Genomic DNA, 114385 nt, shown 5'->3' on the forward strand with positions numbered 1-114385 from the left:
ACCCGCGAACCGAGGGATCTTCGCGCCGCGCGAACATCCGCTTCATCCGCAGCCAACGTCGCCGCCGCGAGGATGAAACCTCGTCCATCCCAGGAGCCTTGCACGATGCGAGCCCTCTTCGTCGGCGGCACCGTCGACAACAGCGAACTCGACCTGGAAGGCGGCACGGCGCCGCGTCACTATCCGCCGGACACCGGCAGCGGCACCGCGCGTTACCGTCTGCACCATGTGGGACTGCGCGACGGCGCCATGGTCTACGCGGTGTACGCCGCGCCGGAATTGGCCGACGGCGAGATCGAGCGCGTGGCCGAGGAACGCGGGTATGCGCGCAGGTTCGAGGCCGAGCCGCAGTTGAGCGTTTGAAGTTTCCCGACCACTCCGGCCCGAACGCAAAGCGTTCGGGCCGGAGTGGCGCGCGATATCAGTTCTGCAACTCGCGCAGCGTCACCGAAGGCGGCGCATCCAGCACCCGCCGCGTCGCGAACATCCCCGCCGCCAGCGCCGCCAGCATGCCCGCCGCGCCGCCGGCCGCGGCCATGCGCCAGTCGAATTCCCAGGGCAGATCGAACACCTGCACCGCGACCACGCCGGCCAGCACCGACGCCGCGATCGCCGCGACCAAGCCCGACAACAAGCCGATCGCCGCGAACTCCGAAGCCTGCGCCAAGCGCAGCTGCCAACGGCTGCCGCCGAGCACGCGCATCACCCCGCCTTCGAGCAGGCGCTCGTCCTGGCTCGCGCTCACCGCCGCCATCAACACCAGCACGCCGGCGAACAGCGAGAAATAGAACACCACCTCGACCACCGTCGACACCTGATCGGCGGTGCTGCGCACCTGCTTGAGCACCTGCTCGACGTCGATCACCGACAGGTTCGGGAAGCGCTCGACCAATTGCGAGGTGAAGCGGGTGTTCTGCGCCGGCACGCTGATCGCGGTGATGTAGCTGGCCGCGTAGCCGTCCATCGACTGCGGCGATGCGACCACGAAGAAGTTCGGCCGGAAGCTTTCCCAATCGACCTTGCGCAGGCTAGTGATCTTGGCCTGGAACGGCTGGCCGGCGATGTCGAAGCCGATGCGGTCGCCGACCTTCCAGCCCAAGGTTTCGGCGAAGCCTTCCTCGACCGACACCTCCGGCTGCGCCAGTTTGCGCGGCGCCCAGAACTTGCCGTCGGTGAGCTTGTTGTCGTCGCGCAGCTTGTCGGCCACCGACAGGTTGAACTCGCGCTCGGCCAATTGCTTGGCGCGGTCGCCGCGCTCGGCGTAGCTGTCGCCGGTCACCGGCTGGCCGTTGTGGCTGACCAGACGCGCGCGGATCATCGGGAACAAGACCGGCTCGGCGAGGCCTTGTTCGCCGATGAAACGGCGCACGTCGGCCATCTGGTCCTGCTGCACGTTGATGATGAAGCGGTTGGGCGCATCCGCCGCCAGCGCCAACTGCCAGCGGTCGAGCAGGTCGGTGCGCACGAAGGTCAGCAGCAGCAGCGCCATCAGGCCCAGGCCCAGCGCCGACACCTGGGCGATGCTGGCGCCCGCGCGCCGGCTCACGTTCGCCAAGCCGTAGCGCAGCGCGCCGCGCAGGCGCGAACGCAGGCGCCGCACCAGCACGATCATGCCCAGCGCCAGCAACGCCAACACCGCGAAGGTCGCGATGATGCCGACCAGCATGTACGCGCCGAGCATCAGCGAGCCGGCCTTCCACCACAGCAACGCGGCGAGGCCGCCCAGGCCGGCCAGCGCGACCAGCCACGAACTCGGCTCGGTGGCGTCGAGATCGCGGCGCAGCACGCGCAATGCCGGCACCCGGCGCAGCGCCAGCACCGGCGGCGCGCCGAACGCCAGCAACACCACCAGGCCGACGCCGAAGCCTTGCAGCGCCGGCAACCAGCCCGCGGGCGGAATCGACATCTTCAGCGATTGCTCCAGCCAGCCGCCGATCGCCCATTGCAGCGCGAACGCCAAGGCCACGCCGATCGCGCTGGCGAGCAAACCGAGCAACACCATCTCGCCGACGTGGATGCCGACCAAGGTGCGCTGGCTGGCGCCGAGGCAACGCATCACCGCGGTGCCGGACAAATGGCGCTCGCTGTGGCGGCGCGCGGCCATCGCCACCGCCACCGCCGCCAGCACCACCGACACCAGCGCCGCCAAACCGAGGAAGCGACCGGCGCGGTCGAGCGCGGAACGCACTTCCGGGCGCGCGTCGGCGATGGTTTCCAAACGCTGGCCGCGGCCGAGCGCGGGCTTGGCGGCGGCGACGAAACGCTCCACCGCCGCGGCCGGGCCGGCGACGACCAAGCGATAGCGGATGCGGCTGCCCGGCTGGATCAAGCCCGTGCCCGGCAGATCGGCGAGGTTGAGAAACACCTTCGGCGCGATGTTGAAGTAATCCAGCGACGCGTCGGGTTCTTGCGTGACCAACGCCGCCAGGCGCAGGCGCGAATCGCCGATGGCGATCTCTTGCCCAACCTTCGCGCCCAAGGTGTCGGCGCCGGCCTGGCTCATCCACACCGTGCCGCGCGCGGGCACGCCCGCCGCGTCGCGTTCGGCGCCGCCGGCCTTATCGGCGATGCGGAACGCGCCGCGCAGCGGGAAGCCTTCGCCGAGCGCGCGCAGATCGCCGAGCTGCAAACGCTCGCCGACCCGGATCATGGTCTGCAATTCGTGGGCTTCGGCGCGGCGCAGTTCGGGCGCGGACGCGGCTTCGCGCAATTTGCCGGCGATGGGTTGATCGGCGCGGATCACCGCGTCGCCGCCGAGCAAACGGTTGGCCTCGATCGCCAGCGCGCGCTCGGCGCGGTCGGTGACGAAGCCGACCGCGGTCACCGCCAACACCGCCAGCACCAGCGCGGCGAGCAGGATGCGCACGTCGCCGGCCTTGAGGTCGCGGCGCAGTTGGCGCCACGCCATCGCGATCGTGCGGCCCATCTCAGGCCTGCACCAGTCGGCCGCTGTCCAGGCGGATGCGGCGGTGGCAGCGTTCGGCGAGGTGATCGTCGTGGGTCACCAACACCAAGGTCGTGCCCGCGTCGGCGTTGAGCTGGAACAGCAGTTCGATGATCGCCTGCCCGGTGTGGGTGTCGAGATTGCCGGTGGGCTCGTCGGCGAACAGCAGCGACGGCCGGGTCACGAACGCGCGCGCCAGCGCCACGCGCTGCTGCTCGCCGCCGGACAATTGACGCGGATAGTGATCCAGACGCTGACCGAGCCCGACCTTGGCCAGGATCGCCTGCGCCGGCGCCTGCGCGTCGCGGTCGCCGCGCAGTTCCAGCGGCAGCATCACGTTCTCCAGCGCGGTCAGCGACGGCAGCAACTGGAAGCTCTGGAACACGAAGCCGACCTTCTCGCCGCGCACGCGCGCGCGGCCGTCCTCGTCGAGCGCGGAAATGGTTTCGCCGTCGAGCTTGACCGTGCCGGTGCTGGGCGAATCCAGGCCCGCGAGCAAGGACAGCAGCGTGCTCTTGCCCGAACCCGACGCGCCCACGATCGCGACCGTGTCGCCCTTGGCGATGGAGAAACCGACCCCATCGAGAATGGTGAGCTCGCCCGACGGCAAGGACACATGCTTGCCCAGGCCCTGCACTTCCAGGGTCAACGGGCGCGCCGCGCCGGCGTCGCCGCCGGTTCGTGCGCGTTCATCGTTTTCGGCGATGTCATCGGCCATGATCGTTGCGGCCAAGTCGGAAGCTGCCATGATCGTCCTTCTGCCTGCCTCGCCGCATCTTCGGGAGACGTTATTAAATGATCTTTAAGAGTTCGCAGGTCGCGAAACAAGGATATGCGGGGTCGCGGCGCCGGCTTCAATGGGCCATAAGTCCGGCCCTGCTCGCCGCCGCGCTGCTCCTGGCCGCGTTGCCGGCCGCGGCGGCCGCGCCCGCGCAGGCCGCTAAACCGGCGCCCGCCGCGCCCGCGCCCAAGGCCCAGCGCACGGTGCTGTTCATGGGCGACTCGCTGTCGGCCGGCTACGGCCTCGCCGCGCCGCAGGGCTGGGTGGCGCTGACCGCGCAGCGCATCGCCCAGACCAAGCCGGGCTGGCGCGCGGTCAACGCCAGCATCAGCGGCGAAACCACCGCCGGCGGCGCGGCGCGCATCGCCGGCGAGCTGCAGCGCAATCAACCGGCGGTGGTCGCGATCGAACTCGGTGCCAACGACGGCCTGCGCGGCCTGCCGCTGGCGCAGAGCCGGGCCAACCTGGAGCGCATGATCCAGGCCGCGCAGGCGGCCAAGGCGCAGGTGCTGCTGATCGGCATGCGCATGCCGCCGAACCTCGGCCGCGAGTACACCGAGGGCTTCGAGCGCAATTACCGCGAACTGGCGCAGAAGTATTCGACCCAGCTGCTGCCGTTCCTGCTCGAACCGGTCGCCGCCGACCGCAGCCTGTTCCAGAACGACAACCTGCATCCCACCGCGCAGGCGCAGCCGAAGCTGCGCGATCACGTGTGGAGCAAGCTCGGGCCGATGTTGAAGTAAGCGCGGCGCGCGGCGAACTCGTCGCGCGCGCGAACGCGTGCGCTGCGCGCCTCAGCGCGCGTAGCGCTCGATGCCCAAGCCTTCCAGATCGATCTGCGGCGCGCGGCCGCCGATCAGATCGGCCAGCACGCGGCCGGTGCCGGCCGCCATCGTCCAGCCCAAGGTGCCGTGACCGGTGGCCAGATACAGCCCGCGCACCGCGGTGGCGCCGAGCAGCGGCGTGCCGTCCGGCGTCATCGGCCGCAGGCCGCACCAGAACTCGGCGCGCGCCGCATCGCCGCCGCCCGGGAACAGATCGCCGACCACGTGCGACAGCGTGCGCCGCCGCGCTTCGTGCAAGCGCAGGTCGTACCCCGCCAGTTCGGCGGTGCCGCCGACGCGGATGCGGTCGCCCAGGCGGGTCACCGCGACCTTGTGGGTTTCGTCCATCACCGTCGACTCCGGCGCGCTGGCCGCATCGACGATGGGCAAGGTCAGCGAATAGCCCTTCACCGGATACACCGGAATGCGCAGCCCCAGCGGCGCCAGCCAGCGCGGCGAGTAACTGCCCAACGCGAGCAGACAAACATCGGCTTCGAGCGTGCCGGCATCGGTGTGCGCGCGCCGCCACTGCCCGCCTTCGGCCTCCAGGCCGGTGAGGTGCGTGCCGAAGCGGAAGCGCGCGCCTTCGGCTTGCGCCAGCGCCGCGAGATTCTGGCTGAACTTGAAGCAGTCGCCGGTCTCGTCTCCGGGCAGGCGCAGGCCGCCGGCGAATTTCTCGCGCACGCGCGCCAGCGCCGGCTCGTACGCGGCGCAGCCGTCGCGGTCGAGCAACTCGTAGGCGACGCCGGATTCGCGCAGGATTTCGATGTCCTTGCCGGTGTCGTCGAGCTGCTTCTGGGTGCGGAACAACTGCAGCGTGCCCTGCTGGCGCGCGTCGTACTCGATGCCGGTCGCCGCGCGCAGTTCGCGCAGGCAATCGCGGCTGTATTCCGCCAGCCGCACCATCCGGCCCTTGTTGATGCGATAGCGCTCGTGGGTGCAGTTGCGCAGCATCGCCAGACACCAGCGCCACAGCGCCGGATCCAGCCCGGGCCGGATCACCAGCGGCCGGTGGCTCATCGCCAGCCATTTGATCGCCTTCAACGGCACGCCCGGCCCCGCCCACGGCGCCGAATAGCCGGGCGAGACCTCGCCGGCGTTGGCGTAGCTGGTCTCCATCGCCGGCGCGCGCTGGCGGTCGATCACGTCGACCTCGTGGCCGGCCTGGGCGAGGTAGTACGCGGCGGCGGTTCCGATCACGCCGCTGCCGAGGATGAGGACTTTGATGCGCGACTCCTGAGCCTGTGCCGGCGCGGCCCGGACAGCGCGGGTCCGCGAACGCGAACCGGCGCCCGCGGCGCCGACGCGGCAGGCTACCACCGCGCCGTCGTCCCAGGAATACGGTTCGGGCCGCGCTCAGCGCAGCGCACCGACGAACGCGGCCAGGGCGCGACCGATGGCGTGCGGCGCGTCTTCTTGCAGGTAATGGATGCCCGGCACCGTGACTTCGGTCTGGTTCTTCCAACTGCGGCAGAACTCGCGCGCGCGGCCGGTCAACAATGCGCCGGGCTCGGCGTTGACGAACAGCTTGGGCAGTTCGCTCTGCGCCAGCCATTCGGCGTAGGCGGCCACTGCGACGTCGACATCGGCCGGGCTGCCGTCGATCGGCAGCTCGCGCGCGAACGCCAGCGCCGGCAGGCGCGAGGCGGGCGTGCGGAACGGCGCGCGGTAGGCGTCCATTTCCTCGTCGCTCAGCGTGCGCAGGATGCTCTTGGGCAGCACGGTCTCGACGAAGAAATTCTCGTCGAGGACCAAACGCTCGCCCTGCTCGGAGCGCATCGAGCGGAACAATTGCTCGCGCGCCGGCGGGAAATCGCTCCACGCGCGCGGCTGCACCAGCGCTTCCATGTAGGCGATGGCGGCGATGCGCTCGGGATGGCGGCGCGCGTAATCGAAACCCAGCGCCGAACCCCAGTCGTGCAGCACCAAGGTCACGCCTTCGCGCAGGTCCATGGCCTCGAACCATGCGTCGAGATAACGCTCGTGGTCGGCGAAGCGATAGCCGCCGCCCGGCATCGGCTGCGACTGGCCCATGCCCGGCAGATCCGGCGCCAGACAACGGCCCAGGCCGGCGACGTGCGGGATCACGTTGCGCCACAGAAACGAGGAGGTCGGATTGCCGTGCAGGAACACGATCGGCGCGCCTTGGCCGAGCTCGACCTGGCTCATCTCCAGATCGAGCGCGCGCACGCGGCTTCGCGGCAAGGTGTCGGTCGGCAGGATCGCCGCTTCGGCGGCGGCGGAACTCGGGGCGGCGGTAGCGGGAGCGCTCATGGCGGTCGGCCGGTGTGGGCGGACCTTCAGTGTGTCGGCGCCGGCCCGCGCGCGGCGGGCCAGATCCGGGCAAAGCCATGGAACCAGCCGCGTCCGCGCTCAGCTGCCGCGCGGACGCGCCACCGCCTCGGGTTTGCACGCCGCGTATTCCTCGCGGCTGAGTTTGCTGTCGCGATCGGCATCGCAGTGGGCGATGCGCTTGGCCAACTCGGGCGCGCGCACCGTCACTTCGGGCAGGGTGACCACGCCGTCGCCGTCGCTGTCCAGCGACTCGTAGCGCGGCAAGGGTTCGGCGGCGGGCTTGGGCGCGTCCTTGGCCTGGGCGGCGAAGGCGGACACGGCGAAGGCGGCGGCCGCCGCGACGGATGCGTAGCGAAGATTCATCGGAAGGACTCCGGTCGGGGGAAAACGCGGGGGAGCGGCGCCGCGGCTGCGGCGCGCGCGCTCACAGGAAATTGTCGTAAACGGTTTGCACCACTTCGCCGCTGCGCAGGTCGATCAGCAGCGCGTCGGGGCCGTAGCGCACCCATTCGTAGCCCATCGGCGGGATGTCGAGGCCGAACAGCCAGAAATCGGCGAGCACGAATTCCGGCCCCCAGTACGCGCGCGGCAGGAATTCGCCGTAACGCCAGCGCCGGTAGGCGTAGCCCGGCGGCGCGCGCCACGGGCCGACGCGGTAGCCGCGATGGGCCTGAAAGTTGTGGGCGAAATAGCCGCGGTCGAATTCGCGCGGGCGCAGTTCGATGCCGCGCGGCGGCTCCATCCGCCGATAGCCGTGCGGCTCGCGCTGGACTTCGACGCCGCCGCCGCGGCGCTCGAACGCGGCGGCGGGCAGGACGGCGGCGCACAGCGCCAGGGCCAACGCTGCTGCTGCGGCGTGGCGGGAGCGATGACAGGACAAGGCGAACATGATCTGGACTCCTCAACGGAGGCTGACGGGATGTCAGCGACGATCGCGGCTGCCGGACGCGTGCCTGTGATCCTCAGTCCGCCGGGCTGTCGTGGTGCTGGCGAGAGGATTAAAAGTTTTCAATCGTAAGCCGCGCGCGAAGCGCGGGTTGCGTTCGCGTAAGCGCGCCGGCCCGCTGGGGGACGGTTCAGCGCGAACGCAGGCGACGAAGGTTTACTCGCGGATGCGGAAACCCGGATTCTCGTTCAACGAACCGTCGGTTTCGATCACCACGAACCGCTCGCCGTCGCGGCGGAACACCACCGGGATCGGATCTTGGAACAGCGGCCGGCGCACGAAGCGCAGGGTCCAGCCCAACTGCTCCAGCGTCGCCAACGCATCGAGTTGGGCGCGGTTGAGCCCGGCGCGCAAACCCACCGGGCTCACCAGTTCGGCATCGGCTTTGCGGCGTTCGCGGTCGGTCATGGGTGCGGCGCGGGCGTGGAGACCGGCCGAAGATACTCCAAGCCCGGGCGACGCGACCGCGCCGTCGGTCGCGCAATGACAGCCGTCAGTGGGCGGACAGGAAGCCCAGCACCGCCCGCTCGAACGCTTCGGCACATTCGATGTTGGCCATGTGCACCGCGGGCATCAGCTCGAAGCGCGCGCCCGGCACCGATTCGGCGATGGCGCGGCCGTGTTCGGCCAGCGTCACCGGGTCCGATTCGCCGGCGATCACCAAGGTCGGCGCGGCGATCAGGCCGCCGACGCGGCGCAAGTCGGCATCGCGCACCGCGGCGAAGCTGCCGGCGAGGCCGACCGCGCTCTGCGCCAGCAAGACGGCGCGGAACGGCTCCACGCGCGGGTCGGCGGCATCGAGCATGGACGCGGGAAACCAATTGCGCAGAAAACCGTCGCCGATGGCCTGCATGTCGGTGGCGGCCAAGGTCTCGCGGATGCGTTCGTCGAACACCGACGCCGGGCCCAGGTGCGCGGAGGTGTTGCTCAGCACCAGCCGGTCGATGCGCTCGGGCGCGTGCACGGCCAACCACTGGCCGACGAAGCCGCCCAGCGACAGGCCGAGGAAATGCACGCGCTGCAGATTCAACGCATCGAGCAGTTCCAGCACGTCGCGGCCGAGCCGGTCGAGCGAGTACGCGCCCGCCGGCGCGCCGGAGCCGCCGTGACCGCGCGCGTCGTAGCGCAGCACGCGGAAACGTTGGCTCAGCGCCGGAATCTGCGCGTCCCACATGTGCAGGTCGGTGGCGATGGAATTGGACAGCACCAGCACGGGCAGGCCGGGCTCGCCGTCGAAACGGTAGGCGATGCGGACGCCGTCGCCGGTGAGGATGTGGTCGGATGCGGACATGATCGGGCTCCAGTGGATGTCGGTGTCGCGGCTCGGGCATCGGATCGATGCCGCCGCATGCCGCACATCCTGGTTGCCGGGCGTCCGTATTGATATTACAAAGATCGCAAGTTCCTTGTAGATAAAATTTAAATAGAGCCCGACATGTCCGGATTCACCCTGCACGACCTGCAATGCTTCGACGCGGTGATCCAGGCCGGCGGCTTCCAGGCCGCGGCGGCGAAGCTGCATCGTTCGCATCCGGCGGTGTTCGCGGCGGTCGCGCGGCTGGAGCGCCAGCTCGGCTTGGCGCTGCTGGACCGCAGCGGCTACCGGGTCGCGCCGACCGCCGCGGGCCGCTCCTTCCACCGCCGCGCCCAGAATCTGCTGCGCGAATCGCAGCAACTGCGCACCCATGCCGAGCAGTTGGCGATGGGCGAGGAAAGCGAGCTGCACATCGTGCTCGGCGATCTGTGCCCGCGCCCGCAGGCGCTCGCCGTGCTCGGCCGCTTCTTCGCCCAATGCCCGAACACCCGCCTGCATCTGCACTTCGAGTCGGTGAGCGGACCGAAGGAGCGCCTGTTCGACGACACCGCCGACCTGATCGTGCACCGCATCGACGACGGCGACGCGCGCCTGGAAGCGATCGCGCTCGGCGAGGTGACGATGGTGCCGGTGGTCGCGCCGGGCTTTCTGCCCTTCCCCATCGACCGCGCGATCCGGCCGGAGCAGCTGCGCGGCCTGACCCAATGCGTGATGCGCGACAGCGCGCGGCATTCGCCGCCGGTGGACTACTTCACCATCGACGGCGCGCCGCAGTGCACGGTGGCCGATCAGTTGATGAAGAAGGATTTGATCGCGCACGGCCTGGCCTGGGGCCATATGCCGGGCTTCCTGGTCGAAGAAGAACTGCGCGACGGGCGCCTGCTGTCGATCGCCGGACGCTGGCTGCCGGGCCGCGGCGAGCGCTTGGTCGCCGCGCGCCGCGCCGACCGCGCGCACGGTCCGGTGGCCGAGCGCTTGTGGGCGTATTTGCAAACGCAGGCGCCGGTCTTTCGCGAGGCGCTGGGCAACGCTAAGCGCAAGACGCGCGGCTGAAGCGCCGCACGGCGCGATTCGCAGCCCCCAATACGAAGCCGGGCCGGCGAACCGGCCCGGCTGTGCGGCGCGCGAAGGGTCCGCGCCGCGGCGGACGGATCGCCCGCGTCACGCCGCCGGACGGCGGCCGCGCAGCAGCGAAATGACCGCCAGCACCACGAACACCACGAACAAGATCCAGGCGATGTTGCTGGCGGCGCCGGCGATGCCGGTGAAGCCCAGCACCGCGGCGATCAGGGCGATGACGAAAAACACGACGGCGTAGTGAAGCATGCGAACCTCCTGCGGCGTGCTGCGCTTCGGGTGGAGCCCGAGCTCGTGAGTCGATCCTGGCGCACGGGAAGTTCGCGGGCGGTGAGGATGCGCGAGGGCGTGCATGCGCGCTTCAGCGAGGTCGCGATGGCGTTAACGCTTCGTACTCGCCGCGTCGTCGCGGTCGCTGCCTGTAGGAGCGGCGTAAGCCGCGACCGCGACCTCCCGCGTACGACGCAAGCGAGGTTTCGCGGTCGCGGCTTACGCCGCTCCTACAGCGGGAAGCCGATTAACGACGCAAGGCCGGCGGACACAGCCGATCCGCCAACCGCTCGAACTCGGCCGCGGCGAAATCGACCAACGCGCGCAACCGCGGCGTTTGCCGCATATCCGAATGGAACCCCGCCCGCACCGGCCGGATCACCGGCGGCGCGCCGACGTCCACGCGCTGCAATCCCGCTTCGCGTTCGCCCAGCAAACACGGCAGCACCGCCATCGCTGCGCCTTCGCGCACCGCGGCCAGATGCGAACGCAGGCCGTTGGCGCGCAGCGCCACCCGCGCGCGCGTCGCCAGCGGCGGCAGCCACGCCTCGTGCGCGACCGCGCCGGCGGCGCGGTCCATCAACACCAACGCGTGGCCGTCAAGACCGTTGGCGGGATCGGGCCGGCCGTGGCGGGCCAGATAATCGTCGCTGGCGTAGAGCGCGTACGCGACATCGCCGACCCGCCGGTCGACCAGATTCTCTTGCGCGAACGAACCGAACCGGAATGCCAGATCGGCCTCGCGGCGGGCGAGATTGAACACCCGCACGTCGTTGATGAGTTCCAGTTCCAGCCCCGGATGCAGCGCGCCGAAGCGCGCCAACATCGGCGCGATCACGTCGTCGCCGAGCCAGTCCAGGCTGGTCACCAGCAACGAACCGTCCAAGCCGGTATCGCGCGCGGCGATGCGCCGCTGCACCGCCAGCGCTCCGGCGTCCATCTGCTCCAGGCCTTCCAGCAGGCTCTGGCCGAGCGCGTTGACGCGCATGCCGCCGGCCTCGCGCTCGAACAGCTTCGCGCCCAGTTCCTGCTCCAGCGCGTCCAGGCGCCGCCCGACCGTGGGCTGGGTGCTGCCGAGCGCGCGCGCCGCCGCGCTGAGGCTGCCGTGGCGCGCGATCGCCAAGGCGATCTTGAAATCGTCCCAATCCATCGTCGTCCTTCGCCGCTTGCGCGATGCGTTTGCGAATGGCGGCCATGCCTGCGCGAAGACTGCGCCGGCGCCGCGGGGGCGCCTAGACTGCCACCGGCGCCGGTCGCGCAACAAGCGCAACGGCGCCGCATCCCCCGCCCGGTCCGCCGTCATGCATCTCGATCATTTGATTTTGCGCGTGGCCGACGCCGCCGCGTCGGCGCGCTTCTACCGCGACGCCCTCGGCCTGCGCGAAGAACCCGGCCCCGCGCCGTTCCGGGTGCTGCGCGTGGACGCCGGCACTACCCTCGACTTGCTGCAGGAAGCGCCGCGCGATGCCGCTCATCTCGCCTTCCGCCTCGACCGCGCCGGCTTCGAGCGCGTGCGCGCGAACCTCGACGCGCTGGGCGTCGCCTATGGCGCTTCGCCGTTCCAGCGCGACGGGCGCAGCGGCCGCCAGTACGGCGCGATGGGCGCGGCCGAGGCGCTGTACTTCTTCGATCCGGACCGCCACAACCTGGAAATCCGCACCCATGAGCCTGCGTCCTGAGCATCCCGCGCCCCCCGCTTGCGTTCCCACCTACGACGATCTGCGAGGCAAAACCGCGGTGATCACCGGCGGCTCGCGCGGCCTGGGCGCCGCCACCGCGCTCGCGCTCGCGCGCAACGGCGTGCGCGTGGCGGTCAACGGCCGCGACCGCGATGCGCTGGCGGCGACCGTGGCCGCGCTGCGCGAAGCCGGCGGCGAGGCCGAAGCCTTCGTCGCCGATTGTTCCGATCTGGCGCAAGTCGAAATCTTGCGCGACGACGTGCTAGCGCGCTTCGGCGCGCCCGACTTCGTCCTCGCCTTCGCCGGCGGCGGCAGCGGCCGGCCGATGCCGGTGCACGAGATCGACGAGCGCGATTGGCGCTCCAGCCTCGATCACAACCTCACCGCGACCTTCTTCGTCGTCAAGAGCTTCCTCCCCGGCATGATCGCGCGCGGCAGCGGCGCGCTGCTGACCATGGCCTCGGCCGGCGCACGCGTTGTGGCCGGCGCGCCGGCGGGGTATGCCGCGGCCAAGGCCGGAGTGATCGCCTTGACCCGGCAGCTCGCGCACGAACTCGGCCCGCGCGGCTTGCGCGCGAACTGTCTGTCGCCCTCCGCGGTGCTGACCGAACGCACCCGCGCGCATCTGCCGCCGGAGCGGCAGGCACAGATGCTGCCGACGTTTCCGCTCGGCCGGCTCGGCGAACCGGCGGATGTCGCGGCGGCCTCGCTGTTCCTGCTCAGCGACGCGTCGGCCTGGATCACCGGCACCGTGCTCGACGTGGCCGGCGGGCGGGTCATGGTCTGAATTCTCCGGACACCGGCGCTTGCATGCGGCGGCGCGCTCGCCTCCAATGAGGCATCCGCACCGGAGCCGCCGATGGACCCGAACACCCTCGCCGCCTTCTTCGCCACCGCTTTGTTCCTCGGCGTCGTGCCCGGCCCGGACAACGTATTCGTGCTCACCCAATCCGCGCTGCGCGGCAAGCGCGCCGGCCTGTGGGTGGTGCTGGGGCTGTGCACCGGGCTGTTGGTGCACACCGGCGCGGTGGCGCTGGGCGTGGCGGCGCTGTTCGAGCGCTCGCGGCTCGCCTTCGATCTGCTCAAGTACGCGGGCGCGGCGTATCTGTTGTATCTGGCGTGGCAGTCGCTGCGCGCGCCGGCGATGGCGGTCGACGGCGAGGCCGGCGCGGCGCGCGCCGGCGCCGGCAAGCTCTACCTGCGCGGCATCGTCATGAACCTCACCAATCCCAAGGTCTCGATCTTCTTCCTCGCCTTCCTGCCGCAGTTCGTCGACAAGCAGGCCGGCTCGGTGACCTTGCAGATGCTGGCGCTGGGCGCGACCTTCATCGTCGCGACGCTGCTGGTGTTCGGCGCGCTGGCCCTGAGCGCGGGCGCGGTCGGTCAGCGCTTCGCCCGCTCGGCGCGCGCGCAGCGCTGGATGAACCGCGCCGCCGCGGCGGTGTTCGCCGGGCTCGCCGCCAAGCTCGCCACCGCGCAGCGCTGAGCCGTTACAGACTGCGCGCCCACAGCGCGGCCAGCCCCAGCATCAGCGGCCACAGCAGCGCCGGATGCGTCAGCGCGCGCGCCCAAGCGCGGCGCGGGCGAAAGCCGACGCCGTGGACGAAGCCGGCGCAGATCGCCATCACCAGCGGCGTCAGCAAGCCGTGCGCGCCCGGGCTGAGCCCGGCGCCACGCATCGCCGGCAGGAACAGCAGCGCCAACGACAACGCCGCCGCGAGCAGCAACGAGAACGCGCGCGCCCAGCCCGCGCCGGGCGCGGCGTCTTGCGCGGCGGCCGGCGCGAACTCGCGCGCGGCGCGCATCAGCGGCCCCGCCGCGCTTCGCCGCGCGCTTGCTCTTCGTCCTCGCGCAGCTCGAACCACATCGCATTGAGCACGCCGAAGCTGCACGCCAGGGCCAAGCCGAGAATCCAGGCGAAGTACCACATCAGTAACCTCCTTCGTGTTCGCCCTGCGCCTGTACGTGGGCGCGGGTGATGGTGCCGCGCATGACCCGGAACGCCCACGCGGTGTAGGCCAGGATCAGCGGCAGGAAGATCGCCGCGGCCACCAGCATGATCCCCAGCGTGCGCTGGCTGGACGAGGCGTCCCACACGGTCAAGCCGTGCGCGGGATCGGTGGCCGAGGGCAGCAGGAACGGAAACAGCGAGACGCCGGCGGTGAGGATGATGCAAGCCACCGCGACGCCGCTGGCGATGAACGCCCACTTGCGCGAACGCAGCAGCGCCACCGCGAGCAAGGCCGCGAACGCCAGCGCCGGCAACGCGATCAGCCACGGCTGCAAGGCGTAGTTCGCCAGCCAGCCGCCGTCCACCGCGATCGCGTGCTTGGCCAAGGGGTCCGACGGCGCGCCGGTGTTCCAGGCGCCGACGATGGCCGCGCCCGGCAGCGAGCGCAGCCACACGCCGGCCGCGGCGAAGGACGCGACCGCCGCCGTCGCGGCGATGCGGGCGATGCGCCGCGCGCGCGCGCCGACCGGATCTTCCACCCGCATCGCCGCGTAGCTCGCGCCGTGCATCGTCAGCATCGACAAGCTCACCACGCCGGCCAGCAGCGCGAACGGATGGAACAGGCCGAGGAAGCCGCCGTCGTACACCGGCAGCAATCGCTCGGTGAAGTGGAGCGGCACGCCGAGGAACAGATTGCCGAAGGCCACGCCGAACACCAGCGACGGCACCGCACCGGCGATGGTCAGCGCCCAGTCCCAGGCGCCGCGCCAGCGCGGATGCGGCAGGCGGTTGCGGAAGGCGAAGCCGACCGGTCGCAGGATCAACGCCACCAGCAGCAGGAACATGGCGAAGTAGAACGCCGAGAACGAGGCCGCGTACAGCAGCGGCCACGCCGCGAACACCGCGCCGCCGCCGAGGATGAACCAGACTTGGTTGCCTTCCCAGTTCGGCTCGATCGCTTCCAGCGCCATGCGCCGTTCCACGTCGTCGCGGCCGATCAGGCGCAAGATCGCGCCCAAGCCCAGGTCGTAGCCGTCGGTGAGGGCGAAGCCGATCAGCAGCACGCCGAGCAGCAGCCACCACAGTTCGCGCAAGAGTTCGTAATCGATCATGACGGTTCCTCAGATGGTCTGGGCGTCGTGCGCGGCGCCGCGGCTGGCGGGCCAGAACTTGAGCCGGTCCGGCCCGGAGCGGATCGCGCGCAGCATCAGCACCGCGTCGACCACGGCCAAGCCGGTGTAAAGCACGACGAAGCCGATCAAGCTGGCGATCACCTGGGTGGAATGGGTCGCCGACACGCCGAGGAAGGTCGGCAGCACGCCGTCGATGGCCCAGGGTTGGCGGCCGTATTCGGCGACGATCCAGCCCAGCTCCGCGGCGACCCACGGCAGCGGCAGGCTATACAGCGCCAAGCGCAGGAACCAGCGTGTCTCCAAGCGGTTGCGCGCGGCCAGATAGAACGCCGCGCCGAACAGGAAAATGAAGAAGAAGCCCAGGCCGACCATGATCCGGAACGACCAGAACAGCACCGGCACGTTCGGCACCGTGTTCCAGGCGGCGCGGTCGATGATCTCGTCGCTGGCGCTGGCCGGATCGAGGGTGTAGCGCAGCGTCAGCAGGCCGAAGCCCAGGTCGTCGCGCAGGGCCGCGAACGCCGCTTGTTTCTCGGGGTCGTCGCGATCGGCGCGCAGTTCGCGCAAGGCTTGGTAAGCGCCGATGCCGCGACGGATGCGTCCGCGGTTTTCCTCGACCAGGTCGTGGATGCCGGCGACTTCCTTGTCCAGCGAGCGCGTCGCGATCAAGCCCATCGCCCACGGGATGCGCACCGCGTACTCGGTCTCGCGCTTTTCCATGTTCGGCAGGCCGAACAGCGTGAACGAGGCTGGCGCCGGATGCGTGCGCCATTCGGCTTCGATCGCCGCGACCTTCATCTTCTGGTTCTCCGACGCCGTGTAGCCGCTCTCGTCGCCGAGCACCGCCACCGACAGCGCCGAGGCCAGACCGAAGCTCGCCGCCACCACCATCGAGCGCTTGGCGATCTCGATGTTGCGGCCGCGCAGCAAGTACCACGCGCTGATCGACAGCACGAACATCGCGCCGGTGACGTAGCCCGCGCTGACGGTGTGCACGAACTTGGCCTGCGCCACCGGGTTGAACACCACCGCGGCGAAGTCGGTGATCTCCATGCGCATGGTGTGGAAGTTGAATTCGGCGCCGACCGGGTTCTGCATCCAGCCGTTGGCGATCAGAATCCACAGCGCCGACAGGTTCGCGCCCAGCGCGGTCAGCCAGGTCACGGTGAGGTGCTGCAGCTTGCTCAACCGGTCCCAGCCGAAGAAGAACAGGCCGACGAAGGTGCTCTCCAGGAAGAACGCCATCAACCCCTCGATCGCCAGCGGCGCGCCGAAGATGTCGCCGACGTAATGCGAGTAATAGGCCCAGTTGGTGCCGAACTGGAATTCCATGGTGATGCCGGTGGCCACGCCCATGGCGAAGTTGATGCCGAACAGCACGCCCCAGAAGCGGGTCATCTGCTTCCAGATGACCCGGCCGGTCATCACGTAGACGCTCTCCATGATCGCGATCATCAGCGCCAACCCGATGGTCAGCGGCACGAACAGGAAGTGGTAAAGCGCGGTCAGCGCGAATTGCAGGCGCGACAGATCGACGACGTACAGGTCCGGCATGGGGTCACCTTGCGTGCAGGAGGAGCCGGTCGACCGCGCCGGCGTCGACCGGCGGACGGTGCGAGGGCGAGAAGAACAGCAGATACAGCGCGGTCAGCAACGCCAGCTTGGCGGCGATGGTCAGCGCGATGCGGCGCAGCAAGGCCGCGCTCCATCGCGGCTTCACAGCGCCGCGGGCGCCGCGTTCATCGAGCTGGGCGGGCGGAGTTTTCACGGCCGGCTCCCGGGGAATCTGCGAGCATTGCAAGGCAACAGGGCCGGCGGCGTGTTGATCCAGGTCAAGCCGCCCGCCGATCCGGCCGCCGGCCGCGCCGCGCGGCGGCCGCTTCCGCCGGCGGCGACGCTCCGCCCGGCCCCGCCGCCGCCCGCGCGCGGCGAACGCCGCCGCCGGTCACCGGCGCGGCTTGATCCGGGTCAACACCGCGCGCGCGCGGACGGCTGTAGTAGGCGCAAGAACGCAATGCGGGCGACGCCCGCCGCGGCCGCGGAGAACCCTCATGTACAAAGATCTGATGATTGCGATGACCGGCAACGCCGGCGACGCCGATGCGTTGCGTCTGGCGGTCAAGCTTGCCGCGCGCCACAGCGCGCGTCTGGCGGTGCTGGAGAGCGTCGATCTGCCGGTGCCGATCAGCCACGCCTGGGATGTGATTCCCGATCCGACCGTCGGCGGCGTGTACGAGGAACTGCGCCAGCGCGGCCAGCAGCGCTTGAGCGAACTCAAGCTGCGCCTGGACGACGAGGCCGTGAGCTGGGACGCGCGCGTGGTCGAGGCCTTGTACGCCGACGCGCCGCGCACGGTCGCGCACGAAGCCTTCGACGCCGACCTGTGCCTCGTCGCCGGCAGCGGCGGCGAAGCGCAGGACAGCGGCGCGCTGCACGCATGGTTCACCGCGCTGTTGCTCGAATCCGGCCGCCCGGTGCTGACCGTGCCGCCGCGCAGCGGCCCGACCTTGCCGTTGCGGCGGGCGATGATCGCGTGGCAACCCACCCGCCAGACCACGCGCGCCGTGCACGACGCGCTGCCGCTGCTGTCCGACGCGGGCTTGGTGGAACTGGTGGTGATCGGCCGGGGCGACGACGACCCGGCGCTGGAATCGGCGCGGCGCATGGTCGCGCATCTGGTCCGCCACAGCATTCCCACCGATCTGGTCAACCTGCGCGCGGGCGATCGCGGCGTGGCCGAGGCCTTGCTCGACTACGCCGAGCGCAGCGGCGTGCAGGTGTTGGTGGCCGGGGGTTACGGCCACTCGCGGCTGCGCGAGTGGGTGCTGGGCGGGGTGACGCGCGAGTTGTTCCTGTCGGCGCGGATCCCCGTGTTCTTCGGCCACTGATGCTCCGCAGCCCCCTGTAGGAGCGACGCGAGTCGCGACCGCGACAACGAAACCACGCCGAAACCGCCGTCATCGCTGCGTTCGATGCAACGACGATAGGAAGGTTTCGTCGCAGGCGCGAGGTCGCGGTCGCGACTCGCGTCGCTCCTACAGGGGACCGTCGAAACTACGGCCGGGTTCGGATGGGCGCGTCGATCCAGGCCTGCATCGCCGCGGCGATCCGCGCGCGCGCCGCGCGCAGGGCCTGCGGCGTGACGCCTTCCATCGATCCCGGTCGCAGCCACGCCGGTTCGATGCCGTCGCTCGCGCCGTTGGCCAAACGCGCCAGCGACGGCTGCGGGCGCACGCGGGTCAGTCGCGCATGCCGATGGTTGTTCGACGCGGCATCGGCCAGCGCCGCCGGTAGTTCGCGCGACACCCATAACGACGCGAGCGCCCCGCCCTCGCCGCGCGCGCCGCGCTCGCGCGCGAGCCGCGACGCGCCCTGCAGAGCGCCCAACGCCAGCGACCGCGCGATGGCCTGCGCCAACGGCGGCGCATCGCCGCCGAGATAATCCACGCCCAGCGACGCGAACGCATCGGCCACGCCGATCAACCCGACCTCCAGGCGCAGCGTTCCGTGATCGACGCCGAACGCTTCGGCCGCATCGTCGAGCAACCGCACCGCCAACGCGGCCGTCGCGGCGAAGCGCTCGAAATCGAAGCGCGCCCGCGCGCCGCCGGCGTCGATCACGAACGCGCCAACGTTGAGCGCCGCGCGCGGCGTGCGCAGCGGCGGCACGGCGCGCTCGGTGCCGGCGCGACGCAGCAAGCGCGGGTCGGGAAGAATCTGCCACGCGCCGAACGCGGCCGCGTAGCGGCTGCGCCAATGACCGCCGTCGCCGCCGCTGCCGCCCAGCGCCGCGGCCACGCGCTGCCAGGTCGCGTCCACGGTGCGGTCGCGCAGGCGCTCGCCGCTGCGCCAACGGAAGCGGGTGTCCCACAGGTCGACGGCGTGCGCATCGGTGAATCGGGTCAGGCGGGTCACGGGCGGTCCGGCGGCGCGGGCCGCGCCCGCAGACGTCAACTGTGCCCGCGCCGGGCACGGCTTTCTTGATCGGGATCAAGCCGGCGCGCGCGGATCGGTGCGTTACAAACCGTTACCGCTGGTTACCGCCCTCGAATCGGCGCGGGCGTTCGCGCGCCTAGCCTGTGCGCAGTCGCCACGCCGAACCGGAACCGCCGCCATGCTGCTCGAACACGCCGCCTACGCCGAAACCTCTTGCGCCGCCGCGTGCGCCGTCGCGCCGCAAGCGGAGGACGAGAGCCTGGAATCGTGGCTGCAACGCGAACTGCTGCGCCGCGGCTGGCCGCTGCAACGCCGCAAGCTGCGCGCCAAGCAGCACGTGTTCCGCGCCGGGCAGCCGCGCACCGCGCTGTATCTCGTGCACGCCGGCTGCTTCAAGACCGCGCTGGTCAGCGAGGACGGCCGCGAGAAGATCACCGGCTTCCGCATGCGCGGCGATCTGCTCGGCCTGGACGCGCTGGACATGAGCGCGTACGCCTGCGACGCGGTCGCGCTGGACACCGGCGAGTTGTGGGAGGTGCCGTTCGCGCGGCTGCGCAGCGAACTGCCCGAATTCCAGGAACGCATCACCGCGCTGCTGGCGCGCGAGATCCGCCGCGACTGGAACTGGATGCTGGCGTTGGGCACGCTCGGCGCCGATCAGCGCGTGGTGACGTTCCTGTTCGATCTGGCCGCGCGCCTGCACGCGCTCGGATTCAGCGGCGAACGCCTGCAACTGCGCATGACCCGCGCCGAACTCGGCAATTTCCTGTCGCTGACGTTGGAAACGGTGGCCCGCTCGCTGTCGCGCCTGCAAGCGCGCGGTTTGATCGGCGTGGCGGGCCGCGAGATCGTGCTGCGCGACCGCGCCGCGCTCAGCGAGCTGCTCGCCGCGGGCGGGCGCGTGCACTGAGCCGCGCCGGCATCGGATCGGACGTGGATCGCGACGCGTCGACGCTCAGGCGTCGCCCGAACCGATCGCGCGCGCGATCGCCGCGGCCACCTGCTCGCGCCGATACGGCTTGCGCAACAGATCGAAGGCCTCGCCCGCATTCGCGGTTTCGGTCTCGTAGCCGGAGGTCAGCACCACCGGCAAGCGCGGCCGCAAGCGCCGCGCCGCCGCGGCCAGCTCCTTGCCGTTCATGCCTTCGCCGAGCATGACGTCGCTGAACATCACCGCCGCTTCGCCCTCGCCCGCCAGATAGCGCAAGGCCTCGCCGGCGCTGCCGACCGCGACCGCGCGATAGCCCGACGCGCGCAGGAACGCCAGCGCGATCGCCCGCACCGCCGCGTCGTCTTCGACCACCAGCACGGTTTCGCCGCGCCCCGGCGCGTGCGCGCCGCCCGCCGGCGCCGGCGCGGCCGCGGGCGCGCGCGCGGCGGGCAGGAACAATTCGACTCGCGTGCCGTAGCCCAAGGCGCTGTCGATGCGCAGGTCGCCGCCGCTCTGCTTGGCGAAGCCGTACACCATGCTCAGGCCCAGGCCGCTGCCGCGCCCGGCTTCCTTGGTGGTGAAAAACGGTTCCATCGCCCGCGCCAAGGTTTCCGGGGCCATGCCGCGGCCGGTGTCGGCGACGACGACGCGCAGATAATCGCCTTCGGCCAGCTCGCTCCCGTCGTCGCGCGCCGCGACCTCGAAGACGCTGGCGTCGATGGCGATCTCGCCGCCGCGCGGCATCGCGTCGCGCGCGTTGAGCGCGAGATTCAGCAGCGCGGCTTCCAGTTGGCCCGGGTCGGCGTAGGCCGCGGCCAGCGGCGCGGCGCAGTGCACATGCAGGTGCACGCTGTCGCCGAGCGTGCGTTTGAGCATGCTCTCGACATCGCGCAGCAAGGCCGGCACGTCGACCGCGCGCGGGCTCAGGCGCTGCCGCCGCGCAAACGCGAGCAGCTTGCCGGTGAGTTCGGCGCCGCGGCCGACCGAGCGCAGCGCGCTGGCGATCAGTTCGCCGGCCTCGGGCTTGTCGCCGCATTCCAGTTCCAGCAACTGCAAGCTGCCGGACATCACCGTAAGCAGGTTGTTGAAATCGTGGGCGATGCCGCCGGTGAGCTGGCCGATGGCGTCCAGCCGCTGCGAATGCGCGAGTTGTTCCTCGGTGCGGCGGCGCTGCACGAACGCGGCGGTGAGGTTGGCGACCGAACGCAGCAAGTGCAGCGCATCGTGATCGAAGTGGCGCGGCCGCGGCGCGCGCGCCAGCAGCGCGCCCATCGGCCGGCCGCGGTCGAGCAACGGCACCAGCACGCCGCTGCCGGCGGCCGCGGGCAAGGCGAAGCGCGGCGCGTCGGCACTGGCGAAATCTTCGGTCACCGCGGTTTCGCCCGCGCCGATGCCGGCCAGCAACGCCGCTTCGTCCAAGGCTGCGCCGCCGTCGTCGAGGCCGACACCGGCGCGGATTTCCACGCTCTGGCGGTCGCTGGAGACGAACAGCACCGCCACGGTCGGAATATCCAGCGCGTCGGCGAGCAAGCGCGGCAAGGCGTCGACCACGCCCGATTCGTCCTGCGCTTCCAGCGCCAACTGGCCGATGCGCGCGGCCAGCGCGTCGTAGCGCGCGCGCACCAGCGCCTGCCGGGCGCGCTGGGTTTCGGAGATATCGCGCACCGAGGCCAGATAACGCGGCCCATGCGCGCCGCCGATCGGGCTCAGCGCGATCTCCACCGGAAACTGGCTGCCGTCGGGGCGCAAGCCGATCAGGCTCTGCCCGCTCACGCCCATCGGCCGCACGTGCGGCCGCGCCATGTAGCTTTCGCGGTAACGGCGGTGGCGGTCGCGCGCGGCCGCCGGGATCAGCGTTTCCACGTCCATGCGCAGCAATTCGCCCGGCGCGTAGCCGAACAGGCGCTCGGCCTGGGCGTTGGTCTGGACGATGCGGCCGTCGCCGTCGACCAGCAACAACGCGTCGGGCACCGCCTCGAACAAACCGGCGAAGGACGCGTCCGCGCTCATGCCGGGCTCACCGCGGCGGCGAACAGATAGCCGGCGCCGCGCACTGCCTTGATCAGGCTCGGCGCGGACGGATCGGATTCGAGCTTGCGCCGCAGCCGGCCGATGGCGACGTCGATGGTGCGGTCGTACGGCCCGGCTTCGCGGCCGTGCAGCGCGGTCATCAGCTCGTCGCGGCTGAGCACTTGCTGCGGACGCTGCAGCAAGGCGCGCAGCAATTGGAATTCGCCGGTGGTCAGCGCGATCTCGGCGCCGGCCGCGTCGCTGAGGCGGCGCGAGGACAAGTCCAGACGGAAACCTTCGAACGCGAGCGACTCCGATGCGGGCGCCGCGGCCGGCGCGGCCGCGCGCCGCAGCACCGAGCGCACGCGCGCCAGCAGTTCGCGGAAATCGAAGGGCTTGGCGATGTAATCGTCGGCGCCGAGCTCCAGGCCGACCACGCGGTCCACCGCTTCGCCGCGGCCGCTGACCACGATCACCGGGCCGCGCCATTGCGTTTGCAGATGGCGCAGCAGCGACAGGCCGTCCTCGTCGGGCAGGCCCAGGTCCAGCAACACCAGATCGATGCCGCCCGCCGCCACCGCCGCGCGCGCTTGCGCCGCGCTCGACGCGGCCGAGGTCTTGCAGCCGTTGGCGCCGAGGTAACGCGCCAGCAGCGCGAGGATGTCGGCGTCGTCGTCGACCAGCAGCAGCCGCGGCTGCGCGGCCGGGACGGCGTCGCTGGGTTTGGAGGACATCGCGCTCGCTCGCAGACCGGTGGCCGTGATGCGCGCAGCATGGGGCGATTCGCGCGCAGCGGCAATAGCGCGGCGTGGCGCTTGCGGCGATGCGGCGCGAAGCGCGGGGAAGTTGATCCGCGTCAATATCGGCGCGGCATGGATCGGTTAGGCCGTCGCGGTGCCGGCGCCAGCGCGGCGCCGATGTTTCGCGCGACGGCGACTCAGGAATCTATCGGATGCCGATCACGGAAATCGGCGCGGGCCCGAGTGTTCTTGTGTTTGCGGATCCGGGCCGATCGCAGACGCCGTCGCGGGCGTCGCGAGCGTCTTCATGCGACGCCGAGGCGGCAGTCGGATCAGACGAACACCAGCCGTTCCAGTTGCCGCGAGCCCGGCTGCTCCTGCGCATGCAACTCCTTGCCCTCGGCGCGCATTTGTTCCAGCAACATATAGATGCGGATCGCGCGCCGGATCACTTCGGTCTTGTTGGAGTTTCCACGCAGGGCCATGTCTTCGAGTTCGGCCATTTCGCCCGCGTCCAGGCTCAGAGTCATGCGTTGGTGCTTCATCGGTCGCTCCGCGGAAACGGGATGGGTGATGTCGATCAAACGCACACGATAGCTGCTTTTCGTGCGCGTGAAGCGTAGGAATACGCGCGGAATTTTGTGTTTTTTGGGTCAGCGCACGTGAGGCACTGATTTGATACGCATTTAATGTGTATTTATTCCACGAACCAACATTCAACGCCGAGCCGCTTCCTGGCCTTCCTTCGCCCACGGCGGTCGCGGCCGAGACGCCGGTCGTCCTTCCCGCGCAAACGCGCAGGCCGATCAAGCCGGCAACTGCGCCAGCGACGCGCGCAGGTCGTCGATCAAATCTTCGCTGCGCTCCAGGCCTATGTTGAACCGCACCAGATTGCGCCCGGCCCGCGGCAAGTCGCGGTGCAGCGAGAACTGCGGCACGACCAGACTGGTGGTGCCGCCCCAGCTGTAGCCGATCTTGAACAGCCGCAGCCGGTCGATGAAGGCGACCACGGCGTCCTGGCTCAGCGCGGCATCGAATTCGACCGAGAACACGCTGGCCGAACCGGTGAAATCGCGCTGCCAGATCTCATGCCCGGGACTGCCCGGCAGTGCCGGATGGCGCACGCGCGCCACCCGGGGCTGCGCTTGCAGCCAGCGCGCCACGTCCAGCGTGCTGCGCTGCAGATGATCCAAGCGCACGCCCAGAGTCTGCAGGCCGCGCAGCGCCAGACTGCAATCGTCCGGCGAGGCGCCCATGCCTAGCAGTTGCTGGGCGTCGCCGAGAGATTGGTACAACGCTTCGTCGCGCACGGTCACCGAGCCGAGCAGCAAGTCGCTGTGGCCGCCGATGTACTTGGTCAGCGCTTGCACGGCGATGTCGGCGCCGTGGGCGAAGGCGTCGAAGAACACGCCGGCCGCGTAGGTGTTGTCGAGCGCGACCGGCACGCCGGCGGCGTGCGCGGCGGCGGCGATGGCCGGCACGTCCTGCACTTCCATCGTCACCGAGCCGGGGCTTTCGCACCACACCAGCTGGGTTTCCGGCCGCAGCAGCGCGGCGATGCCGGCGCCGATCATCGGGTCGTAGTACTCGGCGCGGATGTTCCAGCGGCTGAGCCAGCGGTCGGAGAACTCGCGGTGCGGGCCGTAGATGCAATCGGGGATCAGCACGTGGCCGCCGGCTTTGAGCACGGCGATGTCGACCAAGCTGATCGCCGCCTGTCCGCCCGGGACGATGAAGCAGTGGCCGCCGCCTTCCAATTCGGCGATGCGCGCGGCCAGTTCCAGCGTGGTCGGGGTGCCGTACAGGCCGTAGGTGTAGGGGGTTTCGCGCCGGTCCCAGTGGTCGTGCACGTGCGCGGCGCTGGCGAACAGCGTGGTCGAGCCGCGGTAGACCGGGGTGGCGAGGGAACGGAATCCGGCCGGCGCGGCGGCGTCGGGATGGGCGAGCTTGGAACGCCAGTCCAAAGGCATGGGAAGGTTCGCTGTCGGGGGGGCGGCGCCGCGAGCGGGCGCGCGGGACGCGCAATCGCGGGCGATGCGCGCGGTCGCCCCGAGCTTACACAAGCGCCGGGGCGATCCGCATGGCCGTATCGGCGCGCTCGCCGGCTCGCATCGCCGGCTTGCGAACTGCGGCACGGACCGGCGCGCCCTCCCCGGCCCTTAACGAACCGTGCCCGCCGGCGCTGCATGCCGGCGGGCACGGGTTCGCTCGCGTTCGCCGCCGGACGCGCCGCCGCCGAAGCGGTGCGCGAGCCGGCGTCCCTCAGTAACTGCCGACCAGATTGAGGAACCAGCCGCGATGGTCGTAATCGAAGTTGGTCAGATCGTCGCTGTAGTCGGTGAAGTTGTAGCCCACGCCGGCGCGGAAGTTCTTGCCCAGATCGCGGTCCACGCCGAGCAGCACGCCGGTGCGGGTGCCGCCGTCGCGCACGTCCAGCCAGCGGTATTCGGCCAGACCGTGCCAGACCTCGTGCACGCGGTAGCGCGCCTGCACCGCCGCGAAGGTCGTGGTCGAATCCTCCCACTTGCCTTCCTGACGCCCGAACCGCACCTCGCCCACGCGCCGCGCGAGCTTGCCGGCGAACTCCCAACGATGGTTCGGGTTGTAGACGCCCTCGAACGCCAGCACTTGGGTGCGCTGATCGTAGGTGGCGATGTCCGGGCCGACCTGCCCCAGCGACGACACGTCGTAGAGATAGGTGTACTTGCCCAAGATCGCCCAACGCGTGGTGTCGAACGGACGCCATGCGAAGCCGGCGTTGCCCTCGACGAACTTCGCGCCGGCCTGCGCATTGAGCTGGTCCCGGGTCTGCGAGTAGTTGAGCCGCCCGGCGATGCGGAAACTGTCGTCGAACTTGTGCAGGAAGCGGTTGGTGCTGGTCCATTGTTCGCGCCGCTCGGCGCCGGTGTCGCGGCGCCATTCCAGCTTGCTCTGCCATTGGGTATCGACCGAACTGCGCCCGCCGGTCAGGCTGGCGCCGCGGCGTTCGACCGTACCCAACGCGGCCTCGCGTTCGAGCGTGGACTTGGTCAGGGCGAAACCGAGGTTCCAGCCCTCGCCCGGATAGAAGTCCATGCCGAAGGTGTGGCCCAGGCCGGATTCGTTCGGCGCCTTGAGGAACACGCTCTCGTTGTACAGGTTGACTTGATTCGACAGGCGCCAGCGCTGGCCGAGGGTCCAGCCGGTGTTGCGGCGGTCGTCGAACAGCGGGTCGTAGTCGGTGGTGTCGGTGGAATAGGTGTAGGCGCCGTAGATCGAGTGGTCCGGGGCCAGCCGGTATTCGGCGTCGAGCTTGACCGCGTCGCCGCGATCGCCGTGGACGACTTCGGCGCCGACGTTGGACAACTCGCCGAACGCGTACTTGCCGCCGAGGGCGACCGAGTCGTTGGGCGCGTAGCGGCCGTGGTCGTCGTCGACCGTCTTCTGCACGGTCCCGTACAGCTCCAGCTTGCTGCCGAAGCGCTGCTTGTACTGCACCGCGGCCAGCACGCCGTTGGCGTCCAGGCCGTTGGCGCGGTCTTCCTGCACCCGGCGCACTTCGGCGCTGAGCGTGGCTTCGTCGGTGAAGCGCCATTCGGCCGAGGCCTGAGCCTGGGTCAACGACGCCTTGCCGCGCTCGGCCTCGCTGTAGCGGGCGAACACGCGCACGGCCGGGGTCAGTTCGCCGTACACCTCGACGCCGCGCTCCTCGACCGCCTCATTGGTGTCGTAGCGCGAGATCGAATAGCCCTTGTCGACCCTGCGCGACCACGCGCTCGCGGTCCACTCGCCCTCGGTCCAACCCAGTTCCTTGAAGTTCGCGCGCGCTTCGACCGAACGGGCGCGGCCGCGGCGGTCCTGCAGGCCGGCATTGAGTTCGCTGAAGCTCAGGCCGCCGTTGTCGGAATAGAAGATCGGCGCGCTGGTGGCCTGGGTGCGGCTGTTCTCGACCTTGAGGAAGGTGCCGCGCCCGGCCTGCAAGGTCAGGTCCGCGCCTTGCAAGGTGTAGTCCTCGCCCGAGCGGTTCTCGTCGATCCAGGTGCCGCCGACGGCGAGGTGTTCGCCGAACCAATGCTTGCCGCGGACGCCCAGCGTGGTGTCGTCCGGGTCGAACCCGGTCGGCACGTATTCGTAATCGGCCAGCAGCACTTGGTCGAAGCCGTCGAGCGGCCGGTCGCGGGTCAGGCTGGGCGCGTTCTGGCGGGTGATCTGGTCCAGGCGCCGGGTCAGCAGCACGCGGCCTTGCAGTTCGTCGATCTCGTAATCGGCGCCGCGCACCAGTTCGACCCGGCTCTGCACCCGCCCGGTGGTGCGGTCGCGCACTTCCACCGCGAGCTTGTCCGAACCCGGCAGCAGATCGCCGTGCTTGAGATAATACAGGCTGCCGTTGGTGCCGAGCAGTTCGGTATGCCCCGGCGCGGTCTGCGCTTGCGAGCCGAACACGCGCAGCTGGGTGCCCGGCTCGCCCAGCGCGGTGCTGCGCCGGCTGCGCCAGCTCAGCGCCGCGCCGTACAGCGAGCGGTTGTATTGGGCGTACTCGGTGCCGGTCAGGCCGGTGTTGAAATTGCCCCACAGCGCCTGGTTCTTGTCCCAGTCCGCGCGCAGGTACAGCCGGCCCATCGTGTCGACATCGCGGTAGGTCGTGGAATCGTCGCCGTAGACCGGGTAGTACTGATCCGGATCGAGGCGGCGGAACACGTCCTGCGGATCGGCGTCCCAGAAGCCGTTGAACAGTCGGCCGACTTCGCGCTCCTGGGTGTCGGCCTGCGCGGTGACGAGATACTTGCCGCGGTACTTGCCCTTCAGATAGAACGCGAGCCGCCCGTCGACGACCAGGTTGTCGTCGGCCAAACGCTTGTCGTTGGCCACGGTTTCGACCGAGCCGCGGGTGCTGCCCTTGTACGCGGTGACATCCGCCAGCGCGACCGCGAACAAATACTTGCCGGTGACGTCGACATCGAGCGCACGATGGCTCGCCCCCGCCTTGCCGCCGCCGACTTCGACATCGAAGCGGTGCTGCCCGACCGGCACCAGATATTCGGCGACGAACTTGCGCTCCAGGTCGATCGGATGCGAGCGGCCGTTGATCTTGATCGACTCGCGGTCCGGGATGTTGCGTCCCTGGATGCGGATGCGCGAGCCGTAGACGGCGATGTTCTGGCGCCGCAGAGCGTCCTGGCCGAACACCCGGTCGATCTGGCTGCGCTGCTCGGCTTCTTCGACGCTGAATTTCGTGTTCTGCGATTTCTCCACCGAATCGCGCAACAGCCGCGATCCGCGCTCGGCTTCGCTCGGGGTGACCAGTTGCAGGCGGTTGGGATAGGTCTCGTCGAAGCTGCCGTCCTCGCCGTAAGCGCGGACGATGTACACCAGTTCGTCGCCGTTGCGCAGACGCAGGCCGGGATCGAGCTCGCCGTTCCATTCGGCCTCGCCGACCGCGGCGTTGGGCAGATCGACCCGGGCGATCGGCGCCGCCAGGTCGGTGTCGGTGGCGCGGAACAACAACACTTCGCTGCGTTTGATGAACGCGGAATAGTTGTTGTAGGTGTAGAACTTCACCGGCTTGACGACGCGGCCGTTCTCGAAGCCCAGCAGCGTCGGCGCCGAGACGGCCATGTGCGGCTGGCCGAGATTGGGATCCTCGGTCGCCCACACCACGCCGCCGCCGGGCAGTTGCAGCGACCACTTGCCGACCGCGACGGCCCGGCCGGGCTTGGGCGCGCCCCTCCATTCGGAACGCGGCTGCTCGGCCTCGATGGTGACGCGGCGATCGGGCTGCAGGGCCTGCGAGCTCGATCGGTCGGTGGTGCCGACCGTCAACGGCTGGCGCCTGCCGCGCGTGCGCAACTCGAACAGCACGCCGTCGCCGTTGTCGCAGCCGTCGTCGCCGCACTTCAGCGGCGGCTCGGCGGCGGCCGGATCCGCCGCCCGCGGCGACGGCGACGCCGCGGCCGGGCCGGCGGCGACCGGCGCGGGCAGTTGCTGCGCGCCGGCGGCCGAGGAAAGACCGGCCAGGATGCCGATCAGGGTGTAGTCCAACAGTTTCATTTTCATCATGGCGCCCCTTATTTCTCGCTCTTGCCGGCGGGGGCGTCCGGGTCGTTGCTTAGATCCACGCGCAGCGTCTTGCGCACCTCCGGGGAGGCATGGGCGACGATGGCGTCGTAGACCGCCTTCGTACGGCGCATGCCGAGCGCGATGTTGTAGGCGTCCGACGCGCGCTTGTCCGTGTGGCCGGTGATGACCACGCGGTGTCCCTTCAACTCCTCCAGCGCGGCGGCGATCTTCGCCATCAGCGGCAGGTACTTGGGCTTGATCGTCGCCTTGTCGGTGTCGAACAGCACTTCGCCGAGCTTGGGCCATTCGGCGAAACCGACCACCATCGTGCTGGGATCCTCGGCATCGGTGCGCACGCTGATCTGCAGGGCGGCGAGCAGTTCCGGCGTCAGCCCCGACTCCAGCGCCTTGCGCACCGCCAGAGCGCGATCCATCGCCAACGCTTCGCTTTCGCCGTTGGCGGTGATGACCACTTCGCCGCCGCCGTACTCGCGCACCTTGGCGGCCATGTTCTCCACCGCCGGCAGGTAGGCGGGTTTGACCACGGCGCTGCCGGCGTCGAAGAACACTTCGCCGATGCGCATTTCCACGTCTTCCTTGCCGCCCGGGATGTCGCCCGGCGGCAGCTTGACGCCGTAGTCGAAGCGCACCGGCACGCCCGGCGTCAGGCGCCGCACCAGCGGGTTGTCCGTGGTGAGCTTGCTGCCCGGCGGCACCGTGGTCGGATCGAGCTTGAGGATGAAGTTGCGGCCGCGCTCCCACGGACCGCCGGCCACGCCTTCCAGGTGGTAGCGGCCGAACTGGTCGGTTTCGATCAGCAAGCCTTCCACCGAGGCCAGACGCACGCCCGGGATGCCGCGTTCGTCCACGCCGCGATTGCTCACGATGTAATCGACCTGATAGCCCGCTTCGGTCTTCGCCACCCGCCGCTCGACCTTCGGGTCGGCGCCGGTGAGGCCCTTGGCGGCGTCGCCGCCGCGTTCCACGCGGGTGTTGCCGGCCGCATCCATGCGCACGGTGACGCCCTGCGCGTTGGTCAACGCGAAGTCGTCGGTGAAGCTCGGCTCGCGCAGCGTCTGGCGGATCGTCACGGTGTGCGCGGCGACCGGATCGGCGTCCGACTGACGGCCGGCGATGCGGCCCAACACGATGCCGTGCAGCATCGGCGAGCTCGCATCGGGCTCCGGCTTGGCGCCGTCGCCGCGATCGACCGTGGTCGAGTGGGCCACGTAGGCGTCCGGGGCGAAGCCGCCCTGCACGCGCAGGTCGGTCAGTTCGGCCGGATCCTGCCAGCGGTCTTCGTCGCGGTCGTCGAATACGGTGCCGATCAGCAGCGATTCGTCGAGCAACGGATCGGAGACCAGTTCGACGCTGGCGGTGGCGATGTTCGACCGCTTGCCGCCGTCCTCGGCGTAGGCGCTGTTGATGTGCGTGCCCGGCCGCACCGCGGCGCCGACGCGCAGCAGGTAGACCACGCTGGCCGATTGGCCGACCGCGATGTCGATGCCGTCCACGCGCACCGGGTAGGTGCCGACCAAACGGCCCTGGTTGTCGCGGTCCGCCACTTGCACGCTGCCGTCCACCAGGGTGAAGCCCGCCGGCGGCGTGTCGGTCAGCGTCGCATCCACGGCGGGGTTGTCGCCGACGTTCTTGATGGTGACGGTGTAGCGCACCAGATCGCCGATCTTGACCCGCTGCGGACGCGCTTCCTTGCTGACCACCAAGTCGGTGGTCGGTTCGGGTTCGACCTGCATGATCGCGACGCCGGTGGCGGTCGCCGTGCCCGAGGCCTGGCCGCCGCTGCCGCCACCGCCGAGGCTGCCGTAGCTCGCCGTGACCGTGACCACATTGTTCAACGGCGCGCCGGCGTTGGCTTCCGCGCGGGTGATGGTGTGGGTGTAGGCCTCGCAATCGACGCTGGCGCCCGGCGCGAGTGTGGTCGCGCCGCACTTGAGCTGGGTCGGCGCGTAGTTCTGCAGCACGTCGTTGGTGCTCATGTCGTTGAGGGTGATGTTGCCGGTGTTGGTGATGCGCACCGCGTAGCGAATGACGTCGTCGACGTTGCCGACGTTCTTAGTGGCGTTGTCGACGCTCAGCGTCGCGACCTTGACGATGGCGATGGCCGGATGCGCCTGGATCGGCACGGTGATGGTCGGCTTGCAGGCCGCATCGGTCGCGCCGGCGGGGCACACGTTCGGCGTGGAGCTGGTCACGGTCGCGGTGTTGACGACGCCCGCGGCGTCCACATCGGCCTGGGTGACCTTGTAGGTGCCGGTCAGCACGCAGGTGCGGCCCGGATCCACGGTCGCGCAGGTGATGGTGTTCGGCGCGATCTTGGCGTCGGTCACGACTACGTCGGTGAGGGTGACGTTGCCGGTGTTGGTCGCCGTGATCGAATAGGTCAGCGTGTCGCCCACGCTGACTTGGCCGTTGCCGTCCTCGTCGGCGTTGCGGTCCATCGTCTTGACCGACTTCAGGCCCGGCGCCTGGACCACCGGCACTTCGTGCTTGGGGTTGCACTTGGGATCGCTGGCGCCGGCGGTGCACGGCGACGGCACGCCCGAGGGCGTCTCCGCCGTCACGATCGCGGCGTTGCGCACGATGCCGGCGTTGGCGTCGGCCAGGGTGACCTTGTAAGTGCCCGTGAGCACGCAGGTCTGGCCCGGCGCGACGGTGGCGCAGGTGGTCGTGTTGGGCGCGATCTTGTTGTCGGTCACCTTGAGATTGGTCAGCGCGACGTTTCCGGTGTTGGTCACCGTGATCGTGTAGGTCAGCGTGTCGCCGACGGTCACCGAGCCGCTGCCGTCTTCGTCGGCATTGGCGGACAAGGCTTTGTCCGAACGCAGATCGGCGGTTCCCTGGACCGGGTGCGCGGTCGTGCAACTGGTGCAGGTCGGGGTCGGATCGCCGCCGCCGGTGCCCGCCACGCTGTTGCCGACCGTGCCCGACGCGTTCGCGTCGACCTTGGTGGTGTAGGTCAGCGTGTAGGTGCCCGGTGCGGTGCCGGCCGGGAGCGTGCACACGATCGGACCGCTGCCCGAACAGGTGTAGCTACCGGCGCTGGTCACCGAGCCGAACGTCTGCTGGCCCGACAGCGTGTCGGTCAGCGTATAGACCTCGGTCAAGGCGGCCGTGGTGATGGTGGTCGACAACGTGTAGGTGATCGTGTCGCCCGGGTTCACCGTCGTGCCCGTCGCCGGATTGGACGACTTGCTGCTGGTGATGTCGGGCAACGCCACGGTGTGGGTCGTGGTGCAATCCGTGCAGGTCGGGGTCGGATCACCACCACCGGTGCCGGCCACGCTGTTACCGACCGTGCCCGATGCGTTCGCATCGACCGTCGTCGTGTAGGTCAGCGTGTACGTGCCGGGCAGCGTGCCGCTGGGCAGCGTGCACGCGACGGGGCCAGTGCCCGAACAGGTGTAGCTACCGGCATTGGTCACCGAACCAAAGGTCTGACGACCCGCCAGCGTGTCGGTCAGGGTGTAATCGGCCGTCAGCGCGGCCGTCGTGATCGTCGTCGACAGCGTGTAGGTGATCGTGTCGCCCGGATTCACCGTCGTGCCCGTCGCCGGGTTCGACGACTTGCTGCTGGTGATGTCCGGCAACGCCACGGTGTGGGTCGTGGTGCAGTCGGTGCAGGTCGGGGTCGGATCACCGCCGCCGGCGCCCGCCACGCTGTTGCCCACCGTGCCCGATGCGTTCGCATCGACCGTGGTCGTGTAAGTCAGCGTGTACGTGCCGGGCAGCGTGCCGCTCGGCAGCGTGCACACGACGGGGCCAGTGCCCGAACAGGTGTAGCTACCGGCATTGGTCACCGAACCAAAGGTCTGACGACCCGACAGGGTGTCGGTCAGCGTGTAATCGGCCGTCAGCGCGGCCGTGGCGATCGTCGTCGACAGCGTGTAAGTGATCGTGTCGCCCGGATTCACCGTCGTGCCCGTCGCCGGGTTCGACGACTTGCTGCTGGTGATGTCGGGCAACGCCACGGTGTGCGTGGTCGAACAATCCGTGCAGGTCGGGGTCGGATCGCCGCCGCCGGTGCCGGCCACGCTATTACCGACCGTGCCCGATGCGTTCGCATCGACCGTGGTCGTGTAGGTCAACGTGTAGGTGCCGGGCAGCGTGCCGCTCGGCAGCGTGCACACGACGGGGCCAGTGCCCGAACAGGTGTAGCTGCCCGCATTGGTCACCGAGCCGAACGTCTGACGGCCCGCCAGCGTGTCGGTCAGGGTGTAATCGGCCGTCAGAGCTGCGGTCGCAACCGTCGTCGACAGGGTGTAAGTGATCGTGTCGCCCGGGTTCACCGTCGCGCCGGTCGCCGGGTTCGACGACTTACTACTGGTGATGTCGGGCAACGCCACAGTGTGGGTCGTGGTGCAGTCGGTGCAGGTCGGGGTCGGATCGCCGCCGCCGGTGCCGGCCACGCTGTTGCCCACCGTGCCCGACGCGCTCGCATCGACCGTCGTCGTGTAGGTCAGCGTGTAGGTGCCGGGCAAGGTCCCCAACGGCAACGTGCACACGACCGGGCCGGTGCCCGAACAGGTGTAGCTGCCGGCATTGGTCACCGAACCAAAGGTCTGACGACCCGACAGGGTGTCGGTCAGCGTGTAATCGGCCGTCAGCGCGGCCGTCGCGATCGTGGTCGACAGCGTGTAGGTGATCGTGTCGCCCGGGTTCACCGTCGTGCCCGTCGCCGGATTGGACGACTTGCTGCTGGTGATGTCGGGCAACGCCACGGTGTGGGTCGTGGTGCAGTCGGTGCAGGTCGGGGTCGGATCGCCACCACCGGCGCCCGCCACGCTGTTGCCGACCGTACCCGACGCGTTCGCATCGACCGTGGTCGTGTAGGTCAGCGTGTACGTGCCCGGCAGCGTGCCGCTCGGCAAGGTGCACACCACCGGGCCGGTGCCCGAACAGGTGTAGCTGCCGGCGTTGGTCACCGAACCAAAGGTCTGACGACCCGACAGGGTGTCGGTCAGCGTGTAGACCTCGGTCAAGGCCGCGGTCGCAACCGTCGTCGACAGCGTGTAGGTGATCGTGTCGCCCGGGTTCACCGTCGTGCCGGTCGCCGGGTTCGACGACTTGCTGCTGGTGATGTCCGGCAGCGCCACGGTGTGGGTGGTCGAACAATCGGTGCAGGTCGGGGTCGGATCGCCGCCGCCGGTGCCGGCCACGCTGTTGCCCACCGTGCCCGATGCGTTCGCATCGACCGTGGTCGTGTAGGTCAGCGTGTACGTGCCGGGCAGCGTGCCGCTGGGCAGCGTGCACACGACGGGGCCAGTGCCCGAACAGGTGTAGCTACCGGCATTGGTCACCGAGCCAAAGGTCTGACGACCCGCCAAGGTATCGGTCAGGGTGTAATCGGCCGTCAGCGCCGCCGTAGTGATGGTCGTCGACAGTGTGTAGGTGATCGTATCGCCCGGATTCACCGTCGCGCCGGTCGCCGGGTTGGACGACTTGCTGCTGGTGATGTCCGGCAACGCCACAGTGTGGGTCGTGGTGCAGTCGGTGCAGGTCGGCGTCGGATCGCCGCCGCCAGTGCCCGCCACGCTGTTGCCGACCGTGCCCGATGCGTTCGCGTCGACCGTGGTCGTGTAGGTCAGCGTGTACGTGCCGGGCAGCGTGCCGCTGGGCAGCGTGCACACCACCGGGCCAGTGCCCGAACAGGTGTAGCTACCGGCATTGGTCACCGAACCAAAGGTCTGACGACCCGACAGGGTGTCGGTCAGCGTGTAATCGGCCGTCAGAGCTGCGGTCGCAACCGTCGTCGACAGCGTGTAAGTGATCGTGTCGCCCGGATTCACCGTCGTGCCCGTCGCCGGATTGGACGACTTGCTGCTGGTGATGTCGGGCAACGCCACGGTGTGGGTCGTGGTGCAATCCGTGCAGGTCGGGGTCGGATCACCACCACCGGTGCCGGCCACGCTGTTGCCCACCGTGCCCGATGCGTTCGCATCGACCGTGGTCGTGTAGGTCAGCGTGTACGTGCCGGGCAGCGTGCCGCTGGGCAGCGTGCACACGACGGGGCCAGTGCCCGAACAGGTGTAGCTACCGGCATTGGTCACCGAGCCAAAGGTCTGACGACCCGCCAAGGTATCGGTCAGGGTGTAATCGGCCGTCAGCGCCGCCGTAGTGATGGTCGTCGACAGTGTGTAGGTGATCGTATCGCCCGGATTCACCGTCGCGCCGGTCGCCGGGTTGGACGACTTGCTGCTGGTGATGTCCGGCAACGCCACAGTGTGGGTCGTGGTGCAGTCGGTGCAGGTCGGCGTCGGATCGCCGCCGCCAGTGCCCGCCACGCTGTTGCCGACCGTGCCCGATGCGTTCGCGTCGACCGTGGTCGTGTAGGTCAGCGTGTACGTGCCGGGCAGCGTGCCGCTGGGCAGCGTGCACACCACCGGGCCAGTGCCCGAACAGGTGTAGCTACCGGCATTGGTCACCGAACCAAAGGTCTGACGACCCGACAGGGTGTCGGTCAGCGTGTAATCGGCCGTCAGAGCTGCGGTCGCAACCGTCGTCGACAGCGTGTAAGTGATCGTGTCGCCCGGATTCACCGTCGTGCCGGTCGCCGGGTTGGACGACTTGCTGCTGGTGATGTCCGGCAACGCCACAGTGTGGGTCGTGGTGCAGTCGGTGCAGGTCGGCGTCGGATCGCCGCCGCCAGTGCCCGCCACGCTGTTGCCCACCGTGCCCGATGCGTTCGCGTCGACCGTCGTCGTGTAGGTCAGCGTGTACGTGCCGGGCAGCGTGCCGCTGGGCAGCGTGCACACCACCGGGCCAGTGCCCGAACAGGTGTAGCTGCCGGCATTGGTCACCGAGCCGAACGTCTGACGACCCGACAAGGTGTCGGTCAGCGTGTAATCCGCTGTCAGCGCCGCCGTGGTGATCGTCGTCGACAGCGTGTAAGTGATCGTGTCGCCCGGGTTCACCGTCGCGCCCGTCGCCGGGTTGGACGACTTGCTGCTGGTGATGTCCGGCAGCGCCACGGTGTGGGTGGTCGAACAATCGGTGCAGGTCGGCGTCGGATCGCCGCCGCCGGTGCCGGCCACGCTGTTGCCGACCGTGCCCGACGCGTTCACGTCGACCGTGGTCGTGTAGGTCAGCGTGTACGTGCCCGGCAAGGTGCCGCTCGGCAGCGTGCACACGACGGGGCCAGTGCCCGAACAGGTGTAGCTGCCCGCATTCGTCACCGAACCAAAGGTCTGACGACCCGACAAGGTATCGGTAAGGGTGTAGTCGGCCGTCAGAGCTGCGGTCGCAACCGTCGTCGACAGCGTGTAGGTGATCGTGTCGCCCGGGTTCACCGTCGTGCCCGTCGCCGGATTGGACGACTTGCTGCTGGTGATGTCGGGCAACGCCACGGTGTGGGTCGTGGTGCAATCCGTGCAGGTCGGGGTCGGATCACCACCACCGGTGCCGGCCACGCTGTTACCGACCGTGCCCGATGCGTTCGCATCGACCGTCGTCGTGTAGGTCAGCGTGTACGTGCCGGGCAGCGTGCCGCTGGGCAGCGTGCACGCGACGGGGCCAGTGCCCGAACAGGTGTAGCTACCGGCATTGGTCACCGAACCAAAGGTCTGACGACCCGCCAGCGTGTCGGTCAGGGTGTAATCGGCCGTCAGCGCGGCCGTCGTGATCGTCGTCGACAGCGTGTAGGTGATCGTGTCGCCCGGGTTCACCGTCGTGCCCGTCGCCGGGTTGGACGACTTGCTGCTGGTGATGTCCGGCAACGCCACGGTGTGGGTCGTGGTGCAGTCGGTGCAGGTCGGGGTCGGATCGCCGCCGCCGGTGCCGGCCACACTGTTGCCGACCGTGCCCGATGCGTTCGCGTCGACCGTGGTCGTGTAGGTCAGCGTGTAGGTGCCGGGCAGCGTGCCGCTCGGCAAGGTGCACACCACCGGGCCAGTGCCCGAGCAGGTGTAGCTGCCGGCGTTGGTCACCGAACCAAAGGTCTGACGACCCGACAGGGTGTCGGTCAGCGTGTAATCGGTGGTCAGCGCGGCCGTGGCGATCGTCGTCGACAGCGTGTAAGTGATCGTGTCGCCCGGGTTCACCGTCGTGCCCGTCGCCGGGTTCGACGACTTGCTGCTGGTGATGTCCGGCAACGCCACGGTGTGGGTCGTGGTGCAATCCGTGCAGGTCGGGGTCGGATCGCCGCCGCCGGTGCCGGCCACGCTGTTGCCGACCGTGCCCGATGCGTTCGCATCGACCGTGGTCGTGTAAGTCAGCGTGTACGTGCCCGGCAAGGTGCCGCTCGGCAACGTGCACACCACCGGGCCAGTGCCCGAACAGGTGTAGCTGCCGGCATTGGTCACCGAGCCGAACGTCTGGCGGCCCGACAGCGTGTCGGTCAGCGTGTAGACCTCGGTCAAGGCCGCGGTCGCCACGGTGGTCGACAGCGTGTAGGTGATCGTGTCGCCCGGATTCACCGTCGCGCCGGTCGCCGGGTTCGACGACTTGCTGCTGGTGATGTCCGGCAGCGACACCGTATGCGTGGTCGAACAATCGGTGCAGGTCGGGGTCGGATCGCCGCCGCCGGTGCCGGCCACGCTGTTGCCGACCGTGCCCGATGCGTTCGCATCGACCGTCGTCGTGTAGGTCAGCGTGTACGTGCCGGGCAGCGTGCCGCTGGGCAGCGTGCACGCGACGGGGCCAGTGCCCGAACAGGTGTAGCTACCGGCATTGGTCACCGAACCAAAGGTCTGACGACCCGCCAGCGTGTCGGTCAGGGTGTAATCGGCCGTCAGCGCGGCCGTCGTGATCGTCGTCGACAGCGTGTAGGTGATCGTGTCGCCCGGATTCACCGTCGCGCCGGTCGCCGGGTTCGACGACTTGCTGCTGGTGATGTCCGGCAACGCCACGGTGTGGGTCGTGGTGCAGTCGGTGCAGGTCGGGGTCGGATCACCGCCGCCGGCGCCCGCCACGCTGTTGCCCACCGTGCCCGATGCGTTCGCATCGACCGTGGTCGTGTAAGTCAGCGTGTACGTGCCGGGCAGCGTGCCGCTCGGCAGCGTGCACACGACGGGGCCAGTGCCCGAACAGGTGTAGCTACCGGCATTGGTCACCGAACCAAAGGTCTGACGACCCGACAGGGTGTCGGTCAGCGTGTAATCGGCCGTCAGCGCGGCCGTGGCGATCGTCGTCGACAGCGTGTAAGTGATCGTGTCGCCCGGATTCACCGTCGTGCCCGTCGCCGGGTTCGACGACTTGCTGCTGGTGATGTCGGGCAGCGCCACAGTGTGGGTCGTGGTGCAGCCGGTGCAGGTCGGGGTCGGATCGCCGCCACCGGTGCCGGCCACGCTGTTGCCCACCGTGCCCGACGCGTTCGCATCGACCGTGGTCGTGTAGGTCAGCGTGTAGGTGCCCGGCAGCGTGCCGCTGGGCAGCGTGCACACCACCGGACCGGTGCCCGAACAGGTGTAGCTGCCGGCATTGGTCACCGAGCCGAACGTCTGGCGGCCCGACAGCGTGTCGGTCAGCGTGTAGACCTCGGTCAAGGCCGCGGTCGCCACGGTGGTCGACAGCGTGTAGGTGATCGTGTCGCCCGGATTCACCGTCGTGCCGGTCGCCGGGTTCGACGACTTGCTGCTGGTGATGTCGGGCAACGCCACGGTGTGGGTCGTGGTGCAGTCGGTGCAGGTCGGCGTCGGATCGCCGCCGCCGGTACCCGTCACGCTGTTGCCCACGCTGCCGGACGCATCGGCGTTGACGGTCGTGGTGTAGGTCAGCGTGTACGTACCCGGCAAAGTGCCCGCCGGCAGCGTGCACACCACCGGGCCGGTGCCCGAACAGGTGTAGCTGCCGGCATTGGTCACCGAACCAAAGGTCTGACGGCCCGACAAGGTGTCCGTCAGCGTGTAGAGCTCGGTCAGCGCGGCCGTGGCGACCGTCGTCGACAGGGTGTAAGTGATCGTGTCGCCCGGGTTCACCGTCGCGCCGGTCGCCGGGTTCGACGACTTGCTGCTGGTGATGTCGGGCAGCGCCACAGTGTGGGTCGTGGTGCAGTCGGTGCAGGTCGGCGTCGGATCGCCACCGCCGGTGCCGGCCACGCTGTTACCGACCGTGCCCGACGCGTTCGCGTCGACCGTGGTCGTGTAAGTCAGCGTGTACGTACCCGGCAAGGTGCCGCTCGGCAGCGTGCACACCACCGGACCGGTGCCCGAACAGGTGTAGCTGCCGGCATTGGTCACCGAGCCGAACGTCTGACGCCCCGCCAAGGTATCGGTCAGGGTGTAATCAGCCGTCAGAGCTGCGGTCGCAACCGTCGTCGACAGCGTGTAAGTGATCGTGTCGCCCGGATTCACCGTCGTGCCGGTCGCCGGGTTGGACGACTTGCTGCTGGTGATGTCCGGCAACGCCACGGTGTGGGTCGTGGTGCAATCCGTGCAGGTCGGCGTCGGATCGCCGCCGCCGATGCCGGCCACGCTGTTGCCCACCGTGCCCGATGCGTTCGCATCGACCGTCGTGGTGTAGGTCAGCGTGTAGGTGCCGGGCAAGGTCCCCAACGGCAACGTGCACACCACCGGGCCGGTGCCCGAACAGGTGTAGCTGCCCGCATTCGTTACCGAACCAAAGGTCTGACGGCCCGACAGCGTGTCGGTCAGGGTGTAATCAGCCGTCAGAGCTGCGGTCGCCACGGTGGTCGACAGCGTGTAGGTGATCGTGTCGCCCGGGTTCACCGTCGTGCCCGTCGCCGGGTTCGACGACTTGCTGCTGGTGATGTCCGGCAACGCCACGGTGTGCGTGGTCGAACAATCGGTGCAGGTCGGCGTCGGATCGCCACCGCCGGTGCCGGCCACGCTGTTGCCCACCGTGCCCGACGCGTTCGCATCGACCGTGGTCGTGTAGGTCAGCGTGTAGGTGCCCGGCAGCGTGCCGCTCGGCAAGGTGCACACCACCGGGCCAGTGCCCGAACAGGTGTAGCTGCCGGCATTAGTCACCGAGCCGAACGTCTGACGACCCGCCAAGGTATCGGTCAGCGTGTAATCGGTGGTCAGCGCGGCCGTGGCGATCGTCGTCGACAGGGTGTAAGTGATCGTGTCGCCCGGGTTCACCGTCGTGCCCGTCGCCGGGTTCGACGACTTGCTGCTGGTGATGTCGGGCAACGCCACGGTGTGCGTGGTCGAACAATCGGTGCAGGTCGGCGTCGGATCGCCGCCGCCGGCGCCCGCCACGCTGTTGCCCACCGTGCCCGACGCGTTCGCATCGACCGTGGTCGTGTAGGTCAACGTGTAGGTGCCGGGCAAGGTCCCCAACGGCAACGTGCACACCACCGGGCCGGTGCCCGAACAGGTGTAGCTGCCCGCGTTGGTCACCGAACCAAAGGTCTGACGGCCCGACAGCGTGTCGGTCAGCGTGTAGATCTCGGTCAAGGCCGCAGTCGCAACGGTCGTCGACAGCGTGTAAGTGATCGTGTCGCCCGGGTTCACCGTCGCGCCCGTCGCCGGATTGGACGACTTGCTGCTGGTGATGTCGGGGAAAACGATCGGATCGGTATCGGTCGCCGTGCAAGTACCGGCTGCACTGTCGAAGGCGCTACCCGCCGCCGTACAGCCGGCGCCGGTGTTGGTGATTCCCGTCGGTGGGGCGACGCTGGCGCGGTTGATCGCGCTCTGCGCCAGGGCATTTCCGCCGCCCAGCAACAACGATACGAGCAGGAACACCCTACTCACGTTGCGGCCAGCCGCACTCGCCTGCTTGAAAATGGATCCCAACACGGAGGACGTCCCCTGATTCACCATTTCCCTCCATCGCTACCGGGCACCGGACGCGGACACAGAAAGCGAAGCCGGTCACGCGGCGAGGTACGGAGCTGGGTTCAAGCGCCTGATCGGTAAGGCGTACCGACACGGAAACGACCTATCGGCGCGGTAATCGGATCGGCCTGGGCCCGTCGTCCCACGCCGCTTCGATGGCGAAAGGACTGCGGAAACACGCTGCGGAGATGCCCGGGCGCGCGGCTTCGGCACCTGACCACGGATGCGCCGGGACGAAGCGGCGGAGCCGGCTCCAGCCACGATCGATGTCGGTACGTTGCTTGCCCGGCACCGCGCGACCGGCTTCTGCGTCACTGTCGGCAGCCGGTGTATTCGCCATCAGCACCCAACTCGGATCGGGATGCGCCTCGCTCGCCGGTCACGGCCGTTTGACACGGCGCTTTTCACGTAACAATATTAGTTTCATGAAATCGAACGGCACCCTCTCCGGCGTCCTCCATGTCCTGCTGCACATGGCCGAATCGCCGCATCCGATCACCTCCGAAGTGCTCGCGCGGGCGATGAACACCAATCCGGTGGTGGTGCGGCGGACCATGGCCGGCCTGCGCGAGGCCGGGCTGGTGCGCTCGGAGAAAGGCCACGGCGGCGGCTGGAGCATCGCCCGGCCGCTCGAGGCGATCACCCTGCTCGACATCTATCGCGCGATCGGCGCGCCGGGCCTGTTCGCGCTCGGCCACCGCAGCGCGAACCCGCATTGTCTGGTCGAGAAAGCGGTGAACCACGCGCTCGACGGCGCCTTCGACGCGGCGCAGACGCTGCTGCTGCAGCGCTTCGCCTCGGTCACCCTGGCCTCGCTCAGCGCCGATTTCCACGCCGGCATGGTCGCGGCCGGGCACAGCATCGATCTGGAGCACGCGCATGAACGATGAGCATTGGCTCGACGCCGTGGTGATCGGCGGCAGCTTCGCCGGCGTATCCGCCGCGTTGCAGTTGGCCCGCGCGCGCCGCTCGGTGCGCGTGCTCGACGCCGGCCGCCCGCGCAACCGCTTCGCCGACGCCGCGCACGGCTTCTTCAGCCGCGACGGCAGCGATCCGCGCGCCTTGAACGCCGCCGCGCAGGCACAGTTGCGGCGCTATCCCTCGGCGCGGTTGATCGCCGCCGAAGCGAGCCAAGCGCGTGCGATCGACGGCGGGTTCGAGATCCTCACCCGCGACGGCGACGCGTTCGCCGCGCGCAAACTGGTGCTGGCGTTCGGCGTCAACGACGCGCTGCCGACGCTGCCCGGTCTGGCCGAACGTTGGGGCCAGAGCGTGCTGCATTGTCCGTACTGCCATGGCTACGAATTCGCCGGCCGGCGCCTGGGCGTGCTGCATTCGGCCAGCGTGTCCGCGCATCAGGCGATGCTGATCGCCGATTGGGGGCCGACCACGCTGTTCCTCAACGGCGCGCCGATGCCGGATGCGGACACCGCGGCGCGCCTGGCGCAACGCGGCGTGGCCGTCGAAGCGGCGCCGGTCGCCGAATTGCTCGGCGACGAACAAACCTTGTCCGCGCTGCGCTTGAACGACGGCCGCGACGCCGCCGTCGACGCGCTGTTCGTCGCCAGCCGCGTGCGCTTCAACAGCCCGCTGGCCGAACGACTCGGCTGCGCCATCGACGAAGGCCCGCTCGGCCCGGTGATCCGCGTCGACGACACCCGCCAAACCACGGTGCCCGGCGTGTACGCCGCCGGCGACATCGCGCGGCCGATGCACAACGCCACCTGGGCCGCCGCCGACGGCGTCGCCGCGGGCGCGTCCGCGCACCAATCGCTGGTGTTCGCGCCGCTGGCGGCGTGAACGGCGTCCGCCGCGTCGTCTTAGTTCGCGAGACGCGGCCGTTCTAGCGTCCGCGCCATGGACACTCAATCGCCGCTGCACGAACTGCCGCCCGGGTTCCACTGGGAGGCGCCTTTCGCCGGTTCGATCTTCCCCGCGCATCTGGTCGCGGTGCCCGACGAGGACTGCGAGGCGTGGCTCGCCACGGTCACGCCGGCGCGCGAGGGGCACGGCGCGATCGCCACGATCCGCCGCCACCTCGGGGTCAAGGACCACATCAGCCGGCCGTTCCGCACCGACGCGGCGGCGGCGGGCTGGGTCGCGCGCTGGCTCAGCGGCCAGGGCGAGTCGGTGCGGGCCGAACTCGCCGTGGACTGGACGGCGGCGCCGCGACACGCGGCTTGACCGGACGCGCTCGACGGCGCACCGCGTCGTCGTCGCGCTTCAAGCGCCGCCGCAGGCCGAATCGTCCAGGCGCGGGTCGAGGATCGCGAACTGCGCAGCGTCCGGCGCGCTCGCGCGCACCCGACCCAGGCCCCAGCCGCGGCCGGGCTCGACCCCGAACACCGCCGCCTGCGCGCTCGCGCCTTCGCCGTCGCGCGCTTCGAACAGGCGCAACTGCGCGAACGGCAGCGAATTCGTGCGGCCGCGGCCGAGCGCGCCGAACGGCCGGCCGTCGCGGCCGCGGCCGGCGGCGGCGGCGAACCAGCCCTCGTCGCTGAAACCCAGGTAGCGGCCGGGATCGAAAGCATCGGCGATGCAGTGGGTGCGCGCGCGCAACCGCGCCACCGCCGGCTGGCCGCGGCGCTCGTCCGCATAGGCCGTGGCCAGCACCAGGATCTTGCCGCCGGGCTGCAAGGCCAGGCCGTCGAAGAAATCGGTCCAGGCGCCGATGCGGAACGGCTCCATCGCAAAGCTCTCGTCGCGGCGGCCGTCGTGGCCGATGCGGATCACCTCGCCCTGCGGCCGGTTGGGATCGCCGCTGAGTCCCGCCGCCAGGATGCGGCCGTCGGCTTGCACGCGCAGCGCGGTGATCAGGCCGGGGAAGCGGGTGCGCTGGAACGAAGGATCGAGGCGGCCGTCGGACAGGTGCCGCACCACGGTGGTGTAGCCCTCATTGCCGAGCAGGCCCCGCATCATCAGCAGGCGACCGTCGGCCTGCACGGTCAACTCGCGGCCGCCGCGGTCGAGGCCCTCGCCGTAGGAGGCCAGCCGGCCGGCTTCGCCGAAGCTCGGATCCAACCGCCCGTCCGGCAGATAACGCGCCATCGCGGTGGCATACGCGCCGCCCAGGCCGCCGGCGACGACGATGCGGCCGTCGGCCTGGATCGCCAGGGTCTGGGCTTCGGCGTCGAAGCGCGAATAGTCGGCGAACGAAGTCAGCACACGACCGCCGTCGCCGAAACCCGGATCCAGGCGGCCGTCCTCGCCGTAGCGGGCCACGGCGAAGCGCGTGCGCATCGGCCATTCGCGCGGGTCCACGGCACGTCCGGCCAGCACGATGCGGCCATCGTCCTGCACCGCCAGATCGAAAGGCTCGGCCTCGGGAAAGCCGAGGTCCTCGAACTCGGTGCGGGTCGCGCCGCCGTCGCCGAACGCGGGATCCGCCGAGCCGTCGGCGCGCAGGCGCAACACCACGAACCCCTTGCCGCTGCGGCCTGCGACCACGATGCGGCCGTCGGCGCGAAGCGCGAGCGAGCGGCATGCGGTGTAGCCGGCCGGATCGCCGGTGCGGACCGAGCCGTTGTCGCCGAACGCCGGATCGAGCGCGCCATCGGGCAGCAGCCGGATCAGCCGGCAACTCGGTTCGGGCGAACCGTAGCGGCCGGAGGTGCCCAGCGCGAGGATCTTGCCGTCGCGCTGCACGACGATGCCGGCGGGATCGAAATAGGGGTCGGGCGTCTGCGCCAGGAACCAGCCGCCGCTGCCGAAATCCCGGTCGAGCGCGCCTTCCGGCGCGACGGCGCGCGCTTGCGCGGCGCGCGCGGGCGAGACTTGCGCGAGCGCATCGCGCGCGAGCGACGGCTGCGGAACAGCGGCGGACGAAAACGCCGTTGCGCACGCCAGCGCAACGCAAACGGAACGGGGGAAGCTCATGCGGCCATGCACCGTGCGGCGACGCTCGCTGCCCCCTGCCCCGGATCCGAGCGACGTGGTCGATCCGGCACGCGCGCACCCTAACATCGCCGCGCTCGCGCAAAGCGCGCACGCGGAAGCACTTTGCGCGGCGCGGCGAGCGGGGCCAAATTCTTCCGCGGTTGGTTACGTTGGGCTGATTCCGCTGGCCGATGCCATCGGCCGACTGCGCTCGCCTACATCCGCGGCCGGCTTCACCCGCACGTGTCCACCGCCCCTGACTTCACCTGCCGATGTCGCTGGCCGATTCGGCGCCGGGTTTCGCCGCGCGGATCGCCGCTCGCGTCGCCGCCTGCGATCGCGTCGCACGCGGAGGCAAGCGCGATGCCGCCACGACCGCGCTGCGCGCAGGGCGCCCGGGCACAGCGAGCCGCGCGGCCGTCCGCGCAGGCGCGCGCCTCAGCGCGCGTCGCCCGCGCCGCAGGCCGAGTCGTCCAGGCGCGGATCCAGGATCGCGAAGCGCGCATCGCCCGGCGCGCTCGCGCGCACGCGGCCCAGGCCCCAGCCGAGTCCGGCCTCGGCGTCGAACACCGCTGCATCGACATCGACGCCGCCGGCGCCGCGGACGCGCAGCAGGTGCAGACGCGCCGCCGCGACATCGCTCACGCGTCCGCGCCCGATCGCGCCGACCGCGGCGCCGTCGCGGTCGCGTCCCGCCGCGGCGAACCAGCCGTCGCGGCTGAAACCCAGGTAGCGCCGCGGATCGAACGCATCGGCGATGCAGTACGTCTTCGCGCGCAACCGCGCCGCCCCGAGCGTGCCGCGGCCGCCGCCGTTGCGGCGCAGCGATTCAGCCATCAGCACGATGCTGCCGTCGGCCTGCAGCGCCACGCCCTGGTAGAAATCCGCGCCGTCGACGAAGCCGAAGTCTTCGCGAACGAAGCCGGCGTCGCGCGTGCCGTCGTGATTGAGGCGGATCAGCTCGGGCCGGCGCGGCCCGGTGTGGTCGCTGCTGCCGACCACCAGGATGCGGCCGTCGGCCTGCTGCTTCAGCGCGTCGATGATGTACATATCGCGCTGGAGCCGGAACGAGGGATCGATGCGGCCGTCGGCGAAATGGCGCACCACGGTCTGGTATTGGTGATCGCTGGTGCCGCTCCTCACCAGCAGGCCGCCGTCGGCCTGCACCGCGATCATGTTGCCGCCGGGCCTGAGCGCCTCGCTGTAGGACGCGTAGCGGCCGCCCTCTCCGAAGCTCGGGTCCGGGCGGCCGTCGGGCAGGTAGCGCGCCAGCGCGGTGGCGGCGCCGACGCCGCGCAGGACCCCGACGACGACGATGCGTCCGTCGCCCTGGATCGCCACGCTCAAGGCGGAGGCGTTGTACGAAGACGACACGCCCTGGAAATCGGTCAGCACCCGGCCGCGGTCGCCGAAGCCGGGATCGAGCCGGCCGTCCTCGCCCAGGCGCAGGATCGCGAAGCGCGTGCGCGCGGGCGTGGTGCGGTAATCCACCGCGTCGCCGACCATGACGAGCTTGCCGTCGTCCTGCAGGGCCGCGTCCCAAGCGTGCGACTGGGCATGGCCCAGTTCGGCGAAGTCGGCGCGGACGGTGCCGCCGTCGCCGAAGCCCGGATCGGGCGTGCCGTCGGGCCGCAGCCGCACCGCGGTGAACGAGCCGGTGCCGTAGCCGGTGACGACGATCTTGCCGTCGGCGCGCACCGCCAATGTCTGGCAGGCGACGAAGCCGCGCGGATCGCCGATCCAGACCGGCGCGCCGGCGCCGAAGTCCGGATCGGGCGCGCCGTCGCGCAGCAGCCGCCACACCCGGCAGTTGCTGTTCGGCGGGCCGCCGCCGGCCATCGCGCTCATGAGGATCTTGCCGTCGCGTTGCACCGTCAGCGCGGTGGGCTTGGCGTAGTCGAAGCTGTCGTCGAGGAACACGCCGTCGACGCCGAAGCCGCGGTCGAGCGCGCCTTCCGGCGCCGTGGTCTGCGCTTGCGCGGCGAAGCCGGCGAGCGCCAACGCCGCCGCGCAGGCGAGCGCGGCGCGATGGCGGAAATGGAGGCTCATTCGCTTGCATCCTGTAGCGACGCTCGCCTTGCCCCCTGTTCCGGACCGCGAGCGACGACGCCGGTCCGGCACGCGGCACCCTAGCATCGGCGCGCGAGCGAAAGCGGGGCGGCGGAAGCAGTTCGCGCGCGCTCCGAAGCGGCGATCCGGACGCAGCGCACGTCGCGGCGGCCGCGGGCGCGCGACGCGCCGCCCGCGACGCGCGTCGCGCCGACCCGCTAGGCCGCGTTGATGCGCGATTCGGCGTAGCGGTACGACAGCAGCATCCGAATCAGCGTTTCCACCTGCGCCGCATCGCGCGCATCCAGCCGCGCCATCGGCAGGCGGTGACCGCGGCGGCTCATCGCGTCGCGGAATTCGAGCAGGGCGAAGTCGTCGCTGAGGTCGGCGCGGGTCACGCCGACCGCGAACGCGGCGTCGGGCGCGATGCGGCCGAACTCGCGCAGCATCGCGTCGGCCTGACCGACCATGTCGGCGCTGTCGGCGGCGATCAGCACCACGATGCCGACCGCGCCTTCGCACACCAGCGGCCACATGAAATCGAGATAGCGCTGGCCGGGCACGCCGTAGACGTGCAGCAACTCGCCGTCGTCGAGTTCGATGCTGCTGTAGTCCATCGCCACCGTGGTGTGGGTCTTGTCGCCGAGCGCGCCGTGGCTGATCGGCATTTCGGTGCTGATCGGCTCGCGGTCGGAGATCGCGCGGATGGCGGTGGTCTTGCCCGCGCCCATGTCGCCGACGAAGGCCAGTTTGATCAGCTCGCTCATGGCCCGCGCCCCAGGTTGAGGCCGAAACGCCGCGCCAGCCGGCGCAGCAGGCCGGGCGCTTGCGCGTCGGGCGCGCGCCGCGGCGACGGCGCGGCGGCGATGTCGGCGCCGTCGGCCAGACCGCTGGCGAGCACCGCGGCGTACAAGCGTTCGAGTTCCAGCGCCGGGGTCGCGGTCGCTTGCGCCAACTGCGGCAGCGCCCAGGCGCGTTCGAGCAGGCAGCTCAGCGGCAGCAGCCAATGCGCCGGCAGCGCGTTGGCCGACAGCAGCGGCCATGCGCGCAGGCGCACGGCGCGGTCGGGCGCGACGTCGGCGATCGGCGCGTCGTGCGCGAGCGCGATGTCCCACAGCACCGATTCCAAGGGATAGCTTGCGGTCACGTCCTGCTCGAATTCTTCGGCATAGCGGCGCGGGGTGAGGGGCGTGACGAACCAGTTCGGCGCCAGCGCCTCGGCGATCAGGTCCGGGTACGGCATGCGCCGCAGCATGTGCAGGCGCGCGCCGGCCGGATCGATCGCCAGCCGGAACAGGCCGCGTTCGAGCAGGCAGGCGCCGCTTTCCGACGCCGCCAGCAGTTGCCGCAGGAACGGCGCGCTGGCGAGGTCGATGTCGGGCGCGGCGGACGCGGTGGGTTCCGCCGGCGGCTCGGCGGCGCGGATGCGTTCGCGCAGGCACGCCGACAGTTCGTCGGCTTCGGCGTACAGATCGAGCGAGCGCACGCTGTCGGGATCCCACGGCAGCCGGCCGATGCGCACCACCGGCACGCCGCTGCGCAGGGCCGTGTCCACGGCCATGCGGCTGGCGCTGGTTTCGGTGCCGACCACCAGCACCTGCGCCGGACGCCCGTCCCAGCGCCGCAGTTCCACCTCGATGCGTTCGCCGGAAAGCAGATCGCGCGCGGCGTGCAAGCGCGCGTCGCGGGACTTGTCGAGGTCGACGCTGGCGACCACATAACGCTGCTTCGATGCCACCCCTGCCTCCTGGCCGCGGCGCGGCCGCGCGCGGGGCGCGGCGGCGCATTGCCGGGTCGCCGGCGGGCGCGCGTTGGCAGCGCGCCCGCTCGATGCGGTCGGATCGGCCGGAACCGTCCAGTCGATCGAAACCGATCGGCGCGAGCCGATCACTTGAAGTCGAGCGTCTTCTCGAACGACTTGAGCTCGTGGCGGGCCATCGCCAGATTGGCGCGGGCGCGGTCGAGCACCACGTACAGGAACAGCGCCGGGTTGCTCTCCAGCGGGCGGATCAGGTGGTACTGCTTGCCCAGGCTGATCAGGATGTCTTCGATGGTGTCGTTGAGGCCGAGTTGCTGGGCGACGCGGCGCTTGGAGCGGACCACTTCGGAGTTGCCGGCCGCGGCCACTTCCAGATCCAGGCCGCCGCCGCCGACCATGGCCAGCGCCATGCCGCTGTCGCTGTCGACCAGGGCGGCGCCGACGAAGCCGGCGAGATTATTGAGTTCGTCCAATTGCAACTTCGACATGTCTAGCTCCGTTTGCGGATGGGTACGGCGAGGAAGACGGCCGCGCGCCGACGCCGCCGCCATCGCGGCGAAGCGGACGCGCGCGGCGCGGCTAGGATTCGGCGGGTGCGAGTGCGGCGGCGGGCGCGGCGAGCGCGGCGCCCAGGCGCGCGGCGCAATCGCGCGCGGCCACCAACAGCGCGGCCAGGACCGTGTCGGGGCCGGCCATCGCCAGCAGGGTCAGCGGCTTGGCGGCGTGGACGCGGAACAGCACCAGATTGCCGCGCGCGGTGCAGACGGTGGCGTAGTCGGCCTGGCTGAGTTCGATCTCGCCGGCCAGGGTCTCGCCGAGGGTGAGGAAGGAATTGGCCATCGCCGCGATCCGGCGGGCGTCGGCGCCGCCGTCGATGCGCTCGGCCAGGGCGCGGCCGTCGGCGGTGGACACGCACAGCGCGCGCATCCCCGGCACCCGCTGCCAACAACGCTCCAGTTCCGCGGCCAACAGGGCCGGCGTGGCGCCTTCGCCGTGCTGCGCCGGCTCCAGCCGTCCCAGCAACATGTCGATGGTGGTCCGCTGCATGCGATTCCGCTCCCAGGCTCGCCGGCGCTTCCTAACGCGCTTCGGCGTCGGGACCGGCCAATAAATCTGACTTGCGTCACACTATATCTGTTTTTTTGTGTGATGTTTGTTGCAGTTTTTACAGGTATTGCCGCGTGGGCGGACACGGCGGCGGCTCCGCGGCCGGAGCGGATCGCGAGGCGGGACGGTTGGAGTTCAAAGGCCGCGAGCGGGCGGCGAACGGTCCGCGGCGCAAGCGCCGCGCGGAAAAACACGGATCGACGCGGGCCGCGGCCGGGCCCGGATCAGAAGTCGCAGGCCTCCCACCCCGGCGGCGTGCCGTCGGTGGAGCGGCCCTTGAAGCCGGTATCGAGCGTGTTCTGCGCCCAGGCGTCGGCTTGGGCGAGTTGGGCCGGGCTGAGCCCGGCGGCGACCGCGGCCAGTTGCCGGTCGAGTTGGTCGGCGCGATGGGCTTCGGCGCCGAGCCGGTAGAGCTTGAGGTAACGGTAATGCTGCACCGGATCGGCGCCGAGCAAGCCGCCGAGCAGACTCTGCGAACCGGGCTCGTACGCCTGCTGCAGCAGATCGACCACGCGCCAATCGCCGGCCGCGAGCCCGGCTTCGACCAGTTTCGTCGCCGTCGCGCGATAGCCGCGCAGCGCGTCGGGCTGGCGGATCAGGCCGCGCGCGTCGTACAGCGGGCCGCGTTCGAGATAGCAGGCGCGCGCCTGCTCGTCGCCGAGCTTGGCCGCCTGGGCGATGTTCGGCACCAGACTGCCGAGCATGCGCTCGTCCACGCCGTCGCACATCGCCTGTTCTTGCTGGGCGCGCTGCTGGCGCAGTTCCATCGCTTCCAGCAGCGCTTGGTAGGTGCGCAGCTGCGCGGCGTTCATGCCGTCGGTGGAGCGGCGGGTCAGCGCGTCGGTGGCGCCGGCGTTACGCCATTGGGTGCTGCGCAAGCGGTTGCAGCGGTCCAGGTCGCGCACCAGCCGGGTCGCGGCGGCGGCGTCGCCGGCGTTGGCGTTGGCTTGCAGGCGGGCGAAGTTGTCCTTCAGCGGCGTGCCCGGCGCCGGCAGCGCGGCGCCCTTGGTCGGCGCGGGCAAGGCGATGGCGGAGGCGGTGTCGGCTTGCGCGGCGCCGGCGTTTTCGGCCACGGCCTGGATGCGCAATTCGCGCCGCGCCGAATCGGCGCCGGCGCGGCCGGCGAAGTAGGCGCCGACGATGGCCGCCGCTACCACGATCAGGCCCGCGGCGATCGAGACCCCGCGCTTCATGCGTCCGTCCGGGTCATGGCGAGGGAAACACGCACGGATCCCACAGCGGCCCGTCGGCGTCGAGCGCGCGGCCGTGGAAGTTTTGGTTGAAGGTCCGCGTCGCCCACGCGTCGGCGTCGGCGAGTTGGGACGGACTGAGCGGGGCCGCGGCCATCGCGAGATCCTCGTCGCCGACGCCCGGCCGCGGCGGCGCGCCGAGCCGGAACAGCTTGAGGTAACGGTAGCGTTGCGAAGGATCCTTGCCAACGGCGGCGGCGAGCAGGCTGTCGGCGCCGGGCTCGTAGGCGCCGCGCAGTTGGTCGAGCACGCGCCAGTCGCCGTCGGCGATGCCGCGTTCGATCATCGCGCGGGCGTTGCCGCGGTATGCGCTCAGGCGTTCGGGGTGATCGAGCAACCCGGCCGCATCGACGCCCGGGCCGCGCGCGAGGTAGCAGGCGCGCGCGTACGGCTCGCCGAGCAGCGCGGCTTTTTGCAGATTCGGCGCCAGCGCGCCGAGTTGGGAGTCGTCCAGGCCCGCGCATTGCGCGCGCAGCGCGTCGAGCGAGCGTTCGTTGCCCTCGGCCGCTTCCAGGCCGGCGCGCAGGCTGTCGCGTTGGCGCGCGTCGGTCGTGTCGGCGCGCGCGGCGATCAGTTCGTCGGAATAGCGGCGCACCTCGCGCTCGCGCCGGGCGAAGCCGCGGCATCGGTCGAGGTCGCGGTACAGCCGGGTGGCGGCGGCGAGATCGCCGGCGTCGGCGCGCGCCTGCAGCGCGGCGAAGTTCGCTTTCAACGGCGCGTTCGCCGGCGGCAGCGCGCCGCCGGCGCGCGCGGCCGGCGCAAGGGTGGCGGTCGCCGCCCGTCCTTCGGCGGCGACCGGACCCTGCGCTTCCTCAGCGGCCGTCATTCGTCCTTGATGGCGTCCGATGAGGTACACGGCGACGATGGCGGCCAAGGCGAGGGCAATGGCCGCCGCGGCCCGGACGGGTTTGAGCGGGACGGATGCGGAGCGGATCATGCGTCCCGCCCCTCATCCGCAACCGGTCCGGTTCGCTGTGTCGTCGCCAATGGTGCTTATCGCTCGCTGTCCAGGACGTATTGCGCGGCCGCGATCGAGGACTTGCCGGTCATGATCGCGGTGTTGGTGCCGGCGGCCGCCGGCAAGCCGACCTTGAGGTTGACCGCGCCGGAGACCAGCGCGTCGAGCACCTGGGTGATGATCGGCAACCCCAGCGCGATATTGCCGCAGCCGCGCGCCTTGGGCACGGCGAAGGAATTGTCGACCAGGGTGTTGCCGTCCACTTGCAGGTAGCCGATGAAGTTCGGCTCGTCGGTCCACACCGTGTAGGCGGTGCCGGGGTTGCCGGAAATCGGCTGGTTCGGCGGCGGCGGCGCGGTGGTGCCGGTCTGCAGCTTGAGCACGATGGGGTCCTGCGCCGAGCCGATGTAGCAGCCGCCGCCCAGGAACGGGTTCTGCAGGTGCACGCGCACGGCCAGGCGGGCGACGGTCGGGTCGCTGCCGTCGGTGGGCGGGAACAGCGCGTTGCCGAAGTTGGTCTGCACCGGCTGCACCGGTTCGATCGTGGCGCTGACGTCGTTGACGGCGGCGATGATCGCCCAGAACGCGGTCCACAGCGGGCCCGGCCAATCCGGCGCGGGGTTGACGATGCCGAGCAGTCCGCCCGGCACCTTGGCCGGCGGCGCCTGCAGCGTCGGCGCGCCGACCGCGGCGTAGAACGGCGACGGGCCGATGTTCTCGATGCCGCCCTGCATCACGATCGGCTTGTCGATCGGCATGGTGGTGCTGCCGATCTTCAGCGTGCCGGAAGTGGTGGTGTTGACCACGCAGCTGCCGACCATCGGATCGGTGTACGGGCAGTACTTGAACAACGCATACGGGCCCGACGGCGTGCCGGCGTGGGCGGCCGACGCGCTGGCGAGCGTCAGCGCCGCGGTCAGCGCGGCCGTGCAAAGCGAAGTCTTGCGCATTGCTAGAGTCCTCCTGGAGTGTGGTCGCGCCGGCGCGCCGCGCGCGGATGCGGGACAAAAAGGGGAGGAAAGACTCCTCCCCCGCGCCGAAGTCCGTCTCGGCACACGCCGCATCCGGCGTATCGACTGGCCGGCGGCCCGTTCGCGCCACGCATGAAGCGCGGCGGGCCGCCGGCCGGCGCCGGTACGGTCGGTTGGATCAGATGACCCGGACCGGGATGCTCGCTTCCAGCGAAGCGTTGTTCTGGGTCTGCACCGAGCACGCGCCGAGCGCGCCGCGGAACACGAACTTGTTGTTCACGCCCGGCAGCGAGGTGAAGTCGAGCACGCCGTTGACGGTGCCGGTGCCGGTCGAGCTCGGGCAGTACACGTTGAGCGGGCTCGGGATGAAGATGCGCACGCCGCTGATGGCCACGCTCCACAGGGTCGGGGTCAGGGTCGGCGAACCGGTGAACGGCGGGTTCGGGCCGGTGTAGGTGCCCGGGGTCATCGACCACGGCAGGTTGTAGGCGACGATGCCGGAGCACGCCGACGAGCCGCTGAAGGTGGCGCCGGTGACGGTGGCGGTGCCGCCGGTCACGCTGACGGCGAAGTTCGCCGTGCACGGCACGCCGATGCCGAGGTAGCTGGCGGTGGTCGGGCCGGTGAAGTTCAGCGTGCCGGTGTTGGTCCAGCCGCTGCCGTTCCACAGCTCGAAGGAAGCCGCCGAAGCCGACGTGGCGCCGCAGATCGCGGCCGCGGACACCAAAGCGAGCAGGGAATACTTGAACTTGGACATTGCGTTGTCTCCTGTGAGGCGTCGAGTTGTGCGGGCGTGCGGGCCCGCGCGGGACTGTCACGGATGAAGCGGCGCCGTGGCTGCGCTGCCTGGGAGCTGCGATGTGCCTGTTGCAGCGTTCAGGCGATGCCCGCCGCCGCCCGCGCGCGCGGGCGGCGGGGTTGGATCAGAAGAAGCCCTTGCTCACGGTCAAGCCGATGATGCGCGGGTCCTGGATGAACACGTTGCTGGTCAAACCGGTGTCGTCGCTGTTCATGAAGGTGCCGGTGATCGCCTTGCCGCCGAGCGCGTTCTTGACGTAGAGCTGGATCGCCAGATCGTTCTCGATGTCGCGCCAGGTCACCGAGACGTTGACGTTGCCCCAGTCGTGCAGGCGGTCGATCTTGTCTTGGTAGATGCGCGCCCAGCTCGGGCCTTGGTAGTACAGGTCCGCGCGCACGGTCAGGTCGCCCTTGCCGGTCATGAAGGTGTACTGCGGGCTCAGGCTGGCGGTGATGTGCGGCGCGTTGGGCAGTTCGTTGCCGCCGACGTTCTTGGCGAAGCCGGCGCCGCCGTTGGGCGCGTCCTTGGCCGGGTCGTAGGTGAAGCCGTACAGCCCGTCGTACGGGCCGCCCGGCGAGAAGCCGGCGCCGTTGAGCGGCAGGTTGGTCGAGCAGAAGCTGTTGAGGATGTTGGCGGCGTTGTTGAACGGCGGATCCAGCGGATAGGTCGCGTCCAGCACCGCCTTGACGAACTCCTTCGGCGCGACGCAGTTCGAGGCCAGCTGCAGCCACGGCTTGATCACGACCCAATCGGCGTTGCCGGCGGTGCGGTCCATCACGTCGATGGAGTACTGGTTGGAGCCGATGCGGGTGCGCAGCAGGCCGACGTTGCCGCTGAGCTGGAACGCGTCGGTCGGCTTCCACACCGCTTCGAGTTCCGCGCCCCAGGTCTTGGCGTCGAAGTTCTCGTTGAGCGTGGCGCGGTCCTGGATCTGCGAGACCTGATAGTCCTTGTAGTCGTTGTAGAACAGCGTGCCGTTGAGGACGAACTTGCCGCCGGCCATGACGTTCTTCATGCCGACTTCGAACGCGTTGACGAACTCCGGCTTGAACTCGGGACTGCGCTGCTCGAAGCTCAACGCCTTCGGGTTGGCGCCGATGCCCGGCGAGTTGGTGCCGCCGGCCTTGTAGCCGCGCGAGAGCGAGGCGTAGAACATGGTGCTGTCGGTCCACGACAGGTCCGGCGACCAGTCCAGCACCAGGCGGCCGGTCGGCTCGTTCCAGGTCTGGCGGATCTTCGGCAGCGCCGGATAGCCGTAGCCCACATAGCCGCCGAACAGCTGCGGCACGCCGGTGGTGCCGGTGGAATCGGCCAGCAAGGTCTGGGTCGGATACGGCGTGGTGATCTTGCGGTCGTTGGTGAAGCGCACGCCGGCGGTCAGGCGCAGGTTGTCGCGCAACTGCCAATAGCCTTCGCCGAAGATCGCCGCCGACTTGGTCTCGGCCAGATTGCGGCTGCGGAAGTAGTTGTGGCCCTGGCCGTTGATCGCCCCCAGCGGATTGGGGTCGATGTAGACGCAGGGAATCACGTCGCCGGTGTTCGGGTCCACGCGCGTGGCCGCGCCCGCCGGGCAGCTGCCCGGACGCGTGCCGGCGCCGTTGCCGTTGAAGAACAGATCGGCCAGCGCGGTGATCACGTTGCCGAACACGTAGTAGCTTTCGTCGACCTTGTATTCCAGGTAGTTGGCGCCGACGCTGAAATTGAACGGGCCGTCGAACGAGGACTGCAGGCGGAATTCCTGCGACCACTGCTTGCTCTTGGAATCGACCAGATCGGCGATCAGCAGGCGGTCCGAGCAGCCCAGCTGCGGATCGCAGTACTTGCCGTCGGGGAACGCGTTGTACGCTGGCTCCGGACCGTTCGGACCGAACACCGACACGCCGTTGGAGGTGTTGGTGAAGATCGGATTGGACTGGAAGCGGCCGTAGTCCTGGGTCGAGTAGTACTTGTCGCGGGTGTAGAGCGTTTGCGAGACGAAGCGCAGATGCTCGCCGACGTCGGCGCCGAGGTTGAACTGGAGGACGTCGTTCTTGGCCTCGAACTTGGGATCGTAGGAGGTCGCGATCTTGCGCATGTCGTGCGACTGGGTCACGCCCTTGTACGGATCGAGCCCGCGCGGAATCATCGAGGCGATGTCGAGGAAATTGCCGTCGGGATCCAGGATGTAGCCGACGCCGGTGCTCTGCGCGCCGAGCACGAACGGAATGCTGGCGCCGTTGGGCACGCCGAACGCGCCGTTGTCGTACAGCGAGCCGTCCTTGCAGCCCTGGCTCATGTAGTTGCGGTCGATCGACGACACCGTGGTGCTGCCGAAGGCGAGCGGGCCCGGATCGTTGTGGCACAGCTGCTTGCCGGTGCGCGCGCGGCGGTCGTCTTCCTGGAAGTGTTCCCACACCAGGCTGGCGTCGAACTTCTCGCTGGGCTTGAACGCGAACGACAGGCGGGTGGACAGCAGGTCGCGGTCGTTGACGTCGCGCCCGGTCACCTCGTTGTGGTCGAAGCCGTCGCGCTTGGTGTACTGCCCGGCCAGACGGAAGGCGAAGCTGTCGCTGAGCGGCACGTTGACCATGCCGGTGACGCGCGCGGTGCTGAAGTTGCCGACCTCGCCCTTGACGTTGGCCTCGTAACCGTCGGGGTTGGCGAGGTTGGGAATCATGTTGACCACGCCGGCGGTCGCGTTGCGGCCGTACAGCGTGCCCTGCGGGCCGCGCAGCACTTCCACCCGCTCCACGTCGAGGTATTCCTGCTCGAACAAGCGGTTGCGGATCATCGGCGTGCTGTTGAAGCTCACCGCCACCGCCGGGTCGGTGGTCACCGACAGCGCCTGAGTGCCGATGCCGCGGATCTGGAAGTTGTAGCTGGCGAAGTTGGTCTTGGAGAAGGTGACGTTGGGCGTGGCGGTGACCAGATCGCCGCCGGTTTCGATCTTGCGGTCGCCCAGGTCCTTGCCGCCGAACGCGCTGATCGCGATCGGCACCTTTTGGATGTTCTCGACCTTCTTCTGCGCGGTCACCACGATGGTGTCGAGGGTGGTCGCGTTGGGGTTCCTAGCGGGGTTTGCGGTCGCTACCGGCGCCTGTTGGTCGTCTTGCGCTTGCGGGGAGGCCGCCGCCGGCTGCGTCTCGGCGACCTCTTGTACGTTTCCCTGATTCTCCTGCGCGGCGGGCGCGCCGCCGCTGGCGCCGGCGGCGGCGGCGCCGCTGGCGGAATTGCTGATCAAGATCGCGCCGGAGGCGTTGGTGGCGTAGCTCAGGCCGGTGCCGTCGAGCAGTTCCTCCAGCGCTTGCCGGTTGCTCTTCTCGCCGCGCACCGCGCGCGCGGTCTTGCCCGCGGCCAGCTCCGGCGCGTACAGCAGTTGCGTACCGCTCTGGCGCGCGTACTCGGACAAGGCGGTGTCCAGGCGCTGCGGCGGGATATCGAAGCGGGCGGTCGCCGACGAGCGCTCGCCGGCGTAGGCCGCCATGCACGGCAACAGCGCGAGGAACAACACGGCCCGTCGCGATGCGCGCAGCAACGACTGTTTCTGAACTCGCAATTGCATTCGTTCTCCCCTCTGCGGATGACCGGCCATCTGTGTTCGCGGCCTGGTTACCTAGGTACAGACGCGCGCCCGCACGAAACCCGAACCTCGCGCGCGAATTAAATTCGTCGCGCAACTTGTTGTACCGACGAGTTTTGTTTTGCGCTGCAGCAGGCGTTTCGCGCGCTAGCGTCGCGCGCGAGGATGTCGGTACGAAGAAAACCGAAGCGGCGCAAAAAGAAACGGCCGCGCGAAACGCGCGGCCGTCGCTGCGGTCGTGGCCGGACGCGTCAACCGCGCAGCGGAGCGTCGGGCGCGCGCGGCTTGAGCACGATGTCGTCGTTGTCCAGCGAGTCCTGCTCGATCGGGAAGTAATCGGTCAGCGCTTCGACGAAGGTGCCGGTGTCGCCGGTGTTGAACGCGCCGCTGATCTTGAGCGAGGCCAGGTGCGCGTCGGCCAGCACGATCTTGCGCTGCGAGTAGCGGTTGATCTCGGCCACCGCGTCTTCCAGGCGCTCGTTCTCGAACACGATCTGGCCGTTGCGCCAACTCACCACCCGGCGCACGTCGGCGGCGCGCACTTGCGGCGCGGTCGCGGCCAGGGCGACGAACTGCTCGCCCGGCTTGAGTTCGGCCAGCGACGCCGCCGGCGCGGCCGGCTTGGCGCTGGCCGTCGCCGCGGCCTTGGCCGCGCGCGTCACCGTCACCCGGCCTTCGAGCAAGGTCACCTCGAACGCGCGCGGCGACAGGTAGACGTCGAACTCGGTGCCCAACGCGGTGACCTGACGGCCGCCGGCGGTGACCACGAACGGACGGCTGCGGTCCTTGGCGACCTTGAACAGCGCCTGCCCGCGCTCCAGCGTCACCGCGCGCAAGCCGTCGCGGTAATGGGTGCTGACCCGGCTGTCGGTGTTGAGGGTGATGGTGGACCCGTCGTCGAGCACGAAGCTTTCGCGCTGGCCGACGCCGGTGCGGTACACGTTGCCGGCCAGGGCGTCGCGGGCGTCGCCGACCATCCGCCAGGAGTTGCCCAGGTTCAGGCCGATCGCGCCGAGCAGGCCGAACACCATCACCGAGGCGGCGATGGCCCAGCCGCGCTGGCGGCGCTGGCGCTGCGCGGCCCCGCGCGCGACCCGGCCGAGGGTTTCGCGGCGCAGGCTCTGCATCTGCGGTTCGTCGGCCAACAGCTCGGCCAGCCGGCGCGCGGCGTCGGCGCGCGCGTAGGCCTGCGCGTGCTGCGGGGATTGCGCCTGCCAGGCGTGGAACGCCTCGCGCATCGTCGGGTCGTCGCTCTCGCGCAGGATCTCGCTCCAGCGCGCCGCGTCCTCGTCGATGCTCCGCGATCCGGGTTCCGCCGACCCGTCCCGCACCAGCGCGATTTTGCATTTCATCGGGTGTGACCTCTCAAACCGCTGCGGCCGACGCGCGGCGAAGCCGCCGCGCGACCGATGTTCCGATCCGTGACGGCCCGCTCAGGCCGACCGCGTCCGGACGCACAGGCCGCCCCCGCCCCGAAGGGCCCGGCGCGCCGCTCAGTCCTGCGCTCGCAATCCATCGACGATGCCTCCCAACTGCGCCAAAGCCTTGGCCATGTGCTTCTCGGCCGCGCGGACGGAAATGGCCATCATCGCCGCGATTTCCGCATATTTCTTCTTCTCCATCACCCGCAGCACGAACACGTCGCGGGTGCGTTCCGGCAGTTCGCGCAGGGCCGCGGTGACCAGCTGGACCTGCTCCTTACCCAGTAAGACGCGCTCGGGCGAAATATCCGTAGCCGGATCGTGCATTTCGGCGTCGAAAGATTCGTGCGCGTCCTGGTTGCGGGCCCGCCGGCGCCGGCCCCAGTCGCGCAGGGTGTTGGCCGCGACCTGGAACACGTACTGCTCGACGTGCTCGATCGGCCCGCCGCGGGCGCGCCGGATCAGGTGCAGGAACACCTCCTGGGTCAGGTCCTCGACCTCGGCCGCGTCCTTGACCCGCTTGGAAAAGAAGCCGCGCAGGGGCAGGCGGTAGCGCAAGGACACGTTGTTCCACTGCGCGGCGCCGTCCTCCCCGTATTCGGCGAGCGATGCGGACTCGTGCGGCCATGACGCCGGATCGGTCATTGCGCTTTCCTTTCCTCGACCAATGGAACGGCCCCGCCCCACGCGGAAACCGGTTCGCCGGCGCCGACGCCGGCGGCCGCGGCGGGACGCCCGACAGGGCCTCCGGCCGGCAGCCGCGCGCGGCGGTTCCGGTAGCGCACTTGCTTCGCCTCGCGGCCGCCGCCCTAAGGCCGCGGCGTCGGGGCGCCCCCTGCCCTTGCCTCGTCGGATGCGCGCATCCCGGCGAGCGGACGCGTAATAACCCGATTCTTCATACGCCCACCACCTTTTCCGCCCACAACGGCAGGATGCCGCGCGGCTTGCGCCCGGCCTCCGACTCCGCGCGCAGCGTCGCGTCGGCGCCCAACGCGGCCGCCGGCGCCAAGCCCATCACCTGCTCGACGTGGCGGACCTGGGCCAAATTGTCGAACGGCGTGGTCAACAGGGGTGAGACGAAGGCGACCAGCCGGCCCAGCATCAGCGAATCGCTGACCGCCTCGCCGACGCAGATCGCCGCGATCAATTCGTCCATGTTCTCGCCGGCCAGCACGCCCGACAGCGCCTTGAGCGCGAAATGCAGGCGGGTGCCCAGCTCGTTGCGCGACTGGTGGGGCAGCGCGCGGGCGAAGGCTTCGAAGAAGCGCTCGTAGATGGGTTGGTAATGCTCGTACAGGAAGCCGCGCACGAACGGCGAGGGATCGCTGTAGACGCGCCCGAGCAGGCGCATGAAGGAAATGCCGCCGGCGCTGTCGCGGCTGAGCCGCACCGCCGGCACGAACAGGATGCTCAGCACGGTCGGCGCGTCGAGCCGCTGCGCGCCGAAGCGTTCCTCGCACAGCGACAGCAACTGCAGGCGTTCCTCGTTGAGCCGGTCCAGGCGCGAGGACAGCAGTTCCTGCACCAGCGCTTCCTTGCTGCCGAAGTGGTAGTTCACCGCGGCCAGATTGACCTTGGCCTCGCTGGTGATCTGGCGCAGCAACATGCCCTCGTAGCCGTGGCGGATGAACAGCGCCTCGGCCGCCTCGAGCAGGCGGCGGCGGGTATCGCTCGAATTGGCGCGGGGGCTATTCACGGCCGGTTTCCTTGCGCGGCTCCGCTCTGACGTCCCGAGAGTTTGCTCCAACTCGCGGATTGAATACCGGAATTGAAACGGCCGTTAGACTAAGCAGGCGAATTCGGCGACTGCACGCTGCAGCGCAATATGCGTGCCGGATGAATGCGCGATAGGCGCCGTTCGGGGCCAGGCGCCGGGCGATAAGGGCTTGATTCGGCGGCGGATTCGCACCGCGCGCGGGCGCTTTGCCTAAGCCGGCGGCCGGATGGCGGGCGCCCTGCGCCGCGAAACGGCGCGCCGATGCGACCGGGTTCTCGATTTCCTACAGGTCGCGCGCGGCGGCGTCGGCTACGCTGCGCGCACCCGCTGCGTCCGTGCACCGAATGAAGCGCCGCCCGCTCAGCTCCGCCGCCCTGGCCTTGGCCGTCCTCGCCGCCGCCGCCCAGGCCCAACCGCCCTACACCCTGGCCGACGTGCAAGGCGTGTGGTGGAGCGACTGCGCCCAGCCGGCGGCCGAATTCGGCCTCGACGGCGATTCGTTCTACGGCGATTTCGAAGGCCGCTTCCGCGCCCGGGTCGAGCGCGGCGTACTGCGCGTGGACGCGCTCGACGCGAAGGCGCCGCCGCGCGCGTGGCGCATCCTCGCCGCCGGCCGCACGCGGCTGGTGCTGCGGTCGCTGGAACCCGGCGCGCAGGACTGGACCTTGCGCGCCTGTCCCGAACCGGCCGCGGCGCCCGCGCCGACGCGCTGACGCCTCAGCGCTGCGAATCCAGCGCCTCGCCGCTGCGCTGCACGTCCTGCGCCTTCGCGTAGCTCTCGATCAGCAACTGATACGCGGGGAAGATCTGGGTGTAGACCTGCGCCCACTCGCCGGCGTCGTCGCGGTGCCAGGTCTTCTGCAACTCGGACGCGACCGCGGCGGTGTCCATCGGCACCACGCCGGCCTGGACCACGCGCGCCAAGGTGATTTCCTGCGCCATCTTCGAATAAGTGCCCGAAGCGTCGATCACCGCGAACACCTGATAGCCGTCCGCCGCCGCGGCGATGCTCGGAAACGCCATGCACACGCTGGTGATGGTGCCGGCGACGATCAGCTGGCGGCGGCCGGTGGCTTTCACCGCGGCGACGAAGTCGGGGTTGTCCCAAGCGTTGATCTCGCCGCGGCGGGCGATGTACTGCGCGTGCGGCGCGTTGGCGTGGATCTCGGGAATCAGCGGGCCGTTCGGCCCCTGCGGCACCGAGGCGGTGGTGATCACCGGCAGCTTGGCCAGACTCGCCATCTTCGCCAACGCCGCGGCATGGCGGCGCAGCGTGGTCATCGGCATATCGCCGACGGTCTGGAACAGGCCGCTTTGGTGGTCGATCAGCAGCATCGCAGCCTGATCGGGGTCGATGCGGGGGATGGCGCCGTCGAAATTGACGGCGCCGTGGGCGTAAGCGTTCATGGCGAATCCTCGAAGAAGCCGGGCGCGGGCGCCCGGCGGGGCGATGCCGGCGGCGGCGCCGCGCGGCGGATGTCGCGCCGGCGCGCGGCCGGCGCCGACGGTGCGCGGCGCCGGAGCGATCCGGCGCGGCGCGGTTGCATGCGCGCCGAATCGGGTCGGCGCCTTCTGCAACGATGCGGGTTTGCGGCGACGGCGCTTTCGATCAGCGCCGCGTTCGATCTATTCGGCGTTCGACCGGCGCGGCGTTCGACCGATACGGATCGAATCGGCGCCGATCCGATCCAGCGCAGGCCTGAGCCCGCGCCGTCACGACGCGATGCGTCCGAACCGTCCGCTGTCGTAGTCCTCGAACGCTTGCGCGATCTGCGCCTGCGTGTTCATCACGAACGGGCCGTAACCGACGATGGGCTCGTCGATGGGTTCGCCGCTGAGCACGAGCACCAACGCATCGCTGTCGGCGTCGATCTGCGCATCGGCGCCGTCGCGGTCGAGCACGACCAACTGCGCCTCGCGCGCCGCGACGTCGCCGTTGACGCGGATCGCGCCCTTGAGCACGACCAGGGCCAGACTGCGTCCCGCGGCGATGTCCAGGCGCAGCGCGCCGCCCTGGTTCAAGCGCAGATCCCACACGTCCATCGGCGTGAACGTGCGCGCCGGGCCGCGCTGTCCGCCGAACTCGCCGGCGATCGCGCGCACGCGGCCGGCCGCGTCGGGCAGATCGATCGACGGAATCTCGGCGTTCAGCAGCGTCTGATACGCGGGCGCCGCCATCTTGTCGCGCGCCGGCAGGTTGACCCACAACTGCACCATTTCCAGGGTGCCGCCGGCGCGCGAAAACTCGGGCGCGTGGAATTCCTCGTGCACGATGCCCGCGCCGGCGGTCATCCATTGCACGTCGCCCGGGCCGATGCGGCCGCCGGCGCCGCTGGAATCGCGGTGTTCCAGCTCGCCGTCGTAGACGATGGTGACGGTCTCGAAACCGCGGTGCGGGTGCGAACCGACTCCGCGCCGGCCCGCGGTGGGCTCGAAGCGGTGCGGCCCGGCGTAGTCCAGCAGCAGGAACGGGCTGAGCTGACGCCCGTGCGAGACATAGGAAAACAGCGAGCGCGCCGGAAACCCGTCGCCGACCCAGTGCGGCCGGGGAGCGCTGTGGACGCCCAGAACCTTCTTCATGGCCATCTCCTGCCCCGAGGGGCGCTATTCGATGGCGCCTAGCCTGATCCCGGAACGATGGACGCGGTAGACAGCGGAATTTATCCTCAGAGTCCTACTGGACGAACGATGTCGCCATGCCCGGGTTCGACCTCAACGACCTCTATTACTACGTCCAGGTCGTCGACCACGGCGGCTTCGCCCCCGCCGGGCGCGCCCTGGGCGAACCCAAATCCAAGCTCAGCCGGCGCATCGCCCTGCTCGAACAGCGTCTGGGCGTGCGCCTGATCCAGCGCTCGACCCGGCGCTTTTCGGTCACCGAGATCGGCCAGGACTATTACCGCCACTGCAAGGCGATGCTGGTCGAAGCCGAGGCGGCGCAGGAGGCGATCGACCTCAGCCGCGCCCAGCCGCGCGGCACCGTGCGCATCAGCGTGCCGGTGGCGATCCTGCACGCGCGCATCGGCGCGATGCTGGCCGACTTCATGGCCGAGCATCCCCAGGTGACGCTGCTGCTGGAGGCCACCAACCGCCGCGTCGACGTGATCGGCGAAGGCCTCGACGTGGCGATCCGGGTGCGCCCGCCGCCGCTGGAGGACAGCGATCTGGCGGTGCGCGTGCTCGGCGCCCGGCGCTGGGTCCTGGCGGCGAGCCCGGCGCTGTTCGAGCGCCACCCGCGACCGCGCGCGCCGGCCGATCTGTCCGACTGCCCCACCCTCGACCTCGGCCCGGCTCAGCCGGACCACAGCTGGCAGTTGTCCGGCCCGGACGGGGCGGCCGCGCAGATCCACCACCGCCCGCGCCTGGTCAGCGACGACATGACCGCGCTGCGCATGGCCGCGGTGGCCGGCGTCGGCATCGCCATGCTGCCGGCGATGGTAATCGCCGAAGAACTCGCCGACGGCCGCCTGCAACGCTTGTTGCCGGATTGGCAACCGCGGCCGGGGTTGATCCACGCGGTGTTCCCCTCGCGCCGCGGGCTGCTGCCGTCGGTGCGCCTGCTGATCGACTACCTCGCGCGGCGGTTCGAGGAACTGCGCGAAGATTGACCGCGCGGCGGCGCCGGCCCGCGTCCGCCGAAACCGGGCCGCGACGCTGTCGATCCGCGCCCTCCCCGTTCGTCGTTCGGATATCTCCCCCAGGATCGCCCGCGCATGAACACCCCCGCCGTTGCACAAACGCTGGATCGCAATTGGTCCCTGGTCGCCGCCGGCGCCGTGCTCGGCTGCGTCGCCGTCGGCGCGGTGTTCTCGCTGGCGGTGCTGCTGGGGCCGATGGGCGCGGCGACCGGTTGGTCGCGCGCCGGCCTGTCGGGGGCGATGACCCTGGCCTTCCTCAGCATGGGCGTGGCCGGCTTCGGTTGGGGCCTGCTCAGCGACCGCATCGGCCCGCGCGCGGTCGCCCTGGCCGGCGCGCTGCTGCTCGGGCTGGCCTGCGTGCTGGCCAGCCGCGCGACCAGCCTGCTGCAGTTCCAGCTCAGCTACGGCGTGCTGCTCGGCGTGGCCGCGGCGGCGTTCTTCGCGCCGGTGATCGCCGCCACCGCGGCCTCGTTCGAGCGCCGCCGCAACCTCGCCATCTCGCTGGTGTCCGCCGGCGTCGGCGTCGCGCCGATGACGCTGTCGCCGTTGGTGGCGTGGCTGATCAGCCACTACGACTGGCGCACCACCTTGTTGATCGTCGGCGTGTTGGCCTGGGCGCTGACCTTGCCCGCGGTGTGGTTCGTGCGCGCGGCCCCCGCCGCGGCGCACGCCGCCGCGCCGGCGCCAACCGACAGCGGCGCGCCGCCGGCGACGATGGCGCGGGCGCTGCGCTCGCGCGCTTTCATCGTGCTGGGGCTGGCCTACTTCGCCTGCTGCGCCGCGCATTCCGGGCCGATCTTCCACACCGTCAGCTACGCCATCGGCTGCGGCCTGCCGGTGACCGCGGCGGTGACCATCTACAGCATGGAAGGCGCCGCCGGCCTCGGCGGACGCCTGCTGTTCGGCACGCTCGCCGACCGCTTCGGCGCCAAGCCCGTCCTCGTCGCCGGCTTGTTCGTGCAAGGGCTCGCCGCGGTGAGCTATCTGGCGGTGAACCAGCTCGACGGTTTCTATGCCGTGGCGATCGTGTTCGGCATGGCCTACGGCGGCACCATGCCGCTCTACGCCTCGCTCGCCCGCGACGCGTTCGACCCGCGCATCCTCGGCGGCGTGCTCGGCGCGGCCAGCCTGCTGTCGAGCCTGGGCATGGCGCTGGGGCCGGTGGTCGGCGGCTGGCTCTACGACCGCTACGGCAGCTACACCTGGCTCTACATCGGTTCGATGATGGCGGGCTTGGCGGCGGCGGCGATCGCGCTGGCGTTTCCGCGCGCGCGGCGCGAGGGTGGCGAGGGCGGGTTGCGGCCGGCGTTGCAGTCGTGAGCGGCCGATCCGCCCCGACGCCGCGATGCGGGGTCGGGGCGGCCGGTTCGACGATGCGCGTCGGGCTCAGTTGATGCAGTTGTTGATCGCCGTGGACAACAGCGCCCGAAACACCGCGTTGCCGTCCAGATAGGCGTAACCCGGCGGCAGCGCCACCCGCGTATCCGTGAAGTTCGGACGCAGGAACTGGCGCACCAGATTGCGCAACGGCAGTGCCTTGCTCCCATTGCCGGAGTAGTACGCGTTGATGTAATTCACTCCGACGATGGGATAGGCCATCGTCACTGGCGCCGACGGCGCAATCGTGCGCAAGCAGTTGCGCATGGCGGTGGTGAGCGCGCCCGGCGCATCGCCGATCGTGCCGTTGTCCAGCACCTTGCCGGCCAACAAACTGGCCGGCGGGATGTTCGGCGGCGTCAGCATCGCCGGGTCGTAGCCGTTCACCCGCGCATACATCGCGCCCTGCGCCAGGGTTTCGCCGATACCGGCGTAGCTCAGCGCACCGACGGTCTGACGCACCTTGCTCACCGCCATGTCCTCGCTGAGCTGCGCGGAAACCGCCGCGTAGCGCTGCAGCGCGCTGCCGACAGCGACGACGAAGTCGGCGTTCTGGCGGAACTGATCGGCCGGAAAGCCGAAGCGGCCGTTGCAATTGGCCTGCAGATAGCCCGACAACGCAAAACCCGCCCCGCTGCCGGCGCTGGAGTAGACGATAGTGATCGGCCGCGGATAAGGCAGTTCCAGGCCCAGACGCGAATCGCTCCAATCGACAATGTCGCCGCCGAACACCCGGCACACGCTCTCCGTGTTCAAGCCCAACCCAGGCGGCAGTCCGTTGCCGTCTTTGTAGATCACCGCGATGGCCTGAGCCAGCACCGGGATCTGCACCACGGCGCCGCGTTCGGCCTGCAAGTTCGTCAGGAAGGTCTCGTAGTCCGAGTACGAGAACGGCGCATCGCTGCCGATGAAGTCCGGCCGCGCCGACAGCGCGGTGAAGCCGGCCACACCGTTCGGCGCGCAGTCGCCGCCGGCCTGCGCCGTTCCCTGCGCGACGAATATTTTCTTGCCGAACACGGTGCCGCTGCGGCAGTACGACACCGCATCGGCGGGATAGCGGATGTGGAAATCGGCGAAGACCGGCACGCGCGTACCTTGCATGTTGCCGAGTTCGGCAATGGCGTAGGTCCTGAACGGAACGGCGATGGCGCGGTCGCGCGAAAGCCGCGCGACCGGCGTGGTCTCCAGATAACGATCGCCGACATACGCCGCAGCCGGCGAATCGGCGCCGCCGCCGTACAGATCGACCGCGGCGGCAGGGCCGCTGGCGGCGGCGAGCAAGGCGAGCAAGCACGAAGCGAGAGAGAAGCGAGGCACGGGACGTCTCCTTGTGAATGGCAGGTCGATCCGATCGAGTGAGTGCGTCGATGCGATGCGCCGCGCTCGGCGCGGGCGCTTCCACCCTGAGCCCCGCAGATGCCAACCCGGCGACCGCCGTGCGCCGCCGCGGTGACAGCCGCGCGGGCCTTGCGCGACGAGTCTCGCGCGCGCGGGCCCGCCCCGTTCGCGAAGGTTTTGTGTCGAAAGCGCCGCGACGGCGGCGAAGATGACAGCGGCGGCATGCGCGCCGTCACACCGCGACGCGGCGATTCCCGGCGCGCGCTGCGACCGCGCAGAACTGTCATCCGAGCGCTGCGCGAGTTCCCGCGCGACCGATCGCGCGCGCGAGACGGACCGCGATGTGCGGCTCGGGCCGGTCGTGCGCCCGGCCCGATGCGAGACTCAGTTCGCGGCGCGATCCGCCGCCGCGTCCAACTCGCAGGTGCGCGGCCGCACCCACACGTCCTGGCCCGCGCGCAGCGTCGCGCCCGCCGGCACCGCGAACGCCTGCCGGTACGCCGGCACGCGGCCGACCCGGAACGCGACCACCGCGGCGGCCGCCTCGTGGCCGGACAGGCAACTGCGGTCGACGCTGTCCTGCAACTCGCCGGCCGGCATCACCACCAGCACCGGCTTGCGCCACCACGACGAGAACGCGCCGTCGCGCGGCGCCGACACGCAGCCGGCCAACACCGCCGCGCACAGCGCCAGATACAAGGCGTCCCACGCCAGCCCGCGCGACGCCAGCGCATCCACCCGGCGGCGGCGCCCGCTCACGGCCGCGCCTGCGCGAAGTCGCCCAGCGCGGCCTGCAGGCGCAGCTGCGCTTCCATCAAGTTCGCGGTGAGCTCGTCGCGGCTGAGCGTGGTTTCGTAACGCACGCGGGTGGCGTCGAGCAGTTCCAGCACCGTGCTGCGGCCGAGCCGGTACGCGTCGTCGGCCATCTGCTGCAGCTGCGGCAGGCGCGGTGCCAGTTGTTGCTCGAACCGCGCCAACGCGGCGCCGCGCTGTTGCACCTGGGCGCGGTAGCGTTCGATGTCGGCGCTCGACTGCGCTTCGGCCAGAGTGCGCTGCAGACTCGCCGATTCGGCTTCCGCGCGCGCTTGCTGGTACGCGCCGCGGCGCGTGTCGAACAACGGCACTTCGATCTCGAAACCGAGCGAATAGGTCTTGCCGTACGGCGCCACGGTCCAGAACTGGCCGCCGCTGAGCGAGACATTCGGCAAGCGGTCCCGGCGCGCGGCGGTTACCCGCGCCAGCGCCGCGGCTTCTTCCTTGCGCGAGGCGATCACCGCCGGGCTGTCGGGGGCGACGGCCGGCGGCGGCTCGACCGCCGGCAACGGCCGCAGCTCGCCCGCGCCGTGCGGACGCCAACCGGGAAAGCCGAGCAGGCCCGCGAGCTGGCCCTGCCGGTCGGTGAGATCGGCTTCGGCCTCGGCGAGCTTGGTGCGCCAATCGGCCAGTTCGACATCCACGCGCAGCAAGTCGTAGCGGCTGGCCATGCCGGCGGATTGGCGCCCGGCGACGATGCCGCGCAACCGGTCCAGATCGGCCATGCCCTGCTCCAGCGCCGCGCGCTTGCGCTGCGCTTGCAACAACTCGACATAAGCGCTGCCCGCGTCGGCGGTGAGATCGTTGGTCGTCGCGGTCAAGCGGCTGCGCGCGGCGTCCACGCCGAGATCGGCGGCGCGGATGCGCGAGGAGCGCTGGCCCGGCAACAGAATCGGCTGCTGCACCGACCACTGCTTGGCGACCTTGCTGGAGAAGTTGGTCAACTCGCCCGGCTGGCGCGCGCGCTCGAAGCTCAGCGTCGGATTGGGATAAGCGCCGGCGGTGGCGCGCGCGGCCTGCGCCAGCGCGATCTGCTTGCGCTCCAGCTCCAGGCGCGGACTCGCGCCGCGCGCCAGGGTCAGCACCGTCGGCAGATCCACCGACTCGGGCGGCGGCTCGGCCGCCGTCGCCGGCAGCGCGGCGGCGGCGATCATCATCGCGCTCAAAACGAATCGCCACTTCATGCGTCGGCCTCCTCCGGCGTTTGCAGTCGTTTGGCCGCGATCAGGCTGTACAGCACCGGCAGCACGAACAGCGCGACCAGCAAGGTCGTGCTCATGCCGCCGACCACGACCAGCGCGAACGGGCGCTGGGTCTCGCTGCCCATGCCGCTGGACAGCGCCATCGGCAACAGGCCGAACAAGGCCAGCAAGGACGCCATCAACACCGGCCGCAAGCGGTCGGCCGCGCCTTCCAGCAACGCCGGCAGCAACTCTTCGCCGGCGCGTCTTCGGTCTTCGGCCGCCGACAACACCAGCACGCCCATCAGCGAGACCTGCCCGAGCAAGGCGATGAAGCCGATCGCCGCGCTCACCGACAGCGGGATGCCGGCCAACAGCAGCGCGAACGCGCCGCCGGTCAGCGCGAACGGCATCGTCGCCATGATCGCCAGCGCGCTGCGGCCGGAGTTCATCGCCGCGTACAACAAGCCCAGCACCAGCGCGATCGCCACCGGCACCACCAGCTTGAGCCGCTGCGCCGCGCGCTCCTGGTTCTCGAACTCGCCGCCCCATACGAAGTAATGCCCGGCCGGCGGCTTGAGCTTGGCGTCGATGGTGGCGATGGCGTCCTTGACCGTGGAGCCCATGTCGCGGCCCTGCACGTTGAACTTCAGCGCCAGGAAGCGGATGTTGCCTTCGCGCACGATCGAGGCCACGCCGTTGCCGATCTCGATCTTGGCCAGCTGCCGCAGCGGAATCTGCGCGCCGTTCGGCGCCGGCACGGTGAGGTCGGCGATCTTGTCCTCGTCGTCGCGGCTGGGCTTGGGCAGCAGCAGGCGCACCGGCACCGGCCGCTCGCCTTCCCAGTAATCGGTGACCACGCGGCCGGCCAGCGCGGTTTCGATGGTGGCGGCGGCGGTGTCGATGGGAATGCCGGCGCGCGCGAGCGCGGCGCGGTCGAGACGGATGCGCAACTGCGGGCTGGACACGTCGCGGTACAGATCCAGCTCGGTCACGCCCGGCACGTCCTGCAACAAGGTTTTCGCTTGTTTCAGGGTGTCGCGCATGCGCTCCAGATCGGGACCGAAGATCTTCAGCACCACCTTGCCGCGCACGCCGCTGACCGCTTCCTCGACGCTGTCCTTGATCGGCTGGGAGAAATTGAAGCGCACACCGGGGATGCGTTCGAGCGAATCGCGCATCGCCTGGATCAGCCGCGGCTTGTCCCAGCCCGCGCGCCATTGCTCGTCCGGTTTGAGGCTGACGAAGGTCTTGAGCATGTTGACGCCTTCGTTGTCGGTGCCGTCCTCCGGCCGCCCGTGTTCGGTATGCACGGCCGAGACTTCGGGGAAGGCCAGCACGCGCTTGTGCACGTCCATCAGCAGTTCCTGGCCTTTCTCCATCGACACGCTGGCCGGCATTTCGGCGAACACGAAGATGTCGCCCTCGTCGAGTTCGGGCAGGAACTCCGAACCCAGCCGCGCGGTGGCGACGCCGCCGGCCACCAGCAGCACCGCGGCCAGCGCCAGCGGCAACGCGCGGCGCTGCATCAGCGCGCCGAGCACGCGCTTGTAGCCATCGCGCAGCTTGGCGATCCAGCCCGGTTCGACCAGCTTGGCGTGCTCGGGCTTGAACAGCAGCGCGCACAGCGCCGGCACCACGGTCAGCGAGAACACCAGCGCGCCGACCAAGGCGAAGGCGTAGGTGAGCGCCAACGGCCGGAAGATGCGGCCCTCCACCGATTGCAGGGTGAACACCGGCAGCAGCGCGGCGATGATGATCAGCATCGCGAAGAAGGTCGGACGGCCGACCGCGGTGGCCGAGCGGATCACCAGCGCGATCAGCGCCTTGCGGTTGGGCGGCCGTTCGTGGCGTATCGCGTGGATGACGTTTTCGACCAGCACCACCGCGCCGTCGACGAGGATGCCGAAGTCGATCGCGCCCATCGAAATCAGATTCGCCGGCAAGCCGAGGAAATGCAGGCCGATGAAGGCGACCAGCAGCGACAGCGGAATCACCACCGCGACCACGGCCGAGCCGGTGATCGAGCGCATGAACAGCCAAACGATGGCCACCACCAGAATGAAGCCGTGCAGCAGGTTGTCGTGCACGGTCGAAAGCGTGTGGCCGACCAGCACGCTGCGGTCGTGCGAGGCGACGATCTTCATGCCCTCGGGCAGGATCTTGCCGTTGAGCTCCTCGACCTTTTGATGGATGCCGTCGAGCACGCGCGAGGGATTCTCGCCGCGGCGCATCAGCACCAACCCTTCGACCACTTCCTGCTGATCGTTGTAGGCGACCGAGCCGCGGCGCGGCGTGGCGGCGAGCTTGATGCTGGCGACATCGCCCACCGTCAGCGCGGTGCCGGCGCGGTTCTTGAGCGGGATGGCCTTGATGTCCTCGACCGACTCGATGAAGCCGACGCCGCGGATGGTCAGCTCCTGATCGCCGTGGCGCAGGAAACCGCCGCCGACGTTGAGGTTGGCCTTCTTGATCGCCTCTTCCAGGTCGCCCAGGCTCAGGCCGGCGCCGTAGAGCTTGGCCGGATCGGCCTCGACCTGCAGTTCCTTCAGATAGCCGCCGAACGGCACCACGTCGGCCACGCCCTGCACCTGGCGCAGCACGCGGGTGACGTTCCACTGCATTTCCGAGCGCAGTTGGTACAGGTCGGCGCGGTCGCTGACTAGCCGGAAGCGATAGATCTTGCCGAGCGGCGTCGCCTCCGGAGCTAAATCGGGTACGACGCCTTGCGGCAAATCGGCCTGCGCCATGCGCTGGCTCACCAGCATCCGGGTCGAGAACGCATCCACGTCGTCGTCGAAGATCAAGGTCACCAACGACAGCCCGAACAGGCTTTCGCTGCGCAACAGCGTCATCCCCGGGGTGCCGTTGAGCGCGCGCTCCAGCGGCACCGTCACTTGCCGCTCGATCTCCTCGGCGGCGTAGCCCGGCATCTGGGTGATGACCTGGACCTGGACGTTGGTGACGTCGGGATAGGCTTCGATCGGCGTCTGCAGATACGCGCGCACGCCGAACAGGGCGACGATCGCGGTCATGACCAGGATCGCGACGCGCCGATGCACGCACGCTTCGATGATGCGATTCAGCATGGCGGCCTCAGAGCAGCTGTTCGGCTTGGCTGTCGAGCAGCAAGGCGCCTTCGACCACCACCTTTTCGCCGGCGCGCACGCCGTCGAGCACGGTCACCCGGCCGCCGCGCGAAGCGCCGGTGCGCACCGCGCGCGCCTCGAACCGGCCGTCGCCGCGCTGCACGTAGACCACGCGCTGGCTGCCGCCCTTGATCAACACCGCGGCGACCGGAACGCTGGGCGCGGCGTCGGCGACCGCGTCCAGGCGCACCTCGACCAAGGCGCCGGGCGTCAGCGCGGGCGGGCGTTCGCCGGCGAACTTCAGATACAGCGGCAAGCGGCGCAGATCGCCGTCCACTAAAGGACCGATGCCGTCGACCGTAGCCGCGTAATCGCCGCCGGCGCCGGGCACGTGGACGCGCGCGACCGCGCCGGACCGGATCGAAGCGGCTTCGCTTTCCGGAACATCCGCGACCACCCAAAGACGGGACGGATCGCCGATTTCCACCAGCGACGCGCCGTCGGCGGCGACCACCGCGCCGGTGTTGGCGCGAACCGACAACACCACGCCGGCGGCGGGGGCGCGCAGGACGAAACGGTCGCCGGCGCCTTGGCCGAGCAGGTGGGCCGCGCGCTCGGCGCGTTCGAGTTCGGCGCGGGCTTCGCGCACCGCCACTTGCGCTTGAAAGCGTTCCACCTCCAGGCCCACGCCCTTGCTCACCATCTCGTTCTGGCGGCGCAGCGCGTCCTGCGCCAGCGCGGTCTGCGCGCGCGCCTGCGCCAGCGAGGCTTTCGCCGACGCGGCGTCGGCGCTTTGCAAGGTCAACAAGGCCGCGCCGGCGCGCACGCTTTCGCCCGGGCGCACATCGACCGACACCACGCGCGCGGTCACCGGGCTGCCGACCGCGGTCATCGCCTGCGGCCGGAACGCGATTCGGCCCGGCAACGCGGCGCCGGCGACGCCGGAACCGGCGCCGACCGCTTCGACCTTGAGATAGTCGCCGGCCGCGACCGGCTTGTCCGCGCCTTCGCGGCCGTCGGCGTGCGCTTCGCCGCCGCCGCAACCGGACAAGCCCAGCGCCAGCGCGGCGCAAGCGGCCAGCGCGCCTAATCGCGCGCAATAAGGTTTCATCGGCAAACGCATCGACACTCCATCGCCCGGCGGGCTTACTCGCGGCGCGCAGGGTAGAAACCGCGGGCTTACGAAGTCCTTACGCCGGGTTCATGCGCGTTTTTGTTTTTGCCGCGCGGTCCTGCGATGCTTGCGTCCGCGCCGCCGCGCCCTCACTTCGCGACGGCCCCCACGATTCATTGGTGCCACTGACGGATACGGCGATGAGGATCCTGCTCGTCGAAGACGACGACGCGCTGCGCGCGACTTTGCTGGAAGCGCTGCGTCAGGCCGGCTACGGCGTCGACGCGGTCGGCGACGGCGCCGCCGCCGACGCCGCGCTCGCCGCCGGCGATTACGAACTGGTCGTGCTCGATCTCGGCCTGCCCGAACTCGACGGCCTCGACGTGCTGCGCCGCGCGCGCCAACGCCAGGACCGCACCCCGGTGCTGGTGTTGACCGCGCGCGACAGCATCGACGAACGCGTGGTCGGCCTCACCGCCGGCGCCGACGACTATTTGGTCAAACCCTTCGCGCTGCGCGAGTTGGAAGCGCGGGTCGGCGCCTTGATCCGCCGCGCCGCCGGCGGTTTGACCGAACTCAACGTCGGCCCGCTGAGCCTGGACCCGACCGGCCGCAGCGCGCGCATCGACGGCCAGCGCCTGAACCTGTCGGTGCGCGAGCTGGCCTTGCTCGAAGCGCTGATGCAGCGCGTCGGCCAGGTGGCGATCAAGAACCGCCTCGCCCAGCGCATCAGCGATTGGGACGAGGAAGTCAGCCCGAACGCGATCGAGGTCTACGTGCACCGCCTGCGCAAGAAGCTGCAGCCGCACGGCGTGCACATCCGCACCATCCACGGCCTGGGCTATCTGCTGGAACCGCCGGACGGCGAACCCGGCGACGCGGAGCCCGGCGCCGATGCTTGAGCGCCTGTCGCTGCGCCAGCGCCTGCTGCTGTGGCTGCTGCCGTCCACCGCGGCGCTGACCCTGGCCTGGATCTTCGGCACCTACGCGGTCGCCCAGCATTTCGTCGGCCGGGTCTACGACTGGGCGCTGGAGGACACCGCGCGCACCCTGGCCGGACAGGTGCGGGTCGAACGCGGCCGCGCCACGGTCAACCTGCCGGCGCCGGCGCTGCGCATGCTCGAATTCGACGAATTCGATCAGATCTATTTCAGCGTCACCGATCCGCAGGGCCGCCCGCTCGCCGGCAACCGCTCGCTGCCCGCGCCGCCGGACAACGGCAACGACGCGCCGCGCGTGCGCTTCTACCTCGACGACGGCGACGGCGCGCCGCTGCGGCTGGTGCAGTACCGCATGCGCGGCGACGGCAGCCTCGCGGTGTACGTGCGGGTCGCCGAAACCTTGCACAAGCGCAAGAATCTGGCGCGCGAGATGATGGTCTACATGCTCGGCTCGCAGTTGCTGTTCCTGGCCGGGATCGTGTTCCTGGTCTGGTACGGCGTCGGCCGCGGCATCGCGCCGCTCAACCGCGTGCGCGACGCCATCGCTCGGCGCACCCATGAAGACCTCAGTCCGCTCGACGAGCGCGGCCTGCCTTCGGAAGTGCAGCAACAGGTCCACGTCATCAACGAACTGATGGCGCGGCTGGCGCATACGCTGTCGATGCAGCGCAATTTCGTCGCCGACGCCACCCATCAGCTGCGCACGCCGATCGCGGTGCTGCGCACCCAAACCGAACTGGCGCGCCGCGCTCCGGACGGCGAGGCCTTGCGCGCGCTGCTCGCGCAGATGGACGCCGCGACCTTGCGCCTGTCGCGTCTGGCCACCCAGCTGTTGAGCCTGAGCCGCGCCGAACTCGGCCGCGCCGACGCGCTGAGCTTCGCCGATCTGGACGTGGCCGAACTGGTCGAGGACACCGTCGCCGCCTTGGTGCCGGCGGCGCTGGCCAAGCGCATCGAACTGCAGGTCGGCATCGATCCGGACCTGCCGCAGCTGCACGCCGACCGGCAACTGCTGCACGAGCTGCTGGCCAACCTGATCGACAACGCGATCCGCTACACCCCGGCCGGCGGCCGCATCGAAGTCGAAGCGCGCCGCCACGGCGCGGCGCTGCGCCTGACCGTGACCGACGACGGCCCGGGCATCCCGGAGAGCGAGCGCGAGCGCGTGGTCGAGCGTTTCTGCCGCGGCGGCAAGGCCGACTCGGACGGCAGCGGCCTGGGGCTGGCGATCGCGCGCGAAATCGCGGCGCTGCACGGCGGCGCGTTGACGCTGGAATCTTCGCCGCATCCCAGCGGCTTGCGCGCGACGGTGGAGATCGGACCCGCGAACGGTTGAGCGCGGCTGCGCGGCAAGATGCGAACTTCGTCGCAAGACCGCGCATCTGCGCAAACGAATGTGTCCGCCGCCGGTTTCGTTCTGCGTTTTACGCCACAGCCGCTTGCGGAAGCGCGGCAAGTTTTTTTCTGCGCCGGACATCCGCGCGAAAAATCGCGTGTAAGAATGACCCACTGCGCAGTACACAAAAAATGCGCTCAGTAGACTCGAAACCCTAGAGAGGGCATTCGATGGATTATCTGAAGGCGCTGGCGGCGCTCGGTCTGTGGCCCGCGATCTACCCCGTGGGTGCCGCCGCTCTGGCCTTCGCCGGCGAATCCGCGCATCGGCTTCGCTTCCATCCCTTGCTCGCGCTCGGCGTCGGCAGCGCGCTGGCGACTTTGCTGTTGATGTTGCTGGCGCGCATCGGCGCCTTCGTTCCCACCGTCATCGGCGCCTGCGGCTGGGTCGTGCTGGCGCTGTGGTGCTGGCGCGAGCGCGTTTGGACGCGGCTCGCCGACGCGTTCGCCCGCGCGCGCGACGATTTTTTCCGCCATGCCGGCGCCGCGCTCGCGGTGACCGCGATCGTCGCCACGGCCGGCTACTTCTACGCGATGTATCCCAAGGAAAGCCTGCTGGGCGAGCGCGACGAAGGCATCTACGCGCAGCACGCCCTGCATTTGCTGCGCACCGGCGGCTCGGTCGTCGACCTGAGCGCGCTGGGCATCGCGGCGGAACCGGCGGTGCAAGCGGTCGGACGCGGCCAAGCGCCCGAGTTGCCCGGCATCTATCCCACCGGCCAACGCTGGACTTACCAGTTTTCCGCCGCCACGCCCGCGTGGATGGCGATGCTCGCCGCGCCGCTGGGGCCGCAAGGCATTTTCCGCTTCAACGCCCTGCTCGGCGCGCTCAACTGCATCGCGTTCTACTGCCTGTTGCGGCGCTTGCTGCCGGCGCGCGCGCGCGCCTGGGCGGTGCCGGCGTTGGCGGTGTTCGCGTTTCAGCCGGCGCAGGTCTGGGTGTCGCGCAATACCTTGAGCGAACCGCTGTGCGCGTGGTTCCTCGCGGTCGGCCTGTTCGCCGCCAGCGTCGCGGTCGGCCGGCGGTCGCGCCGGTTGGGGCTCGTCGCCGGCGCGCTGATCGGCATGGGCTGTTTCGTGCGCATCGACGCGATCGTGTTCGCGCTCGCGGCCGCCGCGGCCGGCTTGGCGACGGTCGCGCTGGACCGCGCCGCGCGGCAACCGCGCGCGGCCGCGGTGTTGGGCGAAGCCGCGTTCGGCTGTTACCTCGCGACCGCGCTGGCGATGGGCTATTTCCTCGCGTGCGTGCAGCCCTACCTGCTCGGTCTGGCCGATCTGGTGGTGGCCGCGACGGTGGCGACGGTGGCCTGCGCCTTTCTCGCCCACGCCGCCGCGAACGCGCCGGCGCTGCGCCTGCGCGGCGCGACGGCGGCGCGGCTGGCCTGGCCAGCGGCCGCGGCGATGGCGGCGCTGTTCGTCTACGCGCTGTGGATCCGCCCGCACGTGCAGCCGTACGCCGTGATCGAATCCAAGCTGGTGCCGCAATTGAACGGCAACCGCGATTACCGCGAAACCAGCCTGCTCAGCGTCGCGGCGTACCTGTCGTGGCCGACGGTCTTGGCCGCGGGCCTGGGCGCGGCGCTGGCGGCGCGCGCGCTGTTCGCCGGCCGGTTGTCGCCGGCGCGGGCGTGGATCCTGGTGTTCCTGCTGGTTCCGACCGTGGTCTATCTGTGGCGGCCGATGGTCTCGCCCGATCACATCTGGGCCTCGCGGCGCTGGCTCCCGGCGGTGTTTCCCGCCTGCATCGCGCTGGCCGCGTTCGGCGCCGCGCGCCTGAGCCGCTGGGCGGCGCCGGAGCGGCTGCCGGCGCAGACCGCGCTGTTCGCGCTGGCGCTGGCCGCGAGCCTGTTGTGGCAGCAACGCGACACGCTGCGCTTGCGCGAGGACGCCGGGCTGGTCGCCCAGATCGGCGCCATCGCCGAGCGCCTGCCGCGCGACCGGCCGACCTATGTGATCGGTTCCCCGCAGCTGGCGAGCGCCCTGCTCAGCGGCTTCGGCGTCCCGGCGGTGCAGCCGCCGCCGGCGACCTGGGGCGACGCGGGACGCTACTGCCCGGCGCAAGGCGACTGCTGGATGGTCGTGCCCAAGGCCGATCCGGTCGCCGGCGCCGCGTTCGACCAAACATTGCCGCTGCGCCGGCTGCGCCGCGTTACTTCGTTAGAGCCGCTCGCTCACGGCACCTACGAGGAAGCCGGCGAATGGCGGGTGGTCCGGCTCGCGCGCTGAGGCGCGGCCCGGCGCAAACGTCCCTTCGCGTTTTCGTTCTGAGTTTTCGTTAGCCCCGTCCGAACGATCGACAGCCTGCGGCGCAGCGACGCCGCGACCGACAGGAGATCGCCCGATGAACGCACGCAGGTCGCTCCGAGCCGAAGGCCCCGTCTTCGCCGGCGGTCCGTTCCGCCCCGACGCGGCGCCGGCGCAGGACGCGCATTACGCGCGCAAGCCGGTCAAAGTGGTGATCCAACTGCCTTGCCACGACGAGGCCGGGCAACTGCCCGCGACCCTGGCCGCGCTGCCGCGGCGCCTGCCCGGCGTGGACGAGGTGGAATGGCTGGTGATCGACGACGGCTCCAGCGACGACACCGCGCGCGTCGCCCTCGCCCACGGCGCCCACGCGGTGCTGCGCCTGCCGCACAACCGCGGTCTGGCGCGCGCGTTCTGCGCCGGCCTGGAAGCGGCCTGCCGGCGCGGCGCCGACGTGATCGTCAACGTCGACGGCGACAACCAGTACGACGCCGGCGCGATTCCCGAACTGGTCGCGCGCGTGCTCGCCGGCCGCGCCGACATCGTGGTGGGCTGCCGCCCGATCGAGCGCATCGCCCATTTCCCCTGGTGGAAGAAGCGCCTGCAGCGGCTCGGCAGCGCGGTCGTGCGCGCCGCCGCGCACGTGCGCGTGGACGACGCCACCAGCGGCTTCCGCGCCTACAGTCGCGATGCGGCGATGCGGCTCAATGTCTATTCCAGCTACACCTACACCCTGGAAACGCTGATCCAGGCCGGGCAATCGGGCCTGCGCGTGGACGCGCTGCCGGTGGAGGTCAACCCGCCGACCCGGCCCTCGCGCCTGATCCGCAGCGTGCCGCAGTACGTGACCCGCTCGGTGCTGACCATCGTGCGCTCCTTCCTCACTTACCGGCCGCTGGAGTTCTTCCTCGCGCCCTCGGCGCTGAGCATGGCCGCCGGCGCGCTGATCGGCGCGCGCTTCCTCTACCACTACGCCCACGGCGCGGGCGACGGCCACGTGCAGTCGCTGATCCTGTCGGCGCTGCTGATCGTGATCGGCACCATCGGCGCGGCGGTCGGCTTGCTGGCCAATCAGCTGGTGGTCAACCGGCGCTTGCTGGAGGAACAGCAGCAGAGCCGGCGACGGGCGGAATGGCGGCCGCCGGCGTGACGCCGTACCGTCTGCGTCACCGGGCCCGCCGCCGAAGCCGAAACGCTTGAAGTCGATCTGGTACATCACCCGCAAGTTCCCGCCCTCGCGCGGCGGCATGCAGCAGCTCAGCGCGCGCATCGCCGGCGAAGTGTCCGCGCTGCGGCCGCTGACCCTGGTGCGTTGGGGCCGCGGCCAATGGGGCTTGCCGCTGTTCTTGCTGTGGGCGCTGCTGCGCCTGAGCGTCGGCCTGTTGCGCGGCCGCGTGCGCGTGCTGCTGCTCGGCGACCCGGTGCTGTCGGTGCTGGCGCTGCCGGCGCGCTGGTGCGGCGTGCCGGTGGCGGTGGTCGTGCACGGGCTCGACATCGCCTATGCGCGGCGCGGCTATCCGGCCTATCTGCGCCGATGCTTCTGGGGCCGCTTCGATCTGTATTTCGGCATCAGCCGCTATGTACTGGACGCGCTGGCGCGCGGCGGCATCGATCCGGCGCGCTGCGCGCTGGTCCATCCCGGCGTCGCCGCCGCAGCAGTTGCGCCCGACGCGCCGCCGGACCAGGCGCCGCGCCTGTTGATCCTCGGCCGACTGGTGCGGCGCAAGGGCGCGCTGTGGTTCGTCGAAGCGGTGATGCCGCTGTTGCCGGACACGGTCGCGCTCGACATCGTCGGCGACGGCCCCGATCGCGCCGCGCTCGAACGCGCCATCGCGGGCGCGGGGCTGCAAGCGCGGGTGCGGCTGTGGGGCGAGGTCGACGACGCCGAGAAAGCGCGCCGGCTCGTGGCCTGCGATCTGGCGCTGATGCCGAACCGGCGCGTCGACGGCGACCCGGAAGGCTTCGGCTTGGTCGCGCTGGAAGCGGCGATGAGCGGGCGCTACGTGCTGGCCGCGGATCTGGAAGGCCTGCGCGACGCGCTCGCCGATCCGGCCTTGGGCCGCTTGCTGCCCGAAGCCGATGCGCGCGCATGGAGCGGCGCGATCCTCGCCGAACTCGCCGACCGCGCCGCGCTGCGCGAACGCGGCCGCGCCGCGCGCGCCTACGCCGCCGCGCATTGCTCCTGGCGCGGCATGGGCCGGCGTTACGCCGAGCGGCTCGATGCGCTCGGCTGACCCGCCGGCGCCGCGCGCGCGCTGGAAAGAAGCCGCACGCCGCGCCGGCCGCGCGGCCGGGTGGCTGCTCGGTCTCGCCGCGCTGGCCTTGGTCGCGCAACAAGCCTGGACCCGCCGTACGCAATGGCTGCCGTTGTGGCAGCGCCTGGAGGCGGCCGACATCGCGCTGGCCTTGGCGCTGTGTCTGGCGATGCAGATCGCGTTCGGCCTCGCCTGGCATCTGTTCGCGCGCGGCCGCTGGGTGCCGCAGCAGCTCTACGCCGATCAACTGCGCTGGGGCCAGAGCCTGCCGGCCAAGTACCTGCCGGGGAAAATCTGGCAAGGCGTGGCGCGCAGCGCGCTGTACGCGGACGAGCGCCGGCCGACGCTGACCTTCGTCCTGTTCGTGCGCGAGCAGTTGCTCTCGCTCGGCATCAGCGCCGCGATCGCCGCCGCCGCGGCGCCGGCCGCGCTATCGCCGCGGCTCGGCCTGCCGTTCCAGGCCGGGTTGCTCGCGTTCGCGGTCGCCGTCAGCGTCGCCGCGGTGTGGCGCCGTCTCCCGGCGGCGCTCGCCGCGCGCTTGCCGGCCGCGCTGGCCGGATGGAACCAAGGCTTGCCCACGCGCGCGGTGCTGGCGCGGGTGTGGCTGCTGCAATGGCTCGCGTATGCGGCGATGGTCGGCGCGTTCGCCGTGCTCGTCGCCGGTTTCGGTTTGCGCATCGGACTGGCGCAGGCCGCCTCGGCGCTGTGCCTGGCGGGCTTGGCCGGCGTATTGGCGGTGCTGGTGCCGGCCGGCCTCGGCGTGCGCGAGGCGGGATTGTTCTGGTGCCTCGCGCCGCTGGTCGGCGCCGGCAACGCGGCCATGCTGGCCTTGGCGTGGCGGCTCGCGATCACCGCCGGCGAAGCCTTGTTCGCTGCGCTCAGCTTCGCTTTGGGCGCGCTGCGCGGACGCTGAAAACGAAGACGCCGCGCCCGCTTGCGCGGACGCGGCGTCGATTTCGCTCGCGACTGCCGCGAGCGTTCGTCGATCAGAACTCCTCGGCGATCGCGTGGCCGATGAACAGCGGCGGGTTGGCGCCGTTGCCGGTCTCGCAGGTCACGCCGTAGTTGAGCGTCAGCGACAGCAGGTTGCGCGACTCGACCTTGAGCACGTACAGGCCGTTGACGCCGTTGTTGTGCGTGCTGCGCTCGCCCAGGTAGACCTTCTGGAACGAGTTGATGTTGTTGCCGCCGGCGATGACGTTGCCCTGCGGGTCCTCCAGGCGCATTTCCAACTGCGAAGCGCTGGTGCCGTCGATGCGGCAGCTGACGTAGTCGGGCGCCTGCAGGTACAGGCCGAAACGGTCCTGGCCGCTCAGCAGGCCGAGCAAATTGCCCAGCGCGCTCGAGGTCGAGCTGCCGATCTTCTTGGAACGGTCGTCCTGCGGATCGGCGGTCTTGGCGATGCGGAAATCGCCGCCGAGGGTGGCGTTCTCCTGCGTGGTGCAGTACGCCGCGAACGCCGGGTTGGCGGTCGGCGTGGTGCCGCGGAAGGTGGCCTGCACGTTGGTGTAGTCGCCGGCCGGCGCGCCGACCGCGGTGAACACGTCGAGGATGCGCACGGTCTCGTTCGCGCTCAGGTTGGTCACCTGCTGGTTGCCCAACTGCGAACCGGAGGAATCGCGCAGCTGCCAGGTCACCTGCACCGGCTCGTTGATCGAGGCGACGAAGCAGTTGCTCTGATAGCCCGGCGCCGCCGCCTGCCGGCGCAGGCCGGTGACGATGGATTCGTTGGCGCCGCTGGAGAACGAGCCGATCTTGAAGGCTTCCACCGAGAAGCCCGCGCCGCTGAACGCCTGGATGCGGCTGTAGCCGGAGATCGGAATGTTCGCCGCGCTCTGTTCGACCAGGGCGATCTGGCCGTAGTTGCTGGTCGGGCTGACCGGCACGCCGCACAGATCGGCCAGGCCGCCGGATACGACCGCGTTCGGCGCGACGCTCAGCGTCGTGCACGGCCGCTCGCCGGCGAACGGCGTGCCGGGCGCGCCGTAGTAGGTCATCTTGACGCTCGCGGTCGTGGCGCCGGCATTGCGCACGAAGATCGTGGAGGAATAGCTGGCGCTGTTCACCACCAGCGGAAGACGCAGGATGGTGCCGTAGCCGTCGGCGGTTTGCGCCAACGCATTGCCGCTCAGCAACGCCGCGGCCAACAGGCAGTACATACGACGGGCTTTCATAGCAGAGTCCTCTTCGTCCATATCAAGGCCACGGGCGAGCGCCCATGGGCGTAGGCTCCGGCCCGTCGCGCTGGAGGCCGGAACAAGAACAACGCGCGATGCGTTGCGGTGCTGCGGGCGATCGGCGCTACTGGTCGATCAACCGGTCCGGGAATGGCTGTTTGCCGGCGAGCACGGCGGCGATTTCGTCGCGGCCGATGCCGTAGATCTTGGAGATCGCTTCGGGCTGCTCGCGCATCTGCTGCAGGCGCTGGCGCTTGAGTTCCTCGCGCGCGTTGGCCGACAGCGCGAGGCCTTGGTTGTAGACGATCTGATGCGGCTTGCCGTCCGGGCCCTTATAGCTTTGCGGCGGCTGCGCTTGCGGCGCGGCGCTGCGCGTTTTCTCGGCCACGACGGCTTGCTGTTGTTGCGGCGTGAGTTGCGGCGCCTCGCCGATCGGCGCTTGCGCCTGCGGCGCGGCGCCGAGGTTCTCGCCTGCGGCCGGCGCGGCTTGCGGCGCCGGCGGTGTGGACGAGTCCCACGGCTTCCAGACGAAGACGCCCAGGATCAAAACGGCGCTGCCGAGCAGCGCCACGGGAAGGCGCGAAGACGCGGCCATGAATCCCCCTGTTCTTTTTTATCGGACGGTGTGCGGTTACAACGTTCGAGGTGGCGATGCCGAGGCAATGATCGCAGATGTCGGCTGCGCGCTTTTCTCGTTTTGTATCGCTTACTAACCATCGATAACGTGACAAGGGGCGGCAAAGCGGCCGCGAAAAAACAGCGAATTCGCTTACTGCAAAGCGCAACTCATTCGAATTGAGGCCGGTATCGTTATGCCGATGCAAGCATGAGTGAGGCAGCGTGAGTTACGTTTATGCGCTTGTTTTCACCCGTTTTTAGCAACTCTCGCGATGGCCGATGAGGTGGTTTCGCCGCGTTGAGAATTTATTGATGGCGTCGTCGCGCGCATCGCGAATGGCGTCGCCGACGCCGCGAGAGCGGCATCGCGAAGCATCGTCGCGCGCGCGCCGCGTATGCGCGCAACCGAGCGGGCCGTCGCACCGCTCATCGCGAGCGGGAACGCGCGCATCGCGCGGGCGCCGCCGCCGCATCGCACCGGCGCGCGCCGTCGCGTCGCTTGGCCCACGGAGATTGCGACCCAGTCGACGCCTTGCTAGCATCGCGCGCCCGGCCGCGGCAGCGCGCGCCGATCCCCCGGCGCCGGCCCTCGGCGCATCACGGCAATGGACGCCGTCGCTCGGCGTTCGCCCCCAGTTCTAAGGACAGACATGGTTTCGATCATCGTAATGGCCGTCTTCGGCGGCCTGTGCGGCCTCGGCTTCCTCGCCGTCATGGCCCTCATCGCCAAGAACGGCAAACATCAGTTCGACCGCACCGAGTTCGCCTCCGCTCAGGATGTGCACGCGCTCGCCCAAGCCTGGGCCGGCCGCAACGGCTACGCGCTCAAGCGCAGCGAAGGCGAGCTGCGCGTCTATCAGAAGGGCACGGGCTTTTTGACCGCGCCGATGTTCCTGGAAGTCGACCGCGCGGGCGGCCGCTGGTCGCTCAAGAGCTATGTGCGCATCAACGGGCTGATCGTGCAGGGCGACGTCGGCCTGTCCGGCGACGGTTTCCTGGTCAAGCTGCCGCGTTCGTTGGCGAAGAAGGCGCAGAACGAACTGTATGCCTCGCTCGATCTCGCGCCGCTGAAGTAAGCGCGGTTTTCGCGCCCGGCGCCACGGCGCCGGGCGCTATGTCCGGATCGTCCGGACTGAGGCGCGTCTCCAGCGCAGCTGCGTGTTCGGCCTCTCATCGACGCGGCGCGACGCCGTTTCCCGCATCGCCAGCGCGCTCCTCGCCCGGCGAACAGCGGCCATGGCGGCCGACGGTTCGCCGCGCCGCGGCCGCGATCACCGCCGCCGCCACTCCGCCCCGCCGCGGCCCGGCGCGCCGATGAACACCGCTTCGCGGTCCATGCGCCCGTCGAAGCGTTCCACCCATACCTCGGTATGCCCGCCGGTGTCCTGGCTCTGTCGGCGCGCGCGCACGCGCGCGGCGGCGCGGGCGATGTCGCGGTTGGGGAAAGCGATCTCCTGCGCGCCGTTGATGCGCAGCCGCCACAAGCGCGGGGCGTGCGACACGACTTCGTAAATCGTCACCAGCGTGGACATCGGCACTCCATGCGATTCCGTCGATGCGGGGTGCGGCCACGCTAACAAAGCGCGAACGTGACGGCTGTAGGAAAACCCCGATTCGGCGTCGGCGCGCGTCTACACGGGCGTAGACATCCGGTTACGTAACGTAGGCATCCGCCGACGTTCGCGTCGGCGCACCGCACTTTGCCCGCGGGCGAGTTGCGGACCTTGGAAACGGCCTGGACATTCGCTCGCATCATCTACGGAGCGATAGGGAAATGATCCGGGTGTTCATCGTCGACGACCAGCCGCTGGTCCGCCTCGGGCTGCGCTGGATCCTCGGCGCGCACAGCGACTTCGAGGTGGTCGGCGAAGCCGGCGATCCGCACGAGGCGATCGCGCGCGTGGCGCAGTCGCAGGCGGACGTCGCGCTGTGCGGCTTCAATCTGCCCGACGGCGACAGCCTGGGCTTGGTGCGGCGCCTGCTGCACCGCGATCCGGCGCTGCGGATCCTGGTGGTGTCCGCGGTCGGCGACGGCCCGCTGCCGCGGCGCTTGCTCGCGGCCGGCGCGCTGGGCTACGTGTCGAAATCGCGCGACGGCGCGGTGGTGGTGCGCGCGTTGCGCGAGGTCGCCGCCGGCCGCCGCTTCATCGACGACTCGCTCGGCGGCCGGCTGCTGTTCGAGTCCTCGCCGTTCGACCGGCTCAGCCCGCGCGAACTGGAAGTGGCGCGGATGCTGCTGGAAGGCCGGCGCAACCGCGAGATCGCCGCCGCGCTGCGCGTGACCGAATCGACCGTGCGCACCTTGCGCTCGCGCGCGCTGAGCAAGCTCGACGTGCGCGGCGAAGGCGCGCTGGTGCGGCTGGCGATGGATCACGGCCTGGTCGGCCGCGGCACGAAATGCTGAAAACTCCGCTCAGCCTTGGGGATCGGCCCACGGCGCATGCGCGAACTTGCGCGCCAGATAGTCGATCAGCGCCTGCACCCGCGCCGGCCGCGCGCGGCCCGGCGGCGTCACCACGTGCAGCGCGATCGGCGGCGGCGCCCACTGCGGCATCACCACCTCCAAACGCCCGTCGCGCAATTCCCGCCAGACCAGGAACTCGGGCTGCAGCGCCAGCCCCAGCCCCGCCAGCAACGCCGGATTGAGCGCCTCGGCGTTGTTGACCCGCAGCGGCGCCGGCACGCTCAGGGAAAAATCGCCGTGGCGCGGGTGATGGAAGCGCCATGCGTTGCCGAAGCGCGAGTGGGCGTAGGCCAGCGCGCTGTGTTCGGCCAACTCGCGCGGATGGTTGGGGCGGCCGCGCGCGTCCAGATACGCCGGCGCGCCGACCAGCAGGATGCGCACGCCGCACAAACGCCGCGCCAGCAGGCTCGAATCGGCCAGCGCGGAAATGCGCAAGGCGAGGTCGTAGCCGCCGCCGACCAGATCGGTCACGCCGTCGTCGAAGTCGATGTCCAGCGCGACCTCGGGAAACTCCGCCATGAATTCCGGCAACAGCGGCGCCAAATGGGCGATGCCGAACGACATCGGCGCGGCCAGCCGCACCCGCCCGCGCGGGCTGCGCGCCTGCGCGGTGACCTCGGACTCGACCGCCTCGCCCTCGGCCAAGATCCGCGCGGCGCGTTCGAGCGCGCCGCGGCCGCTCTCGGTCAGCGAAATCCGCCGCGAGGTGCGGTGCAGCAGGCTAGTCTTGAGCCGGGTCTCCAGGCGCGTCACCGCCTTGGACACGGTCGCCTGCGACAGGCTCAGCTCCTCGGCCGCGCGGGCGAAGGAGCCCAGTTCGGCGACCTTGGCGAAGATCGCCCAGGCTTCCAGGTCGGGCAGTCGGATCATGTCGTTTTTAGAAAGAATGGTTTTCTATCGTTTCTATTCTAAACCCAATCCCGTCGGCCTATCGTGTCCCCATCGCCTCGCACACAAGGAAACGCCGACATGATCGAACTGCGCCCCTACGCCAGCCTCGGCGGCGAAAACCACGGCTGGCTCGACGCCAAGCACCACTTCTCCTTCGCCGGCTACCGCGACGCCCAGCGCATGGGCTGGGGCGCGCTGCGGGTCTGGAACGACGACACCATCGCCGCCAACACCGGCTTCCCGCCGCACTCGCACGCCGACATGGAGATCATCACCTACGTCCGCGACGGCGCGATCAGCCACCAGGACAACCTGGGCAACCGCGGCCGCACCGAAGCCGGCGACGTGCAGGTGATGAGCGCGGGCAGCGGCATCCAGCACGCCGAATACAACCTGGAAGCGGCGACCACCCGCATCTTCCAGATCTGGATCATCCCCGACGCCCGCGGCGGCGCGCCGACCTGGGGCGCCAAGCCCTTCCCCAAGGACGACCGCGCCGGGCGCTTCGTGGTGTTGGCCAGCGGCATCGACGGCGACGAAGACGCGCTGCCGATCCGCGCCAACGCCCGCGTGCTGGGCCTGACCCTCGCCCAAGGCGAAACCGCCGAGTACGCCTTCGACGGCGAGCGCTACGGTTATCTGGTGCCCGCCAAGGGCCGGATCGAAGTCAACGGCGTCGCGGCGAACGCCCGCGACGGCATCGCCATCCGCGGCGAAGCGCGCATCCGCGTGACCGCTACCGAAGACGCCGAACTGGTGCTGGTCGACACCGCACCGTAACCGCCGCGCGTCACTTTCATCGCTGCACCCGCGCCGTCCACACCGCGGCGGCGCCTCTCTCTCTCGTTCCTCGTCGCCAGTCCTCTCCTCCCCAACTTCGGAGCCCCACCCCATGGCCACCTTCACCACCCGCGACGACGTGCAGATCTACTTCAAGGACTGGGGCCCGCGCGACGGCGCGCCGGTCGTCTTCAGCCACGGCTGGCCGCTGAGCTCGGACAGCTGGGAATCGCAGATGTTCTTCCTGGCCTCGCACGGCTACCGCGTCATCGCCCACGACCGTCGCGGCCACGGCCGTTCCAGCCAGCCCTGGGACGGCAACGACATGGACCACTACGCCGACGATCTGGCGCAGTTGCTCGAACACCTCGATATCCGCGGCGCCGCGCTGTTCGGCTTCTCCACCGGCGGCGGCGAAGTGGCGCGCTACATCGGCCGCCACGGCACCGCGCGGGTCGCGAAGGCCGGTTTGATCTCGGCGGTGCCGCCGCTGATGCTCAAGACCGACGCCAACCCGGGCGGCCTGCCGCTGGAGGTGTTCGACGGCCTGCGCGCCGGCTCGATCAAGGACCGCTCGCAGCTGTACCGCGACATCGCCAGCGGCCCGTTCTTCGGCTTCAACCGCGAAGGCGCCGCGCCGTCGCAGGGCATGATCGATTCGTTCTGGATGCAAGGCATGTGGGGCGGCCATAAGAACACCTACGACTCCATCGCCGCGTTCTCGGCCACCGATTTCACCGAAGACCTGAAGAAGTTCGACGTGCCGACCTTGATCGTGCACGGCGACGACGATCAGATCGTCCCGATCGACGCCGCCGGCCGCGCCTCGGCCAAGCTGGTCAAGAACAGCAAGCTGATCGTGTATCCGGGCGCGCCGCACGGCCTGACCGATACGCACAAGGACAAGCTCAACCAAGACCTGCTCGACTTCCTGAAGTCCTGACGGAATCGGCCTGTAGGAGCGGCGTAAGCCGCGACCCAACGAAGCAGCGAACGAAAGCGCACTCCCCCGAAGCCCGGCCCATCGGCCGCTCCGCGCAGATTCGGCGCTCGGCAACGCAACCTCGCATCGCCAACCGGTCGATCGCGGCTCGCATCGCTCCTACAGCCCTCCCCGCCCCCACGCATCACTTCCGGCCTACGACACCCCCGAAACCCGCGTGCTAGCGTGCCGCGTCGCCACCTGCTCCGGGGTTCCGCATGCGCGCCGCACGCTTCGTCCCGTCGTACGCCCTCGCCGCCGCCCTCGCCTGCGGTCCCGCCGTCGCATCGAGCGACGAGCGCGACGCCAAGATCGACGCGATCTTCGCGCCCTGGAGCGGCCCCGCCACGCCGGGCTGCGCGCTCGCCATCGCCCGCGACGGCGAACCCGAGCGGATCCGCGGCTACGGCATGGCCAACCTCGAGCACAGCGTTCCGGTCGCGGCCGATTCGGTGTTCCACGTCGCCTCGATCTCGAAGCAGTTCACCGCCTTCGCCATCGCCTTGCTGGCCCAGGACGGCAAGCTCTCGCTCGACGACGACGTGCGCAAGTACCTGCCGCAGCTGCCCGACTACGGCAAGCCGATCACCCTCGCGCACCTGCTCCACCACACCAACGGCCTGCGCGAACAAGGCCAGCTGCTCAACCTGTCGGGCTGGCGCGGCGACGATCTCTACACCCAGGACGACATGCTGGCAGCGCTGTCGCGGCAGACCCGCACCAATTTCGATCCCGGCGAGGAAGTGCTCTACGGCAACGCCGCCTACACCTTGCTCGCCGAAGTGGTGCGCAACGTTTCGGGCATGCCGCTGCGCCGCTTCGCCGACGAGCGCATCTTCCAGCCCTTGGGCATGCGCGACACCCGCTTCCAGGAAGACCACAACGAAGTCGTCGCGCACCGCGCGCAAGCCTACGCCGCGCGCGAGGGCGGCGGCTGGCGCAGCAGCGTGCCCAACTACGATCACAACGGCTCCACCAGCCTGCTCACCACCGCCGGCGATCTGCTCAAGTGGCAGCGCAATCTGATCGACGCGCGCGTCGGCGGGGCGAAAGCGCTGGCGGTATTGCGCACCTCGGGCCGCTTGAACGACGGCACCGAAACCGGCTACGGCGGCGGCCTGCGCTTGCAGGATTACCGCGGCCTGCCCAGCGTCGCCCACGACGGCGCCGACGCGGGTTTCCGCAGCGACGCGGTGCTGTTCCCCGATCACGGGCTGGCCGTGGTCGCGCTGTGCAACGGCGCATCGATCGCGCCGGGCGAACTCACCCGCAAGGTCGCCGAACTCTATCTGGGCGAACGCATGACCCGCCCCGCGTTCGCGCCGGCCGTGCGCTTGCGCCGCACCGATCCGGTCGCATTGGCCGGCAACTACTGGAGCGCGCTCACCGACGAAGTGGTGCGGCTGGAGTTCAAGGACGGCGCGCTGCGTCAAGTCGGTACGCCGGCCGCGTTCGTGCCGATCGGCGAAGGCGCGTTCCGGCCCGGCGAATCCGACCACCTCTGGCGTTTCCAAAGCGCGCGCGGCGGCGCGACCGAACTGTCGATCCGCGATTTCTGGCCGACCGTGCGCCGCTTCGCGCGCATCGCCGACCCCGTGCCGCAAGCCGCCGCATTGCCCGCGTTCGCCGGCCTTTACCGCAGCGCCGAAACCGCGACGACCTACGAAGTGCGCGTCGCCGACGACGGCCGCCTGCGCCTGCAATGGCCGCGCGGCTACGTCGTGGCGCTGGACGCGGTCGGCGGCGATCGTTTCCTCGGCTCGCGCGGCACGGTGAGCTTCACCCGCGACGCCGGCGGCGCGGTGGACGGGCTGACGATCAGCAATCGCCGTCTGCGCCGGTTGCAGGCGCAGCGCTTGCCGGCGCAGGCGGCGAACGAAACCGTCGCGATCGCCGCGCGGCCGTGAGCGGCGCGGCTCCGGCCATGATAAGCGTCACGTGACCGCGGCGGAGGCGTCGCGCTACAGTCGCGCCGCATTTCGCAAGGCCGCGCGCGCATCGCGCCGGCCGCACCGGTAAGGAGACACGCGTGCGCATCGGCAAAGCTTGGTTGGCGGCGGCATTGACGGCGGGTTCCCTGTTCGCGACGGCGTCGGCGCGCGACGCGGTCGATCTCAGCGGACTCGACCGCGGCGCGCCCGGCCCGCGCGCGCAAGTGCTGGTGCTCGGCAGCGTGCATCTGAGCCAGGGCACGCCCAAGAACTTCGACCTCGCCTCGCTGCGGCCGCTGCTCGACCGGCTGGCCGCGTACCGGCCCGACATCGTCGCGGTCGAGACGATCTCCGGCGAAGGCTGCGACTTGATGGCGCGGCATCCGCACACCTACGGGACCGACGCCCTCGATACCTATTGCAGCGAGACCTCCGACGCGCGCGCCGCGCTCGGTCTGGACCGGCCCGAGGCGCTGGCGCAGGCCGCCGCGAGCTTGCGCGCCTGGCCCGCCGCGCCCACGCCCGCGCAACGCCGCCGTCTGGCCGCGCTGTTCCTCGCCGCCGGCGAACAGGCCTCGGCGATGGCCCAATGGCTGCAACTGGCGCCGTCGGAACGCCGCAGCGGCGACGGCCTCGACGCCAAGCTCGCCGCGCGCCTGGGCAAGCTGGAGAACGCGCCCGACGAGGGCTTGCAGATCGGCGCGCGGCTGGCCGCGCGGCTCGGCCTGCAGCGGGTTTACGGCATGGACGATCACACCGGCGACAACATCGATGTCGCCGATCCGCGCGCGTTCGGCGCGGCGGTCCAGCGCGCCTGGGACGCCGCCGAACCCGGCGTGCGCGCCGACCGCGCGCGGCTCAAGGCGCTGCGCGAGGACGGCGACGCGCTGGCGCTGTACCGTTTCGTCAACGACGCCGCGCGCCTGCGCAAGGAAGCCGCCGCCGATGCCGGCGCGGCCTTGCGCGATCCTTCGCCGGAGCATTACGGCCAGCAGTACGTCGCCGGCTGGGAAACCCGCAATCTGCGCATGGCCGCGAACATCCGCGAAACCTTCCGCAAGCGCCCCGGCGCGCGCGTGCTGACCGTGGTCGGCGCGATGCACAAGCCGTGGCTGGATTCGCTGCTCGGGCAGATGCAGAACGCGGACATCGTCGACGCCGACAAGGCCTTGGCGGATCCCGCACGCTGAAACGCCCGATGCCGCTCTCACTTCTCGTCCGCACCGCGCACCGATCTTCGGAGAACGCATGAAGCTCAAGCTCCTCGCCCCGCTGGCCCTGATCGCTCCCTTGTTCGCGCCCGCCGCGGCGAACGCCGCCGCGCGCTACGTCGCGAGCGAATCGCAGCGCGTCGCGATCCAGCCCAGCGCCGCGGTGCGCGACGCCGAAGGCAGCAACCGCTTGCGCGTGACCGTGTGGTACCCCGCGGGCGCCGGCAGCGCCGCGCGCGAGGTCGTGCTCGGCCCGCCGGACGCGCCGTTCTTCCGCGTCGCCTCGCTCGCCGACGACGCGCCGCTGGCCGACGATACGAAGGGGCGCAAGCGCCCGGTGATTCTGCTCTCGCACGGCTTCGGCGGCAGCGCGCGGATGATGGGCTGGTTCGCCGCGCCGCTGGCGCAGGCCGGTTACGTGGTGATCGGCGTCGATCATCCCGGCAACAACGGCGCCGACCGCATGACCGTCCCCGGCGCGATCCTGTGGTGGGAACGCGCCGAAGACCTCAAGCGCGCGCTGGACACCGTCACCGCCGATCCGCAGTTCGGCCCGCACATCGACGCCTCGCGCGTCGGCGCTTCGGGCTTCTCCGCCGGCGGCTTCACCGCGCTGGCCTTGGCCGGCGCGCGCTTCGACCGCCAGCGCCTGCTCGGCTTCTGCCACGCCCACCCCGACGACGGCGTGTGCCGGCCGCAGCTGGAATTCGCGATCACCGAAGACGACATGCGCAAAGCGCTGCAACGCCCGGAAGTGGCCGCGCTGGAAGCCGGCGCCGGCGCCGACCATTCGCTGCCCGCGGTGAAAGCGGTGTTCGCGATGGCGCCGGCGCTGGTGCAAGCGTTCACGCCCGAGAGCTTGCAGCGCATCGACGTGCCGGTGCGCATCGTCTCCGGCGAAGCCGACACCGTGGCCGCCCTCGACAGCAACGCGCGCATCGCCGCCGAGGCGATTCCCGGCGCGCACCTGACCGCGCTGCCCGAAGTCGGGCATTACGCGTTCCTGTCCGAGTGCACGCCGGCGGGCCGCGAGAAACTGGCGATCTGCGCGCAGACCGGGCCGCAGGCATCGGCGCACGAGGTCGCGGTCGAGCAAGCGCTGAAGCTGTTCCGGCGCGCGCTAGGAAAGCCGTAACGCCGACGATCGCTTCGCCGCGAAGGCCGGAAACCGGCTCGGCTTCATTCCGGCATCCGCACGAAATCCCACTGTCCGTACAGCGACAGCCCCGCCGCCGCGGCCAAGCCGACCGAGGCGGCGTTGTCGAGCTGGCAGCGGTATTGCGGCTCGAAGCCGCGCCGCAAAGCCTCGCGCGCGATCGCCCGCACCACCGCGCGGGCGTGGCCGCGGCCGCGGTGCGCGGGCAAGGTCAGCACGCCCAGGTCCATCAGCGGCGAGGCGTTCCACGCATACATGCTGGCCGCGCAGACCAGCCGTCCGCCGTCGAACGCGCCGAACGCGGCGTCGTGATCCAGCGCCACGTAGGCATCGTCCAGGTCTTGTTCCGACGCCTGCGACTCGAACCGGGCGAACGCCGCCGCGTCGTCCGGCGTCAGCGCGCGCACGTGCGCGGGCGGCGTTTCGGCCGACAGTTCGGCATGCCGCTCGCGCGGGAAATAGAAGACGTTGTCCGCGCCGTACAGCGCGGCGCCCGCGTCCGTCAGCGCTTGGCGCAACGCCGGAAAATCCGGCGCCGCGTCCAGGCTCAACGCGGCGGCGAGTTCGGGCGTCAGCGCCGCGCGTGCGCCGCCGGCCGTCTCCAGAACGACAGCACGGAACCCGTCGCGCAGGCCCGGATCGACCGACACCGTGAGCGAAGGCGCGCTCCAGCGGACCTCGCCGCCGGCGAACGCGTCGCGCCAATACTTTTCTGCCGCGGCCGAAAATCCGGACATGCGCGCACCCACGAAAGAACCGGCCCGCATTGTGCGCGACGCCGCGTTCACGCAGCCGCGCCGCGCGCAAGCGGCCGAATCCGGCAAGCCGATTGTGCGGCCGCCTCGCGCGGCGGCCGCAGCGCGCTCAGTTGCCGCGCAATTCCCGCCGCAGGATCTTGCCCACGTTGCTCTTGGGCAATTCGTTGCGGAACTCGATCACGTGCGGCCGCTTGTAGCCGGTGAGGTTGGCGCGCGCGAAGGCCTGGATCTGCTCGACCGTCAGCGCCGGATCCGAACGCACCACCACCAGCTTGACCGTCTCGCCCGACTTCTCGCTCGGCACGCCCACCGCCGCCACTTCGCGGATGCCCGGCATCGCCGCCATCACGTCCTCGACTTCGTTGGGGTACACGTTGAAGCCGGACACCAGGATCATGTCCTTCTTGCGGTCGACCAGGAAGATGAAGCCCTTGTCGTCGATGCGGGCGATGTCGCCGGTGTGCAGCCAGCCGTCGCGGTCGATGGTGCGCGCGGTTTCCTCCGGCTGCTGCCAATAGCCCTTCATCACCTGCGGGCCTTGCAGGCACAGCTCGCCCGCCTCGCCGACCGGCAATTGCTCGCCTTGCTCGTTCATCACGCAGGCGATCGTCGAAGGCACCGGCACGCCGATGGCGCCGTTGAACTGCATGTCCTCGACGATGGGATTGACCACCGCCACCGGCGAGCTTTCAGTCAGGCCGTAGCCTTCCACCAGCGCCTTGCCGGTCACCTGCTTCCAGCGCTCGGCCACCGCGCGCTGCACCGCGGTGCCGCCGCCGAAGCAGATGCGCAGTTGCGAGAAATCCACGCGCTCGAAACCCGGCGTGTTGAGCAAGCCGCTGAACAAGGTGTTGACGCCGGTGATCGCGCTGAACGAGGTGCGCGAGAGTTCCTTGACGAAGCCGGGCATGTCGCGCGGATTGGTGATCAGCACGCTGTGGCCGCCGCCCTTGAGGAACACCAGGCAGTTACAGGTCAGCGCGAACACGTGGTACAGCGGCAGCGCGGTAATGATGGTTTCCTGGCCCGGGCGGATGTTGTCGCCGAACCACGCCGACACCTGCTGCAGGTTGGCGACCATGTTGCGATGGGTCAGCATCGCGCCCTTGGAGATGCCGGTGGTGCCGCCGGTGTACTGCAGGAACGCGAGGTCCTGCGATTCGACGTGGACGTCCGTCCACTCGCGCTTGGCCCCGGCCTCGAGCGCGTCGCGCAGGCGCACCGCGCCTTCGATGCGGTAATCCGGCACCAGCCGCTTGACGTACTTCACCGCGAAATTCATCAGCGCGCGCTTGGGCTGATCGAGCAGATCGGCCAGCCCTGTGGTGATCACGCCGGTCAGCTGCGCCGCTACGCCCGAGGCTTGCACGGTCGCGCCGAAGTTGTCGACCACGATCAGCGCCTTGGCGCCGCTGTCGTGGATCTGATGGGCCAACTCGCGCGCGGTGTAGAGCGGATTGACGTTGACCACGACCAAGCCCGCGCGCAGCGCGCCGAACAGCGCCACCGGGTACTGCAGGCAGTTGGGCAGCATGATCGCGACGCGGTCGCCCTTCTTGAGTTGCAGGTCGAACGACAGGTACGCGGCGAAGCGGCGGCTCAGCGCGTCGAGCTCGGCGAAGCTCAGGGTCTTGCCGAAATTCGAGTACGCCGGCCGCGGGCCGAATTCGGCGACGGTCTTGCGCAGCACGTCGTTGATCGTGCCCAGCGCGTCGGGATCGATCTCATGGGGAACGGACGGCGGATAGCTGGCGAGCCAGGAAGGGGTGGAATCCATGGAAGTTGCGCGCTCCGGGTGTGGCGACCACGACAGGCCGCCACGATAGCAAGCCGGCGCGCCCTACCGGCAGCCCGGGTCCGGCCCGGCCGCCTTGCGGAGCCGGGCCGGACGCCGCGCACCATTCGCTGGCGGCGGCCGCGGTATGGCGGCGGCGCGCGGACCCGGTCGCGGCCTCAATCGCCCTCGCCGTGCGGCGGCGACGCCGCCGCGGCCGCGGGCGAGAGCGCCTGATAGGCCAGGATCGGCGTGGCCGCGTTGGCGGAGGTGGTGTAGCGGTTGTTGTCGGCCGGGTTCTCGGCCAATTGGTTCGACCAGTGCAAGCGTTCGTCCTCGACCCAGATCCGGCAGGTGGGGCTCATGCCCTCCTCGGGATCGACGCCGTGCGCTTCCGCCAGCCAGTCGCCGAGCTGGCGCGGCAGCCAGCGCGGCGTGCCCTCGGAATACACCAGCACCCCGCTGGGCCGGGCCTGCGGGCGCAGGGCACTGGTGGCGTGGAAAGCGGCGGTGAGCGTCTGCATATAGCCCGGACCGTTGCCGTTGGCCAGCCAGGTCGCCTCGGTGCAGTCCGAATACACGTGCGCCAACGAAATCACATCGTCCCAGGCCAGTCCGATCGCCACGCAACCCGACAGCCCGGCGGTGTTGAGGCCGACCAGGTGGCCGCGCGATGTCGAATTCGGATTGGTGCCGCTCACGGCGATCCACTGGTCCAGGCCCACTCGTATCAGCATCGTCGGTCTCCCTGCGGCCGACGCGGAAGGGTCGGCTGTGTACGGACAGACGCGGTGGCGCGCGCGCTGTGAACGCGCGCGGCGCGAGGGTTCGCGGGCGGCGCCGAGCGAGCGTCTAGAAACGGGCATCTAGAAACAGGCGTCGAGGAATTCGGCGGCGACGTCGGACAAACCGACGATCTTGTCGGTGGCCTGGCGATAGAACTTGAAATTGAGCTCGGTCTGCGGTTTGCCGTCGTCCCAGTCGGCATGCGGTTTGAGCTCGGCGCGGCCCAGCGGCCGGCGCGCGGACGCCTCGCGGCGGATGCGCACGTTCACCCGCGGCGTCTGCCGTTCCAGCTCCGGCCGCAACGGCACCGCCTCGGCCGCGATCACCGTGCCGCGCGCGAACAGCCCGCGCCCGCCGGAATTCTCGCTGGCGAACAGGTACACGGTATCGCCGGCCGCGATGCGCTTGCCGCCGTACATGGTCTTCTGCGCGTCGAAGGCGAACTCGCGCGCGCCGGTGTCGCTCACTTCGGTCTTGATCGCGTAGGCGGTCATCGCGGTCGCGTGCGGGTTGGGTCGCGACAGGGTAAACGCATGGTGCGCGGCGGCATGAATCGGCGGGCCGCGCTGCCGTGCCGTTCGCGTGCGCTATCATCCGCCCCACGCACCGGAGACTCCGCCCGACCATGTGATCGACCCGCTTCCCCTCTGAGCCCCGCGGAACCGCGCAGTCGCCTGCGCTCGCGTTCCCGGGCCTGTCCGCCGCGCATCGCCGCGGCACCGAGTGGAGAGCGCCCCTCATGGCTACGGGTTTCGTTCGCGTTTCGCATCTGCATTTTTCCTGGCCGGACGGCAGTCCGGTCTTCGCCGGTCTGTCGCTGCGGCTGGGTCCGCTGCGCACCGGTTTGGTCGCGCCCAACGGCGCCGGCAAGAGCACGCTGCTGCGGCTGTTGGCCGGACGCTTGCAGCCCGCGTCCGGGCAAGTCGAAACCGGCGGGCGGCTGGCGTATTTGCCGCAACAAGCGTCGCTGCCGGGCGAGGCCTGCGTGGCCGACGCGCTCGGCATCGCCGAACCGCTGCGCGCGCTGGAAGCCATCGGCGCGGGCGCGACCGATCCGGCGCTGTTCGATCTCGTCGGCGATCGTTGGGATCTGGCCGAACGCGCCGAGGCCGCGCTCGCGCGCCTCGGGCTGGACGGCGTGCCGCTGCGGCGCCGGCTCGAGCGTTTCAGCGGCGGCGAACGCGCCGCGCTGAATCTGGCCGCGCAGTTGCTGCGAACGCCCGACACGCTGTTGCTCGACGAGCCGTCCAATCATCTCGACCGCGCCGCGCGCGAGCGCCTGTATCGGTTGATCGAGGCATGGACGGGCTGCCTGGTGGTCGCCAGCCACGACCGCGCGCTGCTGGAGCGCATGGATCGGATCGGCGAGCTCTCGCCCGATTCGCTGCGCCTGTACGGCGGCGGCTATGCGTTCTATCGCGACGCCGCCGACGGCGAACGCGACGCCGCCGAAGACGAGGTGCGGCAACTGCGCCAGCAAAACCGGCGCGAGCAGCGCGAACGCCAGCAAGCGCGCGAGCGCGCCGAGCGTCGCGCCGGCAACGCCCGCCGCGCGTTGCCGGACGCGGGCTTGCCGAAGATCGTCGCCGGCAACCTGCAGCGCGCCGCGCAGGTGTCCGCGGCCAAGGCCGACGCCGTCCACGCCGCGCGCGCCGACGCGGCGCGCATGCGGCTGAGCGACGCGGCGCGCGCCTTGCGCGAAACGCCCGACCTGGACCTCGACCTGCCGGCCACGCGCGTGCCCAACGGCCGCACGCTGCTGCGTACGCGCGGGCTGCGCTACGCCCGCGACGGTCGCGAACTGTTTGCGGCCCCGGGTCTGGACCTGGACATCCGCGGCCCCGAGCGCATCGCGCTGAGCGGCAGCAACGGCGCCGGGAAATCGACCTTGCTGCGCCTGCTCAGCGGCGAACTAGCGCCGCGCGCCGGCGAGATCCAGCGCAGCGAAGGCCGCATCGCCACCCTGGCGCAGGGCCTGGATTCGCTGGACCCGGCGCGCAGCGTCGCCGAACACCTGCACGCCGCCGCGCCCGACCTGCCGGCGAGCGAACGCGCCAACCTGCTCGCGCGCTGGCTGTTCCGCGGCGCGCGCGTGCACGTGCCGGCGGCCGCGCTGTCCGGCGGCGAGCGTCTGCGCGCGGCGCTGGCCTGCGCGCTGCACGCGCGGCCCGCGCCGCAGCTGTTGTTGCTCGACGAACCCAGCAACCACCTCGACCTCGATGCGGTGGCCGAACTCGAGAGCGCGTTGCGCGGCTATCTGGGCGCATTGATCGTGGTCAGCCACGACGAAGCTTTCGTCGCGGCGTTGGTGCCGACGCGGCGGCTGGAACTCGCCGACGGCGTTCTGCGCGAAATCGGATAGCGGCTGCACGTCGGACGCGCGCCGCACGGGACTCGCCGCCGCAAGCGACGCAAATCCCGCTCGATCGCGGGATTTCGCGAAGCCGCGTACGACGCCGGACGCGCCTCGCCGACCGTTCGGACGGCGCCGCCGCGCGCGACGAAAAATCCGAAAACCAACCCAGCACACGTTTGCCCGCGCGCCTCGCCCGGGAAGCGTGATCTTGACGGCAGAAGCCGCCGGGCCGGCCCGATAGCCTGCTGCCCATCCCTCTCCCACGCGGGTGCCGCATGGTCGACGTCCATTCGGTCTGGCCCTACTTCGCCCTGATGCTGGCCGCCTTCGCGCTGGCCAGCTTGCCGTGGTTCCGCGGCGCCGATCCGGCCGGCGGCGGCAGCGGCCGGCGCACCGACACCCTCGACGGCTTGCGCGGCTTCCTCGCCCTGAGCGTGTTCGCCGTGCACGCCATCGTGCATTACGACTTCCTGCGCACCGGCGTGTGGAAACCGTCCTCGGCGCAGTTCTACAACGTCGCCGGCGTGGTCTCGGTGGCCTTGTTCTTCATGCTCACCGGCTTCTTGTTCTGGAACAAACTGCTCAAGTCCGGCGGCCGCCCGGGTTGGAAGGAACTCTATATCGGCCGCGTGTTCCGGCTCGGGCCGATGTACGTAGCGGCGGTGGCGACGATGATCGTCATCGTCGCCTACCGCACCGGCTTCGAGTGGCGGCAACCGCCGTTGCAGGTGATCGCGCAGGCGCTGGCGTGGCTGGCGCTGGGCATCGTCCCGCCGCCGCCGGCGATCAACGGCTACGCCGACACCGGCACGATCCTGGCCGGTGTCACCTGGACGCTGTTCTTCGAATGGGTGTTCTACTTCTCGCTGCCGCTGTGGGCGTTCTTCGTCCGCCGCGGCAAGCATCTGGCGTTCTCCGCGAGCGTGGTCGCGGCCTGCTTGCTGGTCATCGTCGCGGCGACCTGGAACGGCGGCTTCGTGCCCGGCGTGAAACCGCGCCCGATGCTGTTGCTGGCGGTGCTGGCCGAACTGATCGGCATGATCGCGACCGGCATGCTGGTCGCGTCCCTGCTGCACGAACGCATCGGCGAGCGCTTGCAGTTGCAGCGCGCGCCGTGGAGCGCGCTGGCGCTGCTGGCCTTGCTCCTGGTGTTCGCGGCGATGCTGAGCACGCGCAACATCGGAATGCTGCAATTGTTCGTGCTGTGCCCGCTGACCGGCTTGTTCCTGTTCGTGCTGTGCTCGGGCAACACCCTGTTCGGCGTCTTGGCGTGGCCGGCCTCGCGCCGGCTCAGCAACATGAGCTACAGCATCTATCTGTCGCAGGGTCTGTCGATGGTGGCGGTGTTCGCCCTCCCCGGGGTCAAGGACTACGCGCTCAGCGGCACGCTGCCGTTCTGGATCGTCAACATCGCCTGCGCGCTGGCGCTGTGCGCGGCGTCGCTGCTGACTTACCGCTACATCGAGGAGCCCGGCATCCGCGCCGGCAAGCGCGTCGCCGACCGGGCGCGGGCGCGGCGCGCGCAGACGCCGCCGCTGGCGGCGCCCGCGGCGGCGGATTGAGCGGAGTCCACGTTTGCGACTGTAGGAGCGGCGTAAGCCGCGACCGCGACCTCGCGGCTGCGACGTAGGTGCAAGGTCGCGGTCGCGGCTTACGCCGCTCCTACAGGGGGCAACCCGCTTTCCGCGGTGCCCGGAAACGAAAGGGCCGGCTTGCGCCGGCCCTTCGCCTTACATCTCGATGCAGTCGAACTTCACGTCCGGATCGACTTCGGCGTCGTAGTCGACATCGTCGCGGTCGAAGCCGAACAGCTTGAGGAACTCGTGCTTGTAGCCGGCGTAGTCGCTGAGCGCGAACAGGTTCTCGGTGGTCACCTGCGGCCACAGCTTGCTGCATTCGGCCTGCACGTCCTCGCGCAGCTCCCAGTCGTCCAGGCGCAGGCGGCCCTGTTCGTCGGTCGCCGCCGGCTGGCCGTCCTCGCGGTACATGCGCTCGCGGTACATCCGGTCGAGCTGTTCGATCGGGCCTTCGTGCAAGCCCTTTTCCTTCATCACCTTGAACACCAGCGAGATGTACAGCGGCAGCACCGGGATCGCCGAGCTGGCCTGGGTCACCACCGACTTGAGCACCGCGACGTTGGCCGTGCCGCCGCCGTGGGCGCGCAGGCGCGCGTCCAGGCGCAGCGCGGTGGCGTCGAGGTCGGCCTTGGCCCGGCCCAGCGCGCCGTGCCAGTAGATCGGCCAGGTGATTTCGGTGCCGATGTAGCTGAAAGCGACGGTGCGCGCGCCCGGGGCCAGCGCGTCGGCGCGTTCGAGCGCGTCCATCCACAGCTCCCAGTCCTGGCTGCCCATCACCGTCACGGTGTCTTCGATTTCCTGCTCGCTGGCCGGCTCGATCGTGGCCTGGACGATCTGGTCCTTGTTGGTGTCGATCGCCGAGGAGGTGTACGCCGCGCCGATCGGCTTGAGCGCGGAGCGCTTCACCTCGCCCGTCGACGGCAGCTTGCGCACCGGCGAGGCCAGCGAATAGATCACCAGATCGACCTGCCCGCCCATCTCGTTCTTGATCAGCTCGATCGCCTTCGCGCGCACTTCGTCGGAGAACGCGTCGCCGTTGATCGAGCGCGCGTACAGGCCTTCGGCCTTGGCGAACTTGTCGAACGCGGCGGAGTTGTACCAGCCGGCGGTGCCGGGCTTCTTATCGCTGCCGGGCTTCTCGAAAAACACGCCCAGGGTGTCGGCGCCGAAGCCGAACGCCGCGGAGATGCGCGCGGCCAGGCCGTAGCCGCTGGACGCGCCGATCACCAGCACCTTCTTCGGGCCGTCCTTGCGCACGCCGAGCTTGCGCGTGGCGGCGATCTGGTCGCGCACGTTGAGTTCGCAACCGACCGGGTGGGTGGTGATGCAGATGAAACCGCGGACCTTGGGATGGATGATCAATGTCGAATCTCGTCGGCTGGGGCCAGCATTTTAGGCGCTGCGGCGCCGTTGCCGAAATCCCGCCGCCGTACGGGGTCGTACAGGCGTCGGGCCGGCCCGTTCATGCCGGCCGGGCCGGCGCGACGGCCCGGCCTGCGTGGCCGGATCGGTGGGTTCGCGTGATCCTGCGTTAGCGGGCGCATTTGTGCGCCCGCAATCACAGCCGGCCGGCGCGGTTTGGGAAGAACTGGCGCCGCGGCGCGCAAACGCGCCGCGTCCCGACCACCGCGCCGACAGGATGCCCGCCATGAGCCAGCACAACGCCGCCCAGTTCGAAGACCTCGCCGACCTGTACGAGGACTTGTCCGACTGGCCGTTCCGCCGCTACATCGAAACGCCCAGCGTGCTCGAACGCGCCGGCGAGGTGCGCGGGCTGGACGTGCTGGATTTCGGCTGCGGCGCCGGCACCTATGCGAGCCTGTTCGCGCGCGCCGGAGCGCGGCGCGTGGTCGGTTACGACCTCGCCGAGGGCATGCTGGCCAGCGCGCGGCGCCGCGCCGCGGACGCGGGGCTCGATATCCAGTACGTCTCATTGCTGGGGCCGGCGTCGGCCGCCGCCTTCGATCTGGTGGTCGCCGTGTACGTGCTGCCCTACGCGCAGAGCCTGCCGGAGTTGCAGCGCATGTGCTTCCAGATGCTGGCGCCGCTGCGTCCGGGCGGGCGGCTGATCGCCTTGCCGATCCATCCCGAGTACGAACCCGATCCTTCGTACTACGAACCGTTCGGCTTCCGCATGACCCCGCGTCGCCGCGCCGACGCGCATCGCGACGGCGAGGCGATCCAGCTCGACTTGTTCTATCAACAACGCTTCGACGCCAGCGTGCGCGCCTGGTATTGGAGCGCCGACACGCTGGAAACCGCGCTGCGCGGCGCCGGCGCGGCCTCGGTGCGTTGGCACCCGCCGCAGATCCACGCGCCGGCCGGCGCGCCGCCGCCTCCGCCGGAACTGGCCGCGTACGCGCGCAAGCCGCACGCGGCCATCGTGGAGTGCGTGCGGCGCTGATCCGCCGCGCGGCTCAGCCCAGGCGCATCGACAGTTCCACGTCCTCGCCGAACGGCACCGACAGATAGCCGCTGCGCGGCGCGCGCACGCGCTGCAGGTATTCGGGGCAGTAATCGGCGTTGTCGGCGACGATCAGCGCGCCCGGGCGCAGGCGCGGTTCGAGCAGGTCCAGCACTTGCGCGTACAGCGCCTTGGCGCCGTCGAGCAGGACCAGATCGATGCGTTCGGGCAGGTCCGTCGCCAGCGTGCGCAGCGCGTCGCCGTCGCGGATCTCGACCAGATCGGCGAAGCCGGCCTGGGCGATGTAGGCGCGGGCCTTGGCCACCTTCGACGGCTCGAACTCGCTGCCGATCAGGCGGCCGCCGCCGTTGTCGCGCAGCGCCGCGGCCAGATGCAGGGTGGAAATGCCGAACGAGGTTCCGAACTCGACGATCTGACGCGCGCCGCTGCTGCGCGCCAGCAGGTACAGCAACACGCCGGTTTCGCGCGAGACCGCCAGCGGCATGTCCTTGAGGCGGCCGTAGAACTCGGCGTAATCGGTCTTGCTGCGCATCAGCCGTTCGTGCTCTTCGCGCGGCATCGCCGCGAGCTCGGGCAGGTCCGACGGCGAGGTCGCTTCGTCTTCGGCGAACAGGCGCTCGATCAGTTCGGCCAACGGCGCGGCGGTGAGGGTGCTCATGGTCAATCTCCGGCCCATCGATGGGGCGTTGCGGGGGTAGAATCAGAATGCGACTGATTCGTCAGGTTCGCTATTCGCATTGGCGCCACGACCATGACCGACCCGAAAAAACCGCAGATTTCCCAGCGAAAACGCCCGAAACAGGCGCGCGCCAACGAGCTCGTCTCGGCGGTCCTGGAGGCCGCCGCTCAGGTTTTGGCCAAGGAGGGCGCGCAGCGCTTCACCACCGCGCGCGTGGCCGAGCGCGCCGGCGTCAGCGTCGGCTCGCTGTACCAGTATTTCCCGAACAAGGCGGCGATCTTGTTCCGCCTGCAAAGCGAGGAATGGCGCCAGACCACCGACTTGCTGTGCGCGACCTTGCGCGATGCGCGCAAGCCGCCGCTGCGGCGCTTGCGCGAACTGGTGCACGCCTTCGTGCGTTCGGAATGCGAGGAAGCGGCGATGCGGGTGGCGCTGGCCGACGCCGCACCCTTGTATCGCGACGCGCCCGAAGCCGAGGAAGTGCGCGCGGACAGCCACGTCGCCTTCGCCGATTTCATGCGCGAAGCCCTGCCCAAGGCCAGCGACGCGGCGCGCGCGACCGCGAGCGATCTGGTGATCACGACCTTGTCGCAGGTCGGCAAGGAATTTTCCGAAACCCCGCGCAGCGCGGACGAGATCGAGACCTACGCCGAGGCGATGGCCGACATGTTCTGCGCTTACCTGCGCTCGCTCGCGCGGCGCTGAAGGCTCACTCGCGGCGCTTGCGGCTGCGCTTGGCCGGCGCGGCGGCCGGCGCGGCTTCTTCCGGCTCGGGCAGTCCTTCGCTCAGGCGCTCCATCCACGCCAAGGCGTCGACGTAGCCGAGGAAGTGCTGCAAATACTCCGGCGACAGCGATTGCATCAGGTTCAGCGCGCGATGCACGAGGCGGCCGGAATTGAGCGGGCCGGCATTGGCCGGCGCGCGTTCCAGCGATTGCCGCACCTGCCGGTCCAGGCTCAGGCGCGACCAGCGCGCGCGGAATTCGTCGAGCGCGGCCAGACGCGGGAACGCGGCGGGTTCGGCGTCGCCCGCGCCGGCCCACGCGCTTTCGCGCTGCACGGCTTCGCGTTGCAGGCGCGCGGTGAGTTCGTTCAATCCGCCGTTGTCGTTCGCGGCCGGCTCGGCGCCGACTTCCAGACGCCGCAGATCGTCGGCATACGCGCCGATCAGCGAATACACCCGCCCTTCCAGCACCCGCCGCAACTCGCCCTGCGCGGCGTCGGCGCGGCGCGCCATCGCGTCGAGGCGGTGAAAGCGCACGCGGTCGAGGCGGTCGGCGCCTTGCGCGCGCCACGCCTCGATCGTCGAACGCGGGTCGAGCTCCTTAGCGCCCATGCGCCTGCGCGGCGGACGCCGACGGCTTGGGCATCGGCGCGATCTCCACGCGCCGGTTCTTGCTGCGCCCGGTCTCGTCGGCGTTGGAGCCGACCGGCTGCTGCGCGCCGAACGCGGCGGCGAACACCGCGTTCTCCGGCACGCCCGCGGCGATCAGCGCGCGCGTCACCGTCAGCGCGCGCTGCGCCGATAGTTCCCAGTTGTCGGCGAACTGTCGATTGCTGTCGAGCACCTGCCGGTCGTCGGTGAAACCGCTGACCATGAGGATTTCGTCGCGCGAACGCAGGTATTCGCTGAGCGGCCCGGCCAGGGTCTTGAGCAGCTCGCGGCCTTCGGGCTGCAACTGATCGGAGTTCAACGCGAACAGCACGCTGCCGCTGATGCCGATGCGGCCGTCGACCAAGGTCACCCGCCCGCTGGCCAGCGGCGCGGCCAGCGCGCGCTCCAGGGTCTGGCGGCGCTGGGCTTCGATCCGGCGCTGCTTCACTTCCTCGTCGAGCCGGCTCGACAGCTGCATCTGCGCGCCGATCACGCCGACCAGGATCAGCACGAATACGCCCAGCAGCACCGACATCAGGTCGCCGAACGCGGCCCAGACCGGCGCGTTGCCGTCGACGCCGGCGTCGAGGTCGCTTTCGATCTCCGCGCTCATGCCGCCTGCGCCGCGGCGACCTGGCCATCGGCGACGCGCTGCAGTTCCTCGAGGATCTGCTTCTGGCTCAGCACGCTCAGATCGACCACTTCGCGCGCCTGCGCCACGTAGTAAGCCAGCTGCTCGTCGCTGCGCGCCAGCGACTTGTCCAGCGCGGTTTCCACGCTGTGCAGGCGCTCGGCCAAACGTTCGTGGGTTTCGCCGAACTGCTGCACCACGGCGGCGAAGGCGTCGCCGAGGCTGGCGACTTCCACCGCGCCGGCGCTGAGCTGGGCGGCGGCGCTGTCGAGCTTACCGGTGTCGGTCTCGATGCGTTCGCTCAGGCGCGCGCCGGCGCGCTCGAGCAATTCGGCCGACGACGCGACCAGCGCATCGACCGCGGCGCGCTGCTCGCCGGAGGCGTGGTTGACCGCGTCGAGCAAGGTCTCCAGCGTCGCCAACAAGCGGTTGCGTTCCTCCAGCATCGCGGTGTCGCGGACCATGCTGTCGGACAGCTTCTGGCGCAGTTCGGCGACGACCTCGGCCGCGGCCTTGGGCGCTTGCGAGGCGGCATCGACCAAGCGCGAGATTTCCGCGATGGTGTCGCGCGCCTGCGCCTGGGTGCGTTCGGACACGTCCTGCGCGGTGCGCGCGAGGGTGTCGCAGACGTCTTGCTGGCGATTCGCCGCGGCTTCGCCGGCTTGCTGCCAGCGCTGGCTCAGCTCGGCGGTCATCGCGCCGAAGGACTGCGTCCACGCGTCCAAACGTTCGCGTTCGCGCGAATCCAGCGCCGACTGCAGTTCGGCCTGCGAGTGCTGCACGATCCGCACCAACTCGGCGGCGTGCGCCTCGAAGCCGGCGACCACGCCGGCCGCGGCCTTGGGCGCTTCCGAGGCGGCATCGACCAAGCGCGAAATCTCGGCGATGGTCTCGCGCGCCTGAGTCTGCGCATGGCCGGACATCTCTTGCGAGGTGCGCGCCAAGGTCTCGCAAATGCCTTGCTGGCGGCCGGCGCTGCGCGCTTCGGACTGCTCCCAGCGCTCGCCGAGCTCAGCGGTCATCGCGCCGAACGCGTCGGTCCAGGCCGACAGGCGCTGCTGGTCGCGCGATTCCAGCGCCGATTGCAGATCCGCATGCGAACCTTCGACCACCTTCACCAAGGCGGCGGCATGACGCTCGAACGCGGCGGCGGCGGAATCGAGCGCTTCGCGGTTGCGTTCGGCCACGCCGGCATGCGCGTCGCTCTGGCGCGACAGCGCCTCATTCCACGCCTGCGCGCTGCGCTCGGCGCTGCCGTCCATGCGCGCGGACACGTCCTTGAGCAAACCGGCCGCGCCTTGTTCGAAGGTGCCGGCGAAGCCGTCGAGCGCGCCGCGCAGCTCGCGCAGCAGCGCTTCGTTGCCGCTGCGGTGATCGGCCAGGGCGCTGGTCCAACTGCCGGCGGCGGCGGTCGCGGCCGCGGCGAAACCGGCGGACAAGCCGTCGAGCTGCTTTTGCACCGCCTCGCCGACGCGTTCGTGCAGCGCCGCGCTGTCGCGCGCGACCGCGGCCATGGTCGCGTCCACCGCCGGCTGCAGCGCCGCGCCCGCGGCGCGCGCGCCTTCGCCGATGCTGTCCTTGAGCGAACGCTCCACCGATTCGGCCAGCCGCGCGTACGCGGCCTCGGTGCGTTCGTGGAAGGCGTTTTGTTGCTCGATCTGGCGCTCGTGCGCGGCTTGGCTGTGGCGTTCCAGCGCGGCCATCGCCGCTTGCAGTTGCTCGACCAGCGCCGGCATCGCCTCGGTCTGGCGTTGCAGCAGTTCGAAGGCGTGTTCGCGCTGGCGCGCGCGCGAATGCGGGCGCAGCGCGCCGGCGATGGCGGCGTCCAGGCGCTGCACGGCCTGCGCGCGTTCGCGCCGGCACAGCGCGGCGAGCAAGCCGAGCATGGCCGACGCGGCGACGCCGGCGATCGAGGTGCCGAAGGTGAAGCCCAGGCCCGCGACTGGCGCGGCGATGGCTTCGCGGATCGCGCCCAGATCGCTCGCGCTTTCCAGCGCCAAGCCGGTGCCGCGCAAGGTGACGGTCATGCCGAGCAAGGTGCCGAGCATGCCCAGCAGCACCAGCAGGCCGACCAGATACGGCGCCAACGCCGGCGCCGGCAGCGGCGCGCGCTCGCCTTCGATGCGCAGCCGCGCGGCGTTGCGCAGCGAGGGATGCAGGCGGCCGAGCCAGTCGCTCAGTTGCGCCGGCGTGTCCGCCAGCGCGTCGAGCGCGTGCTCGAGCGTGGCGGTGGCGCGGCGGTAACGCAGCAGTTCGAGGCCGCCGGCGAGATAACCGGCGCCGATCAGCGCCACCACCGACAAAGCCAGCCAATGCGAGCCCAGATAGCCGGCGGCGACCCAGCAAACCACGGCCAGGCCGGCAACGAAGACGGCGGGAAACAACGATTTCTTGAGCATGTCAGTCGGGTGCGCGAGCGCGCAGGGCGGCGAGCAGGCCCTGCGAGGGTTGTAAACGAAGATCCAGTTCGGCGAGCAATGCTTCGTGCATGTCGCGGCGGAACGGCTCCAGCCAAGTCTCGGCCGCCGCGGTCTCGCCGCGGGCGTCGGCCTGCGCCTGCGCATCGGCGCGCAAGCGTTCGAAACGTCGCGCCAGCAGCGTCGGTGCGGCGGCCAGCAGGCCGCGTTCGCGCCGCGCCAAGGCGCGTTCCATCACCGCGTCCATCGCCGCGAGCTTGGACAGCTCGGGCGACATCAGCGTCAAGCGGTCGCGCAAGCGTTCGCGCAGGCGGCCGGCGCCGGCTTCCATGGTCTGTTGCAGCACCAGGTAGCGCTGGCGGAAGAAGGCGAAATCGCTGACGTCTTCGCGCGCGGCGGCCGAGCGCGCGGGGGCGTGCGAGGGCGCGGGCGCGGCGGCGAAGGCGCGGTCGCTGGCGATCGCCGCGGCCATGGCCTGACGCACGCGCGCGCATTCGCGCTCCTCCGCGTCCACGGGCGTGGGCGCGCCGAAGCCGGGCACGGGCGCGGCGCCGTCCAGGGCCGAAGACAGGGCCAGGGACTGCGTCCATTCGATCCATTGGCTGAGCCGGTCCGACAACGGCGGCGCGCCGGGCGCCACCTGCGCATCGGCGAGGCGGGCGAGCAGGCGGATCAAGGTCGGACCACGGACCGCCGCCCGTCGGGGAGATTCCACTATCAACAAACTGGTCTGGCTAAAAGTTCGTCATTTTACACGCGCGGCGCGACCGCCCGCCGTTCGCCGCGGCGGGCGGTTGGGCGTGCGGTCATGGCGGCTGAATTGAATTAACCGCCGCGATGGATTGACTCGGCGGGGACGAATATGCCAGCGGCGCCGCGATTTTCGCCGCGAGAACGCGAAACGGCGCCGCGCGGCAGGGGGGAGCGCGCGGCGCCGTTTCGACCTTTAAGGCGCGCAATGGGCCCGGGCCGGGCGCCAGCCGAGCGCGCGCGCCGGCAAGTACAGCAAGGACTGCAGGAACGCGAACACCGCGCCCAGAGTGATGCCGAGCAAACGCAGCGGCAGCGCCAACAGCCAGACCAGCGGCCACAGCACCAGCGCGAGCAGGGCCAGCGGCCAGCACAGGACGAACAGCAGGCACCAGGCGAGCAGAGCGAGCAGCGTTTTCACTTCGGGTTCCTCATCGAGGGACGGCGGCGCCTCGGGGCGGGCGCATGCTCACCTTGCGGCCGCGGCCCGCGCGCGGCAACGGCGCTGCGACGAAACCGCCCGCGCGGCGGACAGAACCCGGCCGGCGGCGACGAAATCCGCCGCCGGGCTCAGTGCGCGCGCCGGGCCGCGCGCTGCGGCAACAGCAGCACACCCGCGACGATCAGCCCCGCCAGCACCGCCGAGGCCGCGTAGCGGCTCAGCGCCAGGCCGCCGCTGTCCAGCGGCTTGTCGAGAAAATCCCCGACCACGGCGCCGAACGGGCGGGTCAGCAAGAACGCCGCCCAGAACAGCAGCGTGTGCGACAACTGCGTCCACCAATACAGGACGACGACCACGCCGAGCGCCGCGGCGAAAATGCCGATGCCGCCGAGATAACCCAGGCCGGCCGTGTCGGCGGCCCAATCGCCCAAGGCGGTGCCCAGCGTCTGCGAGAACATCACGGTGAGCCAGTAAAACGCCTCCGCGCGCGGCTCGGCGACGTTTTCCACCGCGATCGACCCCAGGCTGCGATGCCACCGCCACAACGAGATCAGCAGCAGCGCCGACAGCAGCGCGGTGCCGCCGGTGTAGCCGATGCCGAGCGAACGCGTGGCGAAATCGGCGAGCGTGGTGCCGACCGTGGTGCTGGCGACGATGGTCGCCCAGTACAGCAACGGGTGAAACCGGCGTGCGCGGATCTGCGCCGACACCGCCAGCGCGAACAGCGCGGCGAAGATGCCGGTGCCGGCGAGATAGCCCAGTCCCATCGACATCGACACCGCATCGCCGCCGGTTTCGCCGAGCGTGGTGGCGAGGATCTTCAGTACCCAGAACGAAGCGGCGACTTCGGGCACCTTGCTGGGAATCGGATGCGGCGGGGAATCGGGCGTAGTCATGGGCAGGCCGGGCGACGGGGAAACGCCGGCGCGCGGGCGCCAGCGACCCGGCCAGTGTCGGCGGGGGCGTGTCGGAGCCGCGTCCGATCCCGCGCGCGGGTCGAGCGGACGTTCGCCGAAGCGGGCCGCGCCCGGCGCGCAGGCTACCCGCGCGAACGCGCGGCTTGGATCTCGTCGCGATGCTCCAGCGCCCAGTCCGCCAAGCCGCGCAACGGGCCGATCAGCGAGCGCCCCAGCGCGGTGAGTTCGTACTCCACCGCCGGCGGCACGCTCGGATGCACGGTGCGCGACACCAGCCCGTCGCGTTCCAGCGTGCGCAAGGTCAAGGTCAGCATCCGATGCGAAATGCCGTCGATCCCGCGCCGCATCGCATTGAAACGCTGCGGGCCGGCGGCCAGCGCGCCGACCACCATCACCGTCCATTTGTCGCCGATGCGGCCGAGCACGTCGAGCACGATCCGGCAATCGGCGTAGGGATCGGTTCGGCTCGCCTCGCTCATCGTCTCGCTCCTCGCCCACGGACTGGCTTTATGCGCGCGGCAACCCGAACGCGGGCTGCGGGAACAAATTTGTGCGTACTTGCGGGTTGCGCGAGCGCGGCCAAAATCGGCCGCGCACTTTCCACCACGAGGATAACGCAATGAAAATCGGGATCGGCGGCGCCAGCGGACAGCTCGGCGCCGCGGCGGTGACGCAGACCAAGGCCCGCGCCGGCGCGGCCGCGGTGGTGGCGATTTCGCGCACGCCGCAAGCGGTGCGCGGCGCCGACGAAACGCGCCATGGAGACTACGACCGGCCGGACAGCCTGCTCGACGCGTATCGCGGGCTCGACCGCCTGCTGCTGGTGCCCGGCCCCGATGTCCGCCCGGGCGTGCGCGCGCGCCAGCTCGTCGCCGCCATCGACGCGGCCGTCGCCGCCGGCGTGAGCCATGTGGTGCTGATTTCCTCGGCCGCCACCCGCGAAGCGGCGGAGCCGTCGATGTACGCCCCGTACTGGGCCGCCGAACAGCATCTGATGCGCACGGCGCCGCGCTGGACGATCCTGCGCATGAACTATTTCGCCGAATCCTTCGCGCAAATCCTGCAGCGCGGCGCCGCCAGCGGCGTCATCGCCGGCTTGGCCGAAAACCGCGTGGCCTACGTGGCGCGCGAGGACGTGGCGGCCGCGGCGGCCGGCATCCTCGCCGGCGACGGCCACGCCGGCGCGATCTACCACGCCACCGGCCCGGCCGCGCTCGGCGGCGCGCAGCGCGCGGCGATCGCCGCCGAAGCGCTGGACCAGCCGCTGCGCTTCGTCGCCGTGGACGAGGCGCGACTGCGCGCCGGCATCGCCGCGGCCGGCATCCCGGCCGAGTACGGCGACGCCGTGGTCGACATCGAAAAGAGCTTCGCCGCCGGCAGCTTCGACATCGTCACCGGCGACGTGGAGCGCCTGTCCGGACGCGCGCCGATGGCCCTGTCCGACGTGCTGCAGCGCGAATGCCGGCGCCCGGCCGCGCAGGACCGGGCTTAAGCCGCCGACGCGCGCCTTCGCGCCGCGCATGACACCGCGCACTTGAGCGCCCCCGGCGGCGATGGCAGCATCGCCGCCGTGAACGACCTCCCCGCCGACCCCGTCCATCTGCGCGACCTCGCGCGCCTGCGCAAAGTGCGCGACCGCATCGACCGCGAATACGCCCAGCCGCTCGACGTGGAGGCGCTCGCGCGCGGCGCGCACATGTCGGCCGGGCATCTGAGCCGGCAGTTCCGCGCCGCGTACGGCGAATCGCCCTACTCCTATCTGATGACCCGCCGGATCGAGCGGGCGATGGCGCTGCTCCGGCTCGGCCAGCTCAGCGTCACCGAGGTCTGCTTCGCGGTCGGCTGCTCGTCGCTGGGCACTTTCAGCACCCGTTTCGCCGAGTTGGTCGGGGTGCCGCCGAGCGTCTACCAGCGCCAGGCCGCGGCCGCCACCGAGGGCATGCCGGCCTGCGTCGCCAAGCAGGTGACGCGACCGATCAGGAATCGAGAAGCGCCGGCCGGGGAGCCGGACGTAGCATGACGTCTCCCGCCACCACCCACGCAGGACCGCCATGAACCTCAGCATCCATTCCAGCTTCCTCCCCCAGACCGACCCGGAGGCCTCGCTGGCCTTCTACCGCGACGCGCTCGGCTTCGAGGTGCGCAAGGACGTCGGCTACCAGGGCCTGCGCTGGATCACCGTCGGCCCGGTCGGCCAGCCCCAGACCTCGATCGTGCTGTACCCGCCGCAGGCCACGCCCGGCCTCACCGAGCAGGAAAAGCGCGCGATCGCCGAGATGATGGCCAAGGGCAGCTTCGCCATGCTCAACCTGTCCACGCCCGACCTCGACGGCGCGTTCGCCAAGCTGCAGGCCGGCGATGTCGAGATCGTGCAGGAGCCGGTCGACCAGCCCTACGGCGTGCGCGACTGCGCGGTGCGCGATCCGGCCGGCAATATGATCCGCATTCAAGCGGTCTGACCTCGCCAATCTGATCTAACCCATCTGGCCTCAGCGGCCTGATCCAAGCGCGCGACTCGCTCGCGCATCGCGGCGCCGCGCATCCGCGGCGCCGCCTTTCCCCGGCGCGCGCTCGCGCGCCCTGTCCGCGCGCCGACGGCGCGTCGCGGTCCTCATCGGAGTCCGTCATGAACTGGAACCACTGGATCCGGCAGTTCCATCGCTGGGTGTCGATCGTATTCCCGCTCACCGTGATCGCGAGCTTCATCGCGCTCGCGCAGAAACAACCCGTGGTGTGGGTGTCGTATACGCCGCTGCCGCCGCTGGTGCTGTTGGTTGTCACCGGTTTGTATATGTTCGCGCTGCCGTACTTGAATCGGCGGCGCGCCCGCCGCGCCGCCGCGCAAGCGCGCTGAAACCGCACGCGCGCTTCGTCGGCGCGCGTTGAACTATCGAACGCACGAGTCGCGATTCCGCGTCGACGCGCGGCGGCGCGATTCGCGTATACGCCTACATCAACCTGAATCTGCGCGACGGGTTGGCGGTTCGCCGCGCCCGACCTCGGGTTTGCCCCAGTTCACCGCCTCGCGCCGCGGTTCCATGTTGGCTGCGCACTCCACGCAAGCGCCTTGCGCGCCGCCGCCCCGCATCGCGTCCGCCGCGATGCGCGTTGCCTTCGCGGCCCCACTCGTATCGACGACCCTGCGAGCGCCCCCATGTCCGTCCAAGCCCTCAACCTGCGCAACAACGCCGCCACTTACGTTCCCGGCAGCGGCGACTACAAATCGCCGAGCAAGGCCGAACTGGAGGACCTGGCCGACAAGCTGCACGACGTCGGCGAAAAGAAAGCCAAGAAGGACGATTACGACCGCCGTCTGGAAGCGCTGGCGAGCGAGTTCCTGCCGACCTTGAGCCCCGAGGATCGCGGCCGTTTCATCGGCACGGTCATGGAGAAGGACAAAGGCGCGCTGGATTCGTGGCTGCAGAAAGGCCGGCTCGACAAACTGGTCGACAGCGGCCGGATCGAGGACGCCGACCGCAAGCGCGTGCTCGACGGCGTCAGCCGCGGCTTCGGCGACGATCACATTCCCAAGGACAAGGCCGCCGAATTCGTCGACACCGGCCGCAAGCCCGAGCCGCAACCCGAGCCCGCGCCGCCGAAGGACGACAAGCCCTCCGAGCCGCCCAAGGACATCCTCAAAGACGGCTTCCGCGAATTCGGCAAGAACGACCGCGTCGTTTACGACGACATCCAGAACGTGTCCTACCCCGGCGAATACCAGGACGGCTGGCTGCGCTTCGAGACCAAGGACGGCGGCAAGTTCGCCGTCGATCGGGCCTCCGCGCCGGGCGCGTACGCGCTGGCCGAGCGCAAGTACCTCGATGCGGGCCAACAGACCATCGACAACGCGCGCGACCGGGCCAAGCTCGATCCGACCGCCAAGACCGACGTGTTCTCGCTGGAAACCAGCGAGGAGGTGGACGGCCACAAGCTCAAGGTCGGCGATGCGGCGATGAAGCTGATGATCGACGAGATCAAGGGCAAGAAGGACTTGTTCGACGGCAGCCCGCAGGCCGAGTTCCTGCGCATGGTCGAGGCGCGCAGCGCGGTGACCCACGGCAAGTTCGTCCATCCGGTCTACGAGAACCGCCACATCAACGTCGGCGGCCGCACCAAGACCGAGACCGAAAATCTGCTCAAGCTCGAACCGGCGGACATGAAGGAGATGCTGGACGAGGGCAAGATCAATCAGCGCCTGGACGCGCTGATGCGCGACGAACAGGTCTCGGCGCTGTACCAAAAGAGCTTGCAGGAAGCCGTCGGCAAGGTGCCCGAGGAGGAGCGCAAGTCGATGGCCGACCAACTGGCCAAGGTGGTGGAAAGCTCCGACTACGTGCAGGAGATCGGCAAGCTTCCGAAGTGGGATCAGCCGCGCGCGCAGGCCGATGTCGAGGACGCGATCTCGCAGTTGGGCCTGCTCGATCCCGATCGCGCCAAATCCGCCGGGCAGAAGTTCGCCATGAACGCGCTGGCGCGCGACATCGACGCGGGGCTGGCCGATGGCGAATTCACGCCGGAAGCCGAGGTGGACGGCGTCGAGGCGGGGCTAGGCGCGGTCACCAACGCAATGGAAAAGGCCAAGCTGCCGGTCGATCTGGCCGACGGCATCGACGAGTTCCTCGACAAGGGCGGCGACGCGGCCAAGCGCGATTTCGCCCAGGTCGCCAAGGAATTGCGCGCCGAAGGCTACGCGCCGGAGGACATCGACAAGGCGTTCTCGCGGGTGGATTTCCAAAGCGACAAGAAGGACACGATCCGCGGCCTCATCGGTCAGCTCGATTCCAGCGGCCTGCTGCCCTCGGTCACCGGCGCCATCGGCATCGCCTCGACCGTGCGCGGGTTGGTGAAGGACGGCTTCGGCGAAACGCCCGAGGAGAAACTGGCCGTGGCCGGCGGTTTGATCGGCATGGTCGGCTCGCTGCAGGACGCGCACAAGCTGCTGTCCAACCTCGGCAAGGGCATCGACGGCTCGGCGCTGGATCTGCTCGGCGTGGACAAGGCGGTGAAAGACAACATCGGCGTGGACACGCGCTACGGCAATCAGGCGGTATCGGCCGTCGGCGGCAACGTCGCCGCCGCCGATATTCCGCCGACCGACATCGCCAACCGCGATCAGATCGTCAAGGGCATCGAACAGACCGCGGGCGATCCGGCCAAGGGCAGCCTCTCGCGCATTTCCGCCTCGACCTTGAAAGTGCTGTCGGACTATTCCGGCAAGGCCGGCGGCGTGCTCGGCGTGGTCACCGGCGGCATGGGCGCGGCCGAGGCGTTCAAGGGCGACAGTTCGCCGGCGGAAAAGGCCGAAGCGGTGCTCGGCGTGGTGTCGGGCACGCTGGAACTGGCGCCGGACGTGCTCAAGGCCGGCAGCAAGTTCGTCTCCGCGGTCGGCGGCCAGGCCGCCGGCGCGGTGGCCGAGCGCGTGGTCGGCGCGATCACCCGCGGCTTGGGGCCGGTGGGCATGTTGCTGAGCGTCGCGTCCGAGTTGGTCTCGGTATTCGTCAACAACGCCAAGGACAAGAAGGAAGCCAAGGAGCAGTACGAGTGGTTCTCCAAGCTCGGCGAGGACGGCGTGACCCAGGGCGACTGGAACCTCAAATACGACTACGCCGTCACCACGCTCAACAGCTTCGGCAACGCGCGCGACTACATCAACAACCTGCGCGAACTGCGCGGCGCCGACTGGGGCGGCCGGCAGGCGCCGGGCGACCGCAGCATCTTCGACTTCCACCGCGAGGAGTTCGCCGACTTCAAGAGCAAGTGGGAGAAGGATCGCGGCGCCGACACCTATGTGGAGTTCCTCGATGCGGACA

At 70.2% G+C, this 114385-nt stretch carries 96 protein-coding genes (1 of these 96 running past the window's edge); 36 read left to right on the forward strand and 60 right to left on the reverse strand.

What is annotated here, in order from left to right:
- Nucleotides 1-105 precede the first annotated feature (105 nt).
- A complete protein-coding gene (locus J5226_RS00950) occupies nt 106-363 on the forward strand; it encodes a hypothetical protein (RefSeq protein WP_215837988.1) in 258 nt (85 codons plus the stop codon).
- A gap of 58 nt (nt 364-421) precedes the next feature.
- Here the strand turns inward: J5226_RS00950 and J5226_RS00955 are convergent, their stop codons facing one another.
- Both J5226_RS00955 and J5226_RS00960 read right to left on the reverse strand, forming a co-directional pair.
- On the reverse strand, nt 422-2926 hold the full coding sequence (locus J5226_RS00955) for an FtsX-like permease family protein (protein ID WP_215837989.1): 2505 nt from the start codon (nt 2924-2926) through the stop codon (nt 422-424).
- A 1-nt stretch (nt 2927) separates the two neighbouring features.
- Nucleotides 2928-3662 (reverse strand): ABC transporter ATP-binding protein, encoded by a 735-nt coding sequence (locus tag J5226_RS00960; RefSeq protein ID WP_215840285.1) that lies wholly within the window; start codon nt 3660-3662, stop codon nt 2928-2930.
- Nucleotides 3663-3739: 77 nt separating this feature from the next.
- On the opposite strand from J5226_RS00960, the gene J5226_RS00965 reads away from it, so the two are divergent.
- Nucleotides 3740-4468 (forward strand): arylesterase, encoded by a 729-nt coding sequence (locus J5226_RS00965; protein WP_215837990.1) that lies wholly within the window; start codon nt 3740-3742, stop codon nt 4466-4468.
- 51 nt (nt 4469-4519) lie between these two features.
- On the opposite strand, the gene J5226_RS00970 is transcribed toward J5226_RS00965, so the two are convergent.
- The 6 genes from J5226_RS00970 to pcaD form a co-directional block, all read right to left on the reverse strand.
- A complete protein-coding gene (locus tag J5226_RS00970) occupies nt 4520-5776 on the reverse strand; it encodes a D-amino acid dehydrogenase (RefSeq protein ID WP_215840286.1) in 1257 nt (418 codons plus the stop codon).
- Between the two features lie 129 nt (nt 5777-5905).
- On the reverse strand, nt 5906-6823 hold the full coding sequence (locus tag J5226_RS00975; protein WP_215837991.1) for a haloalkane dehalogenase: 918 nt from the start codon (nt 6821-6823) through the stop codon (nt 5906-5908).
- A 99-nt stretch (nt 6824-6922) separates the two neighbouring features.
- Nucleotides 6923-7207, reverse strand: a complete 285-nt coding sequence (locus tag J5226_RS00980; RefSeq protein ID WP_215837992.1) for a hypothetical protein — start codon at nt 7205-7207, stop codon at nt 6923-6925.
- A gap of 61 nt (nt 7208-7268) precedes the next feature.
- Entirely contained in the window at nt 7269-7733 is a 465-nt protein-coding gene (locus J5226_RS00985; RefSeq protein ID WP_215837993.1) for an RcnB family protein, read from the reverse strand.
- A gap of 213 nt (nt 7734-7946) precedes the next feature.
- The gene (locus tag J5226_RS00990; RefSeq protein WP_215837994.1) at nt 7947-8198 is read right to left on the reverse strand and encodes a hypothetical protein; all 252 of its coding nucleotides are present in this window, start codon (nt 8196-8198) and stop codon (nt 7947-7949) included.
- Nucleotides 8199-8283: 85 nt separating this feature from the next.
- Complete coding sequence (pcaD, locus tag J5226_RS00995) at nt 8284-9081, reverse strand: 3-oxoadipate enol-lactonase (RefSeq protein ID WP_215837995.1); 798 nt, start codon at nt 9079-9081, stop codon at nt 8284-8286.
- A 144-nt stretch (nt 9082-9225) separates the two neighbouring features.
- Between pcaD and J5226_RS01000 the strand changes: the two genes are divergently transcribed.
- The gene (locus tag J5226_RS01000) at nt 9226-10158 is read left to right on the forward strand and encodes a LysR family transcriptional regulator (RefSeq protein ID WP_215837996.1); all 933 of its coding nucleotides are present in this window, start codon (nt 9226-9228) and stop codon (nt 10156-10158) included.
- A 108-nt stretch (nt 10159-10266) separates the two neighbouring features.
- Here J5226_RS01000 and J5226_RS01005 read toward each other — a convergent pair whose 3' ends face one another.
- Both J5226_RS01005 and J5226_RS01010 read right to left on the reverse strand, forming a co-directional pair.
- Nucleotides 10267-10431 carry a DUF1328 domain-containing protein gene (locus J5226_RS01005; RefSeq protein WP_074873579.1) on the reverse strand — a complete coding sequence of 55 codons (165 nt, stop codon included), beginning with the start codon at nt 10429-10431 and terminating at the stop codon, nt 10267-10269.
- Between the two features lie 268 nt (nt 10432-10699).
- Nucleotides 10700-11602, reverse strand: a complete 903-nt coding sequence (locus tag J5226_RS01010; RefSeq protein ID WP_215837997.1) for a LysR family transcriptional regulator — start codon at nt 11600-11602, stop codon at nt 10700-10702.
- Between the two features lie 151 nt (nt 11603-11753).
- Here J5226_RS01010 and J5226_RS01015 point away from each other — a divergent pair, with 151 nt between their 5' ends.
- The 3 genes from J5226_RS01015 to J5226_RS01025 all read left to right on the forward strand — a co-directional run bounded on the left by J5226_RS01015 (nt 11754) and on the right by J5226_RS01025 (nt 13617).
- On the forward strand, nt 11754-12131 hold the full coding sequence (locus J5226_RS01015) for a VOC family protein (protein ID WP_215837998.1): 378 nt from the start codon (nt 11754-11756) through the stop codon (nt 12129-12131).
- Complete coding sequence (locus J5226_RS01020; RefSeq protein ID WP_215837999.1) at nt 12115-12918, forward strand: SDR family NAD(P)-dependent oxidoreductase; 804 nt, start codon at nt 12115-12117, stop codon at nt 12916-12918. The genes J5226_RS01015 and J5226_RS01020 overlap by 17 nt, the downstream gene beginning before the upstream one ends.
- A 72-nt stretch (nt 12919-12990) precedes the next feature.
- The gene (locus J5226_RS01025) at nt 12991-13617 is read left to right on the forward strand and encodes a LysE family translocator (protein ID WP_215838000.1); all 627 of its coding nucleotides are present in this window, start codon (nt 12991-12993) and stop codon (nt 13615-13617) included.
- A 4-nt stretch (nt 13618-13621) separates the two neighbouring features.
- Here J5226_RS01025 and J5226_RS01030 read toward each other — a convergent pair whose 3' ends face one another.
- Genes J5226_RS01030 through cydP form a run of 5 tightly spaced genes read right to left on the reverse strand, consistent with a single transcriptional unit; the run spans nt 13622 to nt 16983 of the window.
- On the reverse strand, nt 13622-13936 hold the full coding sequence (locus J5226_RS01030) for a cyd operon YbgE family protein (RefSeq protein WP_215838001.1): 315 nt from the start codon (nt 13934-13936) through the stop codon (nt 13622-13624).
- Nucleotides 13936-14061, reverse strand: a complete 126-nt coding sequence (gene cydX, locus J5226_RS01035) for a cytochrome bd-I oxidase subunit CydX (protein WP_215838002.1) — start codon at nt 14059-14061, stop codon at nt 13936-13938. Before cydX ends, J5226_RS01030 begins: the two co-directional genes overlap by 1 nt.
- The gene (cydB, locus tag J5226_RS01040; protein WP_215838003.1) at nt 14061-15194 is read right to left on the reverse strand and encodes a cytochrome d ubiquinol oxidase subunit II; all 1134 of its coding nucleotides are present in this window, start codon (nt 15192-15194) and stop codon (nt 14061-14063) included. The genes cydX and cydB overlap by 1 nt, the downstream gene beginning before the upstream one ends.
- A gap of 9 nt (nt 15195-15203) precedes the next feature.
- Nucleotides 15204-16769, reverse strand: a complete 1566-nt coding sequence (locus J5226_RS01045; protein ID WP_215838004.1) for a cytochrome ubiquinol oxidase subunit I — start codon at nt 16767-16769, stop codon at nt 15204-15206.
- Between the two features lie 4 nt (nt 16770-16773).
- Nucleotides 16774-16983: a cytochrome oxidase putative small subunit CydP gene (gene cydP, locus J5226_RS01050; RefSeq protein ID WP_215838005.1), complete on the reverse strand. Its 210-nt coding sequence runs from the start codon at nt 16981-16983 to the stop codon at nt 16774-16776.
- A 283-nt stretch (nt 16984-17266) separates the two neighbouring features.
- Between cydP and J5226_RS01055 the strand changes: the two genes are divergently transcribed.
- On the forward strand, nt 17267-18103 hold the full coding sequence (locus tag J5226_RS01055) for a universal stress protein (protein ID WP_215838006.1): 837 nt from the start codon (nt 17267-17269) through the stop codon (nt 18101-18103).
- Between the two features lie 166 nt (nt 18104-18269).
- Here the strand turns inward: J5226_RS01055 and J5226_RS01060 are convergent, their stop codons facing one another.
- Nucleotides 18270-19130 carry a hypothetical protein gene (locus J5226_RS01060; RefSeq protein WP_215838007.1) on the reverse strand — a complete coding sequence of 287 codons (861 nt, stop codon included), beginning with the start codon at nt 19128-19130 and terminating at the stop codon, nt 18270-18272.
- 199 nt (nt 19131-19329) lie between these two features.
- Between J5226_RS01060 and J5226_RS01065 the strand changes: the two genes are divergently transcribed.
- Nucleotides 19330-20061, forward strand: coding sequence for a helix-turn-helix domain-containing protein (locus tag J5226_RS01065; protein WP_215838008.1), 732 nt, complete (start codon nt 19330-19332; stop codon nt 20059-20061).
- Between the two features lie 45 nt (nt 20062-20106).
- Here J5226_RS01065 and J5226_RS01070 read toward each other — a convergent pair whose 3' ends face one another.
- The 6 genes from J5226_RS01070 to J5226_RS01095 form a co-directional block, all read right to left on the reverse strand.
- Nucleotides 20107-22092, reverse strand: coding sequence for a PAS domain S-box protein (locus J5226_RS01070; protein WP_215838009.1), 1986 nt, complete (start codon nt 22090-22092; stop codon nt 20107-20109).
- Complete coding sequence (locus tag J5226_RS01075; RefSeq protein WP_215838010.1) at nt 22089-22826, reverse strand: response regulator transcription factor; 738 nt, start codon at nt 22824-22826, stop codon at nt 22089-22091. The genes J5226_RS01070 and J5226_RS01075 overlap by 4 nt, the downstream gene beginning before the upstream one ends.
- Before the next feature lie 338 nt (nt 22827-23164).
- Nucleotides 23165-23377 (reverse strand): ribbon-helix-helix protein, CopG family, encoded by a 213-nt coding sequence (locus J5226_RS01080; protein WP_215838011.1) that lies wholly within the window; start codon nt 23375-23377, stop codon nt 23165-23167.
- A gap of 261 nt (nt 23378-23638) precedes the next feature.
- Entirely contained in the window at nt 23639-24802 is a 1164-nt protein-coding gene (locus J5226_RS01085; protein ID WP_215838012.1) for a cystathionine beta-lyase, read from the reverse strand.
- Nucleotides 24803-25094: 292 nt separating this feature from the next.
- On the reverse strand, nt 25095-28865 hold the full coding sequence (locus tag J5226_RS01090) for a porin (protein WP_255322953.1): 3771 nt from the start codon (nt 28863-28865) through the stop codon (nt 25095-25097).
- 11 nt (nt 28866-28876) lie between these two features.
- Nucleotides 28877-40534: an OmpA family protein gene (locus tag J5226_RS01095; RefSeq protein ID WP_215838013.1), complete on the reverse strand. Its 11658-nt coding sequence runs from the start codon at nt 40532-40534 to the stop codon at nt 28877-28879.
- 518 nt (nt 40535-41052) lie between these two features.
- Here J5226_RS01095 and J5226_RS01100 point away from each other — a divergent pair.
- From J5226_RS01100 to J5226_RS01110, 3 genes are read left to right on the forward strand one after another with little or no spacing between them, the layout of a single operon-like run.
- Nucleotides 41053-41517 carry an Rrf2 family transcriptional regulator gene (locus tag J5226_RS01100; RefSeq protein WP_215838014.1) on the forward strand — a complete coding sequence of 155 codons (465 nt, stop codon included), beginning with the start codon at nt 41053-41055 and terminating at the stop codon, nt 41515-41517.
- Nucleotides 41507-42427 carry an NAD(P)/FAD-dependent oxidoreductase gene (locus J5226_RS01105; RefSeq protein WP_215838015.1) on the forward strand — a complete coding sequence of 307 codons (921 nt, stop codon included), beginning with the start codon at nt 41507-41509 and terminating at the stop codon, nt 42425-42427. Before J5226_RS01100 ends, J5226_RS01105 begins: the two co-directional genes overlap by 11 nt.
- A gap of 57 nt (nt 42428-42484) precedes the next feature.
- On the forward strand, nt 42485-42811 hold the full coding sequence (locus J5226_RS01110) for a hypothetical protein (protein WP_215838016.1): 327 nt from the start codon (nt 42485-42487) through the stop codon (nt 42809-42811).
- 39 nt (nt 42812-42850) lie between these two features.
- On the opposite strand, the gene J5226_RS01115 is transcribed toward J5226_RS01110, so the two are convergent.
- The 14 genes from J5226_RS01115 to J5226_RS01180 form a co-directional block, all read right to left on the reverse strand.
- Nucleotides 42851-44503, reverse strand: coding sequence for a hypothetical protein (locus tag J5226_RS01115; protein WP_215838017.1), 1653 nt, complete (start codon nt 44501-44503; stop codon nt 42851-42853).
- Between the two features lie 438 nt (nt 44504-44941).
- Complete coding sequence (locus tag J5226_RS01120; RefSeq protein WP_215838018.1) at nt 44942-46552, reverse strand: hypothetical protein; 1611 nt, start codon at nt 46550-46552, stop codon at nt 44942-44944.
- A gap of 218 nt (nt 46553-46770) precedes the next feature.
- Nucleotides 46771-47319, reverse strand: a complete 549-nt coding sequence (locus J5226_RS01125) for an ATP/GTP-binding protein (protein WP_215838019.1) — start codon at nt 47317-47319, stop codon at nt 46771-46773.
- The gene (locus J5226_RS01130; RefSeq protein WP_215838020.1) at nt 47316-48290 is read right to left on the reverse strand and encodes a hypothetical protein; all 975 of its coding nucleotides are present in this window, start codon (nt 48288-48290) and stop codon (nt 47316-47318) included. The genes J5226_RS01125 and J5226_RS01130 overlap by 4 nt, the downstream gene beginning before the upstream one ends.
- Nucleotides 48291-48439: 149 nt before the next feature.
- Nucleotides 48440-48799: a roadblock/LC7 domain-containing protein gene (locus J5226_RS01135; RefSeq protein WP_215838021.1), complete on the reverse strand. Its 360-nt coding sequence runs from the start codon at nt 48797-48799 to the stop codon at nt 48440-48442.
- A gap of 91 nt (nt 48800-48890) precedes the next feature.
- On the reverse strand, nt 48891-49358 hold the full coding sequence (locus tag J5226_RS01140; protein ID WP_215838022.1) for a roadblock/LC7 domain-containing protein: 468 nt from the start codon (nt 49356-49358) through the stop codon (nt 48891-48893).
- Nucleotides 49359-49642: 284 nt separating this feature from the next.
- Nucleotides 49643-50611 carry a hypothetical protein gene (locus J5226_RS01145; protein ID WP_215838023.1) on the reverse strand — a complete coding sequence of 323 codons (969 nt, stop codon included), beginning with the start codon at nt 50609-50611 and terminating at the stop codon, nt 49643-49645.
- A 13-nt stretch (nt 50612-50624) separates the two neighbouring features.
- Complete coding sequence (locus J5226_RS01150) at nt 50625-51494, reverse strand: hypothetical protein (protein ID WP_215838024.1); 870 nt, start codon at nt 51492-51494, stop codon at nt 50625-50627.
- A 167-nt stretch (nt 51495-51661) separates the two neighbouring features.
- Nucleotides 51662-52576 (reverse strand): hypothetical protein, encoded by a 915-nt coding sequence (locus J5226_RS01155; RefSeq protein WP_215838025.1) that lies wholly within the window; start codon nt 52574-52576, stop codon nt 51662-51664.
- A gap of 199 nt (nt 52577-52775) precedes the next feature.
- Nucleotides 52776-53354, reverse strand: coding sequence for a hypothetical protein (locus tag J5226_RS01160; RefSeq protein ID WP_215838026.1), 579 nt, complete (start codon nt 53352-53354; stop codon nt 52776-52778).
- A 166-nt stretch (nt 53355-53520) separates the two neighbouring features.
- Nucleotides 53521-56937: a TonB-dependent receptor gene (locus J5226_RS01165; RefSeq protein WP_215838027.1), complete on the reverse strand. Its 3417-nt coding sequence runs from the start codon at nt 56935-56937 to the stop codon at nt 53521-53523.
- 269 nt (nt 56938-57206) lie between these two features.
- Nucleotides 57207-58307 carry a FecR domain-containing protein gene (locus J5226_RS01170; RefSeq protein ID WP_215838028.1) on the reverse strand — a complete coding sequence of 367 codons (1101 nt, stop codon included), beginning with the start codon at nt 58305-58307 and terminating at the stop codon, nt 57207-57209.
- A 141-nt stretch (nt 58308-58448) separates the two neighbouring features.
- Nucleotides 58449-59021: a sigma-70 family RNA polymerase sigma factor gene (locus J5226_RS01175; RefSeq protein WP_215838029.1), complete on the reverse strand. Its 573-nt coding sequence runs from the start codon at nt 59019-59021 to the stop codon at nt 58449-58451.
- Nucleotides 59022-59271: 250 nt separating this feature from the next.
- Nucleotides 59272-60072, reverse strand: a complete 801-nt coding sequence (locus J5226_RS01180; RefSeq protein WP_255322954.1) for a TetR/AcrR family transcriptional regulator — start codon at nt 60070-60072, stop codon at nt 59272-59274.
- A gap of 365 nt (nt 60073-60437) precedes the next feature.
- Between J5226_RS01180 and J5226_RS01185 the strand changes: the two genes are divergently transcribed.
- Nucleotides 60438-60806: a hypothetical protein gene (locus J5226_RS01185; RefSeq protein ID WP_215838030.1), complete on the forward strand. Its 369-nt coding sequence runs from the start codon at nt 60438-60440 to the stop codon at nt 60804-60806.
- Nucleotides 60807-60810: 4 nt separating this feature from the next.
- Here the strand turns inward: J5226_RS01185 and J5226_RS01190 are convergent, their stop codons facing one another.
- Nucleotides 60811-61500, reverse strand: coding sequence for a hydrolase (locus tag J5226_RS01190; protein WP_215838031.1), 690 nt, complete (start codon nt 61498-61500; stop codon nt 60811-60813).
- Between the two features lie 306 nt (nt 61501-61806).
- Nucleotides 61807-62673, reverse strand: coding sequence for a pirin family protein (locus J5226_RS01195; protein ID WP_215838032.1), 867 nt, complete (start codon nt 62671-62673; stop codon nt 61807-61809).
- A gap of 116 nt (nt 62674-62789) precedes the next feature.
- Here J5226_RS01195 and J5226_RS01200 point away from each other — a divergent pair, with 116 nt between their 5' ends.
- On the forward strand, nt 62790-63701 hold the full coding sequence (locus tag J5226_RS01200) for a LysR family transcriptional regulator (protein ID WP_215838033.1): 912 nt from the start codon (nt 62790-62792) through the stop codon (nt 63699-63701).
- Nucleotides 63702-63806: 105 nt separating this feature from the next.
- Nucleotides 63807-65051 carry an MFS transporter gene (locus J5226_RS01205; protein ID WP_215838034.1) on the forward strand — a complete coding sequence of 415 codons (1245 nt, stop codon included), beginning with the start codon at nt 63807-63809 and terminating at the stop codon, nt 65049-65051.
- A gap of 66 nt (nt 65052-65117) precedes the next feature.
- Here the strand turns inward: J5226_RS01205 and J5226_RS01210 are convergent, their stop codons facing one another.
- The 5 genes from J5226_RS01210 to J5226_RS01230 form a co-directional block, all read right to left on the reverse strand.
- The gene (locus tag J5226_RS01210; RefSeq protein WP_215838035.1) at nt 65118-66425 is read right to left on the reverse strand and encodes a substrate-binding domain-containing protein; all 1308 of its coding nucleotides are present in this window, start codon (nt 66423-66425) and stop codon (nt 65118-65120) included.
- 405 nt (nt 66426-66830) lie between these two features.
- Complete coding sequence (locus J5226_RS01215) at nt 66831-67205, reverse strand: hypothetical protein (protein WP_215838036.1); 375 nt, start codon at nt 67203-67205, stop codon at nt 66831-66833.
- Nucleotides 67202-68443, reverse strand: coding sequence for a TolC family protein (locus tag J5226_RS01220; protein ID WP_215838037.1), 1242 nt, complete (start codon nt 68441-68443; stop codon nt 67202-67204). The genes J5226_RS01215 and J5226_RS01220 overlap by 4 nt, the downstream gene beginning before the upstream one ends.
- Entirely contained in the window at nt 68440-71529 is a 3090-nt protein-coding gene (locus tag J5226_RS01225; RefSeq protein ID WP_215838038.1) for a CusA/CzcA family heavy metal efflux RND transporter, read from the reverse strand. The genes J5226_RS01220 and J5226_RS01225 overlap by 4 nt, the downstream gene beginning before the upstream one ends.
- A 7-nt stretch (nt 71530-71536) precedes the next feature.
- Nucleotides 71537-72652: an efflux RND transporter periplasmic adaptor subunit gene (locus J5226_RS01230; protein WP_215838039.1), complete on the reverse strand. Its 1116-nt coding sequence runs from the start codon at nt 72650-72652 to the stop codon at nt 71537-71539.
- 191 nt (nt 72653-72843) lie between these two features.
- On the opposite strand from J5226_RS01230, the gene J5226_RS01235 reads away from it, so the two are divergent.
- The 6 genes from J5226_RS01235 (at nt 72844) to J5226_RS01260 (ending at nt 80391) form a co-directional block, all read left to right on the forward strand.
- A complete protein-coding gene (locus tag J5226_RS01235; RefSeq protein WP_215838040.1) occupies nt 72844-73545 on the forward strand; it encodes a response regulator transcription factor in 702 nt (233 codons plus the stop codon).
- The gene (locus J5226_RS01240) at nt 73538-74920 is read left to right on the forward strand and encodes a sensor histidine kinase N-terminal domain-containing protein (protein WP_215838041.1); all 1383 of its coding nucleotides are present in this window, start codon (nt 73538-73540) and stop codon (nt 74918-74920) included. Before J5226_RS01235 ends, J5226_RS01240 begins: the two co-directional genes overlap by 8 nt.
- Nucleotides 74921-75150: 230 nt before the next feature.
- On the forward strand, nt 75151-77205 hold the full coding sequence (locus J5226_RS01245; RefSeq protein WP_215838042.1) for a glycosyltransferase family 39 protein: 2055 nt from the start codon (nt 75151-75153) through the stop codon (nt 77203-77205).
- Nucleotides 77206-77320: 115 nt separating this feature from the next.
- Nucleotides 77321-78373: a glycosyltransferase family 2 protein gene (locus J5226_RS01250; protein WP_215838043.1), complete on the forward strand. Its 1053-nt coding sequence runs from the start codon at nt 77321-77323 to the stop codon at nt 78371-78373.
- Between the two features lie 46 nt (nt 78374-78419).
- Entirely contained in the window at nt 78420-79457 is a 1038-nt protein-coding gene (locus tag J5226_RS01255) for a glycosyltransferase family 4 protein (RefSeq protein WP_215838044.1), read from the forward strand.
- Complete coding sequence (locus tag J5226_RS01260) at nt 79444-80391, forward strand: lysylphosphatidylglycerol synthase domain-containing protein (RefSeq protein WP_215838045.1); 948 nt, start codon at nt 79444-79446, stop codon at nt 80389-80391. The genes J5226_RS01255 and J5226_RS01260 overlap by 14 nt, the downstream gene beginning before the upstream one ends.
- A gap of 73 nt (nt 80392-80464) precedes the next feature.
- On the opposite strand, the gene J5226_RS01265 is transcribed toward J5226_RS01260, so the two are convergent.
- A complete protein-coding gene (locus J5226_RS01265; RefSeq protein ID WP_215838046.1) occupies nt 80465-81652 on the reverse strand; it encodes a hypothetical protein in 1188 nt (395 codons plus the stop codon).
- A gap of 127 nt (nt 81653-81779) precedes the next feature.
- The gene (locus J5226_RS01270) at nt 81780-82250 is read right to left on the reverse strand and encodes a hypothetical protein (RefSeq protein ID WP_215838047.1); all 471 of its coding nucleotides are present in this window, start codon (nt 82248-82250) and stop codon (nt 81780-81782) included.
- A gap of 673 nt (nt 82251-82923) precedes the next feature.
- Between J5226_RS01270 and J5226_RS01275 the strand changes: the two genes are divergently transcribed.
- On the forward strand, nt 82924-83349 hold the full coding sequence (locus J5226_RS01275; RefSeq protein WP_215838048.1) for a hypothetical protein: 426 nt from the start codon (nt 82924-82926) through the stop codon (nt 83347-83349).
- Between the two features lie 195 nt (nt 83350-83544).
- On the opposite strand, the gene J5226_RS01280 is transcribed toward J5226_RS01275, so the two are convergent.
- The gene (locus J5226_RS01280) at nt 83545-83805 is read right to left on the reverse strand and encodes a hypothetical protein (RefSeq protein ID WP_215838049.1); all 261 of its coding nucleotides are present in this window, start codon (nt 83803-83805) and stop codon (nt 83545-83547) included.
- 242 nt (nt 83806-84047) lie between these two features.
- Between J5226_RS01280 and J5226_RS01285 the strand changes: the two genes are divergently transcribed.
- Nucleotides 84048-84677 carry a response regulator transcription factor gene (locus tag J5226_RS01285; protein WP_215838050.1) on the forward strand — a complete coding sequence of 210 codons (630 nt, stop codon included), beginning with the start codon at nt 84048-84050 and terminating at the stop codon, nt 84675-84677.
- A 9-nt stretch (nt 84678-84686) separates the two neighbouring features.
- On the opposite strand, the gene J5226_RS01290 is transcribed toward J5226_RS01285, so the two are convergent.
- Complete coding sequence (locus J5226_RS01290) at nt 84687-85607, reverse strand: LysR family transcriptional regulator (RefSeq protein ID WP_215838051.1); 921 nt, start codon at nt 85605-85607, stop codon at nt 84687-84689.
- 99 nt (nt 85608-85706) lie between these two features.
- Here J5226_RS01290 and J5226_RS01295 point away from each other — a divergent pair, with 99 nt between their 5' ends.
- From J5226_RS01295 to J5226_RS01315, 5 genes are all read left to right on the forward strand, one after another.
- On the forward strand, nt 85707-86408 hold the full coding sequence (locus tag J5226_RS01295; protein ID WP_215838052.1) for a pirin family protein: 702 nt from the start codon (nt 85707-85709) through the stop codon (nt 86406-86408).
- 112 nt (nt 86409-86520) lie between these two features.
- Entirely contained in the window at nt 86521-87351 is an 831-nt protein-coding gene (locus J5226_RS01300) for an alpha/beta hydrolase (protein ID WP_215838053.1), read from the forward strand.
- 257 nt (nt 87352-87608) lie between these two features.
- Complete coding sequence (locus tag J5226_RS01305) at nt 87609-89297, forward strand: serine hydrolase domain-containing protein (RefSeq protein ID WP_215838054.1); 1689 nt, start codon at nt 87609-87611, stop codon at nt 89295-89297.
- 128 nt (nt 89298-89425) lie between these two features.
- The gene (locus J5226_RS01310; RefSeq protein WP_345778203.1) at nt 89426-90511 is read left to right on the forward strand and encodes a DUF5694 domain-containing protein; all 1086 of its coding nucleotides are present in this window, start codon (nt 89426-89428) and stop codon (nt 90509-90511) included.
- A gap of 58 nt (nt 90512-90569) precedes the next feature.
- On the forward strand, nt 90570-91667 hold the full coding sequence (locus J5226_RS01315; RefSeq protein WP_215838055.1) for an alpha/beta fold hydrolase: 1098 nt from the start codon (nt 90570-90572) through the stop codon (nt 91665-91667).
- 44 nt (nt 91668-91711) lie between these two features.
- Here the strand turns inward: J5226_RS01315 and J5226_RS01320 are convergent, their stop codons facing one another.
- The 4 genes from J5226_RS01320 to J5226_RS01335 form a co-directional block, all read right to left on the reverse strand.
- Nucleotides 91712-92425, reverse strand: a complete 714-nt coding sequence (locus J5226_RS01320; RefSeq protein WP_215838056.1) for a GNAT family N-acetyltransferase — start codon at nt 92423-92425, stop codon at nt 91712-91714.
- 127 nt (nt 92426-92552) lie between these two features.
- The gene (locus J5226_RS01325) at nt 92553-94223 is read right to left on the reverse strand and encodes an AMP-binding protein (RefSeq protein WP_215838057.1); all 1671 of its coding nucleotides are present in this window, start codon (nt 94221-94223) and stop codon (nt 92553-92555) included.
- A gap of 176 nt (nt 94224-94399) precedes the next feature.
- Nucleotides 94400-94957, reverse strand: a complete 558-nt coding sequence (locus J5226_RS01330) for a hypothetical protein (protein WP_215838058.1) — start codon at nt 94955-94957, stop codon at nt 94400-94402.
- A 129-nt stretch (nt 94958-95086) separates the two neighbouring features.
- The gene (locus J5226_RS01335; protein WP_215838059.1) at nt 95087-95500 is read right to left on the reverse strand and encodes a hypothetical protein; all 414 of its coding nucleotides are present in this window, start codon (nt 95498-95500) and stop codon (nt 95087-95089) included.
- A gap of 245 nt (nt 95501-95745) precedes the next feature.
- On the opposite strand from J5226_RS01335, the gene J5226_RS01340 reads away from it, so the two are divergent.
- Entirely contained in the window at nt 95746-97368 is a 1623-nt protein-coding gene (locus J5226_RS01340; protein ID WP_215838060.1) for an ATP-binding cassette domain-containing protein, read from the forward strand.
- A gap of 269 nt (nt 97369-97637) precedes the next feature.
- On the forward strand, nt 97638-98924 hold the full coding sequence (locus J5226_RS01345) for an acyltransferase (protein ID WP_215838061.1): 1287 nt from the start codon (nt 97638-97640) through the stop codon (nt 98922-98924).
- 168 nt (nt 98925-99092) lie between these two features.
- Here the strand turns inward: J5226_RS01345 and fabV are convergent, their stop codons facing one another.
- A complete protein-coding gene (gene fabV, locus J5226_RS01350) occupies nt 99093-100301 on the reverse strand; it encodes an enoyl-ACP reductase FabV (protein WP_215838062.1) in 1209 nt (402 codons plus the stop codon).
- A gap of 286 nt (nt 100302-100587) precedes the next feature.
- Here fabV and J5226_RS01355 point away from each other — a divergent pair, with 286 nt between their 5' ends.
- Nucleotides 100588-101343, forward strand: coding sequence for a class I SAM-dependent methyltransferase (locus J5226_RS01355; RefSeq protein WP_215838063.1), 756 nt, complete (start codon nt 100588-100590; stop codon nt 101341-101343).
- A 13-nt stretch (nt 101344-101356) separates the two neighbouring features.
- On the opposite strand, the gene J5226_RS01360 is transcribed toward J5226_RS01355, so the two are convergent.
- Nucleotides 101357-102022: a class I SAM-dependent methyltransferase gene (locus tag J5226_RS01360; RefSeq protein WP_215838064.1), complete on the reverse strand. Its 666-nt coding sequence runs from the start codon at nt 102020-102022 to the stop codon at nt 101357-101359.
- A 93-nt stretch (nt 102023-102115) separates the two neighbouring features.
- On the opposite strand from J5226_RS01360, the gene J5226_RS01365 reads away from it, so the two are divergent.
- Entirely contained in the window at nt 102116-102748 is a 633-nt protein-coding gene (locus J5226_RS01365) for a TetR family transcriptional regulator (protein ID WP_215838065.1), read from the forward strand.
- 4 nt (nt 102749-102752) lie between these two features.
- Here J5226_RS01365 and J5226_RS01370 read toward each other — a convergent pair whose 3' ends face one another.
- The 7 genes from J5226_RS01370 to J5226_RS01400 all read right to left on the reverse strand — a co-directional run bounded on the left by J5226_RS01370 (nt 102753) and on the right by J5226_RS01400 (nt 109054).
- Nucleotides 102753-103379 carry a DUF2894 domain-containing protein gene (locus J5226_RS01370; RefSeq protein WP_215838066.1) on the reverse strand — a complete coding sequence of 209 codons (627 nt, stop codon included), beginning with the start codon at nt 103377-103379 and terminating at the stop codon, nt 102753-102755.
- Nucleotides 103369-104031, reverse strand: a complete 663-nt coding sequence (locus tag J5226_RS01375; RefSeq protein ID WP_215838067.1) for an OmpA family protein — start codon at nt 104029-104031, stop codon at nt 103369-103371. Before J5226_RS01375 ends, J5226_RS01370 begins: the two co-directional genes overlap by 11 nt.
- Nucleotides 104028-106448 (reverse strand): DUF802 domain-containing protein, encoded by a 2421-nt coding sequence (locus J5226_RS01380; protein WP_215838068.1) that lies wholly within the window; start codon nt 106446-106448, stop codon nt 104028-104030. The genes J5226_RS01375 and J5226_RS01380 overlap by 4 nt, the downstream gene beginning before the upstream one ends.
- 1 nt (nt 106449) lies before the next feature.
- Nucleotides 106450-107184, reverse strand: coding sequence for a DUF3348 family protein (locus J5226_RS01385; protein ID WP_215840289.1), 735 nt, complete (start codon nt 107182-107184; stop codon nt 106450-106452).
- A gap of 228 nt (nt 107185-107412) precedes the next feature.
- Nucleotides 107413-107637: a hypothetical protein gene (locus J5226_RS01390; RefSeq protein ID WP_215838069.1), complete on the reverse strand. Its 225-nt coding sequence runs from the start codon at nt 107635-107637 to the stop codon at nt 107413-107415.
- A 149-nt stretch (nt 107638-107786) separates the two neighbouring features.
- On the reverse strand, nt 107787-108554 hold the full coding sequence (locus J5226_RS01395; protein WP_215838070.1) for a hypothetical protein: 768 nt from the start codon (nt 108552-108554) through the stop codon (nt 107787-107789).
- 143 nt (nt 108555-108697) lie between these two features.
- Nucleotides 108698-109054, reverse strand: coding sequence for a helix-turn-helix domain-containing protein (locus J5226_RS01400; protein ID WP_215838071.1), 357 nt, complete (start codon nt 109052-109054; stop codon nt 108698-108700).
- A gap of 140 nt (nt 109055-109194) precedes the next feature.
- Between J5226_RS01400 and J5226_RS01405 the strand changes: the two genes are divergently transcribed.
- The 5 genes from J5226_RS01405 to J5226_RS01425 all read left to right on the forward strand — a co-directional run.
- Nucleotides 109195-110067 (forward strand): NAD(P)H-binding protein, encoded by an 873-nt coding sequence (locus J5226_RS01405; RefSeq protein WP_215838072.1) that lies wholly within the window; start codon nt 109195-109197, stop codon nt 110065-110067.
- A 78-nt stretch (nt 110068-110145) separates the two neighbouring features.
- Complete coding sequence (locus tag J5226_RS01410; RefSeq protein WP_215838073.1) at nt 110146-110595, forward strand: helix-turn-helix transcriptional regulator; 450 nt, start codon at nt 110146-110148, stop codon at nt 110593-110595.
- Nucleotides 110596-110626: 31 nt separating this feature from the next.
- Nucleotides 110627-111034 carry a VOC family protein gene (locus J5226_RS01415; protein WP_215838074.1) on the forward strand — a complete coding sequence of 136 codons (408 nt, stop codon included), beginning with the start codon at nt 110627-110629 and terminating at the stop codon, nt 111032-111034.
- Between the two features lie 167 nt (nt 111035-111201).
- Nucleotides 111202-111429 carry a hypothetical protein gene (locus tag J5226_RS01420; RefSeq protein ID WP_215838075.1) on the forward strand — a complete coding sequence of 76 codons (228 nt, stop codon included), beginning with the start codon at nt 111202-111204 and terminating at the stop codon, nt 111427-111429.
- A 300-nt stretch (nt 111430-111729) separates the two neighbouring features.
- Nucleotides 111730-114385, forward strand: partial view of a hypothetical protein gene (locus J5226_RS01425; RefSeq protein ID WP_215838076.1) — the 5' portion only. The gene runs 113 nt beyond the window's last position; only the first 2656 of its 2769 coding nucleotides appear in the window; it begins with the start codon at nt 111730-111732; its stop codon lies off the right edge, out of view.

Source organism: Lysobacter sp. K5869, from assembly GCF_018847975.1.
Taxonomy (GTDB): Bacteria; Pseudomonadota; Gammaproteobacteria; order Xanthomonadales; family Xanthomonadaceae; genus Lysobacter.

Excerpts from the sequence above, each read along its gene's own strand:
- J5226_RS01190 (WP_215838031.1), bottom strand. The coding sequence starts at position 61,500 with ATGAACGCTTACGCCCACGGCGCCGTCAATTTCGACGGCGCCATCCCC.
- J5226_RS01315 (WP_215838055.1), top strand. The coding sequence starts at position 90,570 with ATGAAGCTCAAGCTCCTCGCCCCGCTGGCCCTGATCGCTCCCTTGTTC.
- J5226_RS01000 (WP_215837996.1), top strand. The coding sequence starts at position 9,226 with ATGTCCGGATTCACCCTGCACGACCTGCAATGCTTCGACGCGGTGATC.
- J5226_RS01270 (WP_215838047.1), bottom strand. The coding sequence starts at position 82,250 with ATGGCCGCGTCTTCGCGCCTTCCCGTGGCGCTGCTCGGCAGCGCCGTT.
- J5226_RS01090 (WP_255322953.1), bottom strand. The coding sequence starts at position 28,865 with ATGAAAATGAAACTGTTGGACTACACCCTGATCGGCATCCTGGCCGGT.
- J5226_RS01175 (WP_215838029.1), bottom strand. The coding sequence starts at position 59,021 with ATGACCGATCCGGCGTCATGGCCGCACGAGTCCGCATCGCTCGCCGAA.
- cydX (WP_215838002.1), bottom strand. The coding sequence starts at position 14,061 with ATGTGGTACTTCGCCTGGATTCTCGGCTTGGCCCTGGCGTGCAGCTTC.
- J5226_RS01145 (WP_215838023.1), bottom strand. The coding sequence starts at position 50,611 with ATGAAGCGCGGGGTCTCGATCGCCGCGGGCCTGATCGTGGTAGCGGCG.
- J5226_RS01360 (WP_215838064.1), bottom strand. The coding sequence starts at position 102,022 with ATGAGCACCCTCACCGCCGCGCCGTTGGCCGAACTGATCGAGCGCCTG.
- J5226_RS01295 (WP_215838052.1), top strand. The coding sequence starts at position 85,707 with ATGATCGAACTGCGCCCCTACGCCAGCCTCGGCGGCGAAAACCACGGC.
- J5226_RS01110 (WP_215838016.1), top strand. The coding sequence starts at position 42,485 with ATGGACACTCAATCGCCGCTGCACGAACTGCCGCCCGGGTTCCACTGG.
- J5226_RS01030 (WP_215838001.1), bottom strand. The coding sequence starts at position 13,936 with ATGCGCGCCGCGCGCGAGTTCGCGCCGGCCGCCGCGCAAGACGCCGCG.
- J5226_RS01285 (WP_215838050.1), top strand. The coding sequence starts at position 84,048 with ATGATCCGGGTGTTCATCGTCGACGACCAGCCGCTGGTCCGCCTCGGG.
- J5226_RS01235 (WP_215838040.1), top strand. The coding sequence starts at position 72,844 with ATGAGGATCCTGCTCGTCGAAGACGACGACGCGCTGCGCGCGACTTTG.
- J5226_RS01200 (WP_215838033.1), top strand. The coding sequence starts at position 62,790 with ATGCCCGGGTTCGACCTCAACGACCTCTATTACTACGTCCAGGTCGTC.
- J5226_RS01365 (WP_215838065.1), top strand. The coding sequence starts at position 102,116 with ATGACCGACCCGAAAAAACCGCAGATTTCCCAGCGAAAACGCCCGAAA.
- J5226_RS01125 (WP_215838019.1), bottom strand. The coding sequence starts at position 47,319 with ATGAGCGAGCTGATCAAACTGGCCTTCGTCGGCGACATGGGCGCGGGC.
- pcaD (WP_215837995.1), bottom strand. The coding sequence starts at position 9,081 with ATGTCCGCATCCGACCACATCCTCACCGGCGACGGCGTCCGCATCGCC.
- J5226_RS01335 (WP_215838059.1), bottom strand. The coding sequence starts at position 95,500 with ATGACCGCCTACGCGATCAAGACCGAAGTGAGCGACACCGGCGCGCGC.
- J5226_RS01195 (WP_215838032.1), bottom strand. The coding sequence starts at position 62,673 with ATGAAGAAGGTTCTGGGCGTCCACAGCGCTCCCCGGCCGCACTGGGTC.
- J5226_RS01005 (WP_074873579.1), bottom strand. The coding sequence starts at position 10,431 with ATGCTTCACTACGCCGTCGTGTTTTTCGTCATCGCCCTGATCGCCGCG.
- J5226_RS01380 (WP_215838068.1), bottom strand. The coding sequence starts at position 106,448 with ATGCTCAAGAAATCGTTGTTTCCCGCCGTCTTCGTTGCCGGCCTGGCC.
- J5226_RS01320 (WP_215838056.1), bottom strand. The coding sequence starts at position 92,425 with ATGTCCGGATTTTCGGCCGCGGCAGAAAAGTATTGGCGCGACGCGTTC.
- J5226_RS01345 (WP_215838061.1), top strand. The coding sequence starts at position 97,638 with ATGGTCGACGTCCATTCGGTCTGGCCCTACTTCGCCCTGATGCTGGCC.
- J5226_RS01080 (WP_215838011.1), bottom strand. The coding sequence starts at position 23,377 with ATGAAGCACCAACGCATGACTCTGAGCCTGGACGCGGGCGAAATGGCC.
- J5226_RS01185 (WP_215838030.1), top strand. The coding sequence starts at position 60,438 with ATGAAGCGCCGCCCGCTCAGCTCCGCCGCCCTGGCCTTGGCCGTCCTC.
- J5226_RS01135 (WP_215838021.1), bottom strand. The coding sequence starts at position 48,799 with ATGTCGAAGTTGCAATTGGACGAACTCAATAATCTCGCCGGCTTCGTC.
- J5226_RS00960 (WP_215840285.1), bottom strand. The coding sequence starts at position 3,662 with ATGGCCGATGACATCGCCGAAAACGATGAACGCGCACGAACCGGCGGC.
- J5226_RS01070 (WP_215838009.1), bottom strand. The coding sequence starts at position 22,092 with ATGAGCGCGGACGCGTCCTTCGCCGGTTTGTTCGAGGCGGTGCCCGAC.
- J5226_RS01170 (WP_215838028.1), bottom strand. The coding sequence starts at position 58,307 with ATGAAATGCAAAATCGCGCTGGTGCGGGACGGGTCGGCGGAACCCGGA.
- J5226_RS01400 (WP_215838071.1), bottom strand. The coding sequence starts at position 109,054 with ATGAGCGAGGCGAGCCGAACCGATCCCTACGCCGATTGCCGGATCGTG.
- J5226_RS01280 (WP_215838049.1), bottom strand. The coding sequence starts at position 83,805 with ATGTCCACGCTGGTGACGATTTACGAAGTCGTGTCGCACGCCCCGCGC.
- J5226_RS01300 (WP_215838053.1), top strand. The coding sequence starts at position 86,521 with ATGGCCACCTTCACCACCCGCGACGACGTGCAGATCTACTTCAAGGAC.
- J5226_RS01250 (WP_215838043.1), top strand. The coding sequence starts at position 77,321 with ATGAACGCACGCAGGTCGCTCCGAGCCGAAGGCCCCGTCTTCGCCGGC.
- J5226_RS01020 (WP_215837999.1), top strand. The coding sequence starts at position 12,115 with ATGAGCCTGCGTCCTGAGCATCCCGCGCCCCCCGCTTGCGTTCCCACC.
- J5226_RS00950 (WP_215837988.1), top strand. The coding sequence starts at position 106 with ATGCGAGCCCTCTTCGTCGGCGGCACCGTCGACAACAGCGAACTCGAC.
- J5226_RS01205 (WP_215838034.1), top strand. The coding sequence starts at position 63,807 with ATGAACACCCCCGCCGTTGCACAAACGCTGGATCGCAATTGGTCCCTG.
- J5226_RS01220 (WP_215838037.1), bottom strand. The coding sequence starts at position 68,443 with ATGAAGTGGCGATTCGTTTTGAGCGCGATGATGATCGCCGCCGCCGCG.
- J5226_RS00965 (WP_215837990.1), top strand. The coding sequence starts at position 3,740 with ATGATCTTTAAGAGTTCGCAGGTCGCGAAACAAGGATATGCGGGGTCG.
- J5226_RS01305 (WP_215838054.1), top strand. The coding sequence starts at position 87,609 with ATGCGCGCCGCACGCTTCGTCCCGTCGTACGCCCTCGCCGCCGCCCTC.
- J5226_RS01375 (WP_215838067.1), bottom strand. The coding sequence starts at position 104,031 with ATGAGCGCGGAGATCGAAAGCGACCTCGACGCCGGCGTCGACGGCAAC.
- J5226_RS00955 (WP_215837989.1), bottom strand. The coding sequence starts at position 2,926 with ATGGGCCGCACGATCGCGATGGCGTGGCGCCAACTGCGCCGCGACCTC.
- J5226_RS01115 (WP_215838017.1), bottom strand. The coding sequence starts at position 44,503 with ATGAGCTTCCCCCGTTCCGTTTGCGTTGCGCTGGCGTGCGCAACGGCG.
- J5226_RS01150 (WP_215838024.1), bottom strand. The coding sequence starts at position 51,494 with ATGACGGCCGCTGAGGAAGCGCAGGGTCCGGTCGCCGCCGAAGGACGG.
- J5226_RS01260 (WP_215838045.1), top strand. The coding sequence starts at position 79,444 with ATGCGCTCGGCTGACCCGCCGGCGCCGCGCGCGCGCTGGAAAGAAGCC.
- J5226_RS01245 (WP_215838042.1), top strand. The coding sequence starts at position 75,151 with ATGGATTATCTGAAGGCGCTGGCGGCGCTCGGTCTGTGGCCCGCGATC.
- cydB (WP_215838003.1), bottom strand. The coding sequence starts at position 15,194 with ATGATCGATTACGAACTCTTGCGCGAACTGTGGTGGCTGCTGCTCGGC.
- J5226_RS01275 (WP_215838048.1), top strand. The coding sequence starts at position 82,924 with ATGGTTTCGATCATCGTAATGGCCGTCTTCGGCGGCCTGTGCGGCCTC.
- J5226_RS00985 (WP_215837993.1), bottom strand. The coding sequence starts at position 7,733 with ATGTTCGCCTTGTCCTGTCATCGCTCCCGCCACGCCGCAGCAGCAGCG.
- J5226_RS01165 (WP_215838027.1), bottom strand. The coding sequence starts at position 56,937 with ATGCAATTGCGAGTTCAGAAACAGTCGTTGCTGCGCGCATCGCGACGG.
- J5226_RS01085 (WP_215838012.1), bottom strand. The coding sequence starts at position 24,802 with ATGCCTTTGGACTGGCGTTCCAAGCTCGCCCATCCCGACGCCGCCGCG.
- J5226_RS01015 (WP_215837998.1), top strand. The coding sequence starts at position 11,754 with ATGCATCTCGATCATTTGATTTTGCGCGTGGCCGACGCCGCCGCGTCG.
- J5226_RS01240 (WP_215838041.1), top strand. The coding sequence starts at position 73,538 with ATGCTTGAGCGCCTGTCGCTGCGCCAGCGCCTGCTGCTGTGGCTGCTG.
- J5226_RS01230 (WP_215838039.1), bottom strand. The coding sequence starts at position 72,652 with ATGCGTTTGCCGATGAAACCTTATTGCGCGCGATTAGGCGCGCTGGCC.
- J5226_RS00980 (WP_215837992.1), bottom strand. The coding sequence starts at position 7,207 with ATGAATCTTCGCTACGCATCCGTCGCGGCGGCCGCCGCCTTCGCCGTG.
- J5226_RS01395 (WP_215838070.1), bottom strand. The coding sequence starts at position 108,554 with ATGACTACGCCCGATTCCCCGCCGCATCCGATTCCCAGCAAGGTGCCC.
- J5226_RS00990 (WP_215837994.1), bottom strand. The coding sequence starts at position 8,198 with ATGACCGACCGCGAACGCCGCAAAGCCGATGCCGAACTGGTGAGCCCG.
- J5226_RS01225 (WP_215838038.1), bottom strand. The coding sequence starts at position 71,529 with ATGCTGAATCGCATCATCGAAGCGTGCGTGCATCGGCGCGTCGCGATC.
- J5226_RS01155 (WP_215838025.1), bottom strand. The coding sequence starts at position 52,576 with ATGCGCAAGACTTCGCTTTGCACGGCCGCGCTGACCGCGGCGCTGACG.
- J5226_RS01140 (WP_215838022.1), bottom strand. The coding sequence starts at position 49,358 with ATGCAGCGGACCACCATCGACATGTTGCTGGGACGGCTGGAGCCGGCG.
- J5226_RS00975 (WP_215837991.1), bottom strand. The coding sequence starts at position 6,823 with ATGAGCGCTCCCGCTACCGCCGCCCCGAGTTCCGCCGCCGCCGAAGCG.
- J5226_RS01010 (WP_215837997.1), bottom strand. The coding sequence starts at position 11,602 with ATGGATTGGGACGATTTCAAGATCGCCTTGGCGATCGCGCGCCACGGC.
- J5226_RS01415 (WP_215838074.1), top strand. The coding sequence starts at position 110,627 with ATGAACCTCAGCATCCATTCCAGCTTCCTCCCCCAGACCGACCCGGAG.
- J5226_RS01370 (WP_215838066.1), bottom strand. The coding sequence starts at position 103,379 with ATGGGCGCTAAGGAGCTCGACCCGCGTTCGACGATCGAGGCGTGGCGC.
- J5226_RS01075 (WP_215838010.1), bottom strand. The coding sequence starts at position 22,826 with ATGTCCTCCAAACCCAGCGACGCCGTCCCGGCCGCGCAGCCGCGGCTG.
- J5226_RS01355 (WP_215838063.1), top strand. The coding sequence starts at position 100,588 with ATGAGCCAGCACAACGCCGCCCAGTTCGAAGACCTCGCCGACCTGTAC.
- J5226_RS01025 (WP_215838000.1), top strand. The coding sequence starts at position 12,991 with ATGGACCCGAACACCCTCGCCGCCTTCTTCGCCACCGCTTTGTTCCTC.
- J5226_RS01405 (WP_215838072.1), top strand. The coding sequence starts at position 109,195 with ATGAAAATCGGGATCGGCGGCGCCAGCGGACAGCTCGGCGCCGCGGCG.
- J5226_RS01290 (WP_215838051.1), bottom strand. The coding sequence starts at position 85,607 with ATGATCCGACTGCCCGACCTGGAAGCCTGGGCGATCTTCGCCAAGGTC.
- J5226_RS01065 (WP_215838008.1), top strand. The coding sequence starts at position 19,330 with ATGCTGCTCGAACACGCCGCCTACGCCGAAACCTCTTGCGCCGCCGCG.
- J5226_RS01330 (WP_215838058.1), bottom strand. The coding sequence starts at position 94,957 with ATGCTGATACGAGTGGGCCTGGACCAGTGGATCGCCGTGAGCGGCACC.
- J5226_RS01420 (WP_215838075.1), top strand. The coding sequence starts at position 111,202 with ATGAACTGGAACCACTGGATCCGGCAGTTCCATCGCTGGGTGTCGATC.
- J5226_RS01100 (WP_215838014.1), top strand. The coding sequence starts at position 41,053 with ATGAAATCGAACGGCACCCTCTCCGGCGTCCTCCATGTCCTGCTGCAC.
- J5226_RS01055 (WP_215838006.1), top strand. The coding sequence starts at position 17,267 with ATGTACAAAGATCTGATGATTGCGATGACCGGCAACGCCGGCGACGCC.
- J5226_RS01045 (WP_215838004.1), bottom strand. The coding sequence starts at position 16,769 with ATGCCGGACCTGTACGTCGTCGATCTGTCGCGCCTGCAATTCGCGCTG.
- J5226_RS01105 (WP_215838015.1), top strand. The coding sequence starts at position 41,507 with ATGAACGATGAGCATTGGCTCGACGCCGTGGTGATCGGCGGCAGCTTC.
- J5226_RS01325 (WP_215838057.1), bottom strand. The coding sequence starts at position 94,223 with ATGGATTCCACCCCTTCCTGGCTCGCCAGCTATCCGCCGTCCGTTCCC.
- J5226_RS01120 (WP_215838018.1), bottom strand. The coding sequence starts at position 46,552 with ATGAGCCTCCATTTCCGCCATCGCGCCGCGCTCGCCTGCGCGGCGGCG.
- J5226_RS01340 (WP_215838060.1), top strand. The coding sequence starts at position 95,746 with ATGGCTACGGGTTTCGTTCGCGTTTCGCATCTGCATTTTTCCTGGCCG.
- J5226_RS01160 (WP_215838026.1), bottom strand. The coding sequence starts at position 53,354 with ATGTCCAAGTTCAAGTATTCCCTGCTCGCTTTGGTGTCCGCGGCCGCG.
- J5226_RS01265 (WP_215838046.1), bottom strand. The coding sequence starts at position 81,652 with ATGAAAGCCCGTCGTATGTACTGCCTGTTGGCCGCGGCGTTGCTGAGC.